General features: G+C 72.0%; 83 protein-coding genes and 3 pseudogenes. 49 read left to right on the forward strand and 37 right to left on the reverse strand.

What is annotated here, in order from left to right:
* Window positions 1-104: 104 nt before the first annotated feature.
* Both ACZ4YL_RS20225 and ACZ4YL_RS20230 read right to left on the reverse strand, forming a co-directional pair.
* Window positions 105-785: a M15 family metallopeptidase gene (locus ACZ4YL_RS20225; protein ID WP_468118051.1), complete on the reverse strand. Its 681-nt coding sequence runs from the start codon at window positions 783-785 to the stop codon at window positions 105-107.
* A complete protein-coding gene (locus ACZ4YL_RS20230) occupies window positions 782-1,999 on the reverse strand; it encodes a PP2C family protein-serine/threonine phosphatase (RefSeq protein WP_468118052.1) in 1,218 nt (405 codons plus the stop codon). Before ACZ4YL_RS20230 ends, ACZ4YL_RS20225 begins: the two co-directional genes overlap by 4 nt.
* Before the next feature lie 328 nt (window positions 2,000-2,327).
* Here ACZ4YL_RS20230 and hemC point away from each other — a divergent pair, with 328 nt between their 5' ends.
* The 4 genes from hemC to ACZ4YL_RS20250 all read left to right on the forward strand — a co-directional run bounded on the left by hemC (window position 2,328) and on the right by ACZ4YL_RS20250 (window position 6,049).
* A complete protein-coding gene (gene hemC, locus ACZ4YL_RS20235; protein WP_468118054.1) occupies window positions 2,328-3,260 on the forward strand; it encodes a hydroxymethylbilane synthase in 933 nt (310 codons plus the stop codon).
* A gap of 545 nt (window positions 3,261-3,805) precedes the next feature.
* Entirely contained in the window at window positions 3,806-4,906 is a 1,101-nt protein-coding gene (locus tag ACZ4YL_RS20240; RefSeq protein ID WP_468118056.1) for a helix-turn-helix domain-containing protein, read from the forward strand.
* Window positions 4,907-5,053: 147 nt separating this feature from the next.
* A complete protein-coding gene (locus ACZ4YL_RS20245; RefSeq protein ID WP_468118057.1) occupies window positions 5,054-5,617 on the forward strand; it encodes a hypothetical protein in 564 nt (187 codons plus the stop codon).
* 114 nt (window positions 5,618-5,731) lie between these two features.
* Window positions 5,732-6,049, forward strand: a complete 318-nt coding sequence (locus ACZ4YL_RS20250) for a hypothetical protein (protein WP_468118059.1) — start codon at window positions 5,732-5,734, stop codon at window positions 6,047-6,049.
* On the opposite strand, the gene ACZ4YL_RS20255 is transcribed toward ACZ4YL_RS20250, so the two are convergent.
* From ACZ4YL_RS20255 to ACZ4YL_RS20265, 3 genes are all read right to left on the reverse strand, one after another.
* The gene (locus tag ACZ4YL_RS20255) at window positions 6,050-6,799 is read right to left on the reverse strand and encodes an SDR family oxidoreductase (protein ID WP_468118061.1); all 750 of its coding nucleotides are present in this window, start codon (window positions 6,797-6,799) and stop codon (window positions 6,050-6,052) included. It lies immediately after the preceding gene.
* A 142-nt stretch (window positions 6,800-6,941) separates the two neighbouring features.
* On the reverse strand, window positions 6,942-7,856 hold the full coding sequence (locus tag ACZ4YL_RS20260) for an AraC family transcriptional regulator (protein ID WP_468118063.1): 915 nt from the start codon (window positions 7,854-7,856) through the stop codon (window positions 6,942-6,944).
* A gap of 780 nt (window positions 7,857-8,636) precedes the next feature.
* Window positions 8,637-8,843 carry a hypothetical protein gene (locus tag ACZ4YL_RS20265; protein ID WP_468118064.1) on the reverse strand — a complete coding sequence of 69 codons (207 nt, stop codon included), beginning with the start codon at window positions 8,841-8,843 and terminating at the stop codon, window positions 8,637-8,639.
* Between the two features lie 834 nt (window positions 8,844-9,677).
* On the opposite strand from ACZ4YL_RS20265, the gene ACZ4YL_RS20270 reads away from it, so the two are divergent.
* Complete coding sequence (locus ACZ4YL_RS20270) at window positions 9,678-10,703, forward strand: helix-turn-helix domain-containing protein (protein ID WP_468118066.1); 1,026 nt, start codon at window positions 9,678-9,680, stop codon at window positions 10,701-10,703.
* Window positions 10,704-11,404: 701 nt separating this feature from the next.
* Window positions 11,405-12,568 carry a hypothetical protein gene (locus ACZ4YL_RS20275; RefSeq protein ID WP_468118068.1) on the forward strand — a complete coding sequence of 388 codons (1,164 nt, stop codon included), beginning with the start codon at window positions 11,405-11,407 and terminating at the stop codon, window positions 12,566-12,568.
* Window positions 12,569-12,903: 335 nt separating this feature from the next.
* Here ACZ4YL_RS20275 and ACZ4YL_RS20280 read toward each other — a convergent pair whose 3' ends face one another.
* Window positions 12,904-14,166 carry an outer membrane protein assembly factor BamB family protein gene (locus tag ACZ4YL_RS20280; RefSeq protein ID WP_468118069.1) on the reverse strand — a complete coding sequence of 421 codons (1,263 nt, stop codon included), beginning with the start codon at window positions 14,164-14,166 and terminating at the stop codon, window positions 12,904-12,906.
* Window positions 14,167-14,590: 424 nt separating this feature from the next.
* Here ACZ4YL_RS20280 and ACZ4YL_RS20285 point away from each other — a divergent pair, with 424 nt between their 5' ends.
* From ACZ4YL_RS20285 to ACZ4YL_RS20295, 3 genes are all read left to right on the forward strand, one after another.
* Window positions 14,591-15,016, forward strand: coding sequence for a hypothetical protein (locus tag ACZ4YL_RS20285; protein WP_468118070.1), 426 nt, complete (start codon window positions 14,591-14,593; stop codon window positions 15,014-15,016).
* Window positions 15,017-15,416: 400 nt separating this feature from the next.
* Window positions 15,417-16,421: an AraC-like ligand-binding domain-containing protein gene (locus ACZ4YL_RS20290; protein WP_468118072.1), complete on the forward strand. Its 1,005-nt coding sequence runs from the start codon at window positions 15,417-15,419 to the stop codon at window positions 16,419-16,421.
* Between the two features lie 281 nt (window positions 16,422-16,702).
* Window positions 16,703-17,371, forward strand: coding sequence for a transposase (locus ACZ4YL_RS20295; protein WP_468118074.1), 669 nt, complete (start codon window positions 16,703-16,705; stop codon window positions 17,369-17,371).
* A gap of 20 nt (window positions 17,372-17,391) precedes the next feature.
* Here the strand turns inward: ACZ4YL_RS20295 and ACZ4YL_RS20300 are convergent, their stop codons facing one another.
* Window positions 17,392-18,255, reverse strand: coding sequence for a LysR family transcriptional regulator (locus ACZ4YL_RS20300; protein ID WP_468118076.1), 864 nt, complete (start codon window positions 18,253-18,255; stop codon window positions 17,392-17,394).
* Window positions 18,256-18,347: 92 nt separating this feature from the next.
* On the opposite strand from ACZ4YL_RS20300, the gene ACZ4YL_RS20305 reads away from it, so the two are divergent.
* On the forward strand, window positions 18,348-19,082 hold the full coding sequence (locus ACZ4YL_RS20305; RefSeq protein WP_468118078.1) for an SDR family oxidoreductase: 735 nt from the start codon (window positions 18,348-18,350) through the stop codon (window positions 19,080-19,082).
* A 219-nt stretch (window positions 19,083-19,301) separates the two neighbouring features.
* Here ACZ4YL_RS20305 and ACZ4YL_RS20310 read toward each other — a convergent pair whose 3' ends face one another.
* The 3 genes from ACZ4YL_RS20310 to ACZ4YL_RS20320 all read right to left on the reverse strand — a co-directional run bounded on the left by ACZ4YL_RS20310 (window position 19,302) and on the right by ACZ4YL_RS20320 (window position 23,755).
* Window positions 19,302-20,354 carry a hypothetical protein gene (locus tag ACZ4YL_RS20310; protein WP_468118080.1) on the reverse strand — a complete coding sequence of 351 codons (1,053 nt, stop codon included), beginning with the start codon at window positions 20,352-20,354 and terminating at the stop codon, window positions 19,302-19,304.
* A 42-nt stretch (window positions 20,355-20,396) separates the two neighbouring features.
* Entirely contained in the window at window positions 20,397-21,821 is a 1,425-nt protein-coding gene (gene rox / locus ACZ4YL_RS20315; RefSeq protein ID WP_468118082.1) for a rifampin monooxygenase, read from the reverse strand.
* Between the two features lie 362 nt (window positions 21,822-22,183).
* Window positions 22,184-23,755 (reverse strand): S8 family peptidase, encoded by a 1,572-nt coding sequence (locus ACZ4YL_RS20320; protein ID WP_468118084.1) that lies wholly within the window; start codon window positions 23,753-23,755, stop codon window positions 22,184-22,186.
* 763 nt (window positions 23,756-24,518) lie between these two features.
* Here ACZ4YL_RS20320 and ACZ4YL_RS20325 point away from each other — a divergent pair.
* Window positions 24,519-25,502: a hypothetical protein gene (locus tag ACZ4YL_RS20325; RefSeq protein ID WP_468118085.1), complete on the forward strand. Its 984-nt coding sequence runs from the start codon at window positions 24,519-24,521 to the stop codon at window positions 25,500-25,502.
* A gap of 264 nt (window positions 25,503-25,766) precedes the next feature.
* Here the strand turns inward: ACZ4YL_RS20325 and ACZ4YL_RS20330 are convergent, their stop codons facing one another.
* Both ACZ4YL_RS20330 and ACZ4YL_RS20335 read right to left on the reverse strand, forming a co-directional pair.
* Window positions 25,767-26,501: an RICIN domain-containing protein gene (locus ACZ4YL_RS20330; RefSeq protein WP_468118087.1), complete on the reverse strand. Its 735-nt coding sequence runs from the start codon at window positions 26,499-26,501 to the stop codon at window positions 25,767-25,769.
* A complete protein-coding gene (locus ACZ4YL_RS20335) occupies window positions 26,498-26,971 on the reverse strand; it encodes a hypothetical protein (protein ID WP_468118089.1) in 474 nt (157 codons plus the stop codon). The genes ACZ4YL_RS20330 and ACZ4YL_RS20335 overlap by 4 nt, the downstream gene beginning before the upstream one ends.
* A 111-nt stretch (window positions 26,972-27,082) precedes the next feature.
* Here ACZ4YL_RS20335 and ACZ4YL_RS20340 point away from each other — a divergent pair, with 111 nt between their 5' ends.
* Window positions 27,083-27,949 carry an aldo/keto reductase gene (locus ACZ4YL_RS20340; protein WP_468118090.1) on the forward strand — a complete coding sequence of 289 codons (867 nt, stop codon included), beginning with the start codon at window positions 27,083-27,085 and terminating at the stop codon, window positions 27,947-27,949.
* 96 nt (window positions 27,950-28,045) lie between these two features.
* Entirely contained in the window at window positions 28,046-28,369 is a 324-nt protein-coding gene (locus ACZ4YL_RS20345; protein ID WP_468118202.1) for a winged helix-turn-helix transcriptional regulator, read from the forward strand.
* 246 nt (window positions 28,370-28,615) lie between these two features.
* Here ACZ4YL_RS20345 and ACZ4YL_RS20350 read toward each other — a convergent pair whose 3' ends face one another.
* A complete protein-coding gene (locus ACZ4YL_RS20350; protein WP_468118092.1) occupies window positions 28,616-29,140 on the reverse strand; it encodes a VOC family protein in 525 nt (174 codons plus the stop codon).
* Window positions 29,141-29,361: 221 nt separating this feature from the next.
* On the opposite strand from ACZ4YL_RS20350, the gene ACZ4YL_RS20355 reads away from it, so the two are divergent.
* Window positions 29,362-30,069: an intradiol ring-cleavage dioxygenase gene (locus ACZ4YL_RS20355; protein WP_468118093.1), complete on the forward strand. Its 708-nt coding sequence runs from the start codon at window positions 29,362-29,364 to the stop codon at window positions 30,067-30,069.
* Window positions 30,070-30,072: 3 nt separating this feature from the next.
* Here ACZ4YL_RS20355 and ACZ4YL_RS20360 read toward each other — a convergent pair whose 3' ends face one another.
* From ACZ4YL_RS20360 to ACZ4YL_RS20375, 4 genes are all read right to left on the reverse strand, one after another.
* Window positions 30,073-30,630, reverse strand: a complete 558-nt coding sequence (locus ACZ4YL_RS20360; protein ID WP_468118095.1) for a YbaK/EbsC family protein — start codon at window positions 30,628-30,630, stop codon at window positions 30,073-30,075.
* 191 nt (window positions 30,631-30,821) lie between these two features.
* Window positions 30,822-33,242, reverse strand: coding sequence for a SpoIIE family protein phosphatase (locus tag ACZ4YL_RS20365; RefSeq protein ID WP_468118097.1), 2,421 nt, complete (start codon window positions 33,240-33,242; stop codon window positions 30,822-30,824).
* Window positions 33,239-37,285 (reverse strand): HAMP domain-containing protein, encoded by a 4,047-nt coding sequence (locus ACZ4YL_RS20370; protein WP_468118099.1) that lies wholly within the window; start codon window positions 37,283-37,285, stop codon window positions 33,239-33,241. Before ACZ4YL_RS20370 ends, ACZ4YL_RS20365 begins: the two co-directional genes overlap by 4 nt.
* Before the next feature lie 123 nt (window positions 37,286-37,408).
* Window positions 37,409-37,756, reverse strand: a complete 348-nt coding sequence (locus ACZ4YL_RS20375; protein WP_468118101.1) for an STAS domain-containing protein — start codon at window positions 37,754-37,756, stop codon at window positions 37,409-37,411.
* A gap of 271 nt (window positions 37,757-38,027) precedes the next feature.
* Between ACZ4YL_RS20375 and ACZ4YL_RS20380 the strand changes: the two genes are divergently transcribed.
* The 7 genes from ACZ4YL_RS20380 to ACZ4YL_RS20410 all read left to right on the forward strand — a co-directional run bounded on the left by ACZ4YL_RS20380 (window position 38,028) and on the right by ACZ4YL_RS20410 (window position 42,693).
* Complete coding sequence (locus tag ACZ4YL_RS20380) at window positions 38,028-38,903, forward strand: SigB/SigF/SigG family RNA polymerase sigma factor (protein ID WP_468118103.1); 876 nt, start codon at window positions 38,028-38,030, stop codon at window positions 38,901-38,903.
* Window positions 38,904-38,912: 9 nt separating this feature from the next.
* Entirely contained in the window at window positions 38,913-39,350 is a 438-nt protein-coding gene (locus ACZ4YL_RS20385) for an STAS domain-containing protein (RefSeq protein WP_468118105.1), read from the forward strand.
* Window positions 39,347-40,321: an anti-sigma factor RsbA family regulatory protein gene (locus tag ACZ4YL_RS20390; RefSeq protein ID WP_468118107.1), complete on the forward strand. Its 975-nt coding sequence runs from the start codon at window positions 39,347-39,349 to the stop codon at window positions 40,319-40,321. Before ACZ4YL_RS20385 ends, ACZ4YL_RS20390 begins: the two co-directional genes overlap by 4 nt.
* A 115-nt stretch (window positions 40,322-40,436) precedes the next feature.
* A complete protein-coding gene (locus ACZ4YL_RS20395; RefSeq protein WP_468118108.1) occupies window positions 40,437-40,901 on the forward strand; it encodes an ATP-binding protein in 465 nt (154 codons plus the stop codon).
* A 103-nt stretch (window positions 40,902-41,004) separates the two neighbouring features.
* Window positions 41,005-41,127, forward strand: a complete 123-nt coding sequence (locus ACZ4YL_RS20400; RefSeq protein WP_468118110.1) for a hypothetical protein — start codon at window positions 41,005-41,007, stop codon at window positions 41,125-41,127.
* 286 nt (window positions 41,128-41,413) lie between these two features.
* Window positions 41,414-41,863: an SRPBCC family protein gene (locus ACZ4YL_RS20405; RefSeq protein WP_468118112.1), complete on the forward strand. Its 450-nt coding sequence runs from the start codon at window positions 41,414-41,416 to the stop codon at window positions 41,861-41,863.
* A gap of 5 nt (window positions 41,864-41,868) precedes the next feature.
* Window positions 41,869-42,693, forward strand: a complete 825-nt coding sequence (locus ACZ4YL_RS20410; RefSeq protein WP_468118114.1) for a DUF1206 domain-containing protein — start codon at window positions 41,869-41,871, stop codon at window positions 42,691-42,693.
* Window positions 42,694-42,730: 37 nt separating this feature from the next.
* Here ACZ4YL_RS20410 and ACZ4YL_RS20415 read toward each other — a convergent pair whose 3' ends face one another.
* Complete coding sequence (locus tag ACZ4YL_RS20415) at window positions 42,731-43,327, reverse strand: VanZ family protein (RefSeq protein ID WP_468118115.1); 597 nt, start codon at window positions 43,325-43,327, stop codon at window positions 42,731-42,733.
* Window positions 43,328-43,464: 137 nt separating this feature from the next.
* On the opposite strand from ACZ4YL_RS20415, the gene ACZ4YL_RS20420 reads away from it, so the two are divergent.
* Entirely contained in the window at window positions 43,465-43,950 is a 486-nt protein-coding gene (locus ACZ4YL_RS20420) for a DUF6328 family protein (RefSeq protein ID WP_468118117.1), read from the forward strand.
* A 13-nt stretch (window positions 43,951-43,963) separates the two neighbouring features.
* Here the strand turns inward: ACZ4YL_RS20420 and ACZ4YL_RS20425 are convergent, their stop codons facing one another.
* The 4 genes from ACZ4YL_RS20425 to ACZ4YL_RS20440 all read right to left on the reverse strand — a co-directional run bounded on the left by ACZ4YL_RS20425 (window position 43,964) and on the right by ACZ4YL_RS20440 (window position 46,294).
* Complete coding sequence (locus ACZ4YL_RS20425) at window positions 43,964-45,088, reverse strand: glutamate--cysteine ligase (protein ID WP_468118119.1); 1,125 nt, start codon at window positions 45,086-45,088, stop codon at window positions 43,964-43,966.
* A gap of 219 nt (window positions 45,089-45,307) precedes the next feature.
* The gene (locus ACZ4YL_RS20430; protein ID WP_468118121.1) at window positions 45,308-45,481 is read right to left on the reverse strand and encodes a CsbD family protein; all 174 of its coding nucleotides are present in this window, start codon (window positions 45,479-45,481) and stop codon (window positions 45,308-45,310) included.
* Between the two features lie 121 nt (window positions 45,482-45,602).
* Window positions 45,603-45,758 carry a DUF6131 family protein gene (locus tag ACZ4YL_RS20435; protein WP_266601219.1) on the reverse strand — a complete coding sequence of 52 codons (156 nt, stop codon included), beginning with the start codon at window positions 45,756-45,758 and terminating at the stop codon, window positions 45,603-45,605.
* Window positions 45,759-45,910: 152 nt separating this feature from the next.
* Window positions 45,911-46,294: a PRC-barrel domain-containing protein gene (locus ACZ4YL_RS20440; protein WP_468118123.1), complete on the reverse strand. Its 384-nt coding sequence runs from the start codon at window positions 46,292-46,294 to the stop codon at window positions 45,911-45,913.
* Window positions 46,295-46,628: 334 nt separating this feature from the next.
* Here ACZ4YL_RS20440 and ACZ4YL_RS20445 point away from each other — a divergent pair, with 334 nt between their 5' ends.
* The 6 genes and pseudogenes from ACZ4YL_RS20445 to ACZ4YL_RS20470 all read left to right on the forward strand — a co-directional run.
* Window positions 46,629-47,366, forward strand: a complete 738-nt coding sequence (locus tag ACZ4YL_RS20445) for a VOC family protein (RefSeq protein ID WP_468118204.1) — start codon at window positions 46,629-46,631, stop codon at window positions 47,364-47,366.
* A gap of 163 nt (window positions 47,367-47,529) precedes the next feature.
* On the forward strand, window positions 47,530-48,387 hold the full coding sequence (locus tag ACZ4YL_RS20450; RefSeq protein WP_468118125.1) for a ribonuclease BN: 858 nt from the start codon (window positions 47,530-47,532) through the stop codon (window positions 48,385-48,387).
* Between the two features lie 145 nt (window positions 48,388-48,532).
* The gene (locus ACZ4YL_RS20455) at window positions 48,533-49,018 is read left to right on the forward strand and encodes a DUF2975 domain-containing protein (RefSeq protein WP_468118127.1); all 486 of its coding nucleotides are present in this window, start codon (window positions 48,533-48,535) and stop codon (window positions 49,016-49,018) included.
* Window positions 49,018-49,239: a helix-turn-helix domain-containing protein gene (locus ACZ4YL_RS20460; protein ID WP_468118129.1), complete on the forward strand. Its 222-nt coding sequence runs from the start codon at window positions 49,018-49,020 to the stop codon at window positions 49,237-49,239. The genes ACZ4YL_RS20455 and ACZ4YL_RS20460 overlap by 1 nt, the downstream gene beginning before the upstream one ends.
* Window positions 49,240-49,667: 428 nt before the next feature.
* Window positions 49,668-50,195, forward strand: coding sequence for a hypothetical protein (locus ACZ4YL_RS20465; RefSeq protein ID WP_468118130.1), 528 nt, complete (start codon window positions 49,668-49,670; stop codon window positions 50,193-50,195).
* A 141-nt stretch (window positions 50,196-50,336) separates the two neighbouring features.
* Window positions 50,337-50,480, forward strand: a pseudogene (locus ACZ4YL_RS20470) (DUF1905 domain-containing protein); the annotation flags it as partial.
* Here the strand turns inward: ACZ4YL_RS20470 and ACZ4YL_RS20475 are convergent.
* Window positions 50,470-51,042, reverse strand: coding sequence for a DoxX family protein (locus ACZ4YL_RS20475; RefSeq protein WP_468118132.1), 573 nt, complete (start codon window positions 51,040-51,042; stop codon window positions 50,470-50,472). The pseudogene ACZ4YL_RS20470 and the gene ACZ4YL_RS20475 overlap by 11 nt on opposite strands.
* 133 nt (window positions 51,043-51,175) lie before the next feature.
* On the opposite strand from ACZ4YL_RS20475, the gene ACZ4YL_RS20480 reads away from it, so the two are divergent.
* Window positions 51,176-51,523, forward strand: coding sequence for a GntR family transcriptional regulator (locus tag ACZ4YL_RS20480; protein WP_468118134.1), 348 nt, complete (start codon window positions 51,176-51,178; stop codon window positions 51,521-51,523).
* Window positions 51,524-51,594: 71 nt separating this feature from the next.
* Entirely contained in the window at window positions 51,595-52,509 is a 915-nt protein-coding gene (locus ACZ4YL_RS20485) for a DUF1648 domain-containing protein (RefSeq protein WP_468118206.1), read from the forward strand.
* A gap of 10 nt (window positions 52,510-52,519) precedes the next feature.
* On the opposite strand, the gene ACZ4YL_RS20490 is transcribed toward ACZ4YL_RS20485, so the two are convergent.
* Window positions 52,520-52,918, reverse strand: a complete 399-nt coding sequence (locus ACZ4YL_RS20490) for a contact-dependent growth inhibition system immunity protein (protein WP_468118136.1) — start codon at window positions 52,916-52,918, stop codon at window positions 52,520-52,522.
* A 146-nt stretch (window positions 52,919-53,064) separates the two neighbouring features.
* Complete coding sequence (locus tag ACZ4YL_RS20495) at window positions 53,065-53,595, reverse strand: hypothetical protein (RefSeq protein WP_468118138.1); 531 nt, start codon at window positions 53,593-53,595, stop codon at window positions 53,065-53,067.
* A gap of 208 nt (window positions 53,596-53,803) precedes the next feature.
* On the opposite strand from ACZ4YL_RS20495, the gene ACZ4YL_RS20500 reads away from it, so the two are divergent.
* Window positions 53,804-54,352, forward strand: a complete 549-nt coding sequence (locus ACZ4YL_RS20500; protein ID WP_468118140.1) for a DUF4262 domain-containing protein — start codon at window positions 53,804-53,806, stop codon at window positions 54,350-54,352.
* A gap of 56 nt (window positions 54,353-54,408) precedes the next feature.
* On the opposite strand, the gene ACZ4YL_RS20505 is transcribed toward ACZ4YL_RS20500, so the two are convergent.
* Complete coding sequence (locus ACZ4YL_RS20505; RefSeq protein WP_468118142.1) at window positions 54,409-57,777, reverse strand: AfsR/SARP family transcriptional regulator; 3,369 nt, start codon at window positions 57,775-57,777, stop codon at window positions 54,409-54,411.
* A gap of 185 nt (window positions 57,778-57,962) precedes the next feature.
* Between ACZ4YL_RS20505 and ACZ4YL_RS20510 the strand changes: the two genes are divergently transcribed.
* Window positions 57,963-58,976 carry an NADP-dependent oxidoreductase gene (locus tag ACZ4YL_RS20510; RefSeq protein WP_468118144.1) on the forward strand — a complete coding sequence of 338 codons (1,014 nt, stop codon included), beginning with the start codon at window positions 57,963-57,965 and terminating at the stop codon, window positions 58,974-58,976.
* 73 nt (window positions 58,977-59,049) lie between these two features.
* On the opposite strand, the gene ACZ4YL_RS20515 is transcribed toward ACZ4YL_RS20510, so the two are convergent.
* Both ACZ4YL_RS20515 and ACZ4YL_RS20520 read right to left on the reverse strand, forming a co-directional pair.
* Window positions 59,050-61,131: a SpoIIE family protein phosphatase gene (locus ACZ4YL_RS20515; RefSeq protein ID WP_468118207.1), complete on the reverse strand. Its 2,082-nt coding sequence runs from the start codon at window positions 61,129-61,131 to the stop codon at window positions 59,050-59,052.
* Window positions 61,132-61,311: 180 nt separating this feature from the next.
* On the reverse strand, window positions 61,312-61,671 hold the full coding sequence (locus ACZ4YL_RS20520) for an MmcQ/YjbR family DNA-binding protein (RefSeq protein ID WP_468118146.1): 360 nt from the start codon (window positions 61,669-61,671) through the stop codon (window positions 61,312-61,314).
* Between the two features lie 104 nt (window positions 61,672-61,775).
* On the opposite strand from ACZ4YL_RS20520, the gene ACZ4YL_RS20525 reads away from it, so the two are divergent.
* The 3 genes from ACZ4YL_RS20525 to ACZ4YL_RS20535 are packed head-to-tail and all read left to right on the forward strand — an operon-like array spanning window position 61,776 to window position 65,652.
* Entirely contained in the window at window positions 61,776-63,917 is a 2,142-nt protein-coding gene (locus ACZ4YL_RS20525) for a DUF4139 domain-containing protein (RefSeq protein WP_468118148.1), read from the forward strand.
* An 8-nt stretch (window positions 63,918-63,925) separates the two neighbouring features.
* Window positions 63,926-65,491, forward strand: a complete 1,566-nt coding sequence (locus ACZ4YL_RS20530) for a DUF4139 domain-containing protein (protein ID WP_468118150.1) — start codon at window positions 63,926-63,928, stop codon at window positions 65,489-65,491.
* Window positions 65,488-65,652: a hypothetical protein gene (locus ACZ4YL_RS20535; RefSeq protein ID WP_468118152.1), complete on the forward strand. Its 165-nt coding sequence runs from the start codon at window positions 65,488-65,490 to the stop codon at window positions 65,650-65,652. Before ACZ4YL_RS20530 ends, ACZ4YL_RS20535 begins: the two co-directional genes overlap by 4 nt.
* Before the next feature lie 6 nt (window positions 65,653-65,658).
* Here ACZ4YL_RS20535 and ACZ4YL_RS20540 read toward each other — a convergent pair whose 3' ends face one another.
* Entirely contained in the window at window positions 65,659-66,309 is a 651-nt protein-coding gene (locus tag ACZ4YL_RS20540) for a TetR/AcrR family transcriptional regulator (protein ID WP_468118154.1), read from the reverse strand.
* Between the two features lie 160 nt (window positions 66,310-66,469).
* Between ACZ4YL_RS20540 and ACZ4YL_RS20545 the strand changes: the two genes are divergently transcribed.
* On the forward strand, window positions 66,470-67,516 hold the full coding sequence (locus ACZ4YL_RS20545) for a medium chain dehydrogenase/reductase family protein (RefSeq protein ID WP_468118156.1): 1,047 nt from the start codon (window positions 66,470-66,472) through the stop codon (window positions 67,514-67,516).
* A gap of 35 nt (window positions 67,517-67,551) precedes the next feature.
* Here ACZ4YL_RS20545 and ACZ4YL_RS20550 read toward each other — a convergent pair whose 3' ends face one another.
* Window positions 67,552-69,117: an alpha/beta hydrolase gene (locus ACZ4YL_RS20550; protein ID WP_468118157.1), complete on the reverse strand. Its 1,566-nt coding sequence runs from the start codon at window positions 69,115-69,117 to the stop codon at window positions 67,552-67,554.
* Window positions 69,118-69,388: 271 nt separating this feature from the next.
* Between ACZ4YL_RS20550 and ACZ4YL_RS20555 the strand changes: the two genes are divergently transcribed.
* On the forward strand, window positions 69,389-70,456 hold the full coding sequence (locus ACZ4YL_RS20555) for a PI-PLC domain-containing protein (RefSeq protein ID WP_468118159.1): 1,068 nt from the start codon (window positions 69,389-69,391) through the stop codon (window positions 70,454-70,456).
* A gap of 57 nt (window positions 70,457-70,513) precedes the next feature.
* Here ACZ4YL_RS20555 and ACZ4YL_RS20560 read toward each other — a convergent pair whose 3' ends face one another.
* Window positions 70,514-70,795, reverse strand: coding sequence for a WhiB family transcriptional regulator (locus ACZ4YL_RS20560; protein ID WP_468118160.1), 282 nt, complete (start codon window positions 70,793-70,795; stop codon window positions 70,514-70,516).
* 47 nt (window positions 70,796-70,842) lie between these two features.
* Window positions 70,843-71,931, reverse strand: a complete 1,089-nt coding sequence (locus ACZ4YL_RS20565) for a mechanosensitive ion channel family protein (protein ID WP_468118162.1) — start codon at window positions 71,929-71,931, stop codon at window positions 70,843-70,845.
* 135 nt (window positions 71,932-72,066) lie between these two features.
* Between ACZ4YL_RS20565 and ACZ4YL_RS20570 the strand changes: the two genes are divergently transcribed.
* Window positions 72,067-72,537 carry an ATP-binding protein gene (locus ACZ4YL_RS20570; RefSeq protein WP_468118163.1) on the forward strand — a complete coding sequence of 157 codons (471 nt, stop codon included), beginning with the start codon at window positions 72,067-72,069 and terminating at the stop codon, window positions 72,535-72,537.
* 69 nt (window positions 72,538-72,606) lie between these two features.
* On the opposite strand, the gene ACZ4YL_RS20575 is transcribed toward ACZ4YL_RS20570, so the two are convergent.
* On the reverse strand, window positions 72,607-73,533 hold the full coding sequence (locus tag ACZ4YL_RS20575) for a SigB/SigF/SigG family RNA polymerase sigma factor (RefSeq protein WP_468118165.1): 927 nt from the start codon (window positions 73,531-73,533) through the stop codon (window positions 72,607-72,609).
* 179 nt (window positions 73,534-73,712) lie between these two features.
* On the opposite strand from ACZ4YL_RS20575, the gene ACZ4YL_RS20580 reads away from it, so the two are divergent.
* A complete protein-coding gene (locus ACZ4YL_RS20580; RefSeq protein ID WP_468118167.1) occupies window positions 73,713-74,096 on the forward strand; it encodes a helix-turn-helix transcriptional regulator in 384 nt (127 codons plus the stop codon).
* A 25-nt stretch (window positions 74,097-74,121) separates the two neighbouring features.
* Here the strand turns inward: ACZ4YL_RS20580 and ACZ4YL_RS20585 are convergent, their stop codons facing one another.
* Together ACZ4YL_RS20585 and ACZ4YL_RS20590 are read right to left on the reverse strand one after the other, a co-directional pair.
* Complete coding sequence (locus ACZ4YL_RS20585) at window positions 74,122-74,883, reverse strand: YqjF family protein (RefSeq protein WP_468118169.1); 762 nt, start codon at window positions 74,881-74,883, stop codon at window positions 74,122-74,124.
* A gap of 209 nt (window positions 74,884-75,092) precedes the next feature.
* Window positions 75,093-75,319, reverse strand: a pseudogene (locus tag ACZ4YL_RS20590) (potassium transporter TrkA); the annotation flags it as partial.
* 156 nt (window positions 75,320-75,475) lie between these two features.
* Between ACZ4YL_RS20590 and ACZ4YL_RS20595 the strand changes: the two are divergent.
* A complete protein-coding gene (locus tag ACZ4YL_RS20595) occupies window positions 75,476-75,871 on the forward strand; it encodes a DUF4118 domain-containing protein (RefSeq protein ID WP_468118170.1) in 396 nt (131 codons plus the stop codon).
* On the opposite strand, the gene ACZ4YL_RS20600 is transcribed toward ACZ4YL_RS20595, so the two are convergent.
* Complete coding sequence (locus ACZ4YL_RS20600; protein WP_468118172.1) at window positions 75,861-76,559, reverse strand: class E sortase; 699 nt, start codon at window positions 76,557-76,559, stop codon at window positions 75,861-75,863. The genes ACZ4YL_RS20595 and ACZ4YL_RS20600 overlap by 11 nt on opposite strands.
* A 280-nt stretch (window positions 76,560-76,839) precedes the next feature.
* Here ACZ4YL_RS20600 and ACZ4YL_RS20605 point away from each other — a divergent pair, with 280 nt between their 5' ends.
* The 7 genes and pseudogenes from ACZ4YL_RS20605 to ACZ4YL_RS20635 all read left to right on the forward strand — a co-directional run bounded on the left by ACZ4YL_RS20605 (window position 76,840) and on the right by ACZ4YL_RS20635 (window position 82,371).
* Complete coding sequence (locus ACZ4YL_RS20605; protein WP_468118174.1) at window positions 76,840-77,082, forward strand: hypothetical protein; 243 nt, start codon at window positions 76,840-76,842, stop codon at window positions 77,080-77,082.
* A gap of 50 nt (window positions 77,083-77,132) precedes the next feature.
* The gene (locus tag ACZ4YL_RS20610) at window positions 77,133-79,379 is read left to right on the forward strand and encodes a heavy metal translocating P-type ATPase (protein ID WP_468118208.1); all 2,247 of its coding nucleotides are present in this window, start codon (window positions 77,133-77,135) and stop codon (window positions 79,377-79,379) included.
* Complete coding sequence (locus tag ACZ4YL_RS20615; protein WP_468118176.1) at window positions 79,376-79,906, forward strand: copper chaperone PCu(A)C; 531 nt, start codon at window positions 79,376-79,378, stop codon at window positions 79,904-79,906. The genes ACZ4YL_RS20610 and ACZ4YL_RS20615 overlap by 4 nt, the downstream gene beginning before the upstream one ends.
* An 85-nt stretch (window positions 79,907-79,991) precedes the next feature.
* Window positions 79,992-80,500, forward strand: a pseudogene (locus tag ACZ4YL_RS20620) (NUDIX domain-containing protein).
* Between the two features lie 78 nt (window positions 80,501-80,578).
* Complete coding sequence (locus ACZ4YL_RS20625; protein ID WP_468118178.1) at window positions 80,579-81,457, forward strand: SigB/SigF/SigG family RNA polymerase sigma factor; 879 nt, start codon at window positions 80,579-80,581, stop codon at window positions 81,455-81,457.
* A gap of 87 nt (window positions 81,458-81,544) precedes the next feature.
* Window positions 81,545-81,916, forward strand: coding sequence for an STAS domain-containing protein (locus ACZ4YL_RS20630; RefSeq protein ID WP_468118180.1), 372 nt, complete (start codon window positions 81,545-81,547; stop codon window positions 81,914-81,916).
* 5 nt (window positions 81,917-81,921) lie between these two features.
* Window positions 81,922-82,371, forward strand: coding sequence for an ATP-binding protein (locus ACZ4YL_RS20635; RefSeq protein ID WP_468118182.1), 450 nt, complete (start codon window positions 81,922-81,924; stop codon window positions 82,369-82,371).
* A gap of 45 nt (window positions 82,372-82,416) precedes the next feature.
* Here ACZ4YL_RS20635 and ACZ4YL_RS20640 read toward each other — a convergent pair whose 3' ends face one another.
* Window positions 82,417-82,662 (reverse strand): DUF6296 family protein, encoded by a 246-nt coding sequence (locus tag ACZ4YL_RS20640; protein WP_189743668.1) that lies wholly within the window; start codon window positions 82,660-82,662, stop codon window positions 82,417-82,419.
* A gap of 262 nt (window positions 82,663-82,924) precedes the next feature.
* On the opposite strand from ACZ4YL_RS20640, the gene ACZ4YL_RS20645 reads away from it, so the two are divergent.
* Together ACZ4YL_RS20645 and ACZ4YL_RS20650 are read left to right on the forward strand one after the other, a co-directional pair.
* Window positions 82,925-83,869, forward strand: a complete 945-nt coding sequence (locus ACZ4YL_RS20645; RefSeq protein WP_468118184.1) for an oxidoreductase — start codon at window positions 82,925-82,927, stop codon at window positions 83,867-83,869.
* Window positions 83,870-84,178: 309 nt separating this feature from the next.
* Window positions 84,179-84,664: a lamin tail domain-containing protein gene (locus tag ACZ4YL_RS20650; protein ID WP_468118185.1), complete on the forward strand. Its 486-nt coding sequence runs from the start codon at window positions 84,179-84,181 to the stop codon at window positions 84,662-84,664.
* The last annotated feature ends 134 nt before the right edge of the window (window positions 84,665-84,798 follow it).

An 84,798-nucleotide genomic window follows, 5' to 3' on the forward strand; every position in this document is an offset into this window, starting at 1 on the left:
TCCACCCGGGGCGGCGGAGGCCGGCCCCTCATGCCACGGACCCTGGCGTCTTTCCTTTTGTTTCGGCCGGGGGCGGGGACGGAAGGGTTTTGCCGCCCACACCACTAGCCGCCCTGCTCGGAGAAGTGCTGGTAGTCCGGAGGGGTCCAGCGGCCGCCCCAGTACCAGCCGATCTCCCGGAAGGCCCGGGTCACGACCCCGTCGGGGGTGATCATCCCGGGGCCGGTGCGGCCGCGGTCGAGATGGGTGCGGCCGTTCGGGGGATGAACGGTGCCCTGGACGTCGACGTACGGGTTCTCGACCGGGTTGATGTCGATCGCGTCGCCCCAGGAGTGCCGGGACAGCCGGCCCGGGTCTCCGGTGACCGGCCGGCAGTTGAAGGCGGAGGTGTTGTCGTCGGCCATCGCCGCGGGGTCGCTGCCGCCGTACTCGGCCATCACCCGCATGCGGCGGATCGGGAAGCGGGCGGCGAAGGCCTTTCCGAAGGCCCGCAGGACGGAGGCGACCACGTCCTCGTGCACCACCAATTCGCCGGTGTGCACCTTTCCGTCGAAGCCCCAGTGGTTCATCCGGACGAGCCGCAGCCGCTCCGGCGGCACGGGGCAGCCGGGGTGGTGGGTGGTACCCAGTTTCTCCGGGGGGACGGCCGTGACGTGCGCGGACAGCGTCTTCACCACGGGCTCGGGCGCGACCTGGAAGCGCGACTCGGACCTTGCCCCGGTGCATGACAACACCGTCGCGCACAGGGTGCCGGTCAGGGCGACGCAGGCGAGGCGATGACTCACCGTTCCACCGTAGGTTCGCCACCCCCGCCGGGCATGCCGGAGGGGGTGGCTCCAGGGTCCGCGGGCGGGCGGGGGCGGGCCCGGGCGGCGAGTACGGCGACGTCGTCCTCCGCGTGCTGGGCGTCGAGGCCCTCCACGACGGCGTCCACCACCGCGTTCACCCCCGCCCCCACCGGGGGCCGCACGCCCACCAGCCGGGCCAGCGAGACGTCGATGTCCTCGCCCCGCCGTTCCACCAGCCCGTCGGTGAACATCAGCAGGGTCTCCTGCGGGGTGATCGCGCGCGTGACGGCTTCGTAGCCGCCGATGCCGGTGCCCAGCGGCGGGCCGACCGGGACGTCGACCAGCGAGGCCGAGCCGTCCGCCCCGAAGACCGCCGGCGGCAGGTGGCCGGCGCCGGCGAACATCGCGACGCCGCGCGCGGGATCGACGCGTACGAGCAGGCAGGTCGCCGGCCTGCGGGCCGCGTCGCCGGCGGCCAGGGCGTCGAGCTGACGCAGTACGCGGTGCGGGGCGAGGTCCGTCGACGCCACGTCGCGCAGGGTGGAGCGGTACGCGTTCATGTCCACGGCCGCGTCCAGCCCGTGGCCCATCACGTCCCCGACCACGAGCAGGGTGCGGCCGTAGTGGAGGCGGATCGTCTCGAACCAGTCGCCTCCCACCAGCGCCCGGGGGCCGGCCGGCAGGTAGCGGCTGGCCACCTCCAGGTTGGGGTGCGGCCGGCCCGGTTCCGCCACGAGCGCGCGCTGGAGGTGCGAGACGGTGTCCTCGGTGGCGGCCAGCTGCCGCGCGTGCCCCAGGTGCACCGCCGCCAGCCGGGCCGCGAAGTGGACCGTCGCCGCCTCGTGGTCGCCGAACCCCGCCCGGGCCCGTACGGCGGTCAGCATGCCGTGGACACGCTCCCCGTCCGGCAGCGGGACGGACAGGACGTGGACCGGCACGCCGCCCGCGACCGTGGCCCACTCGGAGAGCTGATGCCCGCCGTCCGACGCCCGTACCGAGGGCGATGCACCGGCCCCGGCCGTCAGCAGCCCGGCGGATCCCGCCGTCGCGACGCGGCGGGAACCGCCGTCCTCCGCCAGGAGATCCACGGCGACCGCGTCGCACACGTTCCGGGACAGGAAACCGGCCAGTTCCCGGCAGGTGGTCACCGCGTCGAGGGTCGTACCGATCTGCCCGACGGCGGCCTCGGCCGCCCGGACACGTGCCCACAACCCCTCGGGCCCACCCGCGGGCCCGGTGGACCTCCCGCCACGCTCCGGCAACGGACCTCCTCGCCACGGACCGCCGAAGCAGCCATTCCAGCAGGAGTCCCGGTCACAGGCACGCACGCCGCGCCCCGCGGTCTCCGGGCATGCGGGCTCCCGGGGGCGCGGGACGGGATCCATCGACGCCTCAGGCCGTCCGGTCCGGGGAGCACCGGGCGTGGCGCGCCGGGTCCCTCGAACACGTTACCGGGGCGGTCAACATCCCTGCCCCGCGCGGGCGATGGCCCCCGGCTCCGATGCCCGCCGCCAGGGTCCGAGGGCGTATCGTGCCCGCATGCCCGCTGATCCGATTCGTATCGTCTCCCGCGATTCGCCGATGGCCCTCGCCCAGGTGGAGCGGGTCCGCGCCGAGCTCGCCGCGCTCCACCCGGGGATCACGACCACCGTCCTGCCGGTGAAGACCACCGGCGACAAGTGGATGGGAGACCTCTCACAGGTCGAGGGCAAGGGCGCGTTCACCAAGGAGGTGGACGCCGCGATCCTGGCCGATGAGGCCGACCTCGCCGTGCATTGCGTCAAGGACGTCCCGGCCGACCGCCCGCTGCCCGCCGGAACGGTCTTCGCGGCGTTCCTGGAACGCGACGACATCCGCGATGCCCTGATCCACCCGGAGGGGCTCACCCTCGACCGGCTCCCGCCCGGTACCCGCATCGGGACCTCCTCCGTGCGCCGGATCGCCCAGCTCGCCTCCGCGTACCCGCACGTCGAGTGTGTACCGATGCGCGGGAACGCCAACAGGCGCCTGGAGAAGCTCGCCGCCGGTGAGGCGGACGCGCTCCTCCTGGCCGTCGCCGGCCTTCACCGCATCGGCCGCGCGGACGCCATCACGGAGATCGTCCCGGTGGACACCCTGATGCCGCCCATCGGCGCCGGCGTCCTCGCGCTCCAGTGCCGGGAGGACGACGCCGAACTCATCGATACCGTCAGCGCCCTCGGCCACCCGGACACGCACCGCGAGACGGTCGCCGAGCGGATGCTCCTCCATGTCCTCCAGGGGCACTGCAACAGCCCGATCGCGGGGCACGCGCGGGCGGAACGCGGAGGGGATCTCTCCCTGCGCGCCTGCGTGTTCTCGCCGGACGGCAAGGAGGTCCTGAACGCGCACGAGTGGGCGGGCCGCCTCGACCCGGCCGCCCTCGGAACTTCCGTCGCCGTCGCCCTCCTCCGGCAGGGCGCCCGGGAGCTGATCGACAGCATTCCGCACTGACCCCACCCCGTCCGGGTCGGTGCGTCCGGACGAACCCGGCGTGGGCCGACGGCCGGGCCCGGCCCGCCCCGGTACCCCGCACTGCCCAGACCCCCGTCCGGGGCAGTGCGTTCACCGGGGCCCGGCCGGCATCACCCCGGGCTCGGCGCCGTCGCCGCAGACACGGACGGGGACGGGAACGGGGACGGGGACGGCTCGGTGGGCAGCCGCGCCGGGGCCGGCACCAACGCGGCCAGCGCGAAATCGTCTCGGGTCAACTCCACGGACACTCCTCGCAGAACGGATCACTGGCACGTCCCCCGCAGGGGAAGTCGCCTTCGGACAGCGGCTCTTCGGTGCGGTGCACCTGGCCGCCGGCCCGGCTGTCCGTACCCGGTGAGAACGATCACCACGCTACGGCCGCGCGAACCGCCGGGCCCAGGGCAGCTCGCGCCAGCCAGGGGACCGTCCGCGCCACGGGGGGACTTTCCACGCCGGGTTGGGGACATCCGGCGCCAGGCCAGGCGGATGATCTGGTCATTTCTGCTGGTCTATGCTCAGCCCCTGTGATCACGCGAGCACACCACGGAACCACCTCCTCCGCCATCACCCGGCTGAGCATCACCGCGGCGCGCCTGTTCGGCATACCCGCGCACGGGTACGCGCACCTGCTGGGCCTGGCACCCGAGCACCTCAATGACGACCTGTGCCGGACGCCCGCGGCCACGGGCATCCGCATCGCCGAACTGACGACCGTACGCGTCCCCTGGACCGAGTTGTCCCTGCTGCTGGCCGAGCAGTCGGGCGTCGGCACCCTCGGCGTCTGGGACTACCTGATCACCTCGGCGCCCACTCCGCTCGAAGGCATCCGGGACGCCGCCGCCTACCTCTCGATCGTCGCCGACCCCAGCACCGACACCTTGCGGATCACCGAGGACGGCGAACAGATCGTCATCAGCCATGTCAACGAGGCGGATCAGGGCTACGAGCCGGCCTGCGCCATCCGCGCCTACGCGCTCGGCCTGTACCAACGGCGTCTCAGCGCTGCCGCACAACGCTCCCTCGTCCCCCTCCGCGTCACCCTGGCCGCCAGGACACCCCGCCGGCACGACGCCCTGATCGAGCTGTACGGCACCCGCAACATCGAGTTCGAGGCCCCGGGCAGCTCCCTCACCTTCCTCGCCTCCGACCTGACCGGGCCGAATCCGCACGCGCAGCCCGGCCTGTCGACCGTGCTGCGAAGACACGCCGACCAGACCCTCGCCGCCGCGATCCCGCTGCACAACTGGCTGGACCTCTTCCGCGCCGCGCTGGCCTCCGTCCACGACGAGACCGTTCCGACGCTGCCCGCGGTGGCCCGGCGCATGGCCGTCAGTACGAGAACCCTCCAGCGCCGCCTCGACGAACACGACACCACGTGGAGCAACGAGGTGGAGGCCGCGCGCCGGGACCAGATCACACGGCTGCTCCACGGCACCGAACTGAGCGTCGCCGCGATCGCCGCTCGCAGCGGCTACGCCGACGCGCGCGCCCTGCGCCGCGCGGTACAGCGCTGGTACGGCACCACGCCCGCCGATCTGCGCCGAACCGGTCGCCCAGGTCCGGCCGGCGCGTCCGGGGGGCCCGCGCCGGAAAGCCGTGGCCCGGTGGCACGGCCCGTGACATGACCGGCCGCCTGATCGAAACCCTCGCACGGAAGGGCGGCCACCGTGCCGTGCGGGTCTTCGCCGGAGGGGTGCTGCCGTGTCGTCCGGACGGCGCGCTGCCCGCCCGCCTGCGGGGCGGGGCCGCCGGCCGGCCCTACCGTGGGCGGCATGGCCCCTGACGAGACGCCCCCGGCCGGGTCCTCCGGAGGCGCCTTCCCCGGCGCGGACGACGAGCAGGCCTTCGATCGCGATCCGCGCTTCGCCGCCGCGCGGCTGAAGGAACGTCTGTACGCGACCATCACCATGATCGCGGTGGTGATCGGGCTCGCGGGCGCCGATCACATCAGCGCCACCGGAGCCGCCGCGACCGTTCTGACCACCGCGGTGGGCCTCTGGCTGGCCGCGCTGGTCGCGGACCAGCAGGCCCACCGTGTCGTCCACGGCCGGCTGGCGACCGGCCACGAGCTGCGCCGCATGCTGTCCGTCAGCAGCCCGCTGCTGCTGTCCGCCGTGGGGCCTCTGGTCCTGATCGGTGCGGCGGCGCTCGGGCTGATGGCGGTGGACACCGCCCTGCTGATCTCGGCCGGGGTGAGCGTCGCCGGGCTGTTCACCTGGGGCTGGTACGGCGGCATCCGCATGGGTGGCGGCACGGGCCTGGCCCTGCTGGCCGGCACCCTGGACGCGGTCATCGGCACCGCGGTCGCCCTGGTCAAGGCCGCCGCCGGCCACTGATCGCCGCCACCGGCCCGCCTGACGGGGTCCCCCGCTGCGGCGAGTGCGCGAGAATCCCGGACCCGCCGTAGCGTGGAAGCATCAGAGGTACTCCGTGGTGAGGGGCGATGCGCCATGACCTGGGCTTCGTGGACGACGACTGGAGTCTTCGCCGGACGAGGCGGAGTACGTACCGACGAGGCGGGAGTCCTCACTGGCGACCTGACCGTGCACACCACCTGGTCGAGCCCGGAGGCCCATGTGGCGGTGCAGTACAGCGGCGGCTCGGACTGGTTCACCGTGACCGGCAGTCCGGTGCGCTGCGAATCCGAGGAGTTCAGCCGCCTCCTGCATCAGACGGTGGTGGACGCCGTACGCGCCGACGGGGCCGCCACGGTCCCGCAGGACCTGCCGGCGGACGCCTACCGGGTCCCGCGCGCGCCGGCTCCCTGATCACTTCGCCTGGGCGAGCCGGACCGCGTCGGCGCCGGCCGGGAATCGCAGCTGCCCGGTCGTGTCGTGGACGGCCCGCCACACGGTCTCGGCGACGTCGCTCTCCCTGGTGTACAGGTCCTGGCGCGTGAACTCCTCCATGGCCTTCTTCGCGAAGGCCGCGTAGGGGGCCGGAACCAGTTCGTCCGGGGACTCGCCGTGCGTCGCCCTGTGCGCGAAGTCCGTCGTCAGGCAGGCGCCGGGCTCGACCGTCTTGGCCTGTACGCCGAAGGGCGCGAGTTCGAGTGCGAGCGATGCGGTGAACCCCTCGACGGCCATCTTGCTCGCCTTGTAGACGGCCGAGAGCGGCATGTGGCCCAGCACCACGCTGGAGGTCACGTTGACCACCACGCCGGAGCCGCGCTCGCGAAACCGGGGCAGTACCGCCTGCGTCATCGCCATCACGCCGAACGTGTTGGTCTCGAAGACCTCCCTTACCCGGGCCACGGGGGTGCCTTCGAACACTCCGATCGAGGGGACGCCCGCGTTGTTGACCAGGACGTCGACGGGCCCCGCCGCCTCGAGCGCGGCGCTGATGCTCCCGGGCTCGGTCACGTCGAGCTCGACGACGCGGAGCCGGTCGGACTCGGGCAGGATGCCCGTGCGCGGCGTCCGCATGGTGGCGATGACGTTCCACCCCTGCGCGTGGAAGTACCGGGCGGTCTCCCGCCCGTAGCCGGAGGAGGTACCGGTGATCAGAACGGTCTTCATGATGTGCCCCTCGCGATGTGACGGGATCCGCGGCGGACAGGCATTTTCCTGCTCCACGGAAGAACTTCTGATCCCATTGAATCGCCCTTACCTGCACAAACCGTAGAACTATCCTCGCCTCTCCTTGCACGATCCTCCTCCGTCAGGGCAGGACGCCGACGGGAATCGGGGCGGGTACGGTGTTCCGCAGGCGGGCCGCGTCCCGGCTCGGGGGTGCGCCGAACTGGCGGCGGTACTCGCGGCTGAACTGCGACGGGTTGTCGTAGCCGACGCGGTGGCCGACCCCCGTGACGTCACCCGGGTGCGTGGCGAGCAGCAGCCGGGCCTCCTGGAGCCGGATCTGCTTCTGGAACTGGATGGGGCTCATCGCGGTCACCGCCTGGAAGTGGCGGTAGAACGCGGACACGCTCATGCCGGACAGCCGCGCCACGTCCTCGACCCGGAAGGGCTCGGCGTAGTGCTCGCGGATCCAGCGCACGGCCCGGGAGACGTGGCTGAGGCCGCTGTCGGCGAGACCGAGCTGGCGCACCGCCGCCCCCTGCTCGCCGGTGATCAGACGCCACAGGATCTCCCGCTTGACCAGCGGGGCCAGCACGGCACGGTCGCGGGGTTCGTCGAGCAGGCGCAGCAGCCGGACCACGGCGTCGAGCAGGGCCGGCGGGGCGTCGCTGACGGCGATCCCCGACGGCGCGGCGCCCGAGCCGGTACGGGGGGCGTCCCCGGGACCGGCCTGCAGCAGCAGTTCGGCGACGGCGGACGGTTCGAGCACGAGGCCGAAGCCGAGGGCCGGCCGGTCGGGGGCGGCCTGGGTGAACTGCCCGGTGACCGGCAGGTCGACGGATGCCACCAGGAACTGGCCGGCTCCGTACTCGTAGACCCTGTCGCCCAGCGCGAGTCGTTTGGCGCCCTGGGCGATGACGGCCAGGATGGTGCCCGACATGGAGGGCGCGGGCGGATCCGGCCGGTCGACCTTCGAGATCAGGACGCCGTCGACGGCAGTGGTCCAGTCGGGGCGGGCGTGCCGCGCCAGCAGGGTGCGGAGCTCTTCGAGGCACATGCGTCCATTGCAGCACCCTTTGCGTTCCCACCTCCCACAAGCACGAGGATCGTGCAAGAAGCAGCGCGCATCGTTCTACGTTCCCGCAGGTCGGGGCGTCGACCGGATCAGCCCTCTTTCTCCCCTCCCTCCGTCGTGACTCGATCGTGAGGATGCACCCACACACCTCACGGAGGCGCTCATGAGCTGGTCCGATCTCCAGGCTGCGAAGTCGGCGGGGCCATGGAAGCAGATCCACTGGCCGACCTCGGGAGATCCGTCATGCAACGTCGCCGTGACTTCCTCGGTGCCGCGTTCACCGCCGCCGCCGGCCTGCCGCTGAACTCCGACCACGAAGCGGTCTCCGCGACGCTCAGTGCGGCCGAAGCCGGCGCAAGCATCGGCCCGGCCGAGGTGACGACGGTCCGGCAGCTCACCGAGACGTTCCGCAGCGTGGACGAACGCCTGGGCGGCGGCCACGGCCTGACCACCGTCACCGTCTACCTGACCGACACCGTCGCCCCGATGCTGACGGCCCGGTTCCCCTCCGCTGCGGTCCGCTCCGAGGCCTTCGGGGCGGCGGCCCAGCTGGCCTGCCTGGTCGGCTGGAAACACCACGACCTCGGCCGGGAAGGCACAGCCCAGCGCTACTACCTGGTCGCCGAGGTCAGCGCCGACCGCGCCATCGACCACGGCGGCGTCTGGCGCCACCCGCTCCGCTTCCAGCGGCTGCGCATGGACGTGACCACGGAGGACGTTCCCCGGTTCGCTCGCGAGCGTCGCGTTCGGGCCGTGAGGCCATCACGTGATCGACTGCTGACTCCCGTCAGGCAACACGCAGGTGGATTCCCTGTACGGGTTGTCCTTGACCTGCCCACCCGCGGCCGCGCACTCTTCCCTGGTGATGGTCGGAGACGCGGCGGCCTGAGCGCTGACAGCTCCGACCGCGCTCGCGCCGGCCAGGGTGGCTGCAGCCAAGGCGAGGCCCAGCATTCTTCGCATACGCATGACTTCCTCCTCTCAGGCGCCCCCCATCCGGCCCTTTCAAGGACAAGTCTGGGGCCGACGGCGCCCTCCTACTCAGCATGGGCGCCGCGCAGGAGGCCCGCGCGGCGGGTAACGCCTCCCCCCTGCCCGCGTCCCACGAGCGCGGTACTTGGCCAGTCTGGCCAAGTACCGCGCTCAGTCACACCGGGTAGGTGCGGGGTGGACGGTGATGTATCCCGAGGCCGCGAGCAGCGCGGCAAGGAGCAGGGGCAGGGGATGCGGCGACCGTCCTGCAGAGCCGCCTCCGGCTGGTCCGGCGGACCCTGGAAGAGGGGCAGGCAAGCCGTGAGGGAGGCCCCGTGACGCTCAGACCGCCGGTGGAGCCGATGCTGGCGCAGGACGCGGAGTCGGTGCCGGGCCCCGGCGGCGCTGCGGGCGGGGGTGGCGTACGAGCAGAAGCTGGACGGCCACCGGGCGCTGCTGATCACCGCGCACCGAAGCCGACCGCGCGGCGATCCGGGCCGCCCGCCGACTGCGGAGCCGGGCCCTTCGCCGGTCGCGGCCGCGCTACTCCGAGCACAGCATGCGGCGCGGGTCGGTCCGGCACATGCAATGCCAGCACACCCCCGGCACGTGATCGAGCGTCAGGCCCGGTACACGCCCGGCTCCAAGGCCCTGGCCCGGTACCTCGATGACCTAGTGGCCTGGGAAGAGAACCCCACCGTGACCATGCGGGATCCCCGGGGCCGCACTCCCTCTGCCGGTTCGGGGCAGTGACGCTTACCGGTCAGGGGAGTTCCCACTCCGACCGACGGCCGCCTTTTACCCGCCCCGAGCCCGGGGGACCATCAACGGGTGTCTGAACTTGCGCCCGAAGAAGCGCCCCTGGTGCAGGAACCTGAACCTGTAACGACCCTGTCCACTGACATCGTGCCGGCGCGGGAACGGTTTGAGTGGTGGATGCATCGGATGCGTCAGGATGTCATGCCCACAGTGATGGCCAGCGATCACGCCGACTGCTTCCGCGGGAGAGCCGACGTGTCCGACCTGTCCGGCACCACAGTGGTGGCTCTCACCTTCTCGCCGCTGTCGGCTCGTCGGAGCCCTGCGCTCATCCGGCACCATGACCCGGAGGACTATCACCTGTTCATGGTCCACGGCAGCCCAATCAGACTGGAACAGCGCGGCAATGTCACATGCCTCACGGCCGGAGACATGGCTCTGTTCGACACTTCCCACCCGCTGGCTGCCGACTTCCTCGACCATGGCCGGCAGCAGCGTCTGACGCTGATGCGGCTGTCCAGGGCTTCCCTGCCGCTGCCGGGCGGTACGGCGGACTGCCTGCTGGGCAACACTCTCCTCACGCGAACCCCGACAGGGGCGCTGCTCGGCCAGTTCCTGTCCGGCTTCCGGGAGAACTCCGCCCCGGCCGGCTCGGCGGAACTGCACCGGCTGGGCCGCATCGGCTTCGATCTGGCCGTCACGTTCCTCGCGAGCCACATCGACGCGCAGCACACCCTGCCGATGGAAACCCGTGAGCAGGTACTGCGCGCACGCATCGACGCGTTCATCGAGCACAACCTCGGCGATCATGGTCTGCGGCCGACCACCATTGCCGCATACCACAATATATCCGTACGCGCGCTGCACCAGCTGTTCCAGGGCCAGCCCGAGACGGTCAGCGCGATGATCCGGCGACGCCGCCTCGAACGGTGCAAGGCCGACCTTCTCAACCCGCGGCTGAGACACCACACGATTGGCGATATCTCCGCTCGGTGGGGATTCCGCCACCCCGCAGACTTCAGCCGCGCCTTCCGTGGCGCCTACGGCGCGCCGCCCAGGGACCTCAGACACCAGGAATCTCACGGCCCTCGCACCTGACCCGTGCGCCGCTTGCCAAGCCTCTCTGCACTCTGTGCCAACGACTCAAGGACACGAGACGCGGCACAGTGAACCCAGTAGGTGGCCCTGTTCTCCCGAAGCTTCCGCGAAGTGACAAGTAGATCTCAAGTGCCGTCGTGCCAGCCATAGATTGCGGAACTGGGCGACGGAACGCCGCATCAATGCAGGAGGAAACAGTGAACAGAGGAAGCGTCCGGTAGAGGACACCGTTGACCACGGTCCGGGTGGTCGGCCCACCGGCCACCCGGACTACCGGTCTCCGGCAGCAGCCCAGCTATGCGATCCCACTGAGCCATGCCCCAGCAGCCGGGCCTCGGTTCCCATCAGCAGCCGTCGCTGCCACTCGTCCAGATGCGGGAACAACACCGCGAACTTCGCGGAGAGTTGGTCACGGGTCTCGTCCGGGATGCCCATACCAGACCAACGAGGCCCAGGCCGGGAAGCAACGCCTTGATGGTCTGCAATCCCTTAGCCCGCCGGCATGGTCACAGCCGCTGCGCTGGGCGCGATTGAAGCTGCAGGTCACCTGTGCGACGCCTTCGTCTCCCTGGCCTGCGCCTCTGGCTGGAGGCCACAAGAAGGCCCGCACGTGATCGTGTCACGAGCTCTGCGCGCTGGTGACAGCAACCTCTGCCGCATGGGAGTCTCGGCCTCATAGCTGCCCAGACAGGGGGAACCAAATGTCTGAACGTCATGAGCCCGCAACACCAGCCCCCGATAGGCCCACTCCGGCCACATCGCCATTGAGCTCCAGCCATGGACCGACATCGACGGACGAGCCGGAAACCCTGACGGCTTCATCCAGCACTCCTCCCAGGGAACCCCATGAGCTCGATTCCGGCGTAGCCGATCGGAGAAATCCAAGAACAGACACTGGTGAGCAGCTGGCACCTGGCGCAAGAGGTAATACCCAAAGCTCTAGTGCGCGCGCGCTCGATCGCGTAGCAAATGTCATTGACCCGGAGGGCGTGGAGGCCGGGCGCAGTCATAAGAGGATCGCCGTTCGCTATGCCTACGGGATCGTAGCCGCACTCGTCGCACTGCTTGTTTCTGGGGTCGTCAGCATCTGGTTCATTGAGCCGAACGTGAAAGCAGAGAAGGCCGCCGAAAAGAAATTAGAGGACGCCGAAGAAAAAAACATCTCCCCATTCGTCGTGCGCGCAACAGAGGAGGATCCAGGCGACTGGCCACGGTACGCATTATCTCGCCCACTCAAGGATGAGGAGCGAAAGAAGCTGGAGATGTTCGGACCCAGCGCCGATATGCATAGCCTTACGCAGAGCCGAGCAGCAAGAAAGTACCTGAAAGAAATAGGAGCGAAACCCCTATCGGATGACATGGTGTATTCACTTGCGTTCTTCAGCGAAAAGAAGTCGCCCCTGACCATTACGAACCTGCGCGCCGAAGTCCTTGAATGTGCCGAGGCGAAGGCGGTCACGATCATCGACTTCATCAACCAAGGGAACTCTTCTGTCTCTTCCGTCTATTTCAACCTGGCCGAGTCGGCTGCTCCTGCACGGATCGCCGATGAGGAGCATCGTGACGAACCATATTTCAAGTACAGCAAGATAGACCTGGGTGCGGCCGAGACTCCCGGAGCTCTCAGAGTGTCCGGTCGACTGGAAGAGCTGCACGGGAAAGATTGTCAATGGAACATACAGGCGGAGTACAGGAATTCAGAAGGTGAATTCAAAACTACTGTTGAAAACGCTGGTGGAGATCCCTTCGTCACCCTGGGCGCGTCCGAAAACTATCAGGAATACTGGACCCGTGTTCCTTACAACGGGGGATACTGGGAGGTCTGCAAGCCGACCAAAGAATGTACATCCAGACCCTACAGGTGACTGCAGAGCGATCTTCTCTCCTTCACCGCAGGTCCCGGGCGGGAGGCCATCACCCAATCCCTACTCCCAGCGCCCGTCAGGCAGGCCGCCCGGTCAGCTCGAGACGGGCATGAAGTCACGTGCGGACTCCTGGCCAACAGCCTCGACGGCGGACTGCCCTGAGGCGGCAAGGAGCCCGGCCGGATATAGGGCGGCCGGGCTCCTCGCAGCGCATCACTGGGCCGGTTCGGTGCTCGTTTTGATGGGTGGCGGGTACCCACGCTGACACATGGAAGGGGATGTCCCGCGAGGGCGGTAATGTTGCAGCTCCCGTGCGCTTCCGCGGTCTGGCATGGTCAGCCTGCAGCGCGATGGAACTTCGTGCCAACCACACCGCCGTATCGGTCGATCTCGTACGGCGCCGCGCCCGCAGACACCTGCCGATCCTGTCCCGTCGTGCCCTCCAGGACGATCGGTTCGTCGCCTACCTGCCCATACACAGCACCGTGCCAGAACCCGGTGACCTTCGGCACTTTCCGTCCGGAAGCGTCGGGCAAGGCCCACCGCTTCTGAACCGAGGCGACGTCGAACACAGTGATCCCGCGGTCTGCCATCCTGTACCCGTAATGGGAGCACAGGAGCAGTGACTGTGCGTCGTATAGGCAGCGCCAGCCCCCGCCATCGAGTGATGCGCGCTGCTCGCCGCGGACGGCATCCACCACAATCGTCTTGTCCTTGAGGGTTGCGCTCAGCAGCTGCGGCGCGGCTGCGGCCGGCTGTCGCGCCTCCGCCACGGTCCACTGCTGTTCACCCGTGGCCGCGGTTAGTCCCAGCAGCCTGCCTTCACCGAGCCCCGTCTTCTCGCCACCAGCAACGACGCCGTCGGCAAGGGTCACGGCACGGAAGTCGGGCTTCTTCCAGCGGATGGTGCCCGTAGAGGGTTCAACGGCATACGTGGTGTCGGCCGCGGTGATGAGCGCTGTGCTGGCACCGACTCCGATGATCTGAGGCGCGAGGATCTCGTCGGCCCCGATGGGCGTGGCGCTGAGCCCGGTGGCACTCGGAGCAGCCGCGATCTCGGCCGACCATGCAGTCTTGCCCGTCGCCGTTTCCACCGCCAGCACCTCGATCACGGCTCGGTCCGGCGTCGTGCCCTCACCCTTCACGCCCCTGCTCCAGGCCGCGTACACGGTTTTGCCGTCAGTTGAGACAAGAGGAGCGGCCCGGTTGCTTCCGAAGCCGCCCTTCTCCGCAGGGTACTTCGTCATTACCTCCCAGCGGGATGCACCGGTCTCGGTGTCCTTCGCCTCCAAGCCCCCCTCGGCGGTGATGAAGGCGACACCGTCGGCGAGCGTGACCGCGGGCCGTGCCGCTCCCCCACTGGTAGTACTGGGCTGCCTGGCATCCGATAGTTCGACCGACGAGCCATCGAAGCGCACGGGCGGGTCGAACGTCGGACGGCTTGGCTTGACGGACGTCGCGATCGATGGTTCCGCGGACTTGCCGGACGCCTTCGCATCCGATTGGTCGCCATCTCCACAGGCCACCAACGCCGTTGTCGCAAGCGTCGCTCCCGCCGCCGCAACGGCCCATCGGCGCGTCCTGTCTGTTCGGCTCATCGTTCCCCCTACTCGTGATCATCGCGGTCCCGCCGACCATAGCGGCTGGGCTCACTGTCGACGCCGAGTTCTTCCCACACCTGGCAGTGGAGCTGCAGGGTGCGAACCAAGTAGACGTAGGCCACTGCGGCAGGGCTCGCCGCTGTTGCCGGGTGACGGCGGCGCCGACCGCACCCGGAAGCAGCTCGCGCAGCCCTCGACGATCATCTAGAACGCCCCAACACGTCAACGGCGATGCCCTCGCTTTGCCTGGGCGTCACCGCGGGAGGTCATGGCCCCGGGCAGACACGCACGCCCAGCAAAGACGCGTGCACTCCATGCCAAGAAAGCGTGCACCGCTCGCCAAAGCCAGCATTGGTGGCGCCTGGCGATACTCGGCGGGACGCACTCGATTAGCGCACACCTCGACGGAAGGCATCCCACCATGCGTACCAAGCTTCTGCTCGGCCTTGCCACCGCCGCACTGCTCGCGAGCCCCCTGGCCACCGGAGCCGCTTCCGCGGCCACCGACGCGGAGTCCGCGCTCACCGCCGTTCGGAGCTGCCCTCCGGAGCAGACGTACGACGACATCTCCTGCACGATGGCCTACAACGGTTCCTCCTGGTACAAGGGCGACTGGGTTGCCGTGCACCGTAGCCAGAGCGGCGGCACCTGGGTCAACGGCTACTCCAACAAGAGCGGCGTCTTCCGGGTGCTCCTCCGCAACGGGAACGGAAGCAGCGTGGCCTCGGGCTGGACCAACGGAAACACCGGTCAGGGCGCCTCGGCCGGCCGGGTCAGCACCGTGCCAGCCCTGACTGGAACCATCGAAATCAACGGCGGCGCCTCGCGCCTCACCGTCAACGGCTGATCCGCGCAACGTACTCGGCAGCGACTTGAGGGGTCGTCCGGCACCCGCCGGGCGGCCCCTCCCGCCAAACCCGGCCCATGCAGGTGCACCTGCCCCTCGGACGCCGCCGCTCGGGACACCGCCTCTCGTGGGTGCGGCAGCGGAACCGACGGGAACGCGCCCGATCCGGTGATCCACCCGGCACGGCATGAGCCGGGTGGCCTGCCCTCCCTCCGGCTGGACTCACGCCACTGGCGAGCCCGTACCCGCCCCATCGGCCCGTTCCGCTCACCGTCACCACGCACACACATCAGGCCACGGGGCGATCCGGTGTGTGGAGAACGGGATGCCTCCCCCCGGAGGATGGAGCGACCGCCCCGCCCGGCAGTGGCGTCGGAGGCGCGGTGCGCCAGGGGGACTCATGAGTTTCACCGTCTACGACACGGCGGACCTGCCGCCCGAGCACCGGTTCGAGTGGTGGCGCGAGACGGTCAGCCGGGGCGCCGGACCGACCCGGATCACGACGGACCGGCCATCGGATTTCGCCGGCAGCATGGGAGTCCTCTCCCTGGGCGCCACACGCCTCGCCATCCTGGACTTCCCCCCTCTCGTCTCCGAGCGCACGGCCCGCCTGATCCGCCAGTCCGACCCGGAGACATACGAGGTGACGCTCCTGCTCAGCGGCGGGATGGAAGTCTCACAGTCCCGGCAGGACGCCCGTCTCGCCGCAGGCGACTTCAACCTCTGGTCCTCGTCCCGCCCCTACACCGGCCGGGGCACCTGTGACCGCGACTCCGGTCCGTCCCGCGCCATCGTCCTGCACCTGCCGCGCTGCGATCTCTTGCTGCCCGAGGCGAGGACCGACCGACTGATCGCCCACGCGCTGCCTTCGGCGACCGGGATCGGGGCCGTCCTCGCCCGCCACCTCGTATCCGTCGTCCAGGAGGCGAAATCCCTCACTGAAGGGGACGGGGAACGCCTCGGCGATATGACACGGGACTTGGCCACGGCCTTCCTCGCCCACCACACGAGCGCCGCCGACCGCCTCCCCCCTGAGACACGCCGCCAGTTGCTGGTGCGGCGGCTCGATCTCTTCATCGAGGACAACCTCGCCGATCCCCGACTCTCGCCGCCGGCCATCGCCGCACGCCACCACATCTCCGTACGGCTGCTGCACAAGCTCTTCGCTGAACGCAAGGAAACGGTAGCTGAGACGATCCGCAGGCGTCGGCTCGAACGGTGCTCGACCGACCTGCTGGACCCGACGTTGTCCTTCCTCCCCATCCACGCGGTCGCCAGCCGCTGGGGGTTCACCGACGCGGCGATCTTCAGCCGTGCCTTCCGCACGGCGTACGGACTCTCACCTCGGGAGCACCGACATCGCCACGGGCTGCGGCCGGAACTCGGATGGGAGCTCATCCAATGAGCCGGGACCGTGCGACTCCGTCCTGGCCTCCCTGGCACCCGTGACCGGATTGGACGGCCGGCCCACCGATGGCACGATCGGGGACGGTCTGGCCTACGGCATCGTGACCCGGACCGGCGCCGGAGTCCCGTCCGTTGGCTTTGTTCGCGAGTTACAGGAACGCCTGTAGCTCAACCACGGGAACACCCTCTTCCACTGAAGAGTGATGTTGCCGAGTTTCGAGAACGCCCGGTGCGTGATTCGGGACCCTGGTTGTGCTCTGCACGACGAGGGGGACCCGGATGCTGCCGAAGTCCAAGGTCGATCTGTACGCGGCGATCCGCCGTGACGCCCGGACCGGCATGTCGCTGCGGGCGGTCATGCGGAAGTACGGCGTCGGCTTCGAGACCGTGCAGCGGGCTCTGGTGTCGGCGTTGCCGGAGCCTCGGAAGAAGATGCGTCCACGGGAAACGCGGCTGGACCCCTACAGGCCCGTGATCGACGCCATCCTCACGGCAGATCTGAACGCGCCGCGGAAGCAGCGGCACACGGTCAAGCGGATCTACGACCGGCTCCTGGACGAGCACGACGCCGTCGACATCTCCTACCAGATGGTCCGCGCATACGTCGCTGGCCGGCGTGAAGAGATCCGTCTGCAGGCCGGCAAGGGAGTTGTGGACGCGTTCGTCCCGCAGACCCATAAGCCCAGTGCCGAGGCTGAAGTCGACTTCGGGGACGTCACGGTGAAGCTGGCCGGCGAGCTGGTGACCTGCTACTTGTTCGCGTTCCGGCAGTCGTACTCGGGGAAGGCCGTGCACCGGGTCTTCGCCTCGGCGGGGCAGGAGGCGTTCTTCGAGGGCCACGTCCACGCTCTCAACGTGCTGGGCGGGGTGCCGACCGGGAAGGTCCGCTACGACAACCTTGGGGCCGCCGTCGCCCAGGTGCTGGGCCTGAGCCGTCCTGGGTGCTGACCGGTAAGTGCAGGACCTGGTCATAGCCGTGCGGCCGTGCGGACCAGGCCGGCCAGGGTGAGGGAGCGGCTGTGCGCGGGCCAGACGATGTGGGTCACGACGGAAGGTGCGTCGGCCAAGGGAACGGCCGCGTGCTCGGCCCACAGCCAGGAGCGGGCGGAGTCGGGGACGACCGCCACGGTGCGCCCGAGGGCGATCAGCTGGGCCAGTTGTGTCTGGTTGTGGATCTCGGGGCCAGGGCCGGGTGCGTAGGTGCCGCGGGCGGGCCAGCGGGCGAGCGGCAGACCGGGGACGTCCCTGACATCGGCCAGGGACAAGGTCTCGCGGGCGGCGAGGGGATGCCCGGCAGGCAGGACGGCGACCTGCCCCTCGGCCGCCAGTGCCTCGCTGTCGAACCCGGCGAGGGAGTTCCACGGCGTGTGCATGAGCGCGACATCGGCGCGTCCGTCGCGCAGCAGCTCTTCCTGCTCGGAAATGCCGCACGGCAGCACCTCGATCTCGGCACTGTCGGGCTCGGCCGCGTAGGCGTCGAGAAGCTTCCGGAGCAGTTCGTGGGACGCGGCGGCCTTCACCGCGAGGACCAGCCGGTTGCGGGGGCCGCCGGGGCTGTCGGCACCGCCGGCGCGCCGGGTTCGGCGAGCGGCGGCGACGGTCGCGTCGAGGGCCGCCCGGCCCTCGTGCAGCAGCACCTCTCCGGCACCGGTCAGGCGGACACCACGGCGGTTGCGCTGCAGCAGGCAGACCCCGAGGCGCCGTTCGAGCTGCTGGATCGCCCGCGACAGCGGCGGCTGGGCCATGCCGAGGCGCTCGGCGGCCCGCCCGAAGTGCAGTTCCTCGGCGACGGCCACGAAGTACCTCAACTCGCGGGTCTCCAGGGTGTCCACGGCCGCAGCATACGCGGTGATACCTGGCAGGTATGACAGGACACCGTATCGGTGTTGGCCGCGCCACTCGTCCGCGAGCCAACATCATCAGCATGAGCGAAACGATGATCGCGCTGGTGACCGGCGCGAACAAGGGCATCGGGTACGAGATCGCGGCCGGGCTGGGCAGCCTCGGGTACCGCGTGGGCGTGGGAGCCCGCGACGCCGCCCGACGCGAAACCGCTGTCAGGAAGCTGCGCGCCCTCGGCGTGGACGCGTTCGGAGTACCGCTGGACGTGACCGACGACCAGAGCGTCACTGATGCCGCAGAACTGATCGAACGGCTGGCCGGGCGCCTGGACGCCCTGGTCAACAATGCCGGCATCTCGGGCGAGATGGGCCCGGGGTGGGTGCAGGACCCGACCGCGCTCGATCTGGAAGTGCTCCGCACGGTCGTGGATACCAACGTCATGGGTGTCGTCCGGGTGACCAACGCGATGCTGCCACTGCTGCGGCGCTCGGCCTCGCCACGCATCGTCAACGTCTCCAGCAGCGTCGGCTCCCTGGCCCGGCAGGCGGACCCCGACATCGAGATCCCGATCATGGCGGCCTACGCGCCGTCGAAGTCGTTCCTCAACGCCCTCACCTTCCAGTACGCCCGGCAGTTCACCGGGACGAACATCCTGATCAACGCCGCCTGCCCGGGCCTGGTCGCCACCGACTTCACAGGCTTCCACGGACCCCGCACCCCCGAACAGGGCGCGGTTACAGCGATCCGGCTCGCCACACTGCCCGACGGCGGCCCGAGCGGTTCGTTCTTCGAGGACAACGGCGTCGTCCCCTGGTGATGACGAACTGCCCTGAGCCGACGAAGCCCCGGCGGGTCCACGAAACGGTGCGGACGGACCGGACCGGATGAGACAGCGAGAGGCATCCGTCCGACCAGGACCAGATCGACTGGGATCTCCGGCGACGCGGCGTCTCAATCGATCCGGTCGCCGCAGGCGACGGCCCCGCTCCCGGACCAGCTCATCGGAGACGGGACAGCAAGGCAGGCCGTGTGATTCTCAGCGATGACCGGTGACAGCGCCGACGGGTACACCGGGGGCAGGAGATCCACCGGGCTCAAGCCAGCGGTCTACCCAGGCGGGCACGGGGAGGGCGAGCTGCTGCTGGGCCGCATAGAGCTCCGGGCGGTCCTCCTGGATCCGCTTCAAGCGGTCGCCGCGGCGCTGGATGGTGCGCACTTCCAGCACGCCGGGCCGATCGGCCCGTAGGGCGGCGACGGTGGTGGTGCACTGGTCGGTGCAGCCGGGAGGCAGGTGGCAGGTGCAGTGCTCGTCCACGGCGGTGACGGGCAGACCCCAGCCGGGTGCTGAGAGCAACGCCGCCAGCCGCCGGTGGCCGGCGGCACCGTGGCCTTCGGCGAACGTGGGATCGATGATCCAGCGTTCGCCGCCGCGTTCACAGCAGTTGAGCCAGCCGGTCACGGCCAGCGGGACACCCAGGGAGCGGATCAGGCCGGCCCGGCGCAGCAGACCGCTGGTCAGCCAGGCCGATGCCGCGGCGCCCCGGCGGCCGGGCCCCCGGTGGGGGCGCTCGGTCGGGTGCCAACGGTCCGGCCGGTCTCGGTGGCACGGCGTCATGCCGTAGGTGCTCATCTCGTGGTCCTGGGTATCGACCGCCTGCTGCCATTCTTCGGGGTCCAGGCCCAGCAGGGTGACGGAGGCGGTTGTGCCGAGCAGGCGCAGCAGCACTTGGCCGTTCTCGACATGGATGCGCGCCCCGGGCACCCCCGTGATCTCGCCGTGCTCGTCGGCGCGCGGCAGGAGCACCTTGGCCAGGTTCAGGGCCTGGGATTCCTCGGCGTCGCGCCGCCCGACCACGTCGGTCTCGAACCGGATCGCGAGGCGGTCGGGGCGCGGGTCGACGTACTTGATACCCCACGGGTGCACGGTGGCGATCTGCCGCCAGGCCAGTGCGGCCATCACCCGGGACTCCAGCAGCAGCTGGTCGGCGTCCGGCTGCGGGATCAGCAGGGAGCCGGGCGCGGCGGCCTCGACCCGGAGCAGGGCCTTCTTCCAGGGCAGCCCGGTGTACAGGCGCTCTCGGACGGTCATTCTCGGCACGCATGGCCGAGAATAACCGACGCGCATCAGAACCTAGTCCGTGGCAGCGCCGAACCACGTGGGCAACCGGTCGATCAGATCCTGCTGATCGTCGCCGGCCCACGCCACATGGCCGTCCGGCCTCAGCAGCACCGCGGGCACCTCCAGTTCCTCGCTGACGTCGACGACGTGATCGACGCGGTCGGCCCAGCCCGCCACCGAGAGGCGGCCGGTCTGGTCCAGGAGCAGGCCGCGGCCGCCGTGCATCCGCTCGTAGAGGCTCCCCCGCTTCAGCGCGATGTCCCGCATCCGCCGGCCGAGCAGTTCGTGGCCCCCGCCGAAGTCGTAGCGGAGCCCGATGGCGGTGATCTTCTCGATCAGGTACCGGTTGACGTTCTCGAACTCCATCAGCTCGGACAGCAGCCGGCGCACGGCCTGGGCGCCGGGCTCCGTGGACATCAGCTCCATCTGCGCGCGGGTGTTGTCCAGCACGGCGGCGGCCACCGGATGCCGTTCGGCCTCGTAGCTGTCCAGCAGCCCCTCCGGCGCCCAGCCGCCCACCTCGGCGGCCAGCTTCCAGCCGAGGTTGAAGGCGTCCTGGACGCCGAGGTTGAGACCCTGGCCGCCGGTCGGCGGGTGGATGTGCGCCGCGTCGCCGGCCAGCAGCACCCGGCCGACCCGGTAGCGCTCGGCCTGCCGGGTGGCGTCGCCGAACCGCGACAGCCAGCGCGGTGAATGCGCGCCGAAGTCGGTGCCGCCGACGTCCCGCAGCCGTTGCTTGAACTCCTCGAAGGTCGGCGCGGCACGGTCCGCCGCCACCCCCTCGGCGGGCACGACGACGCGGTACACCCCGTTCCCGAAGGGCGCCGCGCCGAACCGGAGCTGCGTCTTGCGCACCTCGGCCATCACGGCGGCCAGCGTCTCGGGTTCCGCGGTCAACTCCATCTCGCCCAGCAGCGTCTCGACCCGGGAGGGCTCTCCGGGGAAGCCGACGCCGAGCAGCTTGCGCACCGTACTGCGGCCGCCGTCGCAGCCGACGAGATGGCGCGAGCGCAGCCGCGTGCCGTCGGCCAGCTCGACGCTCACCCCGTCCTCGTCCTGGCTCAGCCCGACCAGTTCACAGCCGCGCCGGATCTCGGCGCCGAGCTCGGCGGCACGCTCGGCCAGCAGCCGATCGGTGATCGTCTGGGGGATGCCGAGGACGTACGAGTGGGCGGTGTCCATCCCGTCCGGCCACGACGTGCCGAGGCCGGCGAAGAAGCCGCCGACCTCGTGGCGCCGGCCGTGCGCGAGGAACCGGTCCAGCAGGCCGCGCTGGGCCATCACCTCGATGCTGCGCACGTGGAGGCCGAGTGCGCGGACGTACGGGGTCGGCTCCGTCTCCTTGTCCAGCACGAGCACGTGCACACCGTGCAGCCTCAGCTCGCAGGCCAGCATCAGACCGGTCGGTCCGCCGCCGGCCACGATCACGTCAATCATCAAGATCCCCCATTCGACAAGGTTGCGTCTCGCCAGCCGCTCCGCGTCCCGCGGACCCGTACGCCGGCATAGCCGGATGTACTTCGCGAATCCCTGATTTCGGCAGGTTCTGGCTTCGATGGGAGATTCTGCGGCACGACAGGGGTCTTGCCGCAAGGCCCCTGGTGCGCTATATCTTGAGAGTGGCAAGGAGTGAGTGACCTCCTTGCCTTTTCTTTTTTGCCGTCCGCTGCGACCGCCCGGCGGAGGATGTGGTGCCGGAACGGCGTGGGCCGCGTGGACGGAACGCGGCGGGGGCGACCGCCCTGTGGTCGCCCCCGCCTGTTCATCGCGGCTCAGAAGTCACGCGCCGTTCCCCGGTCTCAGAACTGGAGCGCCCACGAGTCGATCTTGCCGGTGTCGACGTTCGCGTTGTCGTTCACGCGGAGCTTCCACACTCCGTTGGCCACCTCGGCGGAGGCGTCGACCGTGAAGGTCTTGATGATGTTGTCCGCGCTGCCGCCGGTGCGGTTGTGCAGGGTGTAGACGGTGCCGTCGGGCGCGACCAGGTCCACCTTGAGGTCACCGATGTAGGTGTGCTTGATGTCGACCGCGACGGCCAGTGACGCCGGGGCGTTGCCGGAGACCCCACCGACGGTGACGGGCGACTCGACGGTGGCGTTGTCGTTGATCGCGTAGTCGGCAGTGTTCTCGAACCTCTTGCCGGGCGGGACGGTGCCGCCCTCACCCACGTTGAGCAGCAGGTTCGGGGAGCCCGTGCCGGGGCTGGTCACCACGTTCGGGGTCGCGGCGCCCACCAGGCCGTCGCGGACCTGGGCAGGGGTGCTGGCCGGGTTCTGCGACAGGTACAGCGCCGCCGCGCCGACCACGTGCGGGGTGGCCATCGAGGTGCCGGAGATGGTGTTGGTGGCCGTGTCGCCGGTGCCCCACGAGGAGGTGATGGAGGAGCCCGGCGCGAAGATGTCCAGGACGGTGCCGTAGTTGGAGTAACTGGCCTTGGCGTCGGTGTTGGTGGTGGCGCCGACCGTGATGGCCTCGGCCACGCGCGCCGGGGACTTCGTCGAGGCGTTGGTGGACTCGTTGCCCGCGGCGACGCCGTAGGTGATGCCGGAGGCGATGGAGTTGCGCACGGCCGTGTCGAGCGCGGAGTCCGCGCCGCCGCCGAGCGACATGTTGGCGACCGCCGGCTTGACCGCGTTGCGGGTCACCCAGTCGATGCCCGCGACGACCTGGGCCGTCGTGCCGCTGCCGTTGTTGTCGAGCACGCGGACGCCGACGATCTTGGCCTTCTTGGCCACGCCGTACGCGCCGCCCGCGACGGTGCCGGCGACGTGCGTGCCGTGGCCGTGGCCGTCCTGGGCGGTGTTGTCGTTGTCGATGGCGTCGTAGCCGTAGGAGGCGCGGGTGCCGAAGTCCTGGTGGGTGATGCGGACACCGGTGTCGATGATGTAGGCGGTGACGCCCTCGCCGGCCTTGTCCGGGTAGGTGTAGCTCTGGTTGAGCGGGAGCGCGCGCTGGTCGATGCGGTCCAGGCCCCAGGACGGCGGGTTGGGCTGGGTCGCGTCTACGGTGAAGACACGGTTCTGCACGACGGACTTGACCGCCGGGTCGGCGGCGAGCTTCCGTGCCTGCGCCTCGGAGACCTCGACGGAGTAGCCGTTGAGGGCGGCACTGTAGGTCTTGTCGATCTTCGCGCCGTACCGCTTGGCGACGGCCTTGCCGCTGTCGGCGGTGGAGCGTGCGGCGGAGTCCTTCAGGGTCACGATGTAGCTGCCGGAGACGGTTCCGGCGGCACCGGCGTTCTCGATGACGCCCTGCGCGCCGCTGTCGGCCGCCGAGGCGGGTAACGCGGCGGCCGCGCCGAGCGCGAGGGCGGCGACGGCGGTCGCGCCGATGCCGGTGAGCCTCCGGCGGGTGTGACGCATCACGGACATGTGGGGGGTCCTCCTCTGAGTGAGCACTGCGGGGTGAGCCGGCGGCCTGACGGACATGGACATGGGCATGCCCATGACAATGTGAAGCCCGACAGGCCGTCGCCTACGAAAGGTTGACCCAGCCCTGACGCACCCACAAGAGGCCCACGGACGCGTAACATCCCTGCCATGCCCCGGTCATGATTGAGCAAAGGTGCCCCGCACATGACGTAGGCACGGCCCGGTCGGACCGGCCCCGGGTCGGGCCCCCGCGCCGCCACACGGACCGCACCCCGGTCCTGCCCGGTGCCCGGCTGCCCTTGGTACCGCGATTTCCCGCCGGACCGGACGCGGAAACCGCACCGGCCGCGGCGTCGAACTCGCCGCCGCTGTCCGGGTCCGGGCCACCGCCGCCTGGGACGTTCCCGGTTCCCCGGAGGAGGAGCCCACCCCGGCCGCGCCGCCGACCCGGCGGGTTCACGCCAAGCGGGCCTCCTCGTGCCGAGCCCGCCGTACGAGGGCCGGGGCTCGGAGACGCACGCGGATCCGGCCGTGCGGCGTGCTCCGGAGCCGGTCCCGGCGGACGGCGGCGAGCGCCCGGGGACGCCCCTGGCCGCGTACTGCGCCCGGGCCGCGCCGAGTTGTGAAATTTTCGTGCCCGCGGTGGTCCCGAGGTATCCCGACGCCTCCCCCGGACGGGGGAGGCGGATGCGACAGGCGGGGGACGCGGCCGCTCGGGGTCACCTCCGAGCATGGGATTCCAGCCGTCGGAAGGGGAGTTCGGGTGGAACGATGGGATCGGGTCGGACGACGAGCGGCCTATGGCGCGGCCCTGGCACTGCTGCCGTACCTGTTGATCAAGGTGTCCTGGGTGGCGGGTTCACTCATGGGGCTGCTGCCGGTCGGCAACGGGTTCGGCAGGGCGGAGTGGGTGGTACTCAACACCGTCACGGTGGGTATGGCCGCGATCGGAATCGCGTTGGCGCTCGCGCTGGTGCGGCCGTGGGGCATGCGGATACCGGGGGCGCCGGTCGTGTTCTGCGCGTGGGTGGGGTCGGGGTTCCTCGTCTCGATACTCCCGTTCGGCGTGCTCGGCGCACTCCTGGATGCGGGCGGCGGCGCACAGGGCGGCGGGGCCGGGGGGCCGGCCGATCCGGCCGATCCGGCCATGCCGGTCTGGGAGGGCGTACTGGTCCAGTTCAGCTTCGTGGGGATGGGGCTGGGGCTGGCCGTCGCGGTCCCCGCGTACCTGCGGCGCCGCTGGCCGGGAGCGTTCGCGGGGCGGGTCGGCGACGGCCCGCGCACGCCGCCGCCCTGGGCGGCGGTCGTCGGTGCGGCGGTCGGGCTGCTCTGGCTCTACTGGGCGGCCGGCGGCACGGCGGGCATCGCGCACCCGGCCGAGCGGATCACCGACTGGTACGCGCTGGGGGCGGTCTCCGGTTTCTGGGCGCTGGCCGGCTCCGCCGCCGTCGGGATGATCGCCCGGGCGCGGCCTGCCCGCCTGTCACGCCGGCTGCCTCTGGTGTTCGGCTGGGTCGGGTCGGGCTCGCTGTTCGCGTGGAGCGGCTGGAAGCTGCCCCTCACGCTGTACGTGGCGTGGGCCGACCCGGTGGGCGCACGCCCGCCCGAGAACCTCGCCGTCGCGGTGGCGCTGCACGGGTGCGCGGTGCTGGCGGGCGCGGCGATGCTGCGGACACTCGTTCACCCGCGCGTCCGCACCGCCGAGCCCCACGCCCGAGGCGATGCCGCCGCGCGGCCCGGGGCGTGACGTATCCGGGGTCACTGGGCCCTTTCCGCGGCGGTTCCGAAAGCCCCGGCGGACGCGGGCAGGCGATGACGGACTTCGGTCCCGCTCAGGATCGCCCTGCCCTGGTCGGCGATGTGATCGGGGAAGTACGAGTCCTCGTACACCGGCTGCGGCAACGCGTGCCCTGCCACCTGTCGGTTTGTGATCGGCACGCGTGTACCTGTCCCCGCAGAAGAACTGACGCACCGATCATGCACGACACCGCTGACAACGCCGTGCGACCGCTCAGGGGGCGAGGTGCCACCACTGGTCGTCGTACTGGTCGCCGCAGGAAATCTGCGCCGCGGGCCGGGCCGCTTCGCGGCCCTGGACCGTCAGGCACTTGGCGTTGACGGCATTGCGGAGCATGAACTGGTCGGCCCGGTCGCCTCTCCCCCACTGCAGTTCCCAGTGCTGCCCGTCGTGCCGGGCGGCGGTGCAGGCGAACTGACGGGCCGGGGCGAAGTTCTCCGAGCCCACCACGGCCAGACACCGGCCGCTGTGCGCGTTGCGCAGCGTGCGGGTGTCGCCGCCGTCCTGCGGGGCGAGCGTCCAGGTCCGGTCGGCGGCGCCGGTGCAGGTGTCCTGCACCGGGACGAGGCCGTCGTCGGTGCCGGGCACCCGTAGGCACAGCTGACTGTCGCGGTTGACCAGTCGCCCGGTGAGGACCGACGGATCCGCCGTACCCGTACCCGTACCCGTACCCGGACGCGGACGTGGTGCCGTGGCCGTTGCCGTGCTCCCGGGCGGCGGGGCTGCGGCCTCGGTGTCCGGGTCGCCGCCGCCCACCCGGATGGCGATCACGGTGGCCACGCACACCAGGGCCACCGCGCAGGCCGACACGATTCCGGCGCGGTGCTCGTGGAAGTTGACCTGGAGGTTCCCGCTGCCGCGCTGTACCCCGGACGGGCCGTGGTAGGCGTCGCCGCGGCGGCCGTCATCGCGCCCGCCGTCGCCCGTGTCGGACTCCGCCCCGCTCACGGGCGGGAATCGAACCGGTTCACCTGGACGTTGCCGTCCCCGGACTGCAACGCCGTCGGGCCGAGGAACACGTTCCGCGTGAATCCCCCGGCGGCCGGGCGCGCCGCCTCCGCGGCCTCGTCGAGCAGGGCCCGGAGCTCCGCCACGGCCGCGGCCCGTTCGTCCGGTTCCAGCTGTTCCAGCAGGTCCTCGGTACGGGTCCGCCAGGCCGCACCGTGCCGGGCCCGCTCCTCGTTCCCGTTGTCCTCCGGCCCGTTGCCGTCCTGCCCGTTGCCGTCCTGCCCGGCCGCCGTCAGCTCGGCCGCGGTCCGGTCCAGGCGTTCCAGCTGGACGGTCTCCTGCCGGCGGTCCCCGCGGCCGAACAGGCGGGCCAGCCGGTTCCGCAACGCCAGCCATGCGTCCGTTCCGGCGGCCTGTACGACGCCCGATCCCACCGAAGCCGCCAGCGCGACCATCGCCTCGTCCAGCATGAAGCTCCCCCTTCGCCGTCCCCGGGCAACAGTGTCAACGGTAGCCCCGCCCGGCCAGGGGTCAACAGCACTGCCGGTGGCGGGTATCGTCGCGGCGACGAGGGGAATCCGATGACTTCAAGCACGCCCGCCGCGAGCGGAACCTTCTCCATCGGCGGCGAGTACCCGGTGTCCCGGCTCGGGTTCGGTGCCATGCGTCTGCCGACCGCCCCCGGTGCCGCGCGGGACGGCGCCGTCGCGGTGGCCCGGCGCGCCGTCGAGTTGGGGGTCGGGCTGATCGACACCGCGCATCTCTACGGATGGGGCGCCAACGAGGAACTGCTCGCCGAGGCCCTGCACCCGTACCCGGAGGGCCTGTTGATCACCACCAAGGTCGGGATCGTCCGGACCGACGGCCCCGAGGGCTGGGGCCACGACGCGCGGCCGGACAGTCTGCGCGAGCAGGTCGAGGAGGGGCTGCGCCGGCTCCGCACGGAACGCATCGGCCTGCTCCAGCTCCACCGGATCGACCCGAAGGTGCCGGTGGCGGAACAGGTGGGGGCACTCCGCGAGCTCCAGCGGGAGGGGAAGATCGGGCACATCGGCCTGTCCGAGGTCACCACCTCACAACTCACCGAGGCCCGGCGGACCGCCGAGATCGCAAGCGTGCAGAACCGCTACAACCTTCTGGACCGGGAGTACGAGCCGGTCCTGGAGGCGTGTGAGGCCGCCGGTATCGCCTTCCTCCCCTGGCGCCCGGTCGCCGCGGCAACCCCCACTCACACAAAGGAACTTGACGCGATCGGCGCCGAACTGGGCGCTACGGCGCCGCAACTCCTGCTCGCCTGGCTGCTCGCCCGCTCCCCGGTCGTGGTGCCGATCCCCGGCACGGCCTCGCTCGCCCACCTCGAACAGAACGTCGCCGCCGCCGATCTCCGGCTGAACGCGGCCCAGCTTCGAAGCCTCCACCGCCTGGCCGGCCCGGAAGGGACGGCCTGAGGGCTGTCACTCAGTCACCTCACGGAATGCCTTCGTGCCGCCACCTTCTTCCTGGTGCCTCGGTCCGGCCGCGTACTCCAGCGGAGGTGCGATTGCCTGCGCATCCGCTCCTTCACCGACCCACAGGCGCTGCGCGACGGCCCCAGGCGCCCGGTCGAACTACGGGAGCGGATAGGGGGCACCACTTCCAAGGGCCTCACCGAGACGCTGCGAAGGCTGCGGTTCAGCGGACTGGTCGACCGGCGGGAACACCCCGGCGCACCCTCGCGGGTCGAGTACCGGCTCACCACACTGGGGCAGACCTTGCTCGCCCCCATCGACGCTGTCGGCGCGTGGGCCTTCGAGCACGGCGATGAGGTGATGGCGGCCCAGGAAGCAGCATGCGTTCCCGCCCCGCAACCCCGTCCTCCTGCTCGCTAGTGCTGCGACCGGAAAGGTTTGCCGGGTCGCGGCGTCCGGTGCGGTGCATCGCAAGGCGGAGGGCCGCGGGCCGTACTGGACGTACTTCCGTGGTCCGACAACGCGGCGAGGTGCCGTGCCGGGCGTCGCGACCCGGTGGACCTTTCCGGTCACAGCACTAGACCGGTCAACAGCCTGGAAGCCCGCTTCGACGCATCGATGTGAGAGCCGTCGACGGCTGCCCTGGAGAAGTCCGGAACTTTCGCGCTAGTCGGCCGGCCGCTGCGGGGTGCTGGCCACGCCGGTGGGACGGCCGCTGAGTTCGGCGTCCAGGGTCTGCTGGGCCATGCGCATGGACGCGGCGTACTTCGGCTCGGACATGCGCCGCCAGGCCTCGTCCGGCGCGACCTCCTCGACCCGGCTCACCACCCACCAGATGTTGCCGAACGGGTCCCGCACCCGGCCCCCGCGGTCCCCCCACGCGCTGTCGGCGGCCTCGGTGACCACGCGAGCTCCGTGGGCGACGGCCGCGGCCATGGCGGCGTCCGCGTCGCGCACGTAGATCCGCAGCATGGAGGGGGTCACCGGCCAGTCGGGCCGCCGGTCGAACGCCAGCACGACCGTGTCGCCGACCCGGATCTCCCCGTGGCCGATGCTGCCGTCCGCGACCGCGACCCGGGCGATCTCCTCGCCGTCGAACGCCGCGGTGATGAAGTCGAGCAGCGCGCCCGTGTCGTCCGTGACGACCCAGGGCGCGACGCTGGTGTACCCCTCGGGGGCGAAGTGGTCCATCGGCTTCTTCCTCTCCTGTCGCTCCTCGTGACCTCACCACCGTAGGCGTGAACGAGGTCGGTTCTTGTCCTCGTTCAGGTGTCGATCCCCCACGGCGGTGCGGTCTGCCCGGCCGGGTGTGTCGGTGGTGGCCGGGACGCCTTCCGTCCGGCACGGTGGGCGCGATCGGTGGCCGTCGTGCGTCCCGTGCGACGGTCGCGCAGCGCGCGGGAGAGGTTCGCATGACCGAGAACGGCAGTTCCCCGACCGGCCGCCGTGCCCTCCTGCTGGCCGCCGGATCGGCCGGGGTCGCGGCGCTGACGGCGGCCTGCTCCGGCCCGGCCGGGACCCGGGGGGCGGCAGGACAGCCCTCCGCGTCACCGACCCTCGCGCCGTCGCCCGGTGGCAGCACCCCGGCCTGCGTCCTCGCCGTGGAGGCGGGCGCCGGCCCGTACTACCTGGACCTGGACCGGGTCCGCTCCGACATCACGGAGGGCCGCAAGGGTGTGCCGTTCCGGCTGGACCTCACCGTCGTACGGGCCTCGGCGGGCTGCCGGCCGGTCACGGACGCCGCGGTCGACATCTGGCACGCCGACGCCTCGGGTGCCTACTCCACCGGCGGAGCCACCTTCCTACGCGGTACGCAGGTCACGGACGCCGCCGGGCGCAGTACGTTCCGCACGATCGTGCCCGGCTGGTACGCAGGGCTGGCGCCGCACATCCACTTCAAGGTGCGCCCCGACCGCCGTACCGAGACGACCTCGCAGTTCTTCTTCCCCGAGGACCTCCTGGTGCGGGTGTACGCGCGTCCCCCGTACGCGGAGCGCCGCGCGCCGCAGCACCCCAACGCCCGTGACAGCCGCTACCGCGCCTCCGGGGCCGCGATGACGCTGGCCCTGGTCCCCGACGGGGAGGGCTACCGCGCCGCGTACACCGTGGGAATCGGCTGAGCGTCAGAGGAGGGCGAGGCCCTCGACGAGTTCGGCTCCGGGGATCTGCGCGAACAGCTTCCCGGGTGCGATGAGCTTGCCGCGCCGGCGTCCGCTGCCGACGAGTACGTACGCCATGTCGGCGACCGCGGCGTCCACCAGGAGCGGCCAGTCCTCCGGCAGGCCGAGCGGGGTGATGCCCCCGTACTCCATGCCCGTCAGCTCCACGGCCGTCTCCATCGGCGCGAAGGACACCTTGCGCGCGCCCAGGTGGCGCCGGACGGCGCCGTTGACGTCGACCCGGCCGGCGGAGGGCACGAGGCAGGCCGCGAGGGTGACCGCGCCGCCGCGCTTCGCGGCGACGACCACGCAGTTCGCCGACCGGTCGAGGAGCTCCGGCCCGTAGTGGGCGACGAAGGCAGCGGTGTCGGCGATCGCGGGGTCGGTGTCCACGTAGACGATCTGCTCGGCGGGCACGTCACCGGCCCAGCCGCGGACCGCTTCGGCGACGGGCGGGGTGAGTTCCGCGAGGCAGTCCGGAGCCGGCACCGCGTTGTCGAAGGACCCGATGGGAGCGCGCATGCCCGCACGCTAACACGGCCCGCTCACGGCGCCGGTTGCCGTCCGCCGCACCCGTCGACGGGTGAGCGCGGTCGCCGGTTCGGGGTAGTGGAGGACCCTGTCCCCGCTCGTCGAACCCGATGTCGCCGCGGAAGCCGCCGGACGTGCCGATGGGTGATCACCGTCCGGGTCCGAGGTGTCGCCCCGGCACGTCAGCCGACCTGGATTCCGATGACGCAGGTGTCGTCGTCCGTGTCGGACCGGCTCTCGGTGAGGAGGCGGTCCAGCTGCCGGTCCAGGTCTCCGGCGCCGGCGGCCGCCGCGTTCATGAGGTGGCCGAGCGAGTCCTGCACCGAGGAGTCCCGCCGCTCCACCAGCCCGTCCGTGTACATCAGCAGGGTGTCGTCCGGTTCGAGCCGCACCTCCCGCTCGGCGTACGTCACTTCGGGGAGCGCGCCGAGGAGCAGGCCCTCGATGAGCGGGAAGGCTTCCGCCTCGCCGCCGCGGACGAGTACGGGCGGCAGGTGTCCGGCGCGTGCCCAGCGCAGCACCCTGGTGCCGGGGTCGAAGAGCCCGCAGACCGCGGTGGCCGTCACGTGCTTGGCGAGGTGGTGGGTGACCGTGTTGAGCCAGGACAGCAGTTGGGCGGGGCCCGCTCCGGTCACGGCGAGGCCGCGCAGCGCGTTGCGCAGGACGACCATGCCGGTGGCCGCCTCGATCCCGTGTCCGGCGACGTCGCCCACGGAGAGCATGACCAGCCCGGAGGGCAGGACCACGGTGTCGTACCAGTCGCCGCCGACGAGCGACTCGGTCTCGGCGGGCCGGTAGCGGACGGCGACGCGCAGGCCGGGTGCCTCGACGGCCGGCGGGGTGGGGGGCATGATCGCGTGCTGGAGCTGCAGGGCGAGGCGGTTGCGTTCGGCGGACTCGGCCTCGGTGTGGGCGAGTTGGTCCCGGGTCGCGGCCAGGGCGACCTCGGTCCAGTGCTGTGCGGAGATGTCCTGGTAGGCGCCGCGGACGGCGTGGAGCCGCTGGTCGGCGTCGAGGACGGGCTCGGCGACGACGCGGATGTGCCGGGTGATGCCGTCCGGCCTGCGCAGGCGCAGGTTGACGGAGGCCGGTCGGCGGTAGCGCAGCACGGCCCGCAGGAAGCGGTCCAGGGCGGCGGAGTCGTCGGGGTGGGCGTAGCCGGGAAGTTCCCGCAGCCGCACGGGCGGGGCGGTGGCCGGCAGTCCGTGCAGCGCGTACAGCTGCGCGTTCCAGGTGATCCCGCCGGTGACGAGGTTCTCCTCGAAGCCGCCGATCCGGCCCAGGCGCTGGGCGTGCTGGAGGAGGTCGGCCAGTCGTGCCGTCTCGTCCTCGACGCGCCAGATCAGCAGGACGGCGGCCCCGTGGCGGCTGACGCTGATGTCCGCGACCGAGGTGAGGGGGATCTGGTCGACGAGCGCGGTCAGGCTCATGCGTTCGGCGCGGAAGGGCTCGCCCGTCGCGTGCACGCGCTCGATGATGTCGAAGAGCCCGCTCTCGCCCCCGGCCATCGGATAGGCCTCCAGCAGCAGTGCGCCGTTCACGTCGCCGCGCGGCCGCCCGGCGGGATCGACGAACCGGCTGCCGGCGTGGCGGATGCGGAAGTCGGTCAGCCGCCCCTCGTGGTCGAGTACGGGGGTGAGGACCACGGCGGGGTCGTGCAGGCCCTCGGAGAGGTCGATGAGCTCCGCGACGTCCGGGAGCACCGCGTCGAGGGTGCCGGGGGCGCCCGTGGGCGCGGCGTCCATGGTGCGGGCGCACAGTTCGGCGAGGGCCTCGACCTGGCGCTCGATCTGCGGGGGCTGCTGCGCCAGGGGCTGCGGCCAGCAGATTTCCAGGACGCCGTGGATCCGTCCGCCGGTCCCGGCCGGTACGGCCATCCGCCCGCCGTCGGGCCGCTGGAGGTGGCCGATCGAGGGAGGTCCGTCGTGCTGGAGCCGGGCGAGGGTGACCAGCCGGCGCTCGCGCAGCGCGAGGCGGGCGACGGTGGAGACGCCCGGGGGCACGTGGCGCCAGCGCGCGGCTTCCCCGGGCGGGAAGCCCGCGTGGCCGGCGAGGGCCAGGGAGCCGTCGGGGGCCGCGCTCCAGACGGCGACGGCGACCGCGCCCAGGGGCCCGAGCGCGTTCGTCAGGAGGGACTCGGCCACCGCCTGGGTGTCGTCGGCTGCGGCCAGTACCCCGCTCTCGGCGGTGCGCAGCCGTACGGAGACCGTGGTGGACCGCTCGGCCGGTTCCGGCATGCCGGTGCGCCGGGCGAACGCGGCGGCGACCTCGCTGACGTGGTCGCGGGAAGCCTGGTTGACGATGTCGGCGGCGAGTTCGAGCGCGGACAGCCCGGTTTCGCGGGACAGCTCGTCGAGCTGGCGTGCCGCCGCGGCGGGGGTGCAGCTCAGCTGTCCGATCAGGATTCCCTTGGCCAGCTCGACCAGGGCCCTGCCGTCCGCGGCGGCGTGCGCCTCCCGCACCTCACGACGGAGCCGTTCCACGGTGGCGACCAGGCGTCCCAGGGGGGCCGGCGCGTGGTGCGGGACCGTGTCCCGGGACGGCTCCTCGGCGACCGTTCCCGGCGGGCGGGTGTCGTCGTACCGCTGTGTGCCGGGGGTCATCCGGTGAGCCAGTGCCGGACGCGGGCGATCAGGTCGTCGGCGTCGACCGGCTTGGTCACGTAGTCGCTGGCTCCCGCGGCGAGACTCTTCTCGCGGTCGCCCGGCATCGCCTTCGCCGTGACCGCGATGATGGGCAGCCCCGCGTAGGCCGGCATCCGCCGGATCTCGGCGGTCGCCGCATAGCCGTCCAGTTCGGGCATCATCACGTCCATCAGGATCAGGTCGACGCCCTCGTTGCGGGTGAGGGTGTCGATCCCCTTGCGGCCGTCCTCCGCGTGCAGGACGCGGACACCGTGCAGTTCCAGCACCCCACTGAGGGCGTACAGGTTGCGCGCGTCGTCGTCGACGACGAGGACGGTGCGTCCGGCCAGGTCGTCGTCGAGCGGATGGGCTCTCTGCCGGTCCTGCGCCTCCTCGTGGACGAGGGGCAGTACGTCCCCCGGCCGGTCGGCGGACAGGTGCAGCACGATGCGTTCCCGGAGCTCGTCCAGACTCGACAGCAGTTCCAGCCGGCGCGAAGCGGCCCGGTCCCGCAGCGCCCGCTCCTGCCCGGTCTTCAGGCGGGGGTTGTTGTGCGCGAGGACCGGGAGGGAGGAGAGCGCCGGGTCTCCGTCGAGTGCGTCGAGGAAGCGCAGGGCCTCACCGCCGGGCATGTCGAGTTCGAGGACGACGCAATGGAAGGAGTGCGAGGCCAGGGCGGCGGCGGCTTCCCGCGAGCTCGTGGCATTGACCACCTGGACGGCCTCGCGGTGGTCCCCCGTCGGCAGATGGCCGGGGGTGAGGTCCCGGTCGGCGCTCTCGGCGACGAGGGAGAGCAGGCCGTGGGGACGCTCCTCTATCACCAGGAGCCGGCGGGCCCGCCGCTGCGGCGGGACCACAGCGGCCGCGCCGGCGGCGCCGGCCGGTACGGGATGTCCGGCGGCGCCGGCGTGCCGGGCCGCCGCGGTGGCCGCAGGGGCCTCGGGCGCCGCCGGGACGGGCTCCTCCTCGTAGTCCGCCCGGCTGACCGGCAGGTAGAGGGTGAAGGTGCTGCCCTGCCCCGGTGTGCTCTCCGCGATGACGGCACCGCCGAGGAGTTGGGCGATCTCGCGGCTGATGGAGAGCCCGAGCCCGGTGCCGCCGTACTTGCGGCTGGTGGTGCCGTCGGCCTGCTGGAAGGCACCGAAGACGGACTCCAGCTGCTGCTCCGGGATGCCGATGCCCGTGTCCCGTACCCGGAAGGCGAGCATGGGCGCGCGGCCGGGGAGACCGGCGGGGGCCTCGGGCGGCGCCGCGGGCTCGATCCGCAGCTCGACACCGCCGCGCTCGGTGAACTTGACCGCGTTGGAGAGCAGGTTGCGCAGGATCTGGCGCAGGCGCGCTTCGTCGGTGAGCAGGTCGGCCGGGGCGTCGGGGGCGGTGGTGACGGTGAAGTCGAGGCTCTTCTGCGTGGTCAGCGGGCGGAAGGTGGCGTCGACGTACTCCAGCAGCTGCGGCAGGTCCACCCGCTCGGGATTGACGTCCATCTTGCCCGCCTCGACCTTCGAGAGGTCGAGGATGTCGTTGATCAGCTGCAGCAGGTCCGAGCCCGCCGAGTGGATGACGCCCGCGTACTCGACCTGCTTCGGGGAGAGGTTGCGGGTCGGGTTCTGGGCGAGCAGCTGGGCGAGGATGAGGAGGCTGTTGAGCGGTGTCCGCAGCTCGTGGCTCATGTTCGCCAGGAACTCGGACTTGTAGGTGGAGGCGCGCGACAACTGCCGGGCCCGGTCCTCCAGTTCCTGCCGGGCCTGTTCGATCTCCAGGTTCTTGGCCTCGATGTCGCTGTTCTGGCTGGCGAGCAGGGCCGCCTTCTCCTCCAGCTCGGCGTTGGAGCGCTGCAGTTCCACCTGCTGGACCTGCAGTTCCTCCGAACGGGCCTGGAGCTCCCCAGTCAGCCGCTGGGACTCCTCCAGGAGTTCGTCGGTACGGGCGTTGGCGACGATGGTGTTGAGGTTGACGCCGATGGTCTCCATCAACTGGCCGAGGAAGTCCCGGTGTACGGGGGTGAAGGCGGAGAAGGAGGCGAGCTCGATCACCCCGAGTACCTGGTCCTCCACCACGATGGGCAGGATGATCAGGCTGCCCGGGGTGGTGTGGCCGAGCCCGGAGGAGATGACGTAGCCGCCGGGGACCTGGTCGGTGGCGATGATCCGGTGGCTGCGCGCGGCCTGCCCCACGAGGGACTCCCCGAGGGCGAATCCGGTGCCCTCTGCGGTGCCGGCGGGGCGGCCGTAGGAGCCGACCAGGATGAGCAGGGGGCCGTCGGGGCCGTCCTCGGCGAGGTAGAAGGCCCCGTACTGGGCGGCGACGAGCGGCGTCAGTTCGTCCATGACGAGTTCCGCGACGGCGGCGAGGTCCCGGTGGCCCTGCATCAGGCCCGAGATCCGGGCCAGGTTGGACTTGAGCCAGTCCTGCTCCTGGTTGGCCCGGGTGCTTTCCCGCAGCGAGCCGACCATGGAGTTGATGTTGTCCTTGAGTTCGGCGACCTCGCCCGAGGCGTCGACGGTGATCGAGCGGGTCAGGTCGCCCTCGGCGACCGCGCTGGCGACCTCGGCGATGGCCCGGACCTGGCGGGTGAGGTTGCCGGCCAGCTCGTTGACGTTCTCGGTCAGCCGCTTCCACGTGCCGGAGACGCCCTCGACCTCGGCCTGGCCACCGAGCCGGCCCTCGCTGCCGACCTCGCGGGCGACGCGGGTGACCTCGGCGGCGAAGGAGGAGAGCTGGTCGACCATCGTGTTGATGGTGGTCTTCAGCTCCAGGATCTCCCCCCGCGCGTCCACGTCGATCTTCTTGGACAGGTCGCCGTTGGCGACGGCCGTCGTGACGAGCGCGATGTTGCGGACCTGGCCGGTGAGGTTGTTCGCCATGGAGTTGACGTTGTCGGTGAGGTCCTTCCAGGTACCGGCGACGTGGGGAACCTGTGCCTGGCCGCCGAGCCGGCCCTCGGTGCCGACCTCCCGGGCCACCCGGGTCACCTCGTCGGCGAACGCGGACAGCGTGTCGACCATCGTGTTGATGACGCCGGCCAGCGCGGCGACCTCGCCCTTCGCCTCGACCATGATCTTCTGTGAGAGGTCGCCGCGGGCGACGGCGGTGGCCACCTGGGCGATGGAACGTACCTGGCCCGTCAGGTTGGACGCCATCACGTTGACGTTGTCGGTGAGGTCCTTCCACGTGCCGGAGACCCCGCGCACCGTGGCCTGGCCGCCCAGGTTGCCCTCGGTGCCGACCTCGCGGGCCACCCGGGTCACCTCGTCGGCGAAGGCGGAGAGCTGGTCGACCATGGTGTTGATGGTGGTCTTCAGCTCCAGGATCTCCCCCCGCGCGTCCACCCGGATCTTCTGCGTCAGATCGCCCTGGGCCACCGCGGTGGTGACCTCCGCGATCGAGCGCACCTGGGCGGTCAGGTTGTCGGCCATGACGTTGACCGACTCGGTCAGGTCCTTCCAGGTGCCGGACACGCCCTTGACGTCCGCCTGGCCGCCGAGCCGGCCCTCGGTGCCGACCTCCCGCGCGACCCGGGTGACCTCTCCGGCGAAGGCGGACAGCTGGTCGACCATCGTGTTGATGGTCTCCTTCAGCTCCAGGATCTCCCCGCGCGCGGTGACATTGATCTTCTGCGAGAGGTCGCCCTTGGCCACGGCCGTGGCGACCTGGGCGATGGAGCGCACCTGGGCCGTGAGGTTTCCGGCCATGAAGTTGACCGAATCCGTGAGGTCCAGCCAGGCGCCTCCGACTCCCGGTACGTCCGCCTGGCCGCCGAGCGTTCCCTCGGTGCCCACCTCGCGGGCCACCCGGGTCACCTCGGACGTGAACAGCGACAGTTGGTCGGCCATCCCGTTGAACACGGTGGCGATCTCGCCGAGCAGCCCGTCCGCCGTATCGGGCAGCCTGGTACGGAAGTCCCCGTCCCGTACGGCCGTCAGGCCCGCCAGCAGCTGGCGCAGTTCCGATTCGCCGATCCCGTCCTCGCCCAGGAGCGCCGGTGACCTGCCCGGCACCTCCGTGCCCGTCCGCTCAGTCATCCGCCAACCTCACTCTAGACAACGACCGTGCCGGCGCAGGGGACAGGACATGATGAGGATCTGCCATCGCCGCACGCCCGGTGATGAAGGCTATCGTCGACGGAAGCACACCTGATCACCCGGTCACGGCCCACCGACGGCGTCCTCGACGCTCGGGTGCAGGGAGAGGACCGTGTCGGCGCCCGTCAGGGCGAAGAGACGGCGGAGTTGCTCGCCGGGGGCGGCGATGCGCAGCGTGGTGAGGTGGTGCATCCGCAGCAGCAGGTTCAGGAACGAGGAGTCGCCGAAGGTGATGGAGCCCGCGTCCAGGACCACCAGCGGGTGCCGGTCCGCGGCAGAGGCGAGCGCCTCCTCAAGCGGGGCCAGCGTGTCCTGGTCGAGCTCCCCGTGCGCCGCGACCACCCACCCGGCTCCGGCCAGGTAGCCCTCCCCGACGACGCCTTCGTGGTACGCGTCCCCTGCTCCGGTCATGTCCGCCTCCCCGGATCGTCACCTGTACGGCTTCCGCAAGGGAGTATGCCTGCTCGCCGACCGGTCGGAGCCGCCAGGCCCCGCGGCACACGCACCCGGAGCCTGACGCCACCTCATCGGCGGTGGCGCGGACAAAAGTTTCCGCGAGGGTGTGTAAAGGAGTGAAGTCCGGGCACAAGCGCCCGAGCAGCCGTCAGTCAATCGGGAGGGAACGGCCACCATGTCTCGCTCGGCCACCGTCGCAGTCCCCATTCGTGCAACAGACGCGCACATGACGCCCGCTGTGCCCGGCGCCGTGGAAGCCCCCCGGCAGGACGTGGAACTGCCGGAGGTGAAGAACGCCCGGGAGATGGCGCCCGCCGACGCGCGGGAGCTCTCGAAGCTCTTCTTCCTGAGGCTCGGTGCCCTGGAAGAGGGCACGCGCGAGTACCAGTACGCCCGCAACACCCTGATCGAGATGAATCTCTCCCTGGTCCAGTTCGCCGCGCGGCGCTTCCGCTCCCGCGTGCTGGGCGGGGGTCTGGACATGGACGACATCATCCAGGTGGGGACCATCGGTCTCATCAAGGCCATCGACCGCTACGAGCCCGAACGCGAGGTCGAGTTCTCCACTCTCGCTCTCCCGTACATCACCGGTGAGATCAAGCGCTACTTCCGTGACACCACCTGGGCGGTGCACGTCCCGCGCCGTCTGCAGGAACGGCGTACGGAGCTCGCCAAGGCCCAGGAGGCCCTGACCGACGTCCTCGGCCGGTCCCCGACGGTCAAGGAGGTCGCCCAGCACCTCGAACTGACCGAGGAACAGGTCATCGACGGGCTGGTCGCCGCGAACGGCTATACGAGCGGCTCCCTGGACGCCTCCGCCGAGAGCGACGAGCCGTCGACGACGACGGGCCGGACGACTCGTCCGCTGGCGGACCGGCTCGGTGACGTCGACCCCGCCATGGAACTCTTCGAGGAGTTCCACACTCTCGCGCCCCTGCTGGAGCAGCTGGACGAACGCGACCGGACGATCCTGCGGCTGCGCTTCGGCGAGGACAGGACGCAGGCGGAGATCGGCGCGGAACTGGGCATCTCGCAGATGCAGGTCTCGCGCCTGCTGTCCCGGACCCTGGCGCGGCTGCGCGCCGGAATGCTCTCGGTGTAGGCAGCGGGCATGCCCTCACCCCACCGGCACGACGGTCCCCTCCCGCCCCTCCCGCCCGTCGGCGCGCAGGCGCTCTACGACGACGGGATGTGGGCGGACGCGGTCCTGCGGTGCGCGACCGCCGGGACGGGTACGGCGGCGACGCTGACCGCCCGGCCGATGCGCGACCGTCCCGGTGCCCTGCTGAGGGGCAGCTGCGACCTCGACACCCGGCCGATCCTGCGCGCGGCACTCGGTGTCGTCACCCGGATCCCCGGCCCGGTCGTCCATCTCGACCTGTCCGCCGTTGCCTTCCTCGACACGGCCGCCGTCGCCGCCCTGGTGCAGGCCAATGCCACCGTCACCGGCCAGGGGCGCCGCCTGCTGCTCCACCACCCGCCATACTCACTCCGCAAGCTCGTGGAGATGTTCCCGGACGAATGTGCCGCGCTGGAGGTCGCAGCATGATCAATTCTCCTGCGTCCGGCGTCTCCGGGGCCTTCGTCCACCCCGCGCTCTTCTACCGGGGGCAGGCGGACTACCTGGCAGCCGTGGGCGGGTTCGTACGGGCCGCCCTCACGGCCGACGAGCCGGTACTCGTGGCTGTGCCCGGCCCGCGGCTGGACGCCCTGCGCGAGGACCTCGGCGTCGGCGCGACCGGGGTCACCTGGACGGACATGACGGACCTGGGCCGCAATCCGGGTCGCATCCTGGCCGCCCTGCAGGACTTCGCCGACCTGCACACGGGGCGGCCGGCCCGGATCGTGGGCGAGCCGATCTGGCCCGGCCGCTCACGGGCCGAGGTGCTGGAGGCCACGCGTCACGAGGCCCTCATCAACACCGCCTTCGCGGGGCGGCAGGCCACCGTCCTGTGCCCGTACGACGTCCTCGGCCTGCCGGCCGCCGTGGTGTCCGATGCCCGGCGTACGCATCCCACGCTGCTGGAGGACGGCAAGGCCCTGCTGAGCCCGGACCACGCGGACGCCCCGTCGGTCTGCGCCGACTGCGACGACCCCCTGCCCGAACCCGACGGCGGTACGCCCTGGCTCGCCTACACCCACGGGCAGCTGAGCGAGGTGCGCGCGTACGCCGAGGCCTTCGCCCGCGGCACGGCCCTGAGCGCGGCGCGGCGGGGCGACCTCGTCCTGGCGGTCGGTGAGGCCGCCGCCAACTCCCTCGCCCACGGGGGCGGGAGCGGCGCGCTCCGGCTGTGGAGCACTGCCGGATCCGGTGCGGGTGGCGGTGCGGGTGCCGGGGTCGTGGCCGAGATCCGCGACGGAGGTCACCTCGCCGACCCGTTGGCGGGGCGCCGCCGTCCCGCTCTGGCATCGGCCGACGGCGGCCGAGGCCTGTGGATGATCCATCAGCTGTGCGACTTGGTGGAGATCCGCGCCTCGGACGGCGGCTTCACTCTGAGGCTGCACATGACAACCTTCTGAGCGGCCGGCGGTCCCCTTAGACTGTCAGTCGTGTGCCCGGGTGTCCTCGGCCCCACGGGGCCTGTTCGTTCCCGCGAACAGAGACCAATGTCATCGGTGGGGGTGAGAGACCACAGTGGAAACGATCGGGCCGGAAACCGGCGATCGCAGGCCTGCCGGGCTTTCCGTCGCGGGGCAGCGCCGTCGGCTCGCCCTGACCGGCGTACGCGGACCCGTGGCCAAGGGCCGCGACTTCGCACGCCAGGCCCTGCTCGACTGGGGCTGGAGCGGGACCGAGACGTCCGAGGACGCTCTGCTCCTCGTGTCCGAGCTGCTGACCAACGCGGCCCTGCATGCGGGTGGTTGCGTCGAGCTCGCGCTCTCGGCCGGTGAGTTCCTGCGGATGGAGGTCTTCGACGGCACGACGACGCCGCCGCGCCGTCACCCCTCGCCGCAGCGTGGCCTCCCGGGCGGCCACGGCCTCTACATCGTGGAGCGCGTCTCCGATCGGTGGGGCACGCACACCCACGAGAACGGAAAGGCCGTCTGGGCCGAGATCGAGGCGTCGCGGCTGACCTCGGGCAGGTCCACGGGCCTCTGACCCGGCCGGACCACGCGGGCCGCCGCGCCGCCCCGCGCCCCGCGTCCCCGTCCCCGTCCCCGTACCGGAGCTTCATTCCGCGGGGCGGGGGCAGGCGCGCGGTATGACATCCCACTCACTCGACTCCCTGGCCCTGACCCCGGCGCCCGGCCCCGCCTGGCTCCATCTGGCCGTCATCGCGTTCGCTCTGCTCGTCCTGCTCCACAGCCTGGCCCGGCACCGGTAGTGGGGCGGATGCTCCCCGCGCGGTGAACGTCACCCACGGGTGAGGGTGCGGCACGGTACGAATTCCCTCCCCGCTTCTGTTTGAGCCGGCGATTCGGGGCCAGACGCATGAGTGTCGGCTGGTCGCCGTTTCGAGCGGGGCGGCGACTCGCCGAGATCCGCGGCCGCACGCCGGTGTCCCGTCCCCCCGGGCACCGCGTGCGGCCGCTGTCCTGAAGGGTCCTGACGGCGGTGACCGGCTTCGCGGGCCGCGGGGCGGGGCCGCCGACCACACGGAAGGGGTACACATGTCGCACGTCGAGGAGTACGTCGAGGTCAACGTTCCGGCACGGACGGCCTACAACCAGTGGACGCAGTTCGAGGAGTTCCCCGTTTTCATGGAGGGGGTCGAACGCATCGAACAGCGCTCGGACACGCTCACCCACTGGGTGACGAACGTGAACGGCGTGCGGCGTGAGTTCGATGCGCAGATCACCGAGCAGTTCCCGGACCGCCGCGTCGCGTGGATGACGGTGGACGGGGAGACGCGCCAGGCCGGGCTGGTGACCTTCCAGCCGATCGACGCGAGCACCACCAAGGTCGTTCTGCACATGAACTGGGTGCCCGAGGGGCTGGCCGAGAGCGTCGCCGACAAGCTCGGCTTCGTCAAGCGCCAGGTCGCCGGCGATCTGAAGCGGTTCAAGCTGTTCATCGAGTCCCGCGGAGCCGAGACGGGCGCCTGGCGGGGCGAGGTCTGATCGCGATGGGCACGCGCCGCGCGAGCAGGGGCGTCCGGGCCGCGTCCCGCGGTGGCCGCGGCCGGGAGATCACGGCGCGCTGCGGGCTGCTGGCCCGCGGGGTGCTGTACGCACTGATCGGGATGCTGGCCCTGCGCGTGGCCTTGGGTGATCCCGGAGGCGAGGAGGCCGACCGCCAGGGCGCCCTCCAGGAGCTCATGGGGAAGCCCTTCGGCGGCGTCCTCGTCTGGGCGGTGGGCATCGGGCTCGTCGGCATGATGCTGTGGCGCCTGTCGGAGGCCGTGTTCGGCGCGGCCGGACCCGACGGCGGCAAGCCGGTGAAGCGGCTGGCCTCGGCGGGCCGGACCGTCTTCTACGCCGCGGTCGCCTTCTCCGTCCTGTCGTTCGCGGCGGGCGGAGGCGGGCGCTCCGGAGACCAGCAGTCCCGCGACATGACGGCGCGGGCCCTGGATCTGCCCGCCGGCCGGTGGCTGGTGGGTGCGGCCGGGCTCGGGATCGCCGTCGCGGGCGCGGTCATCGCGGTGCAGGCGGCGCGGCGCAGCTTCCGCAGGCATCTCGCGATGAGCGGGGTCTCGGCGCGGTGGCGCGCGGCCGTCGGTTTTCTCGGGGTGACCGGCGGCCTGGCCCGGGGCGCCCTGTTCACGGCGGTCGGCGGCTTCGTCGTGTACGCCGCTGTGCGCTACGACCCGGCGCAGGCGAAGGGCATCGACGACACCCTGAGGTCGTTCACCCGGACGCCGGCGGGGCCGTGGCTGCTGGTCGCGGTCGCCCTCGGGCTGATGCTCTTCGGGGCGTTCTCCTGGGCGATGGCCCGGTGGCGCGAGGTCTGATCCCGGGCGGGCGGGCCGCCGCACCACCCGCCCGGGCTCAGCGGTGCCACCAGTGCCTGCGGCGCGGGTGTACGGCCCGACCCAGCCGCAGGCCGATGAACAAGTACCCGATGAGCGCTCCGGCCGTGTTGAGGATGACATCGTCGATGTCGAAGACGCGTCCGGTGATCAGGGCTCCCTGGGTGAGCTCCACCAGCGTCATCAGGGCGACCGTCACCGCGGCGACCCGTAACAGCCCCCGCGCCGGGGGCAGCAGGACCGGCAGGAGCACCCCGAACGGCAGCCCCAGCAACAGGTTCCCGCCCAGCTGGCGCACCGCCTGGATCGTCGACGTCCCCTCCAGATAGAGGCTGATCGAATGACCGGGTCGGACATTGCTGTGGACGAGAGCCTCCGAGGCGGCGGACGGTTCCAGCGTCAGCCGGGCCAGGACCGCACCGAACAGGACGGTCCCGGCGAAGGCGATCACCATGGCCAGCGCCCGGACGGCCGGGTGTGCCGGACGGCGTTGCCGCCGGCCGGCCGCCGTGGACCCTTCCGCGGATTTGCGGGTGTCCTCGTGTCCCTCGTGCGCCTCGTGTCCCTCGGATTCCCCGGACACCGCACCACGCCGCCGTGCCTGCCTCCATGTCATGCGGGCGCGTCTACCCTGTGGACTGCTGTGTACGCGTGCTCCGCTGACGGTCCGCCACGGCAGCCCGGTCGCCGGGTCGCCCGTACGTGGGACGTCCCGCGCGCATGCCCAACGGCCCCGGCGGACAGGGAGGATTCATGGCGCAGGATGCCCGCGACGGGCGGAGCGAGAGCGCGGAGGAACGCGCGGACCGGCAGTGGCAGGAGCTCATCCAGGAGATCCGCGTCGCGCAGACGGGCGTGCAGATCCTCTTCGGCTTCCTGCTGACCGTCGCCTTCACTCCGCACTTCCAGGGTCTTCCCCAGACCGACAAGGTGATCTACATCGTCACCGTGGTGCTGGGCGCACTGGCGACGGGGGCGCTGATCGGGCCCGTCTCCTTCCACCGCATCGTCTCGGGCCGCCGGATCAAACCCGAGGCGGTCGCGTGGGCCTCGCGTCTGACCTTCACCGGACTGATCCTGCTCCTGGCCACCTGCACGTCGGCCCTCCTCCTCGTGCTGCGGGTGGCCACGGACAACGCCGTCGTGCCGTGGCTGGTCGCGGGAGTCCTGGCCTGGTACCTCCTGTGCTGGTTCGTCCTCCCCCTCTGGGCGCGCGTCCGCTACACCGCGGCGAGCTGAGCGGCGGACGGCCTCAGAAGGCGGGTGCGGCGGTCGTGGTGTCCGCGCAGCCCAGGACCACGGCGGCAAGATCACCTCGCTCACTCAACAACGCGCGCTGGACGCGGGCGCCGTTGCCGCGTTCCAGGAGAACGGCGATCTCCGCGCTCACCCGTTCCTGGTCGCCGTGGTCGACGAGCGCCTCGCGGACGTGCTCGTGGAGGGCCCGTACGGCGGTGGCGGGAGCGGTCTCCCGCATCGTCAGGGGGTGCAGCAGCGGTCCGTCCAGTCCTGACCGCCCGGCGCGCCAGCCGGCCAGTCGCAGCAGGCCCGTGTCGACCCGGGCCGGCGGCTCCCCGGCCCGCCAGGAGCGGGCGGCCGTTTCGACCAGCGCGCGGACGAGGGCGGCCAGGAGCACCGTGGTCCCCGCCTCCAGGCACACGTCCGCGACGCGGATCTCCACCGTGGGGTAGACGGCCGACAGACGCGCGTCGAAGTAGATCATTCTTTCGTCGTGCAGCACGCCGGTGCCCACCATCGCGCGGACCTCCTCGTGGTAGCGGTCGGCGGATCCGAAGACGTCCACGGGCCCGGTCGAGGGCAACCGGTTCCACACCCTGCTCCGGTAGCTTCCGTACCCGCTGTCCGCGCCCTGCCAGAAGGGGGAGTTCGCGCTCATGGCGTTCAGTACGGCGAGCCATGGGCGGATCCTGTCCAGGACGGCCACGCCCTCCTCGTCCGACTCGACCGAGACGTGGACGTGGCATCCGCAGGTCAGCTGTTCCTGCGCGGTCAGGCCGAACTGCTCGGCGATCCACTCGTATCGCTGCCCGGCGCTGCGCGAGGGGCGCACGGGCAGGGGCGACGTGCCGAGGGCCGCCACGAGGGCTCCGGCGGACGCCGCGTGCCGGGCCGCCTCCGTGCGCCACCGGACGATCTCCTCCTGGAGATCGCCCATCTCCGTCACCGGCCTGGTGCCGAACTCCACCTGCTCCTTCTGGAGCTCCTTCTCGAAGACGTGCTCCTTCGCTCCCCCGCCCTTGGAGCACTCCCCCGTGCAGTGGTCCGCCGCAGCCAGGACCGCGCCCGACACGGCCAGCGGCTCACCGGTGGCAGCGTCCACCAGCAACAGCTCTTCTTCCACGCCCACGCTTCGCATTCCGCCGCCGCCCATCGCTCCCGGGTTCAGATCGATACAGGTGGCCGCGTTCGAGGTGAGCGCCCCGATGCCGCACGCACCCGCGGAAACCTTGCCGTCTCACGTTCACACGTATCGCGGTTCCATGCATCCGCCGTCACGGACGGTACCCCCGTGCACATGCCGAGGTCCCGCACCCCGACCACGGGCGCGGGACCTCGGCGGAGACGCCGGTGCGCGTCAGCGCTTGAAGACATCCTTCATCTTCTCCTTGGCCTGACGGGCGTCGCCCTTGGCCTTTTCGGCCCGGCCCTCCGCGGTCATGCTTTCATTGCCGACCGCGCGTCCTGCCGTCTCCTTGAGCTTTCCCTTGGCCTGCTCGGCCTTGGCGCGGCTCTTCTCCTTGTCCGACACGGCTGATCACTCCCTGGGTAATCGGAATGAAACTGGGACTACGTGCGTCTTTCGTCCGACCGGAATTCCGAGGGCCGAAGTCCGAGCCCCGGCGTCCCTCGTACGGCGTAGGGCCTACCGGTCAGTAGTAGTGGCGTCGGCCGCCCACCGCGTGTCCGACCGAGCCCAGGATCCACAGCACCGCACCGACCACGAGCAGGATGATCCCGATGGTCCACAGGATGGAGATCCCGGTGAGAAATCCGACGAGCAGCAGAATAAGCCCGACAACAATCATGATTTCCTCGTTCCCGCTTCGGAATTCGACGGAACACTTGGATCCGCCGGGGCTTCTCAAGTGGCGTCTACCCTCAAAATCCGCCTTCACCGATTCCGTGCCCGGATATTTTCGGCGGCGATGAATCCCCGTCGCAGCCGTGGCCGCGGCCCTCATGCGCGGTGGCTGCCGACCGGGCCGTCGCCGGGCAGCCCTCCGGGGCTGTAGTAGTCACCGAGATCCGCCCGGTAGGCGGGGTCCTGCAGGTGCTTTTCCCGGTGGAACTCGGGGGCGTTCTTGATCCGGTCCTTCGTGGCGTTCACGTAGACGGTCTCCTCCTGCATGTCTATCCGGGACACGGTGCTCGCCGGGAGGAGGACCTCCTTGCCGAAGATCCACACACCGGTGTCGACGACCAGGTAGGCGTCGCCCACGTCGTAGGAGTGCTTGTCGACCTTCCCGATATGACCGTCGGTCGCCTCGACCCTGTACCCGGTGAGGTCGGCCCAGGTCAGGTGACCCGATGCCGGCCGGTAGCTCCACACATGCTCAGTCACACGAAACAACTCCTCCCGGTAGGGGTGACCCGTCGTGTTCCCGGCCGACCGGTCACGGACCGCACCGCGGCACGCCGGCCTCCGTCGTGGGCGTGGGGCCCTATGTGTTGACGCGGCTGCCCGCCCTGTCGCCGGCCAAACGCAGGAGCGGGCCGCGCGAGGCCCGCCGCGAGCCGAAGAGGGACATGGCTCCGTTCGAACCGCGCCTCGCAGCCCAGCGCCGCCGCCCGGTCTACGGTGGAAGCGTTCCGTCCCCCGTCAACGGCAGATGAGGCTGGCAGCTGTGTCGACTTCGAGCCACGAGATCTTCGGTGCGCCGTGCTGGGTCAGTCTGCTGGCCCGGGATCTCGAATCCACACAGCGGTTCTACGCCGGCGTGCTCGGCTGGGACTTCCGCTCCACCCACCTCGGCGGCGGCATCGTGGTCGCCTTCCGCGACGGGGCCCCCGTGGCGGGTATCGGCGTACTGGCCGGGAGTGCCGGCGCTCCGGTGCTGTGGACGCCGTACTTCGCCGTCGAGGACGCCGACGTGACCGCCGCACGGATCCTCGAACGCGGCGCCACCATGGCGGTCGGCCCGGTGGCCTTCGGCACCGGCCGCATCGCCCTGGCTGCGGACCCCGCCGGGGCCGTTTTCGGCTTCTGGCAGGGCGAGGTCGTCCCCGACTGGTCGGTCGGCCGCGGAAGTGCACCCGCCTGGCTGGAACTGCGGACGCGGGACGCGTTCGCGGCCGCCATCTTCTACGGGGAGGTCCTCGAGTGGGCCGGCTCGCGTCCCGGCTGCTGCGCGGTCTCCTACGAGCACGCCCACGTCGTCCTGCGCCACGGGCGCGACACGGTGGCCCGCATCAGCGGCGGCGCGCTCGAAGCGGCACCGGACCCCGAGGTCCGCCCCCGATGGCACGTCCACTTCCGCGTACCCGATCTGGAGACGGTGGTCGAGGCCGCGATCCGGCTGGGCGGCAGGACCGCGTCTCCCGTACAGACGTCCAGCGCGAGCCGGTGGATCGTCCTCGCCGATCCCGAGGGGGCGCTCTTCACCGTGGTGACCCCGCAGGACAAGCTGTCCTGACCTGGCCGACCAGGCGGAAGCCGTACGGATGGATTCCCCGGCTCGGGAGTCCTATCGTGGGAGCGACACCTGGAGCGGCCATGCTCGTCACCTCACTCCCGGCCCATCGCTCCCGGTCACAGCACATCGGTCGCGACGATTCGTCGGAGCGTGACCCGGCGAGATGATCGGGTCGGGTGGATCTGGCCGGCTGTCGCCCGTCGGACGGATACGCAGCGCGATACGCCGTGCGCGGGCCGGACGCCACTGGGGGCGCGTCCGGGACGTCGACCTGTGGCAGCGCTCCCTGGGGTTCTCGGCGCTGGGGTTCCTGACGCTGGTACCGCTGCTGATCGTCGTGTCCGCGGCGGACACCGCCACCGGGCAGGGGTTCGCGCAATGGCTGGGGGACGGACTCGGCGTGTCGCCGGCCGCCAGGGCGGAAATCGACCGTCTCTTCGCCCTGCCCGGTCAGGCATGGCGGACCACGACGGCATTCGGCCTCGCGGTGCTCACCGTGTTCGGCCTGTCCTTCGGAACCATGCTGCAGAGCGGCTACGAAAGGATCTGGGACCTGCCCCCGGCCCGCTGGTGGGCCAGGTGGCGGCATGTGGTCTGGCTCGGCGTGCTGATCGGCGTCCTGTACTTGTCGGCCATCACACCGCCATGGCGTGAGTCGCCGGCCCGCGGGTTCGTCACGGTGGCGATCGGCATCCTGTTCTTCTGGTGGTCCCAGCGGCTGCTGCTCGGCGGCCGGGTGGCATGGACCGCTCTGCTTCCCGGGGCGGTCGCCACCATGATCGCGCTGCTCGGGCTACGGATCTTCTCCCGACTCGTCTTCTCACCGCTGATCGCCTCCAGCGCCATCACGTACGGCCCCTTCGGAACCGTCCTCGTCATCCAGACCTGGCTCGTCGGCATCGGCGTCGTCATCTTCGGCGGCGCACTCACCGGTCGCCTGCTCCACGACGAACTGCCGCGCCGGTCCGGCCCTCCTCGGCCCGGGCAGCCGATCGGGCCCGGCGGCGGGCAGGGGGGATGAGCGCGGTGCTCCCGCCGGGGCGTTCGACGAAGGCCCCGGCCTCGGCGGCCGGCCGGCGCCGGGAATCCCATTGGGCCGCTCCAGCCCTTGCTCCACTTATCGAGATTCGATAGATTCCCATCGTAAATCGATGGGAGGATGTGTCATGGGGAAGCTGGCCGTGCATGCGTTGCGCGCCGTGCTCGCGGTGGTGCTCACAGGCACCGTGTTCGTGCAGGTATTGATGGTGTGGGCGTTGGCCACCGACCCGGAGGACGGGTCGCTCCCGCTGACGCCGCTGCGCGTGATCACGATCCTGGGCATGGTGTCGGCCCAGGTCGCCCTGGTCTGCGTCTGGCGGCTGGTGACGATGGTGCGACGCGGAACCGTCTTCTCCCACGCCGCCTTCCGCTACGTGGACGGCGTGATCGGCGCGATCGTGGCGGCTGCCCTCATGTGGTTCGGGGTCACGGCCCTCAATGCGCCGGGCCAGCGGGAGGATCCGGGCGTCACCGTCATCATGGGCGGGGTCGGCGTGGCCATCCTGGGGGTCGCGCTCATCGTGCTCGTCATGCGGATGCTGCTCGCCCAGGCCGTCGCGCGCGACATCGAAGCGGCGCAGATGCAGGCCGAGTTGGACGAGGTCATCTGATGCCGATCACCGTCGACATCGACATCATGCTGGCCAGGCGGAAGATGTCCGTGGGCGAGCTCGCGGACCGCGTGGGGATCACGCCCGCCAACCTGGCGGTACTCAAGAACGGCCGGGCCAAGGCGGTGCGCTTCGCCACGCTCGCCGCACTCTGCGAGGTGCTTGAGTGCCAGCCGGGCGACCTGCTGCGCTGGGAGGCCGAGGACGCCGCCGGCGGCTGACCCGCCCCACACCCGCGTGGCGACCCATCAGTCCGACGGGATTCCGGGAACGGCGGCCCGATCCGCCGTCCCTGAGTCAGTGCCCGCGCGGCAGTCGCCGGGGCGCTTCGACGGCAAGACGCCAGGGTTCGCCTGTACGACTGCAACGGGTCTGCGGCGCTGCGTCGACCGGTGGGCGCCAAGAGGCCCAACCTACGCGCGAGTTCGGGCGGAAGGCTCGCCGTCACCGGTGGCGCCTGCGCCCACAGCGCGGCCGTTCAGTCCTGTAGGGCGAGCGCGCGCAAGCATCGTACCCAAGTAGGCGCAGCCCGCGCCTGCATGTCGGGACCCGGCCGAGTCGGCGGCACGAGGGTCGCCCATCCGCTGTTAGGGTGTCATGCGCCCATCAAGTCGGGCCTCTCACATACTGACATTTCAACGGGGTTGACGTGAAGCTTCGCCATGTCCGCGCGGTAGCCGTCTTCGGTATCGCAATCTTCGCACTCACCGGAGCCCGTGGCTCCCACGGCGCCAGCTGCGGTGGGAGCAGCCACAGTTCCGGCTCGGGCTCCAGTGGTTCCAGCAGCTCCAGCGGTGGCACCACCGGTGGCAGCGACAGCACGAGCGGCAGCACCGGCAGCAGCACTGGTTCCTCGGTCACCGGCGGATCCGGCAACAACAAGGCCGAGCGCGACATCAAGATCGACGAGTGCAAGCTGGACGCGTCGGGGAAGAACCTCGTCGCCAAGATCACCGTCACCAACAGCGGCTCGATCGACTACACGTACAACATCACGATGCAGTTCCGCGGGGACGCCACCTCGGCAGCGACCCCCGCCCAAGCCAAGGTCGCCGCCCTCACCGTCAAGGCGGGTGCGTCGAAGCAGGCCGAGGCCACCACGGCGTACACCGGCAAGGGCGACGGCAGCGAGTACAAGAAGTGCACCGTCGACAGCGCCTCGAAGAGCGCCCTCTGAGCCGTTCCTGATCGAGCGGAGCCCCCTCTCCCGGCCCAGCGGAGCGGGGGCTCCGGCGTTTTCGGACGGAGGCGGTCCGGCGCCGTCGCTTGCGGCCCGGACCGTCACCGCCCGATCCTGGTGGAATCCCCCCGACCGGAGGACGGCCACGCGTTCCGGAGCTCCTCCATGGACCCGGGCGACGGTCGCCACAAGCTCCCGGTGGCAGCGGAGATCCGCAAGGCCATCGGTAAGGAGGAGGGCGACGCCGTCACGGTCCGGCTGCTGGAGCGGATCACGGGCTGACCCGGGCCCGGCCCCGGGCCCGCCGGGCACCCGCGCGGGATCCGACGGCCGTCAGGGTCGGCCCGGAGTCGGTGCGTACCGGGGCTGTGGCACCGCGCCGCCGGTGGAGCAGCGCGTCGAGGGACAGGACCGGTGCGCCGGCGAGGATCAGGGGGGTCCAGGCCAGCAGGTAGATCAGGTCGGCGCCGAAGTAGTACGGGGTGGTCGACCAGCTCATCGTCAGCCACAGGCTGAGTGAGATCAGCGCACCGCCGAGAGCCGCGATCCGGGTCAGCAGGCCGGCCAGGGCGCCCAGCCCGACGGCCAGCTCGCCCAGGGCGATCGCGACACCGAAGCCGACCGGGTCGGCCAGGGAGAGGTCGATCAGCGCGGGAATGCCCGCGGCGTCCCGCACCGCTTCCATCTGCTGGCCGATCGAGCCGTCGCCGGTGGCGGACAGGAACGCCGGATCGGTCAGTTTGTCCAGACCGGCGTAGACGAAGGTGACGCCGAGGAAGAGGCGCAGCGGCAGGAGTGCGTACTCGGAGGCTCTCGCACGGAGGCCGGCGGAAGGCGTGTTCATGCCCCTCACACGAGGGCCCCCGCCATCCGGTTCGACCGTCGGGCCCGCTCTTCACGGCCGCCGCACACGACCGGGCGCGTCCGGATCACGACGGGTGCCGAATGAAGCGGATGGTGCTAGCGTCATTGGCACCATGTTGCTGAGGCTGAACATCGCGGACAACCGCCCCCTGCACGAGCAGGTGGCCGGGGCCATCAGGCGTGCGATCGCCGAGGGGGAATGCGGGCCGGGTGACCGGTTGCCGTCGGCACGGGAGTTGTCGCAGGCACTGAGCGTCAACGCCAACACCGTCCTACGGGGACTGCGCGCTCTGCGTGACGAGGGGTTGCTGGAGTTCCGGCGCGGCCGCGGGGTGACCGTGTCCGGTGGGGCGGACGGGCGGTCGGCGTTGCTGGAGCGGGTGCGGGAACTCGTGGCCGACGGGGCGCGCCTGGGATACGGCAGGGCCGATCTCATAGAGATGATCAAGGAGGCGCAGTGAGTGAACGTAAGGGCCGTGGAGACCGTGGGCCCAGTGGCTTAACGGGGTCGAGGAGCGGGCCCGTGTGGGGGATGGCTGCCTGGGCGGCCGGGATCCTCGCACTGCTGGTGGTGCTGCCGCTGACGGCGCGCAGGGGGTTCGACGACCTGCTGGCGACGCACTGGAACGCTCTCGGAGAGCCGGACGGTTCGCATCCGCTCTGGGCGGTCGTGTTGGTACCGGTCGTGATCTGGGTCGTGCTCGTCACGAGTGCGGTGTTCTGGCGGGCGGCGCGCCGATGGCGCGGGGCGGTGCTGGTGTCGTGCGGGGTGCTGCTGGCCGGGGAGCAGGTCTCGATCGTGCGGGCGAACCTTTACCACGCGGACTGGCGCGACGCGGACTCGGTCACCGTCGGGGCCGTGGTCACGGTCGTGGCGGCGGGCGCGGCCGGGCTGGTGGGGGTGCTGGTGAGCCGTCGGCCCGCGTCCCCCCTCTCGCGGGGGCAGGGCTCCCGGATGGACATTCCCGCAGGTGAACGCCGCGTCTGGCTCGCGTCCACGGAGAACCCGTGGCTGTACCTGCTCTCGGCCGTCACCGGGGTGGGCGCGCTGGCCACACTGCTCATCGGGCTCGGCGACCTGGCGGAGCCGATGTGGCTGGTGACGGTGCCGTTCCTGTTCGCCTCGGTGTCGGTGCTGGCCTGCTCCTCGGTACGGGTCCGGGTCACGGAGCGCGGTATGGACGTGGCGTTCGGGCCCCTCGGGTGGCCGGTGCGGCGCTGGGACGCGGCGGACATCGAGTGGGCACGTGCCGAGAACCGGACACCGGCGCAGGTCGGGGGCTGGGGCTACCGGCTCAGCGGGCTGGGTACGACGGTGATGCTGCGGAGCGGCGCATGCCTGGTGATCCGGGCCAAGGGCAAGGACTTCGCGGTCAGCGTGGACGACGCCGAGCGGGGCGCGGCCCTGCTGAACTCCCTGGCCGGGGCGCGCGCCGAGCAGCCCTGAACCCGGCCCCTCACCCCCACCGCCCCTTCGGCCCGTAGGCCCTGAGCTCGGCCAGCTCCGCTTCGGACAGACCCGCGACGACGGCCGCCAGCTCCTCCCGCAGGTCCGGGAGGAGCGCCCAGGCCGATTCGGGCCGGCCCAGGACGGCGAGCAACAGGTCCCCCGGGTAGAAGTACGCGTCCAGCATGGGGTCTTCGAGGAGCAGACGCACCGCGAGGGGCAACAGATAAGGAAGGCCTACGGCTTGGTCGATCAGTGTGCGCAAGTCGGCCGGGGTCAGGGCGCCGAGGCGCTTGCGGCGCAGGGTGTGGACCTTCGTGACCAGGGCGGTGGTGGGCGAGGGCGGCGGAGGCCACGCCGGTCCGTCGAGCTCGTCGAGGGTGCGGTCCAGGTGGAGAAGACGGGTCATGCGCCCATCCTCGCGGGTCGGGCGGACGGTGCGCGGTGCCGGGTGGACCGTCCCCGGCCGCCCGGCCGCGGCGGCCGGCTCCGGGGCCCGGCCCGGACCGGACCGGACGGATGCGGGCCCGGTCCGGTCCGGAGCCGGTCTCCGGTTCAGTGGAACAGCATGGACGCGTCCCCGGCCGGGGTGGTGACCGATCCCGGGCACAGGAAGCTGCCCGAGGTCTTGGCGGCGGTGAAGGCCCGGTTGATGTACTTCCGGCTCGTCGCGTCGCGGTCCCACACGATGCCCGTCGCCTTGTAGCGGCAGGAGATGAAGCTCTGCCTGCCGGTGATGTCGATCAGATCGGTCCGCGCCGTGCCGGCGGCGTCGTCGAAGGTGAAGGCGGGGTTGTTGTTGAGCGTGGCGGCGATGCCGCCGCCGCAGGCCAGATTGCCGCCGGGCGTGTTGATCGTCGTGCGGTCGACGGTGAGGGCGTTCGGGGGAACTGCGCTGGTGCTCGCGTTGGTCCAGCTACAGCTGTTGCCGGCGACCACCATCACGCCGTCGACCTTCTGGTCGACGGCCGAGGCGCCGGTGCTCTGCGCGAGGGCGGTGCCGGTGCCGGTGAATGCCGCCGCGACGACCAGCGTCGCTATACCGGCGAGGCGTGAGATACGGGTGCCGTGCGGGATGTGCCTCATGGTTCGCTCCTCCATGCCACGTACTGGTGGGGGTGGGCGAGGCGTGGGGCCTCACAGAGTGTGCGGAGTGCGTGCCGGGAGAGTCCCACAGCCGCCCTGAACTGTCAGGAGCATGTCAGCGTCATGCCGGGAAATGGCCGAAAATGCCGCCCGGGGACCCGGCCACCCCGCCGAGCCGAACGCCTCGCGGCCCCCGTAGCCTCACCGCATGCTCCGTGATCGTTTTTCCTGCCGCTGCGTCCTCTGCCACGACTACGGCGACCGCGCCGAGGCGGACCAGCTGGAGGAGAGCATCATCGGCAACGTGCAACGGCACGGGTGGCACGTGGCCATGGTCCCCGAGGACGAGATCGGCCCCGGGTTCGCCTACACGATCGGTCTCGCCCACACGCACGGCGCCCCTGAACTGTGCATGTTCGGACGTGATGTCCACGAGATGCACCGCATGCTCAACGTGCTCGGCGACCTGGCCGCCGCCGGCGCCGCGTTGGAGGACGGTCAGGAGCACAGGGGCGTGCTGGACGGCGGGCCGGTGCGGCTCAGGAGCGTCGACATGAGCTGGTGCCGGACCTTCTTCGGCCGGGCCATCGGGATCTACCGGCGGCCCCCGCTCCCCTTCCTGCAGGTCGCCTGGCCCGACGCGGGTGGGCGCTTCCACTGGGAGGAGCAGGCCGACGGGGACCACCAGGAGTCACAGCCCCGCCTGTGGCTGCCGCCCGACGACCACCCCGTGGGGGTCTGGACCGTCGAACTATGAAGTCTGAACTCTGCACTCTGATCGCCTGCGCACACCGGACGAGGGCGTCGACGCGCTCACGGCCCGGTGCGCTCGATCAGGGCGGCGGCCTGCGCTTGCGGCGACAGGGTGCGGCCGTGTGCGAACGCGGTGGCGAAGGCGTCTTCGCCCAGTCGCGCCCGGAGGCGGGACGTCGCCCGGTCCACGTCGTGCCGTTCCGCCGGCGGCAGCGGGGTGCCGAGGGACTCCCGCAGTGCGGCGGCCGTTCCGAGGAGCGCCGCCGCCGCGGCGGCCCGCTCCCCCGAGCCGGGGGCCACGGACCCGGCGCCCGCCAGCCCCTCGAAGGCCAGGGCCAGGGCGCGCGGGTCACCCGACCGGCGGGCCGCCGCGAGGCCGTCCCGGTGCAGGGTCTCCGCGAGCGCGGCGTACCCGCGCAATTCGGCCACGTACCCCAGCTGCGCCAGGATCAGCGCGACGCCGATGTCCACCCCGAGCCTGCGGTTCCAGTCGAGCCACGGCCGTAGCCGGGCCTCGGCGGCGTCCAGGTCGCCGTCCCGGCGGGCCCCCAGAGCCAGGCCGATCTCCGCGAACTGCTGGGCCGGCCGGTGCGACTGCTCGTCGGCCAGCCGCCGGGCCTGCTCGTGGAGGTCCGCGGCCCGTGCGGTGTCTCCCGTCAGCAGGGCGATGCGGCCCTGCCGTGCCAGCCGGAAGGAGACCTGGGTGAAGAGCTCCAGTTCCCGCGCGCTCCGTACGCCGTCCTCGTGCAGCCGGGCGGCCTGCGCGTAGTCGCCGCCGATCTCGGCGAGGATGCCCAGCTGTTCAGAGGCCTGCAGCCGGCCCCACTGGTCGCCGAGTTCCGTGAACAGCCGCGCCCCGGCCTCGGCGTTGCGGCGCAGCTCCGCGAGATCGCCACGGTACAGGGCCCGGGTGGCGAGGCCGCTGAGCGCGGCCGCCTCGCCCCAGCGGTCGCCGAGGCCCCGGAACACCGCAGGCAGCCCTTCGAGGACATCGTCGTGCGCGGCTCCGGCGGCGGCGACGCCGTCATCGGCATCGGCATCGGGCCCGCTGGCGAAGCCGAGGCGGGCGAACTCCAGCAGCCACCTCCCCCGCGGATCGGCACCGTCGAAGTCGCCGCCGAGGAGGCTGTCGTCCCCGGCGAACACGGCGAAGGCGGCCAGCCGGATCCGCGCACCGGCAACGTCCTGCCCGGCCTGCCCGCCCGCGGTGGAGGCGCACGCCAGCGCGGACTCCAACGCCGTACGCGCCTCGCCGATCCGGCCCCGCAGGCACCAGTACCAGGCCGACGCGTTGACCAGCCGCAGTGCGGCACCGGCCGCTCCCGCCGCGACCGCCCGGTCCAGCGCGGCACGCAGGTTGAGTCCTTCGGAGTCGAGACGGCGCAGCCATACGCGCTGTTCGGGGCCGTGCAGGCGGGCCGCGGCCCGCTCGGCGAGGTCGGCGAAGTACTCGGCGTGCCGCAGCCGTGCGGCCGCGGCCTCGCCCGCCTCGTCGAGCCGTTCCAGGCCGTACGCGGTCACCGATTCCAGCATCCGGTAGCGCGGCGCCCCCGCCTCGCCGCCGTCACCGTAGGGTGCGACGACCAGCGAGCAGTCCACCAGTCGCGTGACCAGGTCCAGGACGTCCTCGGCGGCCGTGTCCCCCGTCGCGCACACGGCCTCCGCCGACTCCAGGGTGAACCCGCCCGAGCACACGGCCAGCCGGCGCAGCGCCGCCTGCTCGGCCGGGGCCAGCAGCTCCCAGCTCCAGTCGATCATCGCCCGCAGGGTCCGCTGCCGCGCGGGCGCGTCCCGTCGTACCTGGTTGAGCAGCCGGAACCGGTCGTGCAGCCGCTCGGCGAGCGCGTGCACACCGAGCGCCCGGACCCGGGTGGCGGCAAGTTCCAGGGCGAGCGGGAGTCCGTCGAGGCGGCGGCACACCAGGGCCACGGCCTCGGCGTTGTGCGGGCCCAGGGTGAACCCCGGTGTGCCGGCGGCGGCGCGGGCGGCGAAGAGCTCCATCGCCTCGGCCCCGTCGAGCGGGGCGACGGCTTCCAGTACCTCGCCGGAGAGGGCGAGCGGCTCCTGGCTGGTGGCGAGGACACGCAGCCCCGGGGCCTGCCGCAGGAGCTGCTCGGTCAGAGCGGCCACGGATTCGACGACGTGCTCGCAGTTGTCGAGTACGAGGAGGAGCCGGCGCGTTCCGAGCGCCGCGGCCAGCCGGTCCCGGGCGGCGGCCTCGCCTCCCGAGCCGGCGCCCGCGCCGCCGTCGGCGTCCTCCCGCACCCCGAGGGCGGCCGCGATCACCGCGGCCACGCCGCCCCGCGCGCCCGCGAGTTCGACGAAGCGGACGCCGTCGGGGCACGGGCCCGGCCCGGCGTCGGCGAGGCGGGCCGCGGCGGCGAGCGCGAGGCGGGTCTTGCCGACGCCGCCGGGCCCGGTGAGCGTCACCAGGCGGCCGGCCTCGACCGCCGCGCACACCCGGGCGACGGCTTCCTCTCGCCCGACGAGCGAACTGACCGGGGTGGGGAGGTTCGTCCCGGGCCGGAACGGCCGCGCCTCCACGACCACGGGCACCGACGCCGGCTCCGGTCCCGGTCCCGGTTCCGGTTCCGGTTCCGGTTCCGGTTCCGGTCTCGGTTCCGGCTTCGGCTTCGGCTCCCGCGTCGGCTCCGGTTCCCGCGCCGGCTCCCGCCCGGCCGTCAGCTCCGGATCCTGCCGCAGGATCGCCTCGTACAGCGCGCCGAGTTCGGGTCCCGGGTCGATGCCCAGCTCCTCCGCGAACCGTGCTGTCAGCTCCCGGTAGGCAGCGAGCGCCTCGTTCTGCCGCCCCGCCCCGTAGAGCGCCCGCATCTGAGCCGCGCGCAGCCGCTGCCGCAGCGGATGCTCCGCGATCGGAGTGCCCAATTCATCGGCCAGCAGGACGTGTTCACCCAGCTCCAGCCGTGCCTCGGCGAGATCCTCCTGCGCGGTGATCCGCAGCTCCTCCAGCCGGACGGCCTCGGTCCGTACGAAGGCGGCGTCCGGGAAGTCGGCGTAGGCGGGCCCCCGCCACAGCCCGAGTGCCTCCGACAGCAGCGCGGCCCGCGCCCGCGCCCCGGCCTCCTTGCGGGCGAGCGCGGTCAGCTCGGCGAACCGGCCCGCGTCCACCGCTTCACCGGCCACCCGCAGCGCGTAGCCCGCCGGACCGAACCCGACCAGGGCCCGGCCGCCCTCCTCGGCCTGCGCCAGGATGCGCCGCAGCTGGGAGACCTTGGTCTGCAGGGTGTTCCCGGGGTTGCCCGGCAGGTCCTCACCCCACAGCTCGTCGACCAGCCGGTCCACGGGCACGGGCCGCCCGTACCGCACGAGCAGCGCGCCCAGCAGCGCCCGGACCTTCGCCTCGGGCACGGGGACGGGGGTCCCCTCGTCGGTTCGCACGGTCAGTGGTCCCAGCACCTCGAAACGCATGCCGCAACGTTACTTCTTCCTCGTCAACAGGCCGTGGGCAGAGCGCCGGTGGCTCAGCACACAGCGCGGGCGCGGCCTCGTGCGCGGCCCGTGCGTCATCCGTGCGCGGCCCGTGCGCGGCCCCTTGCAAGGTGTTCCTGTGACCGCGACCGAGCGGTCCTCATCCGCACCGGAAGGAACACGTCATGACCGTCTCCCGTGAGATCCGCCTCGCCTCCCGCCCCACCGGTACCCCGAAGCCCGAGAACTTCCAGCTCGTCGCCGCCCGGCTCCCGGAGCCCGGCGAGGGCCAGATCCTGGTGCGCAACACCTGGATGTCGGTGGACCCGTACATGCGGGGCCGGATGGACGACGCCCCCTCCTACATCCCGCCGTTCGCCCTCGGCGCCGCCCTCGAAGGCAGCGCGGTCGGCGAGGTGGTCGCCTCCCGCTCCGCCTCCGTCCCGGTCGGGGCGACCGTCTCGCACTTCCTCGGCTGGCGGGAGTACGCGGTCCTGGACGCCGGCGCCGCCACCGTCGTCGACACCTCGATCGCCTCGCCGACCGCCTACCTCGGCGCGCTCGGCACCACGGGCCTGACCGCGTACGCCGCGCTGACCCGGACCGCGCCGGTCAAGGAGGGCGATGTCGTCCTCGTCTCCGCAGCGGCCGGGGCGGTGGGCAGCATCGCCGGTCAGCTGGCACGGCAGTTGGGCGCGTCCCGGGTCATCGGCTCGGCCGGCGGACCCCACAAGACCAGGAAGCTGCTGGACGTGTTCGGCTACGACGCTGCCGTGGACCACCGCCAGGGCGATCTCCCCGGCCAGCTCGCCGAGGCCGCCCCCGAGGGCATCGACGTCTATCTGGACGCCGTCGGCGGCGACCACCTCCGAGCGGCCATCGGCGCGATCCGTCCCGGTGGGCGGATCGCCATGGTCGGTGCGATCAGCGGCTACAACGCCACGCGGCCGGCGCCGGGTCCGGACAACCTCTTCCGGGCCGCGGCCCACGAGGTGACCCTGCGGGGGATGCTGGTCTCCAGCCACTTCGACCTGTTCCCCGAGTGGACCGGCAAGGCGGCCGGCTGGCTGGCCGACGGGACCCTGCGTACGGAGGAGACCGTCGCCGACGGGATCGAGCGGGCGGCCGACGCCTTCCTCGGCGTGCTGAGCGGTGCCAACACGGGCAAGATGCTGGTCCGTCTGGGTGCGGACCGATGAGCGCCTCCGCGCCTCCGCCCCTCCGCCCCCCCCTCCGCCCCCGGAGGCGGTTCGGAGGCCGGACGCAGGCGGTTCAGGGGCGGTGCGGAGCCGTGGAGGGGACCGGGCCCTCGGTGCGCAGCAGCAGGAGGGCGATGTCGTCGGGGCGGGGGCCCTCGCGGTGGGCGTGCTCGATGAGTTCGTCCGCCAGGTCACCGAGCGGGTGGTGCTCGGGGGCGTCGCCGATCAGGGCCGCGACCGCGCCGATGGCGTCCTCGATGTCCCGGCCGGGGGCTTCGACGAGCCCGTCGGTGTAGAGGGCGAGGAGGGTGCCGGGGCTGAAGGGCACCTCGACGGCGGTGTACGAGGCCCCGGGCTCGATGCCCAGGAGGAGTCCGGCCGGCAGGTCCAGCATCTCGGTCCTCCCGCCGGGGTGGCGCAGCAGGGGCGGCGGGTGGCCGGCGGAGGCCAGGCGGACGGTGTGGGCGGCGAGGTCGATATGGGCGTACAGGCAGCTGGTGAACAGCCCCGGTTCGAGGTCGGTCAGGAGCCGGTTGGTGCGGGCGAGGACCTCTTCCGGGGGTGCGCCGGCGCCCGCGTGGACGGCGGTGCGGACCTGGCCCATGAGGGCGGCGGCATTCACGTTGTGGCCCTGGACGTCGCCGATGGCGGCCGCGACGGTGGTGTCGTCGATGCGGATGAGGTCGTAGAAGTCGCCGCCGATCTCGAGGCCGTGAGCGGCCGGGAGGTAGCGGGCGGCCACGTCGAGGCGGGGGACGCGGGGCAAGGTGTGGGGCAGGAGGCCGGTCTGCAGGCTGCGGGCGAGCTGGTAGGTGGCGTCGTAGAGGCGGGCGCGGTCCAGGGCCTGCGCGATGAGCCCGGCGATCGAGGTCAGGACGGCGCGCTCGCCGGGGGCGAAGATCCGCGGGTGTGTGTACGCGAGGACGAGGGAGCCGATGGGGCGGTTGGAGGCGATCAGGGGCAGGAACGCCCAGGCGGCCATGCCGTCCTCGACCACCGCGTCGGGGTGGGCGGCCAGGAGCTCGCTCACGTCGCCGAAGAACAGGGGGGTGGAGGTGTGCAGGATGTGGGTGATGGCGGTGTCGGCCGAGACGGGGGTGCCGTCGAGCTCCGCCACGTGTTCGGCGGAGTATCCCCGGTGGCCGACGATCCGCACCCGCCCGTCCTGCTCGGCCAGCAGGGCCAGGGCGTGGGCTCCCAGCGAGGGAACGATCTGGTCCGCGGCCTTCTCCACGACGTCCTGCGCGTGGGCGGCCTCGGTGAGGGTGACGGCCAGCAGCATGAGCGGGTAGAGCGCGGTGGCCCGGCTGGGTGCGGACTGCTCGGGGTCCGTCGGCGAGAGGGGGGCCGGGGAGCCGGCCCGGTCGCCGACCGCGGTGATGCGGACGCTGATGCCGGTGTTGTCCGGGTAGAGCTCGAAGCACAGCTGCTGTCCGGTGGGGCGTTCGGCGGTGAAGCTCCGGGGCAGCCGGCTCATGGCGGTGGCCCGGTAGTGGTTCTCGATGGCGGGGGTGTCCATCCAGGGAAGGGCCTCCCAGGGCAGGGCTCCGAGCAGGCCGGAGACGGGCGCACCGAGCAGGTCGGCCGCCTCCTGGGTGATGAAGGTGATGGTGCCGTTCAGGTCGAGTGCGCAGTTGCCTCCGGGGAGGCGCCGGACGAAGGCCATGGTGGCCGCCGCCTCGGCCGGGCCCGGTGTGGGTGAGGGGAGCGGTCGCAGGATGGTCGGATGCGGTGTCGGCCGCAGCGGCAGGCCGTCGCGGGCGGCTCGCAGCAGGATGCGCGTCAGGAGGCTGCGGGCCGATTCCAGGGCCTTGCGTTCCCGCTCGTCGAGGTCGGGCCCGTGCGAGCCGGGCCACAGGAGCAGCAGGCCGGCCCCGGTGGGCTCGGGGGCCCGGTCGGCGGCTTCCCAGGTCAGGGGGGCGGCGGCGAGGGCGAAGTCGTACGGGAGGACGAGGCCGAGGCGCGGATAGCGGCGGGCGGTGTCCTCCTGGCCGCCGAGCCAGACGAGCCGGTCCTCACGGACCGCGTCGGCCACCGGAATGGGGTCGTCCAGGGCGACGCGCGACCAGGGTGCCGCGAACTCGCGGGAGAGCCCGGAGGCCAGCGTCAGGTGCAGTACGCGCCGGGCGGGGTCGGGGTCGGGCAGGTAGAGCATGCCGATCGACGCCCCCGCGTCGGCACAGGCCCCGACCAGTGCCTCTCTCAGCGCACGCCGGTCGGCCTTGGCCTGCTGGTCACGCCCCGGAACCTTTCGCACCTGACCATGGTCTCTCCATATCCCCCCTCCCGTCGGTACCCGCCCGTCCCGGCGAGCCCGTACGGGCCGACGGCGGCCTCAGGACGGTCCCGGGGGCCCGAGGTCGGGGTGGTCCCTGAGCAGGCCGGGCGGAGCGGCCTGGCGCCAGGAGTCGACGACGATGGCACGCAGCTCGCCGGGGTCGTCGAGGGCCGCCAGGCGGGCCCGTACCCAAGCGAAGGACGCCTCGTGGTCCGCGACCCAGAACTTCTCGGGCTCGGCGCGGACCAGCTCGTCGCGTTCCTCCTTGGGGCAGCGGACGGCCAGTGACGTCTCGTCGTCGGGCAGGGTCAGGAACATCTTCCCGGCGACCCGGAAGGTGGGCATGGCCCAGGCCTCCTTCTCGGTCGTCTCCGGGAGGGCGAGGGCGATTTCACGGACTTCGTCGGACGTGCACACACCCTGACCGTACGACAGGCCACTGACATCGGGTCTCGGCACGGACGCGCGGGCCGCTCGGGCGTAGGCTTCGACCGGCACGGACGCATCGGGGGGCGGAGTACATGACGGCGGAGACAGCACAGCGGTGGAGTTCGACCCTCGATTCGGTCGTGGTGTACGCGCAGGGCGCGGTCTGCCGCCGGCTGGTCCGGGGCAGCATGCCGGCGGACGGGCGGGTGCGCGTGACGGGGCTGCCCCGCTCGCTGGACCCGGGCTCGCTGCGGGCGAGTGTGCTGGGCGCCCCCGGCGTGCGCGTGACCGGGGCCCGGGTGGAGGTGGAGGCCGAACCGCGCGGCACCGGCGCACCCGATGCCTTGCGGCGCGAGGTCGAACGGCTGCGCGACGAGTACGCGGCGGCGCAGGGCCGCCGTGACCGGCAACGGGTGCTGATCGACGAGGTCAGGGCCCTGCGGCCGGTGCCCCCGGCCCCTGACCCCGAGGCCCCGCAGCGCCGCACGCCGGTCGACGCGTGGCTGGAGCTCGCCGACTTCGCCGAAGGGCGGCTGACGGGGCTGCACGCCCGCCTCGTGGAGCTGGAGGACGCGCTGCGCCTCGTCGGGCACGAGCTCGGCGTCGCCGCGGACCGGCTCGCCCGCGCCTCCACCGACGCCCCGCAGGCGCATGTGGAGACCACGGTCTCCGCGCTCCTGACGCTCGACGCCACGGGTGACGCCAACGGCGATGCCGAGGGTGATGCCGGGGAGGTCGAGCTGGAGTTGGAGTACGGGGTTCCGGGCGCCGTCTGGGTGCCGGCGTACCGGCTCACGCACCGTCAGGGCGACGGCGACGGCCGTCTGGTGCTGCGTGCCTCGGTCGCCCAGCGCACCGGCGAGGACTGGACCGGTGTGCGCATCGCGCTGGCCACCGCCGACCTGCGGCGCCGCACCGACCTGCCGAAGCTCCGTTCGGTCCGGATCGGGCGCCGACAGCCCGCCCCCGCGCCGTCCGGCTGGCGCGAGCCTCCGGCGGGTCTCGCCGACCTGTTCGCCGGCTACGAGGCGGCCGGGCCCCGCCGCCCGGCCCCGACCGTCGTCCCCCCGGCCGTCAGGGCCGGCTCCGCGTCCGGTCCCGTACCGCCGCCCCCTCCGCCGCCACCCGCCCCGGCAGCCGCGCCCGCGCCGCAGGGCTACGGCGCGCGCCCGGTGCCGGGCGGCGTGTACGGCACCGCCCCGGACGGCGTCGGCGGCTCGCTGCCCGCTTTCGCCCAGCCGGCCCGCCCGCGGCCGGCCGGCAGGCCGCGGGGCGGCGGCATGGGCTTCGGCGGGGCCCCTGCTCCTGCGGCTCCCGCCCCCGCGGCTCCCGCGGCCCCCGGCCGGGCCGCTCCCCCGGCGTCCGCGTCGGCTCCGGCGCCGGAACCGGTGGCCGGTCCGCCGCAGCCGAGCGGCGCCGAGCTCGACTACGCCGCCCTCGTCCTGTGCGGCCCCGACGAGCAGGGCGGTCGCAGGGGCCGGCTGTTCGCCGACTCCCCCGCCGACCCGGTGGCGGCCGAACACCGCCGCCGCGCCGAGGCGGTGGGCGGGCTGCCCCTGCCCGGGCACGCCGTGCGGCCCCGTGAGTCGGCGGGTTCCTTCGACCACCGCTTCGACGCCGCCGCCCGCGCGGACATTCCGTCGGACGGCACCTGGCACACCGTCACCGTCGGGGAGATCCCGGTCGGTCTGCACACCGAGTACGTCTGCGTGCCGTCCGTGGAGCAGACCGTGTACGCGACGCTGGTGCTCTCCAACGCCACCGACCAGGCGCTGCTGGCCGGCCCGGTGGAGGTCACCGTCGGTGAGGACTTCCTGCTGACCGCCGCACTGCCCACGCTCGCCCCCGGCGGGGTCCGCCGGGTGGGGCTCGGACCCGCCGAGGGCGTCCGGGTCACCCGTCGTACGAACCTGCGCGAGTCGACCTCGGGCCTGCGCAACAACACCACGGTGCTCGACCACCAGGTCCGCGTGGAACTGGCCAACCGGCTCGCCGGACCCGTCACCGTCGAGGTCCACGAGCGGGTGCCCGTCACCTCCGATCCGGATGTCCGGATCGAGGAGCGCGCCGGCTGGACGACACCCGAGGACGGCGCCGGGCCGGAACACCACGCCCCGGGCACCCGCATCTGGCGGGTGGACCTGCCCGCCGGGGGGACCACCGCCCTCGACGGCGGCTACGAGATCCGCATCCCGGCCGGCAAGGCCCTGGTCGGCGGCAACCGCAGGAGCTGACACCCATCATGTCCACGGCCCCGAAGCCGATCGCCCTTCCCGTCACCGCCGTCACCTGCCTGGAGGACCGCGCCCACATCGAGCGCGCCGTCGTACTGGAGCTGGAGGCGGGGGTCCAGCGGCTGCGGCTCGGTCCGGTCAGCGCGCTGGCCGTCGACCGCACCCTGCACGCCGAGCTGGCCGCCGAACACCCGGCCACCGTGCTCGACGTACGGATCGTCCGTAGCTGGGAGCCGCGCGGACCGCTGCCGTCCGCCGACGAGGACTCCGCCCTGCGCCTGCGCGTGCACGTCCTTGAGGAGGAGCAGCTCGCCCTGGGGCAGCGGCGCGATCGGCTGCACGCCCGGCTGGACGTGCTCGGCCGGCTCGCCGCCGATCTGCTGCGGGAGATCGGCGAGGGCGCCGGCTCCGGGGAGACCGACGGGCCCCGCTGGGCTCGCGAGATGGACCGGGTGGACGGCGAGCGCGATACGTACGGTGAGCAGCTGCGCGCCGTCGACGCCCGGTTGGCGGCCCTCGCCGTCGAGCTCGGGGAGACCCGGCAGGCCGTGGACCGCTCCGAGACCGAGCCCGCCGGGCTGGTCGGTCATATCGAGCTGACCGTGGACAGTGCGGCCGCCGGTCCGGTCCGGCTGCGCCTGAGCCACCTCACGCCCTGTGCACTGTGGCGGCCCGCCTACCGGGCCGTCCTGGACGGTGACTCGCTGACGCTGGAGACCGACGCGATGGTCTGGCAGCGCACCGGCGAGGACTGGTCCGACGTACGGCTGACCCTGTCGACGGCCCGGTCGGCGCTGGCCACCGAGCCGCCGCGGCTGGACGAGGACCGCCTCACGGTGGGTGACCGCACGGCGGCGGAGCGCCGCACGGTCGACGTCGAACTGCGCGAGGAGGAGATCGGGGACCTCGGTCCGGCGGCCCCGGTGCTCGGCCTGCCCGGGGTGGACGACGGGGGCGAGGCGCGGGTGCTGCACTCCCCCGTGCCGGTCTCCGTACGCGGGGACGGCCGCGCCCACCGGGTGCCGCTCTCCTCTTATCGCACGGCCGCGAGCAGCGAGTACGCCTGCTCCCCCGAGCTGTCCCCGCTGGTCACCCGGGTGGTGTCCTTCGACAACCGGTCCGGCCACGCACTGCTGGCGGGTCCCGTGGACCTGGTCCGCGGCAGCGGGTTCAGCGGCCGCGGCACGCTGGATTTCACCGCCCCGGGCGCCCCGGTCGAGCTGGCCTTCGGCAGCTGCGACGACCACAGGGTGGTCCGGTACGCCGAGGAGTCCCGCGACTCGGCCGGATTCACCCAGCGGACGGTGGTCACCCGCACGGTCCGGCTGCACCTGTCCCGGTTCTCCGCCCCCGGGGACCACGGCGAACGGGTGGTCGTCGTCCGGGAGCGGATCCCGGTCTCCGAGGTTTCGGCGGTGGAGGTGCGCCTGCGCAAGGAGGCCTGCTCGCCGGCGCCGGACACGGTCGATTCCGAGGGCATCGCCCGCTGGGACGTCGCGCTCGCCCCGGGCGGCCGGCGGACGCTCACCCTGGTCTACGAGCTGTCGGCGAGCGCCAAGGTCACCGGGCTGTGAGCCGAGCGGTGCCCGTGACCGACGGCCACCGCCAGTTTCTCCGGACGCCGTTGCGGGAACTCGACGCTTCCGGGGACGCGGAGTTCCCACGCGACTTCGACCGGACCGCCACCCGCGAGCGGTTCGGCGGCCTCGTCGCCCGCGTCGACACGGAGATCTGACGCGGCTCAGGGCGTAGCGAGGCGGTCGACCTCGGCGTCGAAGAGCAGGGCCGGGTCCAGGCCCATGCCGGTGAAGTGGCCCGCCAGTTCCAGGGACAGCACGCCGTGCAGGCGGCTCCAGAAGGTCAGGGCCAGGTGCAGGGCCGAGGGCGGGGCGTCCGGGTGGCTGCCGGCCCATGCGCGGTGCGCGGCCAGGTGGTCCTCGAAGGCGTGCGGCTCCGTGTCCGGGGTGGCGCAGGCGTCCAGCAGGACGGACATCAGTTCCGAGGCGATCTCGGTGACGTCCGGCGGCGCGTGGTATCCGGGCACCGGGGTGCCGTAGACGAGGAAGTAGCGGTGCGGGTCCGCCAGGGCCCAGCGGCGCAGCACCTGTGCCAGCCCGGCGAGGCCGGGCCGGCCCGCTCCCCCGTCGGCGGCGGCGACGAAGGCGTCGGCGAGGCTTCGGTAGGCGTCGCGGATGAGTTCGGTGATCAGCTCGTCGCGGTTGGCGAAGTACCGGTAGAGCGCCGGTCCGCTCATGCCCATCTGTTTGGCGATCGCATTGAGGGAGAGCGCGGAGGCGCCGGAGCCGGCGATCTGCTGCCAGGCCTTCTCCTTGACCTCCTCGCGCACCTGCTGCCGGTACCGCTCCCGTGGGGTCTTCGTGCCGCCCGTCATGCCCGCCGCCTCTCACCGCTCGTCCTTCACCACCAGATGAGTTAGAGGCTATCACCATCGGCATAGCCACTCGCGATCGGACGAGCCACCCCCTTGACATCGAAGAGATAGCCGATCACTCTTGTTATAGCTTCTAACGAACACGAGATGCAGAAACTCCATGGAGGTCGTGATGACGAACACCGTCGAGCGGGTCGAGGTCGTTCTGCCGGGCAAGGTCGAGCCGGAGGGCCTGCAGTTCCACCGCGGTCCCGTCCCGGTCCCGACGGCCGGCCAGGTGGTCGTCGCCATGGAGGCGACGGGCGTGTCCTTCGCCGAGCAGCAGATGCGGCGGGGCCGGTACTACGACCAGCCGCCGTTCCCCTTCGTCCCCGGATACGACCTGGTCGGCACGGTGCTGGCCGTGGGCGAGGGCGTCGGCTCCGCGCTGCTCGGCAAGCGGGTCGCCGCCCTGACGAAGACCGGAGGGTGGGCGAGCCACGTCGCGCTCACCGCCGCCGACGTGGTGGAGGTACCGGAGGGCGTCAGCCCGGTGGAAGCGGAGACCGCGGTGGTCAACGGCATCACCGCCTGGCAGATGCTCCACCGCAAGGCCCGGGTGCGCGCCGGCCAGACCGTCCTGGTCCACGGCGCCAACGGCGGTGTCGGCTCGATCCTGGTCCAGCTGGCGCTGGCCGCGGGCGCGCAGGTGATCGGCACCGCCTCCACCCGCCACCACGACGCGCTGCGCGCTCTCGGGGTGACCCCCATCGACTACCGCTCCGGGAACGTCCCCGCACGGGTACGGGCCCTCGCGCCCCGCGGAGTGGACGCGGTGTTCGACCACGTGGGCGGCGACGGCATCGTCGATTCCTGGCGGCTCCTGGCCCCCGGCGGCACGCTCGTCTCCTACGGCAGCGCAGCCACCCGCGACGACGAGGGCTCCGGCTCGTGGCCGGTGCTCAGGCTGCTCGGCCGGGTGTGGGTGTGGAACGCGCTGCCCAACGGCCGCCGCGCGTACTTCTTCAACGTGTGGGCCGGGCGCGCCTACGCCAAGGACCGCTTCCGGGCACGCCTGCGCTCCGACCTCACCCAGGTGTTCACGGCCCTCCAGCACGGCGAGATCACCGCCAAGGTGGCGGCCGAGATCCCGCTGGCGCGCGCCGCCGAGGCGATGCGCCTCGCCGAGTCCGGCACGGTCGCCGGGAAGGTCGTCCTCGTCCCGTGACCCGGCCGCCGGGCACGTCAGGCGAACGGGCCACGTCAGGAGAAGGGGAGCCGGTCCGGCTGGCAGATCGTACCGGGCGGCGGGAGGGTGCCGTCGATGAAGTAGCGGCTCTCGTAGGTGTTGATGCAGGTACTGGAGTTGTTGAAGAGTGCCGTGTGGCCGTACCCGTTGTTCGTGAGCAGCCGGGCGTCGGCCAGCTCCCCGGCCATGGCCTGGGCGTCCGAGTGGGGGGTCGAGGGGTCGTACGTGGTTCCGACCACCAGGATGGGATGCGCCGTGGGCTTGTCCCACGGGCCGTCGTACCGGTTGGCGGCGCGGGCCGGCCAGGTGGCGCAGGGCTCACCGGCCCAGGTCCAGAAGCGTCCGGCATCGCCGGCGCGCTTGGCGCTGTCCTCCTCCAGACCGTGGTAGACGGCCGGGTCGCGCGGGTTGGGGCTGTCGCCGCACCACACGGCTCCCGCCTGTTCATCACCCAGGTACGGACTCGGGTTCGCGACCGGCGGCGGGGGCGGGTACTGAGCCGGCTTCGGGGCGCGGCCCTGCCAGAGCTCCTGGAGCCGGGCGGCGAGATCGGTCCAGCCGGGGTGGACGATGTAGAGGCTGTTGACGGCGTCGGCGACGGTGTTGGCGTACTTCCACGGGCCCACGGGGTGCTCGCGCAGGCGCTGCATCAGCTGGTCGAACTTGTCGCGGGTGGCTTCCGGGCTGCCGGCCGAGAAGGCACAGCGGGCGGTGGTGGCGGATCCGCAGAGGTCGAGGAACTTGTCGAGGGTCGCCGCCGCGGTGCGGTCCGAGCCCATCCGCAGGAGCGTCGTGGTCCGCGGTTCGCTCGTCGAGGCGTTGTTCGTCCACGCCAGCGGGTCGATGTTGCTGTCGAGGACCATGGCGCGGACCTTGTCGGGGAACAGGTTGGCGTAGGTGGCGCCGAGGATCGTGCCGTAGGAGACGCCGAGGTAGTTGAGCTGCGGCTCCCCCACCGCCCGGCGGAGCAGTTCGAGGTCCTGGGCGGTGTCGGCGGTCGACACGTGGCGCAGGAGGTCGGGGTCGCGCTTCTCGCAGCGGCGGCCCAGGTCCTCGTACGCGTCGATCCAGGTCGTGCGCTCCTTCTCGCCTACCGGGAAGCCGCCCGGTTTGCCCGCACCCCAGGCCTGGGCCTCCTCGGGGCTGTCGAAGCAGTTCACGGCGGTGCTGTTGCCGATGCCCCTGGGGTCCCAGCTGACGATGTCGAACCGTTCGCGCAGGTCCTTCGGGAAGGAGTCGTAGTTCTGCGGCACCTGCACCGTCCCGGGGCCGCCGGGGCCACCGGGGTTGACGAACAGGGTGCCCATGCGTTTCGCGGGGTCGCCCGCCTTCCGGCGGACGACGGCCAGGTCGATGGTGCGGCCGGCGGGCGCCGCGTGGTCCAGCGGCACCTGGGCGGTGGCGCAGTCGTACGGGCTGCCGGGTTTGCAGGGGCTCCAGTCCAGCCGGGGGACGGTCTGCGCGGGCGAAGGCGAGGGCGAGGGCTCCGCCCGGGCCGCGGCGAGTTCCGGCACGGCGAGCATCGAGGAGCAGACCGCCGCCACGACGAGGGCTGCCGCGCACCGGCGGCGACCGGACATCGGTCGGGGTGCGGGTCGAGCTCCGGGTCGAGCTCCGGGTCCAGGTACAGGTACAGGTACAGGTGAAAGCGCAGGTCCAGGCATGCTCCACCCTCCTCCGGCGCGTCGGGGGCGTGCTGCGGCAACCGGTGCCGGGGCACCGGTACGCGCCGCCGGCTCATGCCTCAACCAAACCTCGATTCGCCGACGCGCGCGAGCCCGGGCCGCCGGACCACAGCCCGACACGTCCGCTGGGGGTCGGATCCACGGCCCGCGCGCTATCCTCCGCGCCATGCCGATTGACATGGACATGCGATTACGAGTGCGGTCGCGCGCCCTGGTGTGCCTCCTCCTGCTGGCCCTCCTGGGCACGGTGACCACAGCGGCCGCCTCGCCCCCGGCCGCAGCCACCGCCACGGCCACGGCCAGGGCCGCCACGGCCACTCCGACCACCGCGAGCACGGCCGCCGCGGCCGCCCGCTGGGGCGACCGGCGGCTCGACGAGGCCGCCTTCCTGACCACCCACAACGCCTTCACCAACTACGAGGACTCCCGCTGGAGCTCGGTGAACCAGTCCGAGTCCGTACGCGCCCAGCTCGACAACGGCGTGCGCGGCCTGAGCCTGGACACGCACTGGTACGAACGCAGCACCTGGCTGTGCATCATCAGCTTCGGCAGCGACTGCTACCCCAGCGACGTGTACCTGTGCCACGGCGACTGCAAGACCTTCGCCGGAGCCACGTACGCCCTGCCGCGGCAGACCTTCCACGGCACGATGCAGACCGTGGTGGACTTCCTCGCCGCCCATCCGCAGGAGGTCGTGACCGTCTTCCTGGAGGACTACGTCGGCGCCGGTCAGCTGCAGGCGTCGCTCGGCCGGGTCAGGGGGCTGCAGGACATGGTGTTCCGGCCCGACGAGTGGGGCGTACGACAGCACGGCTGGCCCAAGGTGGCCGACCTCGTCACCTCCGGCAAGCGGCTGCTGATCTTCTCCGACCGGTCCGACCGGGAGTACCTGGGCGTCATGTACGACAAGGCCTGGACCGTGAGCAACTTCTGGAGCCTCGGTGACCTGGGCAACGACCTCTCGTGCGTCAGCCGCTGGTCCGACGTGCCGCTCGACCGCCAGGAGCCCGGATTCCGGCGCCTGTTCACGATGAGCCACCACCGCAACGTGCCCACCGTCCTCACGGCGGCCCTGGACAACGGCGCCAAGCTGCGCAGCCGCATCGCAGACCAGTGCCGGTCGGCCACGGGGGGCCGCGACCCGAACTTCGTCTCCGTCGACTTCCACCGCCTGTCGGACGGCAGCGGCCACACGCCCGCCTCGATCGTCGCGGAACTCAACGCGCGCCCCTGATCCGACCGCCGGCCGGGTGGACCGCCGCGTACGGCGCGGCGCGGCGCACCCGGCCGGTCAGCCCGCCTTGCGCGAACCGAGCGCCCGTCGCTCGTCCTCGGTCAGTCCGCCCCACACCCCGTACGGCTCCTGCACGCGCAGCGCGTGGCTCAGGCACTCCGCCCGCACCGGGCACAGCGCGCAGACCTCCTTGGCCTCCTGCTCCCGCACGGAGCGCTCCTCACCGCGCTCCCCCGCCGGGTGGAAGAACCGGTCCGTACCGAGCTCCCGGCACGCCGCGTCCTCCTGCCACTCCCACAGGTGCTCCGCACGGCCCGGCAGGTGTGCCACCTTCGGCATGTCCCGACTCCTCTCCTGCGCCTTGCGCATGTCTTCGGACTCCTCCCTCACGCGTCTGACCCGGGTGCCCGTTTCGAAACACCGTCCGCGCACTCCGACGGGACGGCGGCCGCGGACGTGGAGACCCGCGGCAGGGCGTACGGGTGCTTCTCGGCCAGCCAGGCGACGAGCTGTTCCCGTACCGCACAGCGGGCGGTCCACAGGTCGTCCGCGTCCTTCGCGGTGACGATCGCCCGCACCACGATGGCGCTGGGCGTCGTGTCGGTGACCGCCAGGTCCCAGCCTCGGCCGTCCCACGCCTCGCAGCCGTCCAGGATCTCCTTGAGCTTCTCGCGCATCAGCGGGACGGGGGTGGTGTGGTCGCAGTGCAGGAAGACCGTGCCGGTCATCTGGATCCCGCCGCGCGACCAGTTCTCGAAGGGCCGCCCGGTGAAGTACGAGACGGGCATGGTGATGCGGCGTTCGTCCCAGGTGCGCACGGCCAGGAAGGTGAGCGTGATCTCCTCGACCACACCCCACTCGCCGGCCACCACGACGGTGTCGCCGATCCGCACCATGTCGCCGAAGGCAATCTGGAATCCGGCGAAGAGGTTGCCGAGGGTGGACTGGGCGGCCACGCCCGCGACGATGCCGATGATCCCGGCCGAGGCCAGCAGCGAGGTCCCGACGGCGCGGAGGTCGGGGAAGGTCAGCAGCATCGCGGCGGCGGCCACCACGGCGACCACGGCGGTGACGATCCTCATGATCAGCGTCACCTGGGTACGGACCCTGCGCACGCGGGACGGGTCGCGCGTGCCGAGCGCGTAGCGGGCGTACGAGGACTCGACCACGGCGGAGGCGACGAGGACGACGCACCACGCGCTCGCACCGATCAGTACGAGCGTCAGGATTCTGCCCACAACAGCCTCGTGCTCCTGTAGCGGCTGCCATGCGATCTGCCGGTACACGGCGCGCAGCACCGCAGCGAACAGCAGGACCCGTACCGAGGTGCGGCAGCGGCGCAGCATGTTCCAGAGCGGTGTCTCGGGGTGGCGGGCGCCCGCGCGCCGCAGCAGCAGGTCGGTGAGCTTGCCCGCGACGAGGGTGAGCACGATCGCGCCGCCCAGGACGGCCGGCACTTGCAGAAGGCTGTTCATGACTCCTCTGGATGGGGCTCGGGGACAGGTCCCGTCGCACGTGCCCGGCCCTTGCGTGGACAAACGGGGCGTCCGTTCCGCGATGGCGGGTACAAGCGACCACGACACGACAGCCGAGGACGAGGTGAGTGCGCAGTGCAGACCATCGGACCGGACACCGGCGGGCCCGTACCGGACGCGCGGGGGCCGGCCTCCTTCCCGCAGCTCCGTCGGCTCGCCCTGCGCGACGCCGTCCGGCAGGTCGCGCGGGGGCGCCGGTTCACCCGTGAGGCGCTGGAGGACTGGGGGTGGGACGGTCGGGACACCGCCGAGGACGCGGTCCTGGTCGTGTCGGAACTCGTCACCAACGCCAAGCTGCACGCCGGCGGCTGCCACGAGCTCAGGCTCCGCGCCGGGGACGTGTTCCGCATCGAGGTGTGCGACGGCCACGGAGGGCTCCCGCGACCGCTGCCCGCCTTGCGGCCGGGCCGCCCGGGCGGGCACGGCCTGCGCCTGGTGCACCGGATCGCCGACCGCTGGGGCGTCCAGGCGATCGGGCACGGCAAGGTCGTCTGGGCCGAGATCGACGCCGAGCGCCTGCGCAGGGGCCGACCCGGGCACGCATGAACCCCCGACGGTCCGGTCGGACGGGTCCAGGCGTGCCCGGGTCGGGCGCTTCGAGCCAGGTGTTCCGGGTCAGGCGTGCAGCAGCTCCGCGCGCAGGGAGCCCAGCGTGCGGGTGAGCACCCGGGAGACCTGCATCTGGGAGAGGCCGATCTCCGCCCCGATCTCCGCCTGGGTCATCTCCTGGCCGAAGCGCAGCTCCAGGATCTGGGTGGAGCGCTCGTCCAGGTCGGCGAGCAGCGGCGCGAGGGCGTGCCGGTCCTCGACCGCCTCCAGGGCGGGGTCGATGCCGCCCATGGTCTCGGCGAGGCTGCGCGCGGTCCGTGCGGCCGTGGACACCTGGGGGCCGCCGGCGGAACTGTCCTGGGGCACGTCGAGGGACTGCGTGGAGTAGCCGTTGGCCGCGACCAGGCCCTGGCGGACCTCGTCCTCGGTGAGGTCCAGCCGCTCGGCGAGTTCCGAGGGGGTGGGCGCGTGGTCCGTCTCGGCGGTCAGCTCCTCCGTGGCCTTCGCGAGCTCCAGGCGCAGCTCCTGGAGGCGGCGCGGCACGCGTACGGCCCAGGTGGTGTCCCGGAAGTGGCGCTTGATCTCGCCCGTGATGTAGGGCAGGGCGAGTGTGGTGAGCTGCGTGTTGCGCTCGGGGTCGTAGCGGTCGATGGCCTTGATCAGTCCGATGATGCCGACCTGGATGATGTCCTCGTTCTCGGGGCCGCCGGGGCGGTCGCGGAACGGACGTGCGGCGAACTGCACCAGTGAGATGTTCATCTCGATCAGTGTGTTGCGCACGTACTGGTACTCGCGCGTTCCCTCTTCGAGGCTCTGCAGCCGTTCGAAGAAGACACGGGTCAGCTCCCGGGCGTCGCGGGTCGACAGTTCCCGGGGGCAGGGCACGTCCGGCAGCCCGCCGAGTGCGGGGGCTTCGCCGGCGCCACCGCCGGGGGCGGCCGTCGTCGGGATCGTCGTCGGGGTCGTGGCCTCGGCCTTGGCCGTGAAGGTCATCGTCTTCGCTCCTTGGGCACGTGTGCTTGCGGTGCGCTGCGTCGCTCGGTAGCTCTGGTCATGCGGAACTCTGCTTCCGCTTCCCCTGCACCCTGTCGGGGCCGGAGAGACACGTCAAGTAATACCGGAAAACTGGTTCTGGAATTGCATTTCGTGAGTCATCCCTCAAGAATGACGGTGTGGAGAGCGAGCACACAGGTCCCCGCCGCAACGGCTGGACCTTCCTGACGAACCATGCCCGGGTTCTCATCGCCATCGCGCGCGATCCGGGCATCCGGCTGCGCGACATCGCGATGGAGTGCGGTCTGACCGAGCGCACCGTGCAGGCGATCGTCACGGACCTGCAGGCGGACGGGTACCTCAGCAGGACCCGGGACGGACGGCGCAACCGCTACGTCGTCGCCCCCGGCGCCCGCTTCCGCCACCCTGCGGAGGCCGGCCACGAGATCGCCGGACTGCTGGCCTACCTCGCCGGCCCGCTGACCGCGCCGGGCCCGGCGGCGCCGTCGGCCGAGGTGGCGAACGGCACACCCGGCCACGGCGAGCCCCGCACGACCGTATAGGCCCCTGGCGGGTGTCGTACCCGCGTCAGGAGCGCCCCAGGGACGGCCGCCCGAACCGTACGGGGACCCCGGGCGAGTAGAGCACGCTCACGGGCGGCCCGGCCGGGGCGGGCAGGCCTGCCGCGGCCACCAGGTCCTCGTCGCAGCCGAGGAGCTCGGCGCGGTGCAGCGGCCAGCGCGGATGCGCGTTCGGGACGTACAGCGGCCGGCCGAAGAGCTGCGTGTGCATGCCCCAGCGGGCGGTCAGGAAGTGCTCCAGGGCCGTCGGCTCCGCGATGCGCCCACCCACGCGTACGGCGATCCGGCTGTGCGCGCCGCGCGGGCCGGGCCGGCGTCGGCTGCTGGTGTACGTGACCGTGTCACCGTCAACACGGACCGTCATCCGGGACCAGACGTACGGCAGTCGGAACGCGGCCCGGCCGACGGCCACCGGGATCAGCCGGGAGGCGTCCAGCGAGCGGAAGACCACGGCCCGGCGGCCACGGGCGTCGACCGAGTAGAGGCGGACGTTGGTCTCGGGGAAGGAACCCAGGTAGGGGACGCCGGGAAGGCGGAACCAGCCGACCTTGTGCATGCGGAAGGCCACCAGGCCGACGTACGTGACCCCGTCCAGGATGTCCGGCACGGTGCCGGCGGGCAGCAGCGGGGCGACCTGGGCGGGGTCGGCGGCCCAGTGCAGGAACGCCAGGTCGAGCCAGGACTGGGTGAGCAGAGGGCGGTCCACCGGGCGCGGCGGGTCGGCCGATATCGGCTCCGGGACCACGGCGGGCGGCGGCGTCTGACGCATTCAGCCAGTATTCCCCGCGCACCCACCACCGACGCCGGCGGGCTCCCCGGCGCGGCGCCCGGGTCAGCCCTTGGACCGGACCAGCCGTACCGCGCTCGGCAGCGTCTCGTGCGGTTCTCTGTCCCCCGTGGTTCCCCGGCTCGTCGGGTCGGTGCTCTGGCTCAGGCGTCGACGGTGACGGCGGGCCCGCGCCGCCCGGCGGCGTCGGTGGCGCGCCGCAGCACGGCGACGACGGACGCTCCGGTCTCGGTCCGCATCCGGGTCCCCCCAACGCCCTCCCGTTCCAACGGGAACGGGAGGACAGCTCGACCCGCTCCGCGCCGAGTCCCAGGTCCGTGGTCGACAGCAGGCTGGGGCTGTGACGGGACGGCATCAGCGCGTCGGCCGACGCTTCCGGCTCCCCCGCGGTCAACTTCGCCGACAGCGCCGCGAAGTCCCCACCCCCGGCGGCCACTTCAGCGACGCACCTTGCGAGCGGCCGGGGCGGACGACGCAGCGGCGCGGCCCCGCTCACGGCTCCGGGCGTCCTCCCCCGGTGGGGCATCATCTCCGAGGGCCCCGACGGCGGGGCGTCGCGCGAAGGAGGCGTCGCATGGTCGAGTGGAAACGGATCAGCTCAGGCATTCGTCCCGTACCCAGCCCTGCCGCGACCACCTCGGTCTGGGCCGCGGCGGCCGTCGCGGCCGTCACCCTGGTCGCCGTGCTCAACCTCCTGGACGGACCGGACGACCCCACCGTCGACCTCATGGCGCTCTCCCTCGCCGTGGCCGTGGTGAGCACCGGAGCCCGCCTCACCGCCGCCCCGGGGACCGCCCTGCTCTGCTGGCTCGTCCTCAACGTCTTCGCGACCGCGCCCGTGGGTGAGCTCAGCTGGGAGACCCCCTACGACCTGATACGCCTCGCCTGCCTACTCGCCGCGGCGGGCACGGGAACCGTCATCGCCCGCCTCGTCCACGCGCGCGCCGCGCACCGGCGGCTCACTCCTTAGCGGAGGTCTTGCGCAGCACGCCTATCTTGTCGATGCGGTGCTCGGGATTGCCCTGGGCGTCGCTCCAGAAGTTGCCCTCGGCGTGGTCCTCCGGCGTGGCGCAGGTCGAGATCGTGATCATGGCCTGGGTGGGGGCCGCCCCGGGCGCCCCGGGCACGGCTGCGCGCTGTTCGGTCAGCGAGCGCTCCGACCGGAAGGACGTCTTGCGGGTCGCGGTGACCTCGTAGGTGTAGACCACCTCGCCCACGGTCACGAGGACCGTGTCGCCCTGCTCGACGGTGGGCAGGTCCCCCAGCGGACCACCGGCCGACATGCGGTGCGCGGTGACCAGGAAATTGCCCACCTGGCCCGGCCCGACCCCGCCCCGCTTCCCGTGAGGGCTGGCCGCCACGCCGAGGTCCTGGATACGGGTTCCCGGCATGTCGTCGGTGGTGCCCTCGTACGGAACCACGCGCAGTCCGGTGACACCCGCGGCGGGTATGGACAGCGTGGAGACCACGGGCGCCGCGGAAGCAGGAGCGGGCACGGGAGCGGCGGCGGGGGTGACCACCGCCGGAGGTGTGGCGGCCGGGACGGAAGCGGGTACGGCCGCACCGGCGGCGGTCGAGGCGGTGCACGCCGCCAGCAGGGCGGTCACGGCACCGGCCAGCACGGCGGGGACGGCTCGGTACGGGAACGGCAAGGACATGGGCATTTTCCGTGTCGGTCGGTCGGCCGGGGCGTGCGGCGGGCGGGTGACCCGATGCGCCCGGCCAGAGTGACATACGGAGCAAGAGGTCCATAAGGGTCCGCGCCTGTGACCTCGCTCCCGGCACCGCACACGGGCCGGCGTACGGAAGAGAAAAAGTCGCGGGAACTTCCTCCCGGTTCTCTGCGACTACCTCGCCGGAGGAAGTGCCGTCCCGGCTCCGGCACGGCTGATCGGCACCTCGTCCTTCTGGAACCGAGTACAAGTATCCGGAGTGACGATGACGGACCGGCTTGAGTACCCGACCCTGGCGATCACCGCACTGAAGCGGTGGGCGCCGCCTCCCGCCCTCGCCGGCTTCATAGCGCTCCTCCTGGTGATGTTCGGCGCGGCGTACGCGGTGGGGGCGAGCGCCGGCCCGGTGGCCCCCGGTATGCGGTCCACCCAGGTCGACAGCCCGGCATTCGTAGGGGACCTGGGGCGGCCGCACGGGCACAGCGGCGGTACGGGGGGCACGCGGTGACGGCCGGGCGGACCGAGGTGGTGGCCACCACCGATCTGGTCGTCGGCGGGATGACCTGCGCGGCCTGCGTGAACCGCGTCGAGAAGCGGCTGGCCAGGATCGAGGGCGTACGCGCCACGGTCAACCTCGCCACCGGGCGGGCCCGGGTGATGCATCCGTCGCACGTGACGACGGAAGACCTCGTCTCGGCGGTCGAGCGGGCGGGCTACAGCGCCCAGGTGCCGGCGCCACCCGGGCCTGCGGAGGACCGGACGCCGCCGGCGGGGACCGAGGGTGCCCCGGGCCGCGAGGAGGTGCGGCGGCTGCTGATCACCGCCCTGCTGTCCGTTCCGGTCCTGGCGCTGTCGATGGCGCCCGCCCTTCAGTTCCGCAACTGGCAGTGGCTCTGCTTCGTGCTGGCCGCGCCGGTCGCCGTCTGGGGTTCGCTGCCGTTCCACACCCGGGCGGTACGGGGGCTGCGGCACGCGGCGGCGACGATGGACACCCTGGTGTCGCTGGGCGTGGTCGCTTCCTTCTCCTGGTCGGCGTACGCGCTGTTCCTGGGCGGGGCGGGCGATCCGGGGATGCGGATGCCGTTCAGTCTGCTGCCCTCGGCGGGCGGTGAGGTGGCCCACATCTACCTGGAGGCCGCGGTCGGGGTCCCGCTGTTCGTGCTGACCGGGCGTTTCCTCGAATCCCGGGCCCGCCGTGGCACGGGTGAGGCCCTGCGCTCGCTCGCCGGTCTGGCCGCCAAGGACGTGACGGTACGGGAGGACGGCGCCGAGCGGCTCGTCCCGATCGAGCAGTTGCGGGTGGGGCAGGAGTTCGTCGTCCGGCCGGGCGAGCGGGTCGCGACGGACGGGGTCGTGGCCTCCGGCGGTTCGGCCGTCGACCTCTCCCTGGTCACGGGCGAGAGCGAGCCCGTCGAGGTGGGACCCGGCCAGGCGGTGGTCGGCGGCGCGGTCAACGCGGGCGGGCTGCTGGTCGTCCGGGCCACCGCGGTCGGCGCGGACACCCAACTCGCCCGGATCACCCGCATGGTCACCGAGGCACAGTCCGGAAAGGCCCGGGCCCAGCGACTGGCCGACACGGCGGCGGGGGTCTTCGTCCCGGTCGTGCTGGCCCTGGCCGTCACCGTTCTCGGCTTCTGGCTCGGTGCCGGGGCCGATCCGCAGGCAGCCGTCACGGCCTGTGTGGCCGTCCTGGTCGTGGCCTGTCCCTGCGCCCTGGGGCTGGCGACCCCCACCGCCCTGCTGGCGGCGACGGGCCGGGGCGCGCAGCTGGGTCTGCTGGTCAGCGGCCCGCGGGCACTGGAGACCCTGCGGCACGTCGACACCGTGGTCCTGGACAAGACCGGCACGCTGACGACCGGCCGGATGACCGTCACGCGTGTGACGGCCGTGCCGGACGGGATGGGCACGGAGCGGGCCCTGTGGCTGGCCGCGGCGGTGGAGCAGGGTTCCGAGCACCCGCTGGGCCGCGCCGTGGTCGCGTACTCCCGGCAGGACCCGCACCGTAGGCCGCCGGCCGGGGTGACCGGATTCCGGGCGACCGCGGGCACCGGTGTGACCGGGGTGGTGGAGGGGCACCGCGTGGAGGTCTGCGCCGCCGGTGCGGACCTGCATCCGTCGCTGGACAGAGCCCTGGCCGAGGCCGAGGCGGCCGCGCACACGCCGGTCCTGGTCCGGGTGGACGGCGCCGACCAGGCTCTGATCGCTCTCGGGGACGCCCTGCGCCCCGGCAGCTACCGGGCCGTCGACCGGCTGCGGCGCCTGGGGGTGGAGCCGGTGCTGGCCACCGGCGACCGCGAGGCCACCGCGACCCGGGTCGCCGCCGCGCTCGGGATCGGGATCGGGGACGTGCACGCGCACTGCTCGCCCGAGGACAAGGCGCGGCTCGTACGGGAGTTACGCGGTCAGGGGCGACGGGTCGCGGTGATCGGCGACGGGGTGAACGACGCCGGCGCCCTGGCCGGGGCCGACCTCGGCATCGCCATGGGGAGCGGAACGGACGTGGCCATCGGCGCGGCCGATGTCACGCTGGTACGCGGTGACATCGAGTCGGTCGCCGACGCCGTCGAGCTGGCCAGGCGGACCCTCGGGACGATCCGGGCCAACCTCGTCTGGGCCTTCGGCTACAACGTCGTCACCGTGCCGCTCGCCGCGGTGGGGTTGCTCAACCCGATGGTCGCGGCGGCCGCGATGTCGGTGAGTTCCCTGATGGTGGTGGCCAACAGTCTCCGGTTGCGTACCTGGCAGCCGGCACCGCAGGCACGACGGGCGGGTACGAGCAGCCGGACGGGAGGTACGGGGCGATGACGCGTTCACCTTCGGAGCAGCCCCCGGTCGGCGGTCTCCCGACCCGTCGAAGCGTGCACGAGGGGCTGCGCGCCGCCATCGTCCCGGTGGCCGCCGGCGCACTCGCGCTGGCCGCTCTGACGGCCTGGACCTCGTCCGGCGCCGCGGGCAGCCCCCCGCAGATCGCCGCCGGGAACGGCCGTGTCCTCCTGCCTCAGGGCAGCAGCCGGGACACGGCCGCCTTCTTCGACATCACCAACATCGGCGGCGCGGACGACCAGTTGACCGAGGTGACGTCACCTGGCGTCGAGGAGACACTGCTCAGCCGGCGGGAGAGCTCCGGGCTCGGGGCCGACCTGTTACGGCCGGCGAGTCCGGTGCGGGTGACCGCGGGTGGCACCGTCGCCATGTCCCCCTCCGGCCTGAGCGTCACGACCCGGACGAAGCCGATCCGCTGGCAGGCGGGCGACATGGTGCCGTTCGTCCTCCACTTCCGTTACAGCGCGCCGGTCGAGGTGGTGGCGGTGGTGGTCCGGCCCGGCAGCTGACCCGCTGTCGGGCCGCGGCCCGTTCCCGGGGCCGGGCGGACACCCGTACCCGAGGGAGGGAGAGGCCCTTGCGATCATGTGTCCCATGGGCGAACTGGTCGAACGGGTCGATGAGCAGGACCGCGTCGTGGCGGTCGTGGACCGTGCGGAGGCGATTCGCGAGCGCTTGCCGCACCGCGTCGCGACGATCGTGTGCCGCGACGGCGACGGCCTGATCCTCGTGCACCGCCGCCCGGACGACGCGTCCCGCTTCCCGGGGCAGTTCAACTGGATGCTCGGTGGCGCCGTCGACGTCGGCGAGTCGTACGGGGAGGCAGCGGCCAGGGAACTGGCGGAGGAGCTCGGGGTCCGGGCCGTTCCCCGCTTCGTGCTGAAATTCCTGTGCGACGGAGTGATCAGCCCCTACTGCTGGGCCTTCATGAAGCCGTGGTCACCGCACCGGTTCAGCCCGACCCCGCGGAAGTCGCCTGGTTCGACTGGCTGACCGAGCCCGAACTCGAAGAACTGGTCCGCCGCTCCGCGTTCATCCCGGACGCCCGCGAGGCGTTCGACCGGTATCGCGCCCTGGACCGCGCGCACGCTCACGAAGAGTGACGTACGGCCACGGCGTGCACAGCTTCAACCCGTCGGGAGAGGGTATGGGGCTTGAGGGGAACTGCCCGAGGAGGCTTCATGCCTGCCACTCTCCGTATCCAGTCCGGCTCCGCGCCGCAGCAGGACGCTCCGCAGGACCCTCGCGAGATCCGCGATCCGCGGTCCGTGAGCACCGCTGACGCCCACGACCTGTCGGTCACGCTCTTCCGGCGGCTGCACGAACTGGACGAGGGGACCGCAGAGTACTCGTACGTGCGCAACACCCTGGTCGAGCTGAACCTGAGCATGGTCAAGTACGCGGCCACGCGCGTCCGTCACGTCGGCGCGCCGTGGGAGGACGTCCTGCAGGTCGGCACCATCGGCCTGATCAAGGCCATCAACAGGTTCGATCCGGAGCGCGGGTTCGAGTTCATGTCGTTCGCCCTGCCCACCATCGTGGGGGAGATCAAGCGGTACTTCCGTGACACGACGTGGGCCGTCCGCGTACCGCGCCGGCTGCAGGAGTTGCGCATCGACCTGGCCAAGGCGAACGACGCCCTGGAGCAGGAGCTGGGTCACGCTCCGGGTGCGCAGGAGCTCGCCGAGCGGCTGGACATCACCGTGGACGAGGTCTGCGAGGGCCGGCTCGCGGCCAACGGCTTCACCAGCCTGTCCCTCGACGTCCCCGTGTCGGCGGAAGACGCCGAGGCCCCCGGCGTGTCGTCCCGGAGCCTCGGCGTCGAGGAGAGCCGCTTCGAGACGGTCGAGGACCTGGAATCACTCAAGCCGCTGGTGGGAGAGCTGTCCGAACGGGACCGGACGATACTTGCCCTGCGTTTCGGTGAGGAGCTGACCCAGGCCGAGATCGGGGAGCGCCTGGGCATGTCGCAGATGCACGTCTCCCGGCTGCTGGGCCGCATCCTTGGCCGGCTGCGGGAGGGCCTGCTCGCCGAGGAACCGCAGGCCGAGGCGGCATGAGGCGCCCCCCTTCCGCACGGGACGGACAGGCATATCGCGCGGGAACCCGGGCAGGTGCACCAGTGCACGACGGAAGGGTGATGCCGGATGGTGCCGGAAGCGGAGAGCGAACGCTTCACCGTCGCGGTGGCGGCCGTGGACGGAGCTGTCGTCCTCACCCTCACGGGGGAACTGGACCACGACACGGCGCAGCCGCTGCGGGACGCGCTCGACGAGGCACTCGCCCCGGGGCGGCGGCTGCTGGTCGACATGGCGGGACTCGGGTTCTGCGATTCCACCGGGCTGAACGTGCTGCTGAACACGCGCCTCGCGGCGCAGGAGGCGGGAGCCGGCCTGGAACTGGCCGGTCTGCACGGACCTGTCGCCCGGATGTTCCGGATCACCGGTGCGGACGGTGTGTTCCCGGTCCATTCCGATGTGGGGGAAGCCCTGAGGGCGCCACTCGGCGGAGGAGCCTGAGCGTCATGGAGCAGCGCGGGCCGTCCGACCGGGTCTGGAGCCTGATGCTGTCCGGAACCACCGATGTCGTCTCGCGCAGCCGTGACTTCGCCCGTCAGGCGCTGACCGCCTGGCGCTGGCTTCCCGGGACGGGAGAGGTCGACCGCGAGAGCGCCGAGGACGTGCTCCTGCTGGTGTCGGAGGTGGTGGCCAACGCCTGCCTGCACGGCGGCGGACCCCGGGCACTCGTCCTCGACTTCTCGGCCGAGCGGCTGCGGATCGAGGTCACGGACAGCAACCCGGCCCCGCCGGTGCGCGTGCCTGCGCGTGGGCTGGGCGACCGGGGTGGGCCGGTCGGTCACGGACTGCTGATCGTGGAACGTCTGGCCCGGGACTGGGGCTCCGAACCGGGGGTGGACGGCAAGCGCGTCTGGTGCGAGGTTCCGTGCCCGCCAGGGATCCGCGTCCCCGGATGACGGTGGTGAACCGGCCGGGGCGCCCGCGCCGCCGGACCGTGCGTGTCACACGCCGGGCACGGCCCGGACGCTCACCCGCGAGGCGGGTTCCTGGTGGCCGCCGCTCGCGATCATGCGTACGTCGCCCTGGTCGCTGATCTCCGCCTGCACGATTCCGGTGTCGTCGGCGTAGATCGGATGGCCCCCGGGCCCGGTCCGGTCGGTGCGGTGTACGAGGACCGATTCCTCGCCACCGGGTACCGCATGGTCAGGGGCGGCGAATACCAGTTCGTACCTGCTGTCCCGTCCCATTCCGGCCTCCTCCGTGCGAATGCCTCGTCGCCACCATTATCGGGCACGGCACCGCGACCGCGCGCTCCTGAGCACGGGTGAGGGGGAGGAAGCTTCTGCAGGAACAACGCCCCGCGCGCACGCAGGATTCCGGCTCGCGATGTGATCTTCCCCCACCCCTGCGCGCCTTTCCGGCACGGCTTCCACCTGCGCATACTCCAGGTCCCGCCTCGCCCTGGACCATCGGGGGGCGAGGGCCGATCGGATGGAGTTGATCAATCAGATGACGTCGCACACGGTCTCCGCGGCAGCTTCGGGCACATGGGTGCTCGGTGATCTCGCGGTCAACCGGATCGGCTTCGGCGCCATGCGCCTGACCGGCAGCGCGGCCTTCCACGAGGGCACCCCCAGCGACCGCGGCCGGGCGATCGCCGTACTGCGCCGGGCGGTCGAGCTCGGCGTGAACCACATCGACACCGCCGCGTTCTACTTCTCGCGGCTGCGTTCGGCCAATGAGCTGATCAACTCGGCGCTGGCCCCGTATGCGGACGGCCTTGTCGTCTCCACCAAGGTCGGCCCCGCCCGGGACGCCTCCGGCGGATGGGCCGAGCCGGCCCGGCCCGACCAGCTGCGCGGCCAGGTCGAGGAGAACCTGCGCCAGCTCGGCCGGGACCATCTCGACGTGGTGAACCTGCGCGTCATGGGCCAGGAGTCCGTCAGCGAGCACTTCGGGGCCCTGTCCGAGCTGCGCGACGCCGGACTGGTCCGCCACCTCGGCATCTCCAACGCCCGCCCGGAGCACCTGGCCCAGGCCGAGGCGATCGCGCCGGTGGTGTGCGTCCAGAACCGCTACGGGATCGACGCGCCCGACAGGAGGGGGATGCTCCGCGCCTGCGCGGAGCGCGGTATCGCCTTCGTGCCCTTCTTCTCCATCGCGGGAGAAGGGGCCGAGGCCGGCGCCGTCCGGACCGAGCACGACGAGGTCCGTGCCGTCGCCCGGGCGCACGGAGCGTCACCGGCGCAGGTGCGGCTCGCCTGGATCCTGCGGCAGGGCTCCCACGTCCTGGCCATCCCCGGTACGGGCGACCCGGATCACCTCGCCGACAATGTGGCGGCGGGCGCACTCCGGCTGACGCCGGACGAGCTCCAGCTCCTCGATTCGATCACCAGAACGGCTCACGCGACTACGTCCGAAGAAACGGTTGGAGCGGTCGTTACAGGGCCCTGAACCCGTTCGGCGCAGAGCGGGAGGGGGTCGCGAGGGCAGCGCGTCCATGCGGGAAGGCCGCCGTCTCCGGGCCCGCCAAGGCCTGTTCGGCTCGCTCCCCCCGCTCATGTCGGCGTGGCCTTGACATGTGTCCGATACACGCGAGAGTCACCGATACATCCGCATTTTGCAACACGCCCCGAATTAGTGGCTTTTGATGGCGGTTGGGGGCCAGAGTGTGGCTCCTCGGCAGGACGCCGGGAACGGTTCCAGGCCCACCCGCCCCGCACAAGGCGGACCGGGCTGCTGTCTGTTGAAGGGGTCATCTTCATGTCTGCTTCTCTCGCCACCCGCCGGTTCGTCGCCGCGTTCCTGGCCGCGGGCGCCCTCGTCGGTGCCGCCGCCCTCCCGGCCACCGCCGACGACCACCGGCGCGACCGCGACCACCGGGCTCCGCACTCCTCGATCGTCATCAGCGACGTCCAGTACGGCACCGTCGGCCGCGACCGCTCCGACCGCGCGCTGAACCGGGAGTGGGTCGAGGTCAAGAACACCGGGCGCAGGAGCGTCAACCTGCGCGGCTTCACCCTCACCGACCGGCAGGGCAACCGCTACCGCTTCGAGGACTTCCGCCTGGACGGCCAGTCGAGCGTGAAGGTCCACACCGGCCAGGGCCGCGACACCCGCCGCGACGTCTACCAGGACCGCCGCCACCAGATCTGGGACGAGCGCGACACCGCCACCCTGCGCGACAACCGTGGCAACGTCCTCGACACCGACTCCTGGAACGGCCGCCGGCACCACCGCAACGGCTGACCCGGACGGGTCACCGGCCTGACGCGGGGGCGCCCCCCCCCCCCCACAGGGGGGGGGGGGGGGGGCGGGAGGGGGGGGTGGGTGGTGGGGAAGGGTGGGGGGGGAGCCCACGGGGGTTCCCCCCCCCCCAAGGG

This window comes from Streptomyces sp. NPDC030021 (genome assembly GCF_055574035.1).

What these genes read in the sequence shown, in the direction of transcription:
- hemC (WP_468118054.1), top strand. Translation starts at nt 2,328, where the DNA reads ATGCCCGCTGATCCGATTCGTATCGTCTCCCGCGATTCGCCGATGGCC.
- ACZ4YL_RS20245 (WP_468118057.1), top strand. Translation starts at nt 5,054, where the DNA reads ATGGCCCCTGACGAGACGCCCCCGGCCGGGTCCTCCGGAGGCGCCTTC.
- ACZ4YL_RS20250 (WP_468118059.1), top strand. Translation starts at nt 5,732, where the DNA reads ATGACCTGGGCTTCGTGGACGACGACTGGAGTCTTCGCCGGACGAGGC.
- ACZ4YL_RS20255 (WP_468118061.1), bottom strand. Translation starts at nt 6,799, where the DNA reads ATGAAGACCGTTCTGATCACCGGTACCTCCTCCGGCTACGGGCGGGAG.
- ACZ4YL_RS20260 (WP_468118063.1), bottom strand. Translation starts at nt 7,856, where the DNA reads ATGTGCCTCGAAGAGCTCCGCACCCTGCTGGCGCGGCACGCCCGCCCC.
- ACZ4YL_RS20265 (WP_468118064.1), bottom strand. Translation starts at nt 8,843, where the DNA reads ATGCGTATGCGAAGAATGCTGGGCCTCGCCTTGGCTGCAGCCACCCTG.
- ACZ4YL_RS20275 (WP_468118068.1), top strand. Translation starts at nt 11,405, where the DNA reads ATGTCTGAACGTCATGAGCCCGCAACACCAGCCCCCGATAGGCCCACT.
- ACZ4YL_RS20280 (WP_468118069.1), bottom strand. Translation starts at nt 14,166, where the DNA reads ATGAGCCGAACAGACAGGACGCGCCGATGGGCCGTTGCGGCGGCGGGA.
- ACZ4YL_RS20285 (WP_468118070.1), top strand. Translation starts at nt 14,591, where the DNA reads ATGCGTACCAAGCTTCTGCTCGGCCTTGCCACCGCCGCACTGCTCGCG.
- ACZ4YL_RS20290 (WP_468118072.1), top strand. Translation starts at nt 15,417, where the DNA reads ATGAGTTTCACCGTCTACGACACGGCGGACCTGCCGCCCGAGCACCGG.
- ACZ4YL_RS20295 (WP_468118074.1), top strand. Translation starts at nt 16,703, where the DNA reads ATGCTGCCGAAGTCCAAGGTCGATCTGTACGCGGCGATCCGCCGTGAC.
- ACZ4YL_RS20305 (WP_468118078.1), top strand. Translation starts at nt 18,348, where the DNA reads ATGAGCGAAACGATGATCGCGCTGGTGACCGGCGCGAACAAGGGCATC.
- ACZ4YL_RS20310 (WP_468118080.1), bottom strand. Translation starts at nt 20,354, where the DNA reads ATGACCGTCCGAGAGCGCCTGTACACCGGGCTGCCCTGGAAGAAGGCC.
- rox (WP_468118082.1), bottom strand. Translation starts at nt 21,821, where the DNA reads ATGATTGACGTGATCGTGGCCGGCGGCGGACCGACCGGTCTGATGCTG.
- ACZ4YL_RS20320 (WP_468118084.1), bottom strand. Translation starts at nt 23,755, where the DNA reads ATGTCCGTGATGCGTCACACCCGCCGGAGGCTCACCGGCATCGGCGCG.
- ACZ4YL_RS20335 (WP_468118089.1), bottom strand. Translation starts at nt 26,971, where the DNA reads ATGCTGGACGAGGCGATGGTCGCGCTGGCGGCTTCGGTGGGATCGGGC.
- ACZ4YL_RS20340 (WP_468118090.1), top strand. Translation starts at nt 27,083, where the DNA reads ATGACTTCAAGCACGCCCGCCGCGAGCGGAACCTTCTCCATCGGCGGC.
- ACZ4YL_RS20350 (WP_468118092.1), bottom strand. Translation starts at nt 29,140, where the DNA reads ATGGACCACTTCGCCCCCGAGGGGTACACCAGCGTCGCGCCCTGGGTC.
- ACZ4YL_RS20355 (WP_468118093.1), top strand. Translation starts at nt 29,362, where the DNA reads ATGACCGAGAACGGCAGTTCCCCGACCGGCCGCCGTGCCCTCCTGCTG.
- ACZ4YL_RS20360 (WP_468118095.1), bottom strand. Translation starts at nt 30,630, where the DNA reads ATGCGCGCTCCCATCGGGTCCTTCGACAACGCGGTGCCGGCTCCGGAC.
- ACZ4YL_RS20365 (WP_468118097.1), bottom strand. Translation starts at nt 33,242, where the DNA reads ATGACCCCCGGCACACAGCGGTACGACGACACCCGCCCGCCGGGAACG.
- ACZ4YL_RS20370 (WP_468118099.1), bottom strand. Translation starts at nt 37,285, where the DNA reads ATGACTGAGCGGACGGGCACGGAGGTGCCGGGCAGGTCACCGGCGCTC.
- ACZ4YL_RS20375 (WP_468118101.1), bottom strand. Translation starts at nt 37,756, where the DNA reads ATGACCGGAGCAGGGGACGCGTACCACGAAGGCGTCGTCGGGGAGGGC.
- ACZ4YL_RS20380 (WP_468118103.1), top strand. Translation starts at nt 38,028, where the DNA reads ATGACGCCCGCTGTGCCCGGCGCCGTGGAAGCCCCCCGGCAGGACGTG.
- ACZ4YL_RS20385 (WP_468118105.1), top strand. Translation starts at nt 38,913, where the DNA reads ATGCCCTCACCCCACCGGCACGACGGTCCCCTCCCGCCCCTCCCGCCC.
- ACZ4YL_RS20390 (WP_468118107.1), top strand. Translation starts at nt 39,347, where the DNA reads ATGATCAATTCTCCTGCGTCCGGCGTCTCCGGGGCCTTCGTCCACCCC.
- ACZ4YL_RS20400 (WP_468118110.1), top strand. Translation starts at nt 41,005, where the DNA reads ATGACATCCCACTCACTCGACTCCCTGGCCCTGACCCCGGCGCCCGGC.
- ACZ4YL_RS20405 (WP_468118112.1), top strand. Translation starts at nt 41,414, where the DNA reads ATGTCGCACGTCGAGGAGTACGTCGAGGTCAACGTTCCGGCACGGACG.
- ACZ4YL_RS20410 (WP_468118114.1), top strand. Translation starts at nt 41,869, where the DNA reads ATGGGCACGCGCCGCGCGAGCAGGGGCGTCCGGGCCGCGTCCCGCGGT.
- ACZ4YL_RS20415 (WP_468118115.1), bottom strand. Translation starts at nt 43,327, where the DNA reads ATGACATGGAGGCAGGCACGGCGGCGTGGTGCGGTGTCCGGGGAATCC.
- ACZ4YL_RS20420 (WP_468118117.1), top strand. Translation starts at nt 43,465, where the DNA reads ATGGCGCAGGATGCCCGCGACGGGCGGAGCGAGAGCGCGGAGGAACGC.
- ACZ4YL_RS20425 (WP_468118119.1), bottom strand. Translation starts at nt 45,088, where the DNA reads ATGCGAAGCGTGGGCGTGGAAGAAGAGCTGTTGCTGGTGGACGCTGCC.
- ACZ4YL_RS20435 (WP_266601219.1), bottom strand. Translation starts at nt 45,758, where the DNA reads ATGATTGTTGTCGGGCTTATTCTGCTGCTCGTCGGATTTCTCACCGGG.
- ACZ4YL_RS20450 (WP_468118125.1), top strand. Translation starts at nt 47,530, where the DNA reads ATGATCGGGTCGGGTGGATCTGGCCGGCTGTCGCCCGTCGGACGGATA.
- ACZ4YL_RS20455 (WP_468118127.1), top strand. Translation starts at nt 48,533, where the DNA reads ATGGGGAAGCTGGCCGTGCATGCGTTGCGCGCCGTGCTCGCGGTGGTG.
- ACZ4YL_RS20460 (WP_468118129.1), top strand. Translation starts at nt 49,018, where the DNA reads ATGCCGATCACCGTCGACATCGACATCATGCTGGCCAGGCGGAAGATG.
- ACZ4YL_RS20475 (WP_468118132.1), bottom strand. Translation starts at nt 51,042, where the DNA reads ATGAACACGCCTTCCGCCGGCCTCCGTGCGAGAGCCTCCGAGTACGCA.
- ACZ4YL_RS20480 (WP_468118134.1), top strand. Translation starts at nt 51,176, where the DNA reads ATGTTGCTGAGGCTGAACATCGCGGACAACCGCCCCCTGCACGAGCAG.
- ACZ4YL_RS20485 (WP_468118206.1), top strand. Translation starts at nt 51,595, where the DNA reads ATGGCTGCCTGGGCGGCCGGGATCCTCGCACTGCTGGTGGTGCTGCCG.
- ACZ4YL_RS20490 (WP_468118136.1), bottom strand. Translation starts at nt 52,918, where the DNA reads ATGACCCGTCTTCTCCACCTGGACCGCACCCTCGACGAGCTCGACGGA.
- ACZ4YL_RS20495 (WP_468118138.1), bottom strand. Translation starts at nt 53,595, where the DNA reads ATGAGGCACATCCCGCACGGCACCCGTATCTCACGCCTCGCCGGTATA.
- ACZ4YL_RS20500 (WP_468118140.1), top strand. Translation starts at nt 53,804, where the DNA reads ATGCTCCGTGATCGTTTTTCCTGCCGCTGCGTCCTCTGCCACGACTAC.
- ACZ4YL_RS20505 (WP_468118142.1), bottom strand. Translation starts at nt 57,777, where the DNA reads ATGCGTTTCGAGGTGCTGGGACCACTGACCGTGCGAACCGACGAGGGG.
- ACZ4YL_RS20510 (WP_468118144.1), top strand. Translation starts at nt 57,963, where the DNA reads ATGACCGTCTCCCGTGAGATCCGCCTCGCCTCCCGCCCCACCGGTACC.
- ACZ4YL_RS20515 (WP_468118207.1), bottom strand. Translation starts at nt 61,131, where the DNA reads ATGCTCTACCTGCCCGACCCCGACCCCGCCCGGCGCGTACTGCACCTG.
- ACZ4YL_RS20525 (WP_468118148.1), top strand. Translation starts at nt 61,776, where the DNA reads ATGACGGCGGAGACAGCACAGCGGTGGAGTTCGACCCTCGATTCGGTC.
- ACZ4YL_RS20530 (WP_468118150.1), top strand. Translation starts at nt 63,926, where the DNA reads ATGTCCACGGCCCCGAAGCCGATCGCCCTTCCCGTCACCGCCGTCACC.
- ACZ4YL_RS20540 (WP_468118154.1), bottom strand. Translation starts at nt 66,309, where the DNA reads ATGACGGGCGGCACGAAGACCCCACGGGAGCGGTACCGGCAGCAGGTG.
- ACZ4YL_RS20545 (WP_468118156.1), top strand. Translation starts at nt 66,470, where the DNA reads ATGGAGGTCGTGATGACGAACACCGTCGAGCGGGTCGAGGTCGTTCTG.
- ACZ4YL_RS20550 (WP_468118157.1), bottom strand. Translation starts at nt 69,117, where the DNA reads ATGTCCGGTCGCCGCCGGTGCGCGGCAGCCCTCGTCGTGGCGGCGGTC.
- ACZ4YL_RS20555 (WP_468118159.1), top strand. Translation starts at nt 69,389, where the DNA reads ATGCCGATTGACATGGACATGCGATTACGAGTGCGGTCGCGCGCCCTG.
- ACZ4YL_RS20560 (WP_468118160.1), bottom strand. Translation starts at nt 70,795, where the DNA reads ATGCCGAAGGTGGCACACCTGCCGGGCCGTGCGGAGCACCTGTGGGAG.
- ACZ4YL_RS20565 (WP_468118162.1), bottom strand. Translation starts at nt 71,931, where the DNA reads ATGAACAGCCTTCTGCAAGTGCCGGCCGTCCTGGGCGGCGCGATCGTG.
- ACZ4YL_RS20575 (WP_468118165.1), bottom strand. Translation starts at nt 73,533, where the DNA reads ATGACCTTCACGGCCAAGGCCGAGGCCACGACCCCGACGACGATCCCG.
- ACZ4YL_RS20585 (WP_468118169.1), bottom strand. Translation starts at nt 74,883, where the DNA reads ATGCGTCAGACGCCGCCGCCCGCCGTGGTCCCGGAGCCGATATCGGCC.
- ACZ4YL_RS20595 (WP_468118170.1), top strand. Translation starts at nt 75,476, where the DNA reads ATGGTCGAGTGGAAACGGATCAGCTCAGGCATTCGTCCCGTACCCAGC.
- ACZ4YL_RS20600 (WP_468118172.1), bottom strand. Translation starts at nt 76,559, where the DNA reads ATGTCCTTGCCGTTCCCGTACCGAGCCGTCCCCGCCGTGCTGGCCGGT.
- ACZ4YL_RS20605 (WP_468118174.1), top strand. Translation starts at nt 76,840, where the DNA reads ATGACGGACCGGCTTGAGTACCCGACCCTGGCGATCACCGCACTGAAG.
- ACZ4YL_RS20610 (WP_468118208.1), top strand. Translation starts at nt 77,133, where the DNA reads ATGACCTGCGCGGCCTGCGTGAACCGCGTCGAGAAGCGGCTGGCCAGG.
- ACZ4YL_RS20615 (WP_468118176.1), top strand. Translation starts at nt 79,376, where the DNA reads ATGACGCGTTCACCTTCGGAGCAGCCCCCGGTCGGCGGTCTCCCGACC.
- ACZ4YL_RS20625 (WP_468118178.1), top strand. Translation starts at nt 80,579, where the DNA reads ATGCCTGCCACTCTCCGTATCCAGTCCGGCTCCGCGCCGCAGCAGGAC.
- ACZ4YL_RS20630 (WP_468118180.1), top strand. Translation starts at nt 81,545, where the DNA reads ATGGTGCCGGAAGCGGAGAGCGAACGCTTCACCGTCGCGGTGGCGGCC.
- ACZ4YL_RS20635 (WP_468118182.1), top strand. Translation starts at nt 81,922, where the DNA reads ATGGAGCAGCGCGGGCCGTCCGACCGGGTCTGGAGCCTGATGCTGTCC.
- ACZ4YL_RS20640 (WP_189743668.1), bottom strand. Translation starts at nt 82,662, where the DNA reads ATGGGACGGGACAGCAGGTACGAACTGGTATTCGCCGCCCCTGACCAT.
- ACZ4YL_RS20645 (WP_468118184.1), top strand. Translation starts at nt 82,925, where the DNA reads ATGACGTCGCACACGGTCTCCGCGGCAGCTTCGGGCACATGGGTGCTC.
- ACZ4YL_RS20650 (WP_468118185.1), top strand. Translation starts at nt 84,179, where the DNA reads ATGTCTGCTTCTCTCGCCACCCGCCGGTTCGTCGCCGCGTTCCTGGCC.